The following is a 115,343-nucleotide window of genomic DNA, read 5'->3' as shown; positions in this document are numbered from 1 at the left end:
CGCGGTCGCCGGTGGCGATGAAATCGCTCATTCGCGCCCCTCGAAGAAATCCAAGACCTGGGCGATCCGCACCTTGTCCGCCGCGGTCAGGCGCCGATAGCCGCGGTAGTGCAGGTAGAAGCGCAGCCGCTGGGTGCGCGACAACTGGTGCTTGGCGACCTTGTCCAGGCAGGCCAGGTCCTTGACGATGCGCCGACGCAACAGCGGGCCCCACCAGAACGAGCCGGTCGGGCAGTCGATGAAGAACAGACGGCCGCTGCCGTCCACCAACAGGTTGCGCCACTTCAGGTCGTTGTGGGCGAAGTGATGGGCATGCAGGGTCCGGGTGGCCTCGGCCAGTTGCCGGCCGACCGCCTCGACCCAGGCGGGGTCGCGCAGGCGCGGATCGCCGCGCTTGGCCAGCAGCGCCAGGTCCTCGGTGTCGACCAACTCGCGGGTGATCAGCGCACCGCGGGTGAACACCCCGCCCTCGCGCTCCAGGCCCCAGGCGACGATGGGCGCGGTGGGAATGCCCCAGCGCGCGAAGTGTCGCAGGTTCTGCCACTCGGCCTTGACCCGCGGGCGGCCGAGGAAGCGCCGCAGGCCCTTGCCGGCGCCGCAATAGCGCTTGACGTAGTAGCGCACCCCGGCGCGCTGGACGCGCACCACTTCCGACAGGGGGTCCTGGGTCAGTCGCTCGCCTTCCAGGGCGAATACCGCCTCCAGGCTGCCGAACTCCTGCGCCAGCTCCCGGTATTCCGCCGCCAGGTTCCAACTCGCCATCAGAGCGCGTCCCCATACCGTTGTTTACGGGCATACAGCTTGGCCGCCTTGCGCTCCAGCCAGCCCAGCAGCCGCGCCTCGTCGCGCAGGATAGGCCGCAGCGAACCCTGCCCGGCCGCGTGGCGGAAGTAGGTGCGCAGGAAGCGCAGCTTGTCGCGCCGGGTCAGGCCGATGTCCAGGGCGGAGAAGTACAGCGCGGCCAGGTCCTTGTCGCGCCAGCGCCGGGGCGTCGCCGCGCGGGTCTGGGCGCGGTGCAGGTCGATCAGCGAGAGGCGGAACGACCCGGCGCGCACCGGCTGGTCGGTGTGCAGCAGGAAGTGACAGATGTAGCAATCGCGGTGGTTGACCCCGGCACGGTGCATGTCGCCGGTCATCCGCGCCACCTCGGCGATCAGCGCGTGCTTGAGCGCCGGCGCCGGCGGCGTGCGCGCCCAGTCCAGGCTGAAATCCTCTAGGCTGAGGGTCGGCGCCAATTCTTCGGTGACGATGAAGGAATGCTGCGTCGCCGGGTTACCGCCGCGCTCGCCGTAGGCCACCGCGGTCATGGTCGGCACGCCCGCCTCGGTCAGGCGCTGGATCGCCGTCCACTCCTGGCCGGCGCCGAGCACCGGCGCCTTGGCGGTCAGCAGGTTCTTGGCGATCTCGCCCCAGCCGATGCCCCGGTGGATCTTGACGAAATAACCGCGTCCCGCGACTTCGGTGCGCAGGGTGCGGCGGCCTTCCAGCTCGCGGTAGACCTGGCCCTGGAGCTTCTCCACTTCGGCGAAGGCATCGCGCCCGGACCAGAGCGTGCGGAAGGGTTCGGCGAGGATGAGCTTCATCGGGCGGGCCCTCCTGCGCGGGAGAAATCGCCGGCGGCGCTGCCGGCCGCCGGCACACGGCAAGGGTGCGTCATGCCGGGACTCCGAGGATCACGTCGGCGGCCCGCTCGGGCATCGAGTACAGGTCCGCCGAGTCGGCGAAGGCCAGCCCGTGGCCGGACCAGGCGGCGCGCGCGGCGTCGTCGGCGAGCATCTCGGCCAGCTCGCGGTCCAGGCGTTCCTGTGCGAAGGGGCTGGGCAGTACCCGGCCGGCATCGGCCTCGCGGATGTAGTGGGCGTAGCCGCAGACGTCGGTGACCAGCACCGGCAGGCCGGAGACCAGGGCCTCCAGCAGCACGGTTCCGGTGTTTTCGTTGTATGCGGGGTGGATCAGCAGGTCGGCGCCGAGCAAAAAGCGCGGGATGTCGCTGCGGCCCTTGAGGATCTGCACCCGGTCGGAAATCCCCAGGGCTTTCATCTGCAACAGGAACGGCTTGGGGTCGTCCTGGCCGATGGCGATCAGCCGGGTACGCCGCCTCAGCTCGCGCGGCAGGGCGGCGATGGCCTTGAGGCTGCGGTCCAGGCCCTTGGTCTTGAACCCGGACCCGATCTGCACCACCAGCCGCTCGTCCTCCGCCAGGCCGAACTCCGCGCGGAATTCCGCGCGGATCCCGGCGGCGTTGGCCGGTGCGCGGCGGTCGCTGGCGATGCCCGGCGGTAACAGGTGGAAACGCTCGGCGGGCGTGCCGTAGTGCTTGACGAACAGCGGCTGCTGCACCTCGGAGATCATCAGGATCTCGGTCTTGGACTCGGGGGCGAACACCGCGCGTTCGTAATCGGCGAAATGCTTGTAGCGGCCCCATTGGCGATACAGGCCGTTGCGCAGGGTCTGTGCCTTGTCCTCGAAACAGCCATCCGCCGCGTAGTAGACGTCCAGCCCCGGCATCTTGTTGAAGCCGACCACCCGGTCCACCGGTTGCCGCGCCAGGTCCTGCTCGACCCAGGCCAGCAGCTTCTCGTTGCGCCGGTGATTGAACAGCGCCTTGACCGGCACCACGCGCACGTCGAAACCAGGCGGCACCTCGCCCTCCCAGATCGGTGTGTAGACGCGGATGTCATGGCCGCGCCGCTGGCATTCCAGGGCGATGCGCATGAAGTCGCGCTGCAGGCCACCGAACGGAAAGTACTTGTAGAGGATGAAAGCTAAACGCATCGAGGGGTCTCCGGCGCCTGCAACAGGGTTTCCAGCTCGGCGACCACCCGTTCGGGCAGCAGGTCGTCGAAGCAGGGGCGCTCGCGGTCGCCGAGGCCGGCGTTCGGACCGCTCGCGCAGAGGTGCACCTGACCCCGGCCATAGGCGCCGACCCGCGCCGGCAGGGTCGGACCGTAGAGCGACAGGGTCGGCACGTCCAGCGCCGCCGCCAGGTGGCCGAGCCCGGTGTCCACCGCCACGCAGGCGCGGGCGCCGGCGATGACCTTGGCCACCCCGGCGAGATTCAGCCGCGGCAGCACCGCCGCGCCGTCCAGGCCGGCGACGATGCGCTCGGCCCGGGCTTTCTCGGTGTCGTTGCCCCAGGGCAAGCGCAGCGCCCAGCCCCGTTCGCTCATGCACTCGGCCAGGCGCCGCCAGTAGGTTTCCGGCCAGTGCTTGCTCGGCCAGGTGGTGCCATGCAGGAACAGCAGGTAGGGCGTGTCCGCGGGTGCGGCCAGTTGCGCGCGGTCCAGGCCGTAGTCGCCGACGTTTCCCGGCAGCGGGTAATCCAGGGCGCGGGCGAACAGCTGGCGCAGCCGCTCCACCGCATGCTGCCCCCAGGGCACCGCGTAGCCATGGGTATAGAAGCGCGCGGCCAGGGGCTCGCGGGCCGAATCGCGGTCCAGGCCGACCACCGGCGCGCGCACGTAGCGGGTCAGCCAGGCACTCTTGAGCAGGCCCTGGGCGTCGATCACCAGGTCATAGTCGGCTTCGCGCAGGCGTTGCTTGAAGCGCGTCCATTCGCCGCTGCGCCAAGTCTTCCAAAGATGCTTGCGCCAGCGCCGGAGCGCCACCGGGATCACCTGGGACACCGCCGGATGCCAGGCGGGAATCTCGGCGAAGCCCTCCTCCACCACCCAGTCGAAACGGATGCCCGGAATCGCCCGGGCGGCATCGGTCAATGCCGGCAGGGTGTGGATCACGTCGCCCAGCGAAGACGTCTTGACCAGCAAAACCCTCATTCAATGGCCTCGAGCGGATCGCCGACCAGCCGCCCCAGGGCATCCATCACCGGCGGCGGCTTGAGCTGACGCAGGCAATCGTAGTGGCCGAAGCGGCAGGTACGGTCGAAACAGGGGCTGCAATCGATTCCGAGGCGGACCACCTCCACCTGGCTGGCCAGGGGCGGCGTGAACAGCGGCGAAGTGGAGCCGTACACCGCCACCAGCGGGCGGTCCAGGGCAGCGGCCACGTGCATCAGCCCGGAGTCGTTGGAGACCACCGCGCCGGCGCAGGCCAGCAGGTCGATGGCCTGGGCCAGGCTGGTCCGCCCGGCGAGGTTGGTGACCTCCTCGCGCAAGCCGGGGATCAGGCGCATGCGGATGTCCTCGCCCCCCGGATGGTCCTTCTGCGAACCGAATAGCCAGACCTGCCAGCCGGCGCGCACCTTCAGCTCGGCGACCTTGGCGTAGTGCTCGGCCGGCCAGCGCTTGGCCTCGCCGAATTCGGCGCCCGGACACAAGGCCAGCACCGGGCGATCCAGGCTCAGGCCGAAGGCGGCGAGTGCGGCCTCGCGGTCGGCCGGCTCGATGCGCAGGGACGGGCGCGGATAGGGCGTGGGCAATTCACTGCCCGGCGGATAGGCCAGGGCCATGAAGCGCTCGATCATCAGCGGATAACGCCGCTTGTCGAGGGTGCGGATGTCGTTGAGCAAGCCGTAGCGCATCTCGCCGCGCCAACCGGTGCGCTGCGGGATGCCGGCGAAGAAGGGCACCAGCGCGGACTTCAACGAGTTCGGCAGCAGGATCGCCTGGTCGTAGCGACCCTTGAGGCCCTGCCCGATGCGTCGCCGGGTGGCCAGCTCGAACGCGCCGTGGCCGAGCGGCAGGCTGAGCGCTTCGCGCACTTGCGGCATGCGTTCGAGCAACGGCCGGCTCCAGTCGGGCGCCAGCACGTCGATCCGGCAGTCCGGATGGCGCTGTTTCAGGCAGGCGAACAGCGTCTGCGCCATGACCATGTCGCCGACCCAGCTGGGACCTACGATGAGAATGTTCATAAGTTAGCGATGCGCTTGCGCAGAGGGGGAAAGGACCGGGAACCGAAACCGCGACGACCTGGCCGCGGAAGCCGGCCTGTCAGCCGCGAACCCATTCGAGACGAGACTCGCCTGAAGACGCCGAAGACCTGGCCGGCTCACCTGACCAGCGCGGCGCGGTTCGCCTCGCGGATCCCCTGCTTCGAGGACGGCAGCTTCATGTTCATGATGTGGGCGGAGTCGAACGGCCGGTCGGTGTGCGCCTGCAAGCGGAAGATCGCCGTGCCCTGGGAGGGCTCGTAGGCGCACAGGCCTTCGAACATGCCCATCCCGTAACCCAGGGTGTGGGTCGGGACGTGGGGGGTGAAGTCGCGCAACGGCACCATTTCGCCGTCATACCAGATCACGCCATCACGGTCGGCCATCGACATATTGCCAGCTCCTCAAAGAGTGAAAGTCTCGCCCTCGCCATGCCGTCGCGGGGCCGGAAGGGCGCGGGACGGACGCGCGCCGTTTCGAACCTGCCCGGGACGGGAGCGGGGCCCGCCGACGCGTCACGTCAGCCCGAGCGCCTGCCAGAGGCGCATCACGCCGTGGCGTTGTGCATGGAACTGCTCGCCGCCGACCGCCGCCGGCTGTTTTTGCAGGGCCAGCCGGTGGGCTACCGCGCGGTAGGCCTTATAGGCCTCTTGCAACAGTTCGACATCGGCGGCGGCCATGAGGCCGGCGTCTGCCAAACCGTCCAGGATGCGGATGTTATCGGTGTAGCGCAGCAGGTCGGGATGGGTCTGCGACCAGGCCAAGGCCGCGTATTGCACCATAAATTCGATATCGACGATACCACCCGCATCCTGCTTGAGATCGAAGGTTGCCGCGGCTTCGAAGGCATTGGGCGCACGTCCGGCGTCGGTCGCGCGGGTGCCCAGGTTGTCGCGCATCTTGGCGCGCATGTCGCTCACCTCGCCACGCAACACCTGGGGATCGCGCGGTCGGGCGAGCACCTCGGCGCGGATCGCCTCGAAGGCGGCGGCGACCCGCCGGCAGCCCACCAGCACCCGCGCGCGCACCAGCGCCTGGTGTTCCCAGGTCCAGGCTTCGTGTTGCTGATAGCGCTGGAAGGCCGCGAGCGAACTGACCAGCAGCCCGGCGGCGCCGGAGGGGCGCAGGCGCATGTCCACTTCGTAGAGCGCGCCGGAGGTGGTCTGGGTGGTCAGCAGGTGGATGATGCGCTGCCCCAGGCGGGTGAAGAACTGCGCCCCGTCGATGGGTTTAGCGCCATCGGTTTCCGTCTGCGCATCGCCGTCGTGAATGAACACCAGGTCCAGGTCGGAACCGTGGCCCAGTTCGAGGCCGCCGACCTTGCCATAGCCGACGATGATGAAATCCGGGTCGCAGGGGCTGCCGTCGACGCGCTTCGGCGTGCCGTGGCGCGCCACCGTGTAGCGCCAGGCCAGGGCCAGCACCTGCTCGAGGATCGCCTCGGCGAGCCAGGTCAGGTAATCGCTGACCTTCATCAGCGGCAAGGTCCCGGCGATTTCCGACGCCGCCACCCGCAGGCTGTGGGCCAGCTTGAAATGGCGCAGCGCCTCCATCTGCTGCTCGAGGTCGTCCTCGGGTATCCGGATCAATCGCTCGCGCAGCTCGGCGGCCAGCTCCGGCGCCTGGGGCGGCTTGAACAAGCGGCCTTCGTTGAGCAACTCGTCGAGCAACAGCGGGAATCGGGTGATCTGTTCGGCGATCCATGGGCTGCCGGCGCAGAGCATGATCAGCCGCTGCAAGGCGCCGGGGTTCTCGCTGAGCAGCACCAGGTAGGCGGAGCGCCGCGCCACCCGCTCCACCAGGGGCAGCACCCGCTCCAGCGCCAGGTCCGGATCGGCGTGCTCCACCACCTGCGCCAGCAGGCGCGGCACGAAGGCGTCCAGGCGTTCCCGGCCGATCCGCTGCATGGCGCGCACCTGGCCGCCGCCACGCAGGTCGCCGAGGCGTTTCAAAGCCTGTCCCGGCGCCTTGAAACCGGCCTCGCCCAGTTGTCGGCAGAGCGCCTCCTCGTCGTAGGCGTCCTCCCACAACGGCAGCCACTCGCAGCCGATGCTCGGCTCCTGGGCGCCCGTCTCGTCCTCGTCGGGGTCGGCGATCACCTGGCGGAAGTGCCATTCGATGCGCTCGCGCCAGTGCTGCAGGCGCTCGAGGAACGCCTCCCAGGTGGCGAAGCCCATGATGAACGCCACCCGGCTGCGCTCGGGCTCGCCCTCCGGCAGCATCTGCGTCTGCCGGTCGGCGATGGCCTGCAGGGCGTGTTCGGCGTAGCGCAGGAAGGCGTAGCCGTCGCGCAGCTCGCCGGTCACCGCCGCCGGCAGGTAGCCCTGCCCTTCCAGGGTCTCCAGCACCTTGAGCAACGGCCGCTGTTGCAGGCTGAGGTCGCGGCCGCCATGGATCAGCTGGAACGCCTGGGCGATGAACTCCACTTCGCGGATCCCGCCAGCGCCCAGCTTGATATTGTCGGCCATGCCCTTGCGCCGGACCTCCTGCTGGATCAATTGCTTCATCGAGCGCAGCGCCTCGATGGCGGAAAAGTCCAGGTAGCGCCGATAGACGAAGGGCCGCAGCATCTCCAGCAACTGCCGCCCGGCGTCCTGGTCGCCGGCCACCACCCGCGCCTTGATCATGGCGTAGCGCTCCCAGTCGCGGCCCTGGTCCTGGTAGTACTGCTCCAGCGCGTTGAAGCTGAACACCAGCGCGCCGGCCGACCCGTAGGGTCGCAGGCGCATGTCCACGCGGAACACGAAGCCGTCGACGGTGATGGCGTCGAGCGCCTTGATCAGGCGCTGGCCGAGGCGGATGAAGAACTCCTGGTTGTCCAGGGCGCGACGGGCGCCGAGGGTTTCGCCGCCCTCGGGGAAGCCGAAGATCAGGTCGATGTCCGAGGACAGGTTGAGCTCGCCCGCGCCGAGCTTGCCCATGCCCAGCACCACCATGTGCTGGGCCAGCCCCGTGCGGCGCCCGGTGGGGGTGCCGAACTGCGCGGCATGGCGCACGTAGAGCCAGCGATAGGCGAGGTCGATGCTGGTATCGGCGAGATCGGACAGGTCGCGGCAGGTTTCCCCGAGATCGGCCTGGCGGGTCAGGTCGCGCCAGACGATGCGCACCTGCTGGCGATTGCGAAAACGTCGCAGGCAGCGCGCCAGCTGGTCCTCGTCGGCACAGTCTTCGAGCTGGGCCTCCAGTTGCTGGCGCAACTCCCCCGGGGCGAAACGCCGCTCCAGGGCGCCGGAGGCGGCCAGTTCGAGAAACGTGGGAAGGTCGCGCCGCACCTGCTCGGCGACGAAGTCGCTGGCGGCGGCGACCCGCCGCAGGGCCTCCCAGCGCGCCTCCGGCCAGTCGGCCAGGAGGCTCGCCGTGTCGGGGCCCGCGGCGAGCTCGCGCAGGTCGGTTTCGAGGCGTTCGGCGAAAGAAAGCAGGGCGGCCGGCGCGGCGGCCAGCGGGGGCAGGCTCATGGTCTATCCTTTCCGGGCGCCGGCCGCCCGGCGGCTTCCAGGCCCGGACGCGCGCGTCCTCGGATACGCCTGAGACCCCGCCACTTGCGGCCGGCAACCGCGTGATTGTAGTTTTACTACTAAAGAATGTGCCCGAAAAGCTGAAACGACCGTCGATTTGTAGTAAAACTACAAAAGGCCGGTTTATCTCCCCGGTCATCCAAGAATTCGCCGCGCCCGCCCACAAGGCCGGTCGCGAAAAAACAGGCTTCCGATTCTGGAAGCCTTTCCGCCCTGGAGCAAGCCATGCAAGACCTCGATCCCGTCGAAACCCAGGAATGGCTGGACGCCCTGGAATCCGTCCTCGATAAGGAAGGCGAAGACCGCGCTCATTACTTGATGACCCGCATGGGCGAACTGGCCACCCGCAGCGGCACCCAGTTGCCCTACGCGATCACCACGCCCTACCGCAACACCATCCCGGTGACCCACGAAGCACGCATGCCCGGCGACCTGTTCATGGAACGCCGGATTCGCTCGCTGGTACGCTGGAACGCCCTGGCGATGGTGATGCGCACCAACCTGCACGACCCGGATCTCGGCGGGCACATCTCCAGCTTCGCCTCCAGCGCCACCCTCTACGACATCGGCTTCAACTACTTCTTCAAGGCTCCCACCGACGAGCACGGCGGCGACCTGATCTACTTCCAGGGCCACGCCTCGCCGGGCATCTACGCCCGCGCCTTCCTCGAAGGCCGCATCAGCGAAGAGCAGATGACCAATTTCCGCCAGGAGGTGGATGGCAACGGCCTCTCCTCCTATCCGCACCCCTGGCTGATGCCGGACTTCTGGCAGTTCCCCACGGTATCCATGGGCCTCGGCCCGATCCAGGCGATCTACCAGGCGCGCTTCATGAAGTACCTGGAAAGCCGCGGCTTCATCCCTGAGGGCCAGCAGAAAGTCTGGTGCTTCATGGGCGACGGCGAGTGCGACGAGCCGGAATCCCTCGGCGCGATTTCCCTGGCCGGCCGCGAGAAGCTCGACAACCTGATCTTCGTCATCAACTGCAACCTGCAGCGCCTCGACGGCCCGGTGCGCGGCAACGGCAAGATCATCCAAGAGCTGGAAGGCAACTTCCGCGGCGCCAACTGGAACGTCAACAAGGTGGTCTGGGGCCGCTTCTGGGACCCGCTGTTCGCCAAGGACACCGAGGGCCTGCTGCAACAGCGCATGGACGAGGTGGTCGACGGCGAGTACCAGAACTACAAGGCGAAGGACGGTGCCTACGTGCGCCAGCATTTCTTCGGCGCCCGCCCGGAATTGCTGTCGATGGTCGAAGACCTGTCCGACGACGAGATCTGGAAGCTCAACCGTGGCGGCCACGACCCCTACAAGGTCTATGCGGCCTATCACCAGGCGGTCAACCACAAGGGCCAGCCCACCGTCATCCTGGCCAAGACCATCAAGGGCTACGGCACCGGCGCCGGCGAAGCGAAGAACACCGCGCACAACACCAAGAAGGTCGATGTCGACAGCCTGAAGAAATTCCGCGACCGCTTCGACATCCCAGTGCGCGACGAGGACCTCGACAAGCTGCCGTTCTTCCGCCCCGAGGAAGGCAGCGCCGAAGCCCGCTACCTGGCGGAACGCCGTTCGGCCCTGGGCGGTTTCGTGCCCCAGCGCCGCACCGAGAGCTTCAGCATCGCGACTCCGCCGCTGGAAACCCTCAAGGCGATCCTCGACGGCACCGGCGACCGCGAGATTTCCACCACCATGGCCTTCGTGCGCATTCTGTCGCAACTGGTCAAGGACAAGGAGCTCGGCCAGCGCATCGTGCCGATCATCCCCGACGAGGCGCGCACCTTCGGCATGGAAGGCATGTTCCGCCAGCTCGGCATCTATTCCTCGGTCGGCCAGCTCTACGAGCCGGTGGACAAGGATCAGGTGATGTTCTATCGCGAGGACCAGAAGGGCCAGATCCTCGAGGAAGGCATCAACGAGGCCGGCGCCATGTCCTCGTTCATCGCCGCCGGGACCTCCTACAGCAACCACAACCAACCGATGCTGCCGTTCTACATCTTCTATTCGATGTTCGGCTTCCAGCGCATCGGTGACCTGGCCTGGGCCGCCGGCGACAGCCGCACCCGCGGCTTCCTGGTGGGCGGCACCTCCGGGCGCACCACCCTGAACGGCGAAGGCCTGCAGCACGAGGACGGCCACAGCCACCTGCTCGCCGGCACCATCCCCAACTGCCGCACCTACGACCCCACCTACGGCTACGAGCTGGCGGTGATCATCCGCGAAGGCATCCGGCAGATGGCCGAAGAGCAGCAGAACGTCTTCTACTACATCACCGTGATGAACGAGGCCTACGTCCAGCCGGCCCTGCCCAAAGGCGCCGAGGACGGCATCATCAAGGGCATGTACCTGCTCGAGGAAGACAAGAAGGACGCCGCCCAGCACGTGCAGCTGCTCGGCTCCGGGACCATCCTGCGCGAAGTCCGCGAAGCGGCGATCATCCTGCGCGAGGAATTCGGCGTCGGCGCCGACGTCTGGAGCGTCACCAGCTTCAACGAACTGCGTCGCGACGGCCTGGCCGTGGAGCGCTACAACCGCCTGCACCCGGGGCAGAAGCCGCAGCAGAGCTACGTCGAGCAATGCCTGAGCGGCCGCCGGGGGCCGGTGGTCGCCTCCACCGACTACATGAAGCTGTTCGCCGAGCAGGTGCGCCAATGGGTGCCGAGCAAGGAGTACAAGGTGCTGGGCACCGACGGCTTCGGCCGCAGCGACACCCGCAAGAAGCTGCGCCACTTCTTCGAGGTCGACCGCTACTGGGTGGCCCTGGCCGCCCTGGAAGCCCTCGCCGACCGCGGCGAGATCGAACCCAAGGTGGTGGCCGAGGCCATCGTCAAGTTCGGCATCGACCCTGAAAAACGCAATCCGCTGGACTGCTGAGGAGACGCACCGTGAGTGAATTGATCCGCGTACCCGACATCGGCAGTGGCGAAGGCGAAGTCATCGAGCTGATGGTCAAGGTCGGCGACCGCATCGAAGCCGACCAAAGCCTGCTGACCCTGGAGTCGGACAAGGCCAGCATGGAGATCCCGGCGCCCAAGGCCGGGATCGTCAAGAGCCTGAAAGTGAAGCTCGGCGACCGCCTGAAAGAAGGCGACGAGCTGCTCGAACTGGAAAGCGAGGACGCCGGCAAGGCCGCCGAGATCCCGGCCGCCGCGCCGCAGGCCGAGGCCGCCAAGCCCAGCCAGGCGGTGGACGAGGCCGAGGAAGACGCCCCGGCCTCCAACGCCGAGGCCCAGGCCCAGGCCGAATCCGCCCCCAGCGGCGGCGAAAGCAGCCAGGAAATCCGCGTCCCGGACATCGGTTCGGCGGGCAAGGCCAAGGTCATCGAGGTACTGGTCAAGGCCGGCGACCGCATCGAGGCCGACCAGTCGCTGATCACCCTGGAGTCGGACAAGGCCAGCATGGAAATCCCCTCGCCGGCCGCCGGCGTGGTGGAGAACATTCAGGTCAAGCTGGACGCCGAAGTCGGCACCGGCGACCTGATCCTCACCCTGAAAGTCGCCGGCGCCGCTCCCGCGGCCAAGGCCCCGCCCGCCAAGTCGGAGCAGCCGGCCGCCCCGGCGCCCAAGCAAAGCGCCGACACGCCCGCCGCGCCGCAAGCGGCGGCACCCGCCGCCCCCAGCGTGGCGGAACGACCGAGCGGCAAGGTTCACGCCGGCCCCGCGGTGCGCCTGCTGGCCCGCGAGTTCGGCGTCGACCTGGCGGCGGTGAGCGCCAGCGGTCCCCATGGGCGGATTCTCAAGGAGGATGTGCAGGCCTACGTCAAGGCGAGCCTGCAGAAGGCCAAGAACGCGCCGTCCGGCGCCACTGGCGGCGCCGGTATCCCGCCGGTGCCGGAGATCGATTTCAGCAAGTTCGGCGAAGTCGAAGAAGTGCCGATGACCCGCCTGATGCAAGTCGGCGCCGCCAACCTGCACCGCAGCTGGCTGAACGTGCCCCACGTGACCCAGTTCGAGTCGGCCGACATCACCGAGCTGGAGGCCTTCCGCGTCGCGCAGAAGGCCGTGGCGGAAAAAGCCGGGGTCAAGCTGACCGTGCTGCCGCTGCTGCTCAAGGCCTGCGCGCACCTGCAACGGGAACTGCCGGACTTCAACAGTTCGCTGGCGCCGAGCGGCAAGGCGCTGATCCGCAAGAAGTACGTCAACATCGGCTTCGCCGTGGACACCCCGGAAGGCCTGCTGGTCCCGGTGATCAAGAACGTCGACCAGAAGAGCCTGCTGCAACTGGCCGCCGAAGCGGCGGAACTCGCCGAGAAGGCGCGGACCAAGAAACTCTCGGCCGACGCCATGCAGGGCGCCTGCTTCACCATCTCCAGCCTCGGCCACATCGGCGGCACCGGCTTCACGCCGATCGTCAACGCGCCCGAGGTGGCGATCCTCGGCGTGTCCAAGGCGACCCTCCAGCCGGTGTGGGACGGCAAGGCCTTCCAGCCGCGCCTGATGCTGCCGCTGTCGCTGTCCTACGATCACCGGGTGATCAACGGCGCCGCGGCGGCGCGCTACACCAAGCGCCTCGGCGAGCTGCTGGCGGACATCCGCACCCTGCTGCTGTAATCCCCGGCATGCCCGTCCTATGGGGCGGGCATGCCGGCGACGGGTGCCCGACCACCCGTTCCTTTCCACGGCGGCGCCCTGTCGCCGCCCCGGTTTTCTTCGAGACTGCCACACAGACTCGTACCTCGACCCCGCCTCACGGCGGGTTTTTTTTATCAAGATCTTGGCCCCTTTCCCAGGGTGGCGACGGCAATGGCTGGTACGCGCCATGCTCCCCGCTGGGCACGCCCGGACGGGATCGACGTCCACGAGGCATCGCAGGAAGCGCCGCCATGGAACGACTCCCCACCATTGCCGGAAGGCGGCGACCGGTACTCGCTCGGCCCGGCGGTATCGGTCCGTGCGTCGTGCATCCGGCGGTTACAGCCCGACAACCGGCGAAGACCTCAGGTCCTGCGGCTGGCCTTCCAGGAACGCGGCCGAGGCGTCGGTCACGACAGGCGCGCGGGTGTGTGTCGAATTCACCCTTTGGCGTACCCCGCGTGTCTCACCGTCGGCGGTCCGGCTGCCCGAGCCACGGCCCTTCCCCTGGATGGACGGCGCCGATACGAGCCTGGCAACCGTTCGCAGGCGATGGCGGGGCGAATGAGCGCGCCCTGACAGGGCGGGACGAAAGGTTCGCGGCGCGCCTGCCGGCGAGCGACTCAGGCGCGCGCGCCGGCCCACTGCGCGGGGCGATGCCCGGCCGGTATCTCCCTGGAGACGGCCGTGCGACCTCGCGCCTCAAGCGGCGGAAGCATGGCCGGCCCGGCGGGCGACGCGCCGGCGCGCTCGTCCCGCGGCGGCATGCCGAAGTATTCCCGGTAGCACTTGGAGAAGTGCGGCGTGGAGACGAAGCCGCAGGCCGCGGCCACCTCGATGATCGACAGGGTGGTCTGCCTGAGCAATTGCCGCGCCCGGTTCAGGCGCAACTGGAGGTAGTAGCGCGACGGCGAACAGTGCAGGTGCTTCTGGAACAACCGCTCCAGTTGCCGACGGGAGATGTCCACGTAGCGGGCCAGATCGTCCAGGTCGATGGGCTCTTCCAGGTTGGCCTCCATCAGCGCGACGCTTTCCTGCAATCGCGGCTGCGGGCCGCCTAGCTGCTGCCTGAGCGGAATCCGCTGGTGATCGTCCTCGTTGCGGATGCGCTCGTAGATGAACATGTCGGAGATCGCCGTCGCCAACTCGCGACCGTGCGCGCGGCCGATCAGGTTGAGCATCATGTCCAGCGGCGCGGTGCCGCCCGAGGCGGTGGCGCGCTCGCGGTCGATGGAGAACAGGCGGGTGGTAACCTCCACGCGGGGGAAAGCCTCCTGCAGGCTCGCCAGGCATTCCCAGTGCACGCTGCACGCATGGCCGTCCAGCAGCCCGGCGCGGGCCAACGCCCAGCTCCCGGTGCACACGGCGCCGAGCCGGCGGCCCAGGCGCGCCTGCTGCTGCAACCACTGCGCCTGCGGGGCGCCGAGGTGGCGCTGGATATCCAGGCCGCCGCAGACGATGACCATGTCCAAGGCGTGCAGGCCGGCACAGCCACCGTCGGGCGTAACGCGCAGGCCGTCGCTGGCGCTCACCGGCCGGCCGTCGTGGCTCAGTGTGAGCCATCGGTACAGCTCGCGACCGGAAAGCTGATTGGCCATGCGCAAGGGCTCGATCGCCGAAGCCAGGGAAATCAGGGTGAAATCGTCGAGCAACAGGAAGCCGATGACCTGGGGGGCTTGGCTGCGCGCGGAAGCGCCTCGTTCGAACGCTGACATAGGGGTTCCTCACAGGTGCGCATCGCGGGCGGCATGCGGCCCGGAGCAGGCCCGGGGATCGCGTCGCGCGCACAACCATCCGGCGCGACGTGCCGAACCTCCCGGCGTACCCCGGAAAAGCGCGGGGCAGACGCCGCGCGTGGTTGCGCTCGTCTTCCGGAACGGCTTTGCAAGGAACGCGCCGCGCGGGCATTTCGCAGCCATGACGGCCGACCTTCCCATGCCCGGCGGGCATGACCCCGACGCCCGCGCACGCCCATGGCGAACCGAACCCGCCCGGGCGCACCAAAAGCTCGCGGGCCGCGCACCCGGATGGGCCCGCGCCGTGGCGGGCGGGTGCCTGGCGATGGACGCGGGCCGGCCCGCGACGCCTGGCGCGTGCGGCGGGATTGGTGGAATCGGCAGGGCCCGCGGCCTGCGACATGAACGCCCGGAGCGGCAAGGTTGATTGATTGATCAATCAAAACCGCCCTAGACTCCGCACCTCGTCCATAACCACACGAATCGTGGAGTCATCGATGCCCAAGGTGGGAATGCAACCGATACGCCGCTCGCAATTGATCGCCGCCACCCTGCAGGCGGTGGACCAGGTCGGCATGGGCGACGCCAGCATCGCCTACATCGCCCGGCTCGCCGGCGTGTCCAATGGCATCATCAGTCACTACTTCCAGGACAAGGACGGCCTGCTCGACGCCACCATGCGCCATTTGATGCAGGCGCTGAGCCAGGCGGTGCGCGATCGCCGCGCCGCTCTCGCCGAAGGCAGCCCGCGCGCGCACCTGCGGGCGATCATCGATGGCAACTTCGACGACAGCCAGGTCAACGGCCCGGCGATGAAGACCTGGCTGGCTTTCTGGGCGAGCAGCATGCACCAGCCGGCCCTGCGCCGCCTGCAGCGGGTCAACGATCACCGCCTGTACAGCAACCTCTGCTGCCAGTTCCGTCGCCTGCTGCCGGTGGCCGAAGCGCGCAGCGCCGCCCGCGGCCTGGCCGCGCTGATCGACGGCCTGTGGCTGCGCGGCGCGCTTTCCGGGGATCGCTTCGATATCCAGCAGGCCCTCGGCATCGCCTACGACTACCTGGACCTGCAACTGGAAAAGGACGCCAGCCGCTAGCGGCGCCCGTCGCCTCAGTGCGGGCCGGGAACCGGTACCGGGGCGACCTGGACGATGGCGCGGGTCTCCACGTCCAGGCGCATGGCCTTGAGCAGCGCCGCCATGTACAGCAGCAGGACCACCGAGAACGGCAGGCCGGCCAGCACCACCACGGTCTGCATGGCGGTGAAGTTGCCGGCGAACAGCAGGCCGATGGTCACCAGGGTGATCAGCACCGACCAGAAGATCCGCAGCCAGTGCGGCGCATCCTCGTCCAGCTCGCCGCCCTTGCGCGACAGGTTCGCCAGCATCACCGAGCCGGAGTCGGCGGGCGTGAGAAAGAGCACGAAGCCGACGCAGATCGACAGGCCGATCACCGCCTTGGCCCAAGGATAATGCTCCAGCAGCAGGTAGATCGACATGGAGGGCTGCTCGAGGGCGGCCTTGCTCAGGTCCGCCGCACCGCCCGCGGTCACCAGGTCCATGGCGCTGTTGCCGAAGATCGACAGCCAGGCCAGGGTGAAGCCCAGGGGAATCAGCAGCACGCCGCAGATCAGCTCGCGCACCGTGCGACCCCGGGAGATCCGCGCGATGAACATGCCGACGAAGGGCGCCCAGGAAATCCACCAGGCCCAGTAGAACAGCGTCCACAGGCCCATCCAGGCTTCGCTGCGGGCCGCCGGCCCGGTGTAGACGTACAGGTCGAAGGTCTTCAGGATCAGGCCGTTGAGGTAGTCGCCGAGGTTCTGCACCAGGCCGTTGAGCAGATGCAGTGTCTGCCCGGCGAACAGCACGAACAGCAGCAGGCCGCTGAACAGCAGGATGTTCAGGTTGGACAACCGGCGGATGCCCTTCTCCACCCCGGAGACCGCCGCCAGCGTGGCCACCGCGCTCATCACCAGGATCACCGTCAGCAGCGCGGCACGGCTGTGGGGCAGGCCGAACAGGTATTCCAGACCGGAGGACACCTGCAACGAGCCGATGCCCAGGTTGGTCACCAGCCCCAACAAGGTGACGAAGATGCCGAAGCAGTCCACCGCGTCGCCCACCCAGCCGTGCATCAGGCGCGTGCCGAACAGCGGATAGAGCGCCGAGCGCAGCGCCAGCGGCTGCTTGTGGCGATAGGCGAAGTAGCCGACGGCCAGTCCCACCAAGGCATAGATCGCCCAGCCGTGCACACCCCAATGGAGAAAGGTCAGCTGCAACGCCTGGCGCGCGGCGAACGCGCTGCCGGCCTCGCCTTCCGGCGGGTTGTAGAAGTGGTCCAGGGGCTCCGACGCGGCGAAGTACAGCAGCGAGATGCCGATCCCCGAGGAAAACAGCATCCCCGCCCAGGCGCCATAGCTGAAGTCGGGCCGCTCGTGATCCTCGCCCAGGCGCAGGTCGCCATAGCGCGAGAACGCCAGGTAGAGCACGAAGAACAGATAGGCGCCGATGGCCAGCATGTAGTACCAGCCGAAGCTGCGCGACAGCCAGGCCTGGGCCCGTTGCAGCCAGGCACCGGCCGCCTCGGGAAAGGCGATCAGGGCGAGGGTGAGTGTCAGGATCAGCGCGGTGGATGCGAAGAACACCACCGGGTTCAGGCGCGCCCTTCCCGGTTGGTTTGTCGTGAGCGGAGACGCGGTACTCATGTGCAGAGCACTCCAAGGCAGTGAAAGCTGGCGCCGGCAGGCGCGACCAACCACAGGCCGTCCACGGCCGCGCCCGTTTGATGGGCGCCGGCGGACGGCTGAAGCGGTGCGGCGATCTGCCGCAGACCGGATCATGGACGGGAGCTTATTCTTTGTTGTTTGAACGTTCAATAAAAATAAAGTAGGCTGATTTCACAGCCTCGGGACGCTGCGCGCCTGATCCGGCAACAGTCTTTCGCCGCGGATGGCCGCCCGGTTCGTCCCTCGCCTGCTTCACACCGCGACGGAACGCGAGCTCCCTCATTCGCCACCCGGCGAACAACCAAGCGGCACAGAGGCGTCCGCCTCGCCGGGCGACAGCCGCTCGCAGCGATGCCGCCTATCGGCGACCCGAGCCTCGCACCCATTATTCAGAGAGGAATGACATGCCCCGATTCGACGACCACTTGCTCTACATCGGTGGCCGCTACGTGCCCGCCGCCAGCGGCGAAACTTTCGAGACCCTGAACCCGGCCAATGGCGAAGTCCTCGCGCGGGTCCACCGCGCCGGCGCCGAGGACGTCGAGCGCGCCGTCGCCAGCGCCCAGGAAGGCCAGAAGGTCTGGGCGGCGATGACCGCCATGCAGCGTTCGCGCATCCTCCGGCGCGCGGTGGACCTGCTGCGCCAGCGCAACGACGACCTGGCCGCCCTGGAAACCCTGGACACCGGCAAGCCGCTGAGCGAGACCCGCAACGTCGACATCGTCACCGGCGCCGACGTCCTGGAGTACTACGCCGGCCTGGTTCCGGCCCTCGAGGGCGAGCAGATTCCCCTGCGCGAGTCCTCCTTCGTCTATACCCGCCGCGAACCCCTGGGCGTGGTCGCCGGCATCGGTGCCTGGAACTACCCGATCCAGATCGCCCTGTGGAAGTCCGCGCCGGCCCTGGCCGCCGGTAACGCGATGATCTTCAAGCCCAGCGAAGTCACCCCGCTGAGCGCCCTCAAGCTGGCCGAGATCTACACCGAGGCCGGCCTGCCGGACGGCGTGTTCAACGTGCTCACCGGCAGCGGCCGCGACGTCGGCCAGGCGCTCACCGAACACCCGGGGGTCGAGAAGATTTCCTTCACCGGCGGCACCGCCACCGGCAAGAAGGTGATGGCCAGCGCGTCCAGCTCCTCGCTCAAGGAGGTGACCATGGAACTGGGCGGCAAGTCGCCGCTGATCGTCTTCGACGACGCCGACCTCGACCGCGCCGCGGACATCGCGGTCATGGCCAACTTCTTCAGTTCCGGCCAGGTGTGCACCAACGGCACCCGGGTCTTCGTGCCGCGCGCCTTGCAGGCGCGGTTCGAGGCCAAGGTGGTCGAGCGGGTGCAGCGCATCCGCCTCGGCGATCCTCAGGCGGAAAGCACCAACTTCGGCCCGCTGGTGAGCCTCGCCCACCTGGAGAACGTGCTCGGCTACATCGCCTCCGGCCGCGAGGAAGGCGCGCGCCTGCTGATCGGCGGCGAACGTGTCACCGAGGGCGAGTACGCCCGCGGCGCCTATGTGGCCGCCACGGTGTTCACCGACTGCCGCGACGACATGCGCATCGTCCGCGAGGAGATCTTCGGACCGGTGATGAGCATCCTCGCCTACGACAGCGAGGAAGAAGTCATCCGCCGCGCCAACGCCACCGACTATGGCCTCGCCGCCGGCGTGGTGACCCGCGACCTGGCCCGCGCGCATCGGGTCATCCACCGCCTGGAAGCCGGCATCTGCTGGATCAACACCTGGGGCGAGTCCCCCGCCGAAATGCCGGTGGGCGGCTACAAGCAGTCCGGCGTCGGCCGCGAGAACGGCCTGACCACCCTGGCGCACTACACCCGGATCAAGTCGGTACAGGTGGAACTGGGCGACTACGCCTCGGTGTTCTGACCCACCGCATCTCCCCGGCGCCCTGCGGCGCCGGTATCCGACCGATCGCTCCACTGGAGGACACCGATGTCCCGGGAATACGACTACATCATCATCGGCGCCGGCTCGGCCGGTAACGTGCTGGCCACCCGCCTCACCGAAGACGCCGGCACCCGCGTGCTGCTGCTGGAAGCCGGCGGCCCCGACTACCGCCTGGACTTCCGCACCCAGATGCCCGCCGCCCTCGCCTATCCGCTGCAGGGCCGCCGCTACAACTGGGCCTACGAGACCGACCCCGAGCCGCACATGGACAACCGTCGCATGGAATGCGGGCGCGGCAAGGGCCTGGGCGGCTCCTCGCTGATCAACGGCATGTGCTACATCCGCGGCAACGCCCTGGACTTCGACAACTGGGCCAAGGCGCCCGGCCTGGAAGACTGGAGCTACCTCGACTGCCTGCCTTACTTCCGCAAGGCGGAGACCCGCGACATCGGCCCCGACCCCTATCACGGCGGCGATGGCCCGGTGAGCGTGACCACGCCCAAGCCGGGCAACAACCCGTTGTTCCACGCCATGGTGGAAGCCGGCGTGCAGGCCGGGTATCCGCGCACCAGCGACCTCAACGGCTACCAGCAGGAAGGCTTCGGCCCGATGGACCGCACGGTGACCCGTAACGGGCGCCGCGCCAGCACCGCCCGCGGCTACCTGGACCAGGCCCGCGCGCGCCCCAACCTGACCATCGTCACCCATGCCCTGACCGAGCGCATTCTCTTCGACGGCAAGCGCGCGGTTGGCGTGGCCTACCTCCAAGGCGACGAAACCACGGCGCAGACCGCCCGGGCCAGCCGCGAAGTGCTGCTGTGCGGCGGCGCCATCGCCTCCCCGCAGATCCTGCAACGCTCCGGGGTCGGCCCGGCGGCGCTGCTGCGCGAACTGGACATCCCCCTGGTGCACGACCTGCCGGGCGTGGGCGAGAACCTCCAGGATCACCTGGAAATGTACCTGCAATACGCCTGCAAGCAGCCCGTCTCGCTGTATCCGGCGCTGCAATGGTGGAACCAGCCGGCGATCGGCGCCGAATGGCTGTTCGCCGGCACCGGCCTCGGCGCCAGCAACCACTTCGAGGCGGGCGGCTTCATCCGCACCCGCGACGAGTTCGCCTGGCCCAACATCCAGTTCCACTTCCTCCCGGTGGCGATCAACTACAACGGCAGCAACGCGGTGAAGGAGCATGGCTTCCAGGCCCACGTCGGCTCGATGCGCTCGCCCAGCCGCGGCCGCGTGCGCGCACGCTCCAAGGACCCGCGGCAGCACCCGAGCATCCTGTTCAACTACATGTCCAGCGAACAGGACTGGCAGGAATTCCGCGACGCCATCCGCATCACCCGCGAGATCATGGCGCAGCCGGCCCTCGACCCCTACCGCGGCCGCGAGATCAGCCCGGGCGCCGAGGTCCAGAGCGACGCCGAACTGGACGCCTTCGTCCGCCGACACGCCGAGACCGCCTTCCACCCCTCCTGCTCCTGCAAGATGGGCGAGGACGACATGGCGGTGGTCGACGGCCAGGGCCGCGTGCACGGCATGCAGGGGCTGCGGGTGATCGACGCGTCGATCATGCCGGAGATCATCACCGGCAACCTCAACGCCACCACCATCATGCTCGCCGAGAAGCTCGCCGACCGCATCCGCGGGCGCACGCCCCTGCCGCGCAGCGACGCCGACTACTACGTGGCCGGCACGACCCCGGTGCGCGGCGCGGCGCAACGCTGACCGACGCCACCGCAGCGGGCGCACGCCCCGGCGTCGCCCGTCGCCACCCTGCCGACAGAACCCTACGGGCGGCGTGGCGCGATGCGCCTGCAGCGCCGGGAGGATCGGGGCAGCCGACGGCGGCAAACGCCGTAAGTCGGCTCTCCGCCGTCAAGGCCGGCCCGACACCGGTCGCCGTCCGACAGGGCACCAGCGCTCGAAGTAGCGAGGGCGCTTGCCGGGCTCCTTCGCCATCACGCTCTCAAGGCCGTATCGCCGCCGAAGGTGTGGAGCGCGTCCGGCCATCGCCCGCGCGCGCCTCGGCGCCGAACGCCCTTTTGCTCCGAGATAAGGAGCGGCATGAGCGGGATGCGAGGCTCGCGACCGATCCGATCCCTGTAACCGCCCCGGCCGTGCGCATCGGTACCTGACGCCAGAGGGCATTCCCGGCGAGACTCGCAGCAGCCGGCGGGCGCCGCGATCGAGGGCGGGTCGGCCCGGTACGCGACGATAGCCTTGCGCGGTCCATCGCCCGGGCGGCCGACAAAGCCGTGGCGGGCTGTTACCCTGACACCTGACCGGCCGGTCATGCATCGGTCCGTCTTCCACCCCTGTACGCGGCGCACGCCGTTCCTGCGAGGCTTTGCATGTTCGCGATCACATCGTCCGGTCACTGGCCGGCAGGCTACCTGATCAACCCCAACGTCGAGCAACTCGACCCCCACTGGCTGGAAGCCTTCAGCAAGATTCCCGCCGCCGCGCTCAGCGACTGCATGGGCCGCAACGTCGGCGGGCTGGGGCTCAAGCCCTACCACGGCAATGGCACCATGCTCGGCAGCGCGCTGACCGTGCGCGTCCGCCCCGGCGACAACCTGATGATCCTCAAGGCCATGCAGATGGCGCGCCCCGGCGACGTGCTGGTGATCGACGGCAGCGGCGACCTGACCCGCGCGGTGTTCGGCGGGATCATGCGCGCCATGGCGCTCAAGGCCGGTATCGTCGGCGTGGTGATCAACGGCGCCCTGCGCGATTTCGAGGAATGGCAGACCGGCGAATTGCCGGCCTATGCCCTGGGCTGCGTGCACCGCGGCCCGAGCACCGATGGCCAGGGCGAGATCAACGTACCGATTTCCTGCGCCGGCATGCTGGTGCATCCCGGCGATCTGGTGGTCGGCGACGCCGACGGCGTGGTCGCCGCCGCGCGCGAGGAATTGCCCGAATTGCTGATCCGCTGCCGCGAATTGCTGCAACGGGAGGCCGACACCCTGGCGGCGATCCGCAACGGCACCCTCGACCCGGCGCGCTTCGACGCCATCCTGCGCGCCAAGGGCTGCCCGCTCTGAACCCCGGCCGGCCGCGCGGCCGGGGAGTTCACGCAACCCGGGCGGCCATCGCCGGTCTGTAGTCAGACATCCACCTTCAGAGGTCGCCCATGCCCAGCCTTCAGCTCGACGCCCGCACCGCCCGCCTGCTGCCCTGGATCGTGGCGATCGCGTTCTTCATGCAGACGCTGGACGGCACCATCCTCAATACCGCGCTGCCGAGCATGGCCCGCGACCTGGCCGAGGACCCGCTGCGCATGCAGGGCGTAGTGATCGCCTACATGCTCACGGTGGCGCTGCTGATCCCGGCGTCCGGCTGGATCGCCGACCGCTTCGGCACGCGGCGGATCTTCTTCGGCGCGATCCTGCTGTTCAGCCTCGGCTCGTTGCTCTGCGCGCTGTCGCAAACCCTGGGCATGCTGGTGGGTGCGCGAGTGATCCAGGGCCTGGGCGGCGCGCTGATGATGCCGGTGGGCCGGCTGGTGGTGCTGCGCGCCTACCCGCGCACGGAGCTGGTGCGGATCATGAGCTTCATCACCCTGCCCGGCCTGGTGGGACCACTGATCGGCCCGACCCTCGGCGGCTGGCTGGTGGAGTTCGCCAGTTGGCACTGGATCTTCCTGATCAACCTGCCGGTGGGCATGCTCGGCGGCTATGCCGTGTGGAAACTGCTGCCGGACCTGCGCGGCTCCGAGCGCACGCGCTTCGACGGCATCGGTTTCGGACTGTTCGGCGCCGCCATGGTGCTGATCACCATCGCCCTGGAAGGCCTGGGCGAACTGCGCATGCCCCATGTGCGGGTGATGCTCCTGCTGATGGGCGGCCTGGCCTGCCTGTCGGCCTACTGGTTGCGCGCGGCGCGGATCGACCGGCCGCTGTTCTCGCCCTCGCTGTTCCTCACCCGGACCTTCGCCGTGGGCATCCTCGGCAACCTGTTCGCCCGCCTCGGCAGCGGCGCCCTGCCGTTCCTCACCCCGTTGTTGCTGCAGGTGGCGATGGGCTATTCGCCGGCGGAAGCGGGCATGAGCATGGTGCCCCTGGCGCTGGCGGCGATGGCGATGAAGCCGCTGGCGCGACCGCTGATCGAACGCCTCGGCTACCGCAACGTGCTCACCGGCAACACCCTGCTGCTCGGCGCCCTGATCGCCAGCCTGGCGCTGACATCCAACGAGATGCCCCACGCCGTGCTGCTGGTGCAGCTCGGCCTGATCGGCGCGGTGAACTCGCTGCAATTCACCGCGATGAATACCGTCACCCTGATCGACCTGGGCGACGCCGATGCCAGCAGCGGCAATGGCCTGCTGTCGGTGGTGGTGCAACTGGCGATGAGCCTGGGCGTGGCCTCGGCCGCGGCGCTGCTCGGCGGCTTCACCTCGACCACCGGTGCGGATGGCGTCGGCGACGTGCATCAGGCGTTCCAGCTCACCTTCCTGTGCATCGGCCTGCTGTCGATGCTGGCCGCGGCGATCTTCCTGCAGCTGTCCCCGGCGGACGGCCGCAGTCCGCGCCGTCCCCTCCCGGTGGAACCGGAAGTGGAAGGCTGAGCGCCAGACCCGGCGGACGCGCCGAAGGCCGCGCCGCCGCACCTGTTACACTGCGGGCTTTCCGCTTCGCGCAGGCCCGTTCCGTGACCTCTACCGCTTTTGCTTCCCTGCCGCTGTCCGCCGCGATGCTGGCCAACCTCGACGCCCTCGGCTACGTGGCTATGACGCCGATCCAGGCGCAGAGCCTGCCGCTGATCCTCAAGGGCCGCGACCTCATCGCCCAGGCCAAGACCGGCAGCGGCAAGACCGCCGCCTTCGGCATCGGCCTGCTCGACCCGCTGAACCCGCGCTACTTCGGTTGCCAGGCCCTGGTGCTGTGCCCGACCCGGGAGTTGGCCGATCAGGTCGCCAAGGAGATCCGCCGGCTGGCCCGCGCCGCGGACAACATCAAGGTGCTGACCCTCTGCGGCGGCGTGCCCTTCGGCCCGCAGATCGGCTCCCTGGAGCATGGCGCGCACATCATCGTCGGCACGCCGGGACGCATTCAGGAGCACCTGCGCAAGGGCACCCTGACGCTCGACGGGCTCAACACCCTGGTGCTGGACGAAGCCGACCGCATGCTCGACATGGGCTTCTACGACAGCATCGCCGACATCCTCCGGCAGACCCCGGCCAAGCGCCAGACCCTGCTGTTCTCGGCCACTTATCCGGCCGGCATCGATCAACTCGCCGCCACCTTCCTGCGCGACCCGCAGCGGGTCCAGGTGGAAGCGCTGCACGCCGACGGGCAGATCGAACAGCGGTTCTACGAGATCGACCCACGCCAGCGCCTGGACGCCCTCGGCCGCCTGCTCCTGCATTTCCGCCCGCAATCCTGCGTGGCCTTCTGCCACACCAAGCAGCAGTGCCAGGACGTGGTCGATCACCTGAAGTCCCTCGGCTTGGTCACCGAGGCGCTGCATGGCGACCTGGAACAGCGCGATCGCGACCAGGTGCTGGCGATGTTCGCCAACCGCAGCCTCAGCGTGCTGGTGGCCACCGATGTCGCCGCCCGCGGGCTGGACATCGCCGGGCTGGAGGCGGTGATCAACGTCGAGCTGTCGCGGGACGCCGAAATCCATATCCACCGCATCGGCCGCAGCGGCCGCGCCGGCGAGAAAGGCCTGGCGCTGAGCCTGGTGGCGCCCGCCGAGGCCAGCCGCGCCCAGGCCATCGAGGAGGTGCAGAAGCAACCGCTGAACTGGCGCCCGCTCGATGAGCTCAAGCCCGCCAGCGGCGAGCCGCTGCTGCCGCCGATGGCGACCCTGTGCATCGCCGCCGGACGCAAGGACAAGGTACGCCCGGGCGACATCCTCGGCGCGCTGACCGGCGACGCCGGCATCCCCGGTACCCAGGTCGGCAAGATCGCCATCTTCGATTACCAGGCTTTCGTCGCGGTGGAGCGCGGCATCGCCCGGCAGGCCCTGAAACGCCTCAACGAGGGCCGGATCAAGGGACGCGCGCTCAAGGTGCGCGCGCTTTAGCGACACGCGAGCCTGGCGCGGCCGTCCCGTCGACGCGCCACGCCCTCCTTTCCGCGCGTGGCGGGATGCCAGGGCGCGCATGCTGTGCCATCATCAGAACCTGAATTCTGGAGACCGCTGTGCGCAATATTCTGGTCGTCGAAGACAGCCCCCTGGTACTGAAGATCCTCGAGCACCTGTTCCGCCAGGAGCATGGCCTGCAACCCTTGTTCTGCGCCTCCCTGGGCGAAGCCGAAGTGTTGCTGGAAACCTCCGCGGAGCTGCTGTTCGCCGCCATCGTCGATCTCAACCTGCCGGATGCGCCCAACGGCGAGATCGTCGACCTGGTGATGCGCTACAACCTGCCCTGCATCGTGCTGTCCGGCTCCTACAACGAGCAACGCCGGGACGAGCTGCTGCTCAAGGGCGTGGTGGACTACGTGCTTAAGGAAAGCCAGTACTCCTACGAGTTCGCCTTCCGCCTGATCCACCGCCTGGAAAGCAACTGCAACGTGAAGATCCTGGTGGCCGAGGACTCGGATGCCACCCGGCATTTCATCCGCCGCGTGCTCACCCCGCACCTGTACCAGATCATCGAAGCCACCGATGGCAACGAAGCCCTGCGCATCCTCCAGGAACGCCCGGACATCGACCTGTTCCTGGTGGACCACAGCATGCCGGGCTTAAGCGGGTTCGAGCTGGTCAAACTGCTGCGGCAGAAGCTCAAGCGCAACGAGCTGATCATTCTCGGCCTGTCCGCCGACAACAAGGGCTCCCTCAGCGCCACGTTCATCAAGCATGGCGCGGATGACTTCCTGCGCAAGCCGTTCTGCCCGGAAGAGCTCAACTGCCGGGTGATGTCCACCCTGGAGCGCCGGGACCTGGTGCGCGCCCTGAAGCAGTCGGCGCAGTTCGATTCGCTGACCAACCTGTACAACCGGCGGGCCTTCTACGAACAGGGCATCCAGCTGTTCCGCCAGGCGCAGCGCGGCGGCCAGGACATCAGCGTGGCGATGCTCGACCTCGATCTGTTCAAATCGATCAACGACGAGTTCGGCCATGCCAGCGGCGACGCGGCACTGGTCTCCTTCTCCCGCAGTCTGCTCGCGGCCTTCCCGGACGCCCTGCTGGGGCGCCTGGGCGGCGAGGAATTCGCCCTGGTGAGCAAGCAGGACGCGGCGACCCTGCATGCCGCGCTCGACCGCCTGCGGGATACCTGCGCGCACCTCAAGTACAGCGTCGGCGCGCCGCCGCTGTCGTTCAGCGCCGGGGTCTACTACGGCGCACCGGACGACCTGGAAAGCCTGCTGCATCAAGCCGACATGCGGCTCTACCGGGCCAAGCGCGAAGGCCGTGGCCGTACCATTTCCGAGTGACGGGGAACGCGCCTTCCGGCGCGCCGGGCTGGCGGTCCGGTCGGGCGAGAACCGCCGCCGTCCGGCGCCCGTCCAACGTCTCGCCGCCGCGGATCGACTTCCGTAACCTACGGACTATCGCCGCCCCCTAGCGCCCTTTTACCGATTCGCCCGGAACGATCACCATGCCTTTCCGTCATTCCCTGCGCCGCCTCTGGGCCCTGGACAAGTTCGGTTACAGCCTGCGGGTGTTCATCGCCCTGGCCGGCGTCATGGCGCTGTGCGCCGGGTTCAGGCGTCCCGACCTGGTGATTCCGCTGTTCCTCGGGATCATCGCCAGCGCCCTGGCGGAGACCGACGACAGCTGGCTCGGGCGCCTCAGCGCGCTGGCGGTGATCCTGCCGTGCTTCGCGGTGGCCGCCTTCGCGGTGGAATGGCTGTTCCCCTATCCCGGCCTGTTCGTCGCCGGCCTGGCCTGCTCGGCCTTCGGCCTGGTGATGCTCGGCGCCCTGGGTGAGCGCTATGCGGCGATCGCCTCCGCCACGCTGATCCTGTCGATCTACAGCATGATCGGCGTCGACCAGCGCAACGGCGTGATTGAAGACTTCTGGCACGAGCCGCTGATGCTGCTCGCCGGCGCGGCCTGGTACGGCGCGCTGTCGGTGCTCTGGAGCGCCCTCTTCGCCCACCAGCCGGTGCAGCAGAACCTGGCGCGGCTGTACCGCGAGCTGGGCCTCTACCTCAAGCTCAAGTCGCGTCTGCTGGAGCCCCTGCGCCAACTCGACGTGGAAGGCCGCCGCCTGGAGCTGGCGCGGCAGAACGGCAAGGTGGTCTCAGCGCTGAACGTGGCCAAGGAGACCCTGCTCAACCGCATCGGCAACGGCCGCCCCGGGCCCAAGGTCAACCCCTACCTCAAGCTCTACTTCATGGCCCAGGACATCCACGAGCGCGCCAGTTCCTCGCACTCGCCCTATAACGCCCTGGCCGAGGCGTTCTTCCACAGCGACGTGCTCTATCGCTGCCAGCGCCTACTCAAGCTGCAAGCCAATGCCTGCCGCGAACTCGGCCAGGCGATTCAGATGCGCCAGCCGTTCGACTATGGCGACGCCAGCGCCCAGGCGATGCTCGACCTGCAGGCCTCGCTGGACTACCTGGAGCGACAGAACAACCCGGCTTGGCGCGGCCTGCTGCGGGCCCTGCGCGCGCTGTCCAACAACCTCACCACCCTGGAGCGCCAACTGGCCAGCGCCAACAACCCCGATGCCCTCGCCGAGGAGCAGGACAGCAGTCTGCTCGACCGGGCGCCGCACAGCTTCAAGGACGCGCTGGAGCGCATCCGCCTGCAACTCACGCCGACCTCGTTGCTGTTCCGCCACGCGCTGCGCATGGCCCTGGCGCTGGCCGCCGGCTACGGCGTGCTGCACGCGGTACATGCTGAGCAGGGCTACTGGATTCTGCTGACGACGGTATTCGTCTGTCAGCCCAACTACGGCGCGACGCGAACCAAGCTGGTCCAGCGAATTCTCGGCACGGCCATCGGCCTGGTCGCCGGCTGGGCGCTGTTCGACCTGTTTCCCAACCCGCTGCTGCAATCCGCGTTCGCGGTGTTCGCCGGCGTGCTGTTCTTCGCCACCCGCACCAGCCGTTATACCCTGGCGACCGCCGCCATCACCCTGATGGTGTTGTTCTGTTTCAACCAGGTCGGCAATGGCTACGGCCTGATCTGGCCGCGCCTGGTGGATACCCTGCTGGGTAGCCTGATCGCCGCGCTGGCGGTGTTCCTGATCCTGCCCGACTGGCAGGGCCGGCGGCTGAATGCCGTGGTGGCCAATACCCTGAGCTGTAACAGCCGCTACCTGCGGCAAATCATGCTGCAATACGCCACCGGCAAGCGCGACGACCTCGCCTACCGCCTGGCCCGGCGCAACGCCCACAACGCCGATGCGGCGCTGTCCACCACCCTGTCGAACATGCTCATGGAGCCGGGCCACTTCCGTAAGGACGCCGAGACCGGCTTCCGCTTCCTGGCGCTGTCCCACACCCTGCTGAGCTACCTGTCCGCCCTCGGCGCGCACCGCGAGAGCCTGCCGGAGGACGCCAGCAACCGGCCACTGGAAGCCGCCGGGGAACAGTTCGCGGAGACCCTCGAAAGCCTGGCGCAGGCCCTGCTCCAGGGCACCCCGGTGGCGTTGCAGAGTGACGCCGAGGAAGCCCTGGCAGGGCAACTGGAGCAGATCCCGGACGAACTGGACGACACCCATCGCCTGGTGCAGACCGAACTGGGGCTGATCTGCCGGCAGCTCGCCCCGTTGCGCAGCATGGTGGCGCACCTGCTGGCCGCGCGGCCGGTCAGTCGCTCGCCAGGCCGTGGCGCTTGAAGATCGCCGCGTAGCTGCCGTCGGCGCGCATGTCCTTCAGGGTCCGATTGAAGTCCTCGACGATCCGCTGCGCCTGGGGATGATCGCGGCGCACCAGGATGTGCAGGCCGTTCTCGCTCAGGGGGTGCGGCAGCGGCTCCAGCAGCTCGCCGAGGCCCTTGAGCTCACGTTGCAGGTGGTATTGCGCCACCCGTTCGTCCTCCACCGCCAGGTCGAGCCGACCCGCCGCGAGCATGCGCACGGCCATGGCGAAGTCCACCACCGGCACCTTGAGCAGTTGCGTATCGCGGTCGAACGCCTGCTCGTAGGCATAACCGCGCACCACCGCGATGCTGTAGGTGTACAGGTCGGGCAGTCGCTCGAAATGGATACCGGCCTCGCGGCGCTGGAAAAACCGCAGGCGGTTGATCAGATAGGGGTCGGAGAACAACCCGTACTCCGCGCGCTCGGGGTCGTACCAGGCGCTTACCACCACGTCGTAGTCGTCCGCCCGCAGGCCTCGCAGTACCCTCGCCCAGGGCACCTGCACGTATTCGCTGGCATAGCCGGCGCGCTGCAACACCGTGACCACCAGCTCCTTGGCGAGACCGCCCGAGGGCAGGCTGACATCGGTGAACGGCGGCCAGACGTCGCCCACCAGGCGCAAGGGTTCGGCCAGGCCGGCGCTTGCCCAGCCGAACGATAGAACCAGCCAAAGGACCATGCGCGCCGAGTACATGCCAGCGTCCACCCGCAAAACGAATCGAGAGTCTAGCCAGACTAGGCGGGATTGCATCGACACGGAAGCCGCCAGTCGACATGGAGTACACTCGCGGCCTTTTCCTGGGGGAGGATGCGGCGGTGCTGGAAACCGATGTGACGATTGTGGGGGCCGGGGCGGCCGGCCTGATGTGCGCGTCGACCGCCGGGAATCGCGGCCGCCGGGTGCTGCTGCTGGACCATGCCAACAAGGCCGGCAAGAAGATCCTCATGTCCGGCGGGGGTCGCTGCAATTTCACCAATCTCTACACCGAGCCCGCCCATTTCCTCTCCCATAATCCGCACTTCTGCAAGTCCGCCTTGGCGCGTTATACCCAGTGGGACTTCATCGAACAGGTGAATCGCCATGGCATCGCCTATCACGAAAAGAAACTCGGGCAACTGTTCTGCGACCACAAGGCCAGCGACATTCTCGCCATGTTGCTCGACGAATGCACCCGCGCCGGCGTGGATCTGCGCCTGAATACCGGCATCGAGCGGATCGACAAACGCGAAGGCGGCTATCGCCTGACCACCCACGCCGGCCTGGTGGACTGCACCTCCCTGGTGATCGCCACCGGCGGCCTGTCCATACCGACCCTGGGCGCCAGCGGCTTCGGTTATCAGGTGGCGCAACAGTTCGGCCATAGCCTGTTGCCGACCCGCGCCGGCCTGGTGCCCTTCACCATCACCGACCAGCTCAAGGCGATGTGCACCGAGCTGTCGGGCACCGCGGTGGAGGATTGCCAGGTCAGTTGCAACGGGCAGAGCTTTCGCGAAAACATCCTGTTCACCCACCGTGGCCTGAGCGGCCCGGCGATCCTGCAGATTTCCTCCTACTGGCAGCCGGGCGATCGCCTCGAGATCGACCTGCTGCCCCATCTGGACGTGCCGCTCTGGCTGCGCACGCAGCAAGGGGAACGCCCGAACGCCGAGCTGAAGACGCTGCTGGGCGAGCTGTTCACCCGCAAGATGGCGAACTTGCTGGCCGAGCACTGGTTCGTTTCGAAACCCATGAAGCACTACGCCGCCGCCGAGCTGGACGCCATCGCCGAACGTCTGACGGCCTGGCAGGTGCTGCCTTCGGGTACCGAGGGTTATCGGACGGCGGAAGTGACCCTGGGCGGGGTGGATACACGGGAGGTGTCGTCGAAGACAATGGAGTCGCAGAAATCCCCCGGGCTGTACTTCATCGGCGAGGTGCTCGACGTGACCGGCCACCTGGGCGGTTTCAACTTCCAGTGGGCCTGGGCTTCGGGGTATGCGGCGGGGCAATGCGTGTGAGTGGCCGCCGGAGGAAAGGTCTCCAGCGGCCTGAGGCGAAGATCAATCCAGCTTGATGAACCACCACTCGCCGTCCACCTTGATCCAGCGCTCATTGTTGGTCCGCGGAACCAGCAGGGGCTTCATGGGTATCATCGAACCCTTGTCGAGAAATTTGTAGTTGGCATCCACCAGCACGGTGCAGGCATCCTCATCGCACTGGGCCGAGGTCACCTTGGAGTCGACCATCATGGCCGCGCCCCGTCCAACGGTTGCCTTGAAACGGTCCAGCGTGTGGCTCGCCTTGTAGGTGGGCGACATGAACGAATAAGCCTTCTCGTATTCGGCTTTCTTCAGCGCTTCCTGGCGTTGTTCAGCCCGCGCCATGACCGCTTCTTCGTTCGACTTGGGATGAAAAGTACTGCAGGCGGACACCAACACGAGCGCCATACAGGCTAAACCTGACTTGAATTTCATCGTTCCTCCTAGGTGTGCAGATCGGCGGCCCACCCATGCGGCGGGCCGATTTTTCAAGACGGGATTAGGCCGCGATCAGGGACGTCCGTTCAGTTCCTCGCGGAACGATTCGGTCACGCCGCGCATTTTCTCCCTGAATTCCTCGCCGACCTTTTCGAAGTCCTGGTACTGATTGATCGCCCGCGGGCTAATGGTCACGAGCAATTCCGTACGCTTGTCGCTGTCGTCCTTGTAGCCGAACAGTGGGCCGATCAGGGGAAGTTGGCTCAGATAGGGAATGCCCGCCTTGTTCTTGCTCTGGTTGTCCTGGATAAGACCGCCCAGGATGATGGTGTCTCCGCCCTTGATGGCGACCGAGCTTTCTATGCTGCGCTTGAGGAAGGTGCTCTGGTTGGTGATGACATCTTTCTCGCCCACGTCGGTCACTTCCTGGTTGATATCCATCACCACCAGGCCGCCGGCGTTGATGCGCGGCTTGACCTTGAGCAGCACCCCGGTGTCTTTCAACGTGAAGTTCTGGGTGGTAGTGGCATTTCCGCTGGTCGGGTAGGAGGTGGTGCCGGTGGAAATGGGCTGCTGGGTACCGACCTGGATCTTCGCCTCGCGGTTATCCAGCACCAGGACCGAGGGCGAGGACAGCGACTTGACCCGCGACTGGGTCGACAGCATGTTGATGACCGAACGCCAGTCGCTCCCGGTGAAGACGTAGGAGAAGCCGGTGCCGAGCCGGCCGACCGCGTTGTTGAGGGACAGCCGGCCTCCTCCATTGACCGCACCGCCCACCGCATCGCTGGCACCGGGGTGGGTGTCGAAGTACCACTCCACCCCATACTGGAGCGCATCGGTCAGGGTGACTTCCCAGATCGACACCTCCACCAGCACCTGTGCCGGCGTTTTATCCAGCTTGTCCAGCGCCGAGCGAATGCTGCGCCACTCTTTCGGCGCCGCCATCACCAGCAGACTGTTGTTGCCTTCATCCGCTACGATGCGGGTGCCGTCAGGGGTGGTCACGCTGGCCGCGCCCTTGGTCTTCTGACTGGTGTTTCCCGACAAGGAGGACGACCCCATCGTGGACGACGAAGCGTCCATGCTGCTGGTGCCATCGCTGGAGGTTTCGGTCTGGCTCAAGCCCGGCGCCACGCTGCCGCTGGTGGACGGGTTGGCCCCGGTGGAGGTACCGCCGAAGATCTGCCCCAGCAACTCGGCCATGACCTTGGCTTCGCCGTTCTGCACGTTATAGACGTACAGCTGCGAGTTGGCCTGGTCCTTGTCGTCGAGCCCCACGCTGTCCAGGCGCTTCAACCAGGTGCGCACCGAGTCGAGCTGATTGGCGTTCGGCGTGATCACCATCACGCTGTTGATTTCTTCCATGGCCACCAGCTTGGCCACGTTGGCCAGGGGACCCAACTCGGGATTGCCGATCATCGCGTTGAATCGGTCGACGATGACCTTGGCGTCCAGGTTGGTCACCTCGTAGATGCCGTAGGACATGCCCTTGAGCACGTCCACATCGAACATCTGCAGGGTACGCGTGGCGTTCTGCATCTGCGGGCCGGAGGCGCCGAGCATGAGGATGTTGCGCACCGGATCGGCGCGCAGGACGCTGTCCTTCATGCCGAGCGGCTCGAGAATCTTCACCGCCTCGTCCACCGAAAGGTATTGCAGCGGAATGATCTGTACGCTGTAGCCGCGCTGGGTGCTGGCGGCACGCTGGTTGACCGGCACGTCACGGCGCAACTGGGCCGCCGGGCCGATCCGGTAGATACCGTTCTCGCTCTGCACCATGGCGATGCCCTGGGCTTCGAGCATCGACTCGAGCATGTCGAGCAAGGCGCTCTGGGGCACCGGCTTGCTGGACACCAGGGTGACGTTGCCGCCCACGTTGCCCTCCAGCGAGTAGGGCACCTTGAGCATGTCGCCGAGGATCGCGGCGAGCACGTCGCCCAGGGGCGCGTTCTCGAAATTGACGTTCACGCCGTCCGCCGCCGTGCTGGCGCTCTTCGGACTGCCCTGGGCGCCCACGAACTTGCCGCTGCCACGCTGTTCGAACAGCGTGCGGCCCTGGGGATCCAGCTCCTTATTGGGCTCGACGTAGGCTTCGGGCGTCTCGGAGTTGAGCTTGATGATCTTGGGTGCCGGCTCCGCCGGTTTTTTTTCCGCTTCCGGCAGCACACTGCACGCGGAGAGCAGAACAGCGGCGCACAGCAGGCTCAAGGGAAAACGAAACGACGCGCCGGCCGTCTTCATAAATGTCATAACACACGCTCTCTGTCAGTCGACCCCTGGTTCGAGGAACCACGGCCTACACGCTTGACTGTGAAAAACCTGTCGCCCGTCATGGTTTGGCGGGGGCTACAGGCTCGATATGAATGCCTTCCCGGCGTTGCGGCACCACCAGCAGTTCGACTTTCTGCTGTCCATTGACGAGGCGGACCCCTTCCGGCTTGATCTGCTCGACCGTCCAGCCCAGCACCAGATCCTTCATCCGCACGCGCACCACGCCACCCTTGGTGCCGAGGAGCGCCATCCGGACGCCCCCTTGCACCACGACGCCGAGCAATTGAATGCCGTCCGCGCTGGCCACCTCGGCTGTGGGGTTATCCGCTACCTCGGCGACAGGACGACGGCTCGGCCAGAACAGCGGGCGGGAAATCGCGGTATCGAGGCTTCGCTGCGGCCCCTTGCCGAACAGCGTCTGCTCGTCCGGCAGGCGAAATTCCGGCAAACGCACCACGCGCAATGGGTCCGCAGTGGTCGTCACCCAGAGCAACGCCGCCAGCGAAACGCCGATCACCGTGGCCAGGACCAGAGCCAGCCTTACCCGCATGGATAACGCGCGCGATGGACTCATTGCGCACCTCCGCCGGCGTCCACCGGGACGAACGTCACTACGGACATCTGCACTTCGACGAGTTGCTCCTCCGGCGCATTGGGCCGGGCCCTCACCAGACTCGGGTTGATCCGGAAATCCTGAATCACCAGCAGCGGCAGGCTCGACTCCAGCCGGTCGAGGCTCCCCATCACGTTGGGCATGGAGCCGCTGAACGTCGCGCGCACACCGATGGTCATGTAGCCATTGCGGCTCTGGGCGTTCAGAGGCGCGATGGAGCGCACCTGTGCCTTGGACGTGGCAATGGCATCGGACACCCGCCGCTGGATATCCAGCTCGATGGCGGCGGGTGCGGTAGCGGCCGGAAACACCCACTGCCCGAGGCCCCGCTCCTGGAACTGCCGATGGGCGATCTCCAGTTGGCCGCGCGAGCCCGCGATGCTCTGGAAGCGCTGCAGGGTCCTGCCATCGCGGGCGAGTTCGAACTGGTATTTTTCGTGGCGATCCAGCAGGGGCGCGACCAGCACCATCAGCACCAAGGCCACCAGGCCGAGCAGGATCAGCCAACTGGCCAGACTCCGGTGCTTGCTCAGAAATGCGTTCATTCACCGGCACCCGTCGCGGTCAACCGCGCGCTGACGGTGAATTGATCGAGTCCGGTACGAGCATTGCGGCTGACCGGCGAGGTGAAGCGGGCGCCGTCGAACAGCTCGGAGGCATTGATCAGGTCGATCAGGTTGACCACATCGCTGCCATAGCCAGTCATGGTCACGGTATCGCCTTGGATGCGCAGGTCCGCCATGTAGATATTGTCCGGTACCACTTTGCTCATTTCCGCGATGATGGCCGAGGTTTGCGGCAGTTTCGAGCGTTGATCAAGGATGTGATTCAGCGAGGCGAGGTCTTTCTCCAGCATTTCATTGGTGGCCATGAGCCCGGTCACCTCGCCTTGTAGCGCCGCGATCTGCTGCTTACGCTCGATGACCAGTTGCCTCTCCTTGAGCAACGGCACCGCCGCGCACGCGAGCAATGCGAGCAGCGACAGGGCGAGGAGCCAGCTGTTCAGGCTCAGTCGCCGCCACCAGCGGCTGGAGACCCGGGGGCTGCCGAACAGGTTGTAGGGGCGTTCACCGGCGACCCCCAGCCGCGAGACCCGAAACCCGCTCAGGCGCTCGACCTGTTCAATGAAGGGATCGGCATAGGCTCGCGGCACGGCGACCAGCTCGACGTCGAGCATGCCTTCGGCGCCGGGCCGCTCGGTAATGCGTGCATCGAAATATAGTTTTTCGGCCGGGAACGGCGTCAAGCGTCCGAGCTGATAACCGACCACCTCCCGCACCTCATCGCGCACTTCCTGGGGAAGAGGCAAATGCTTGCGCAGCACTCGCGCGTCCGGCAGAACCAATTCGAGCTGGACGAGGTCCATCTTGAGTGGCCCGGCACCCAGCAGATCGCCGCGCAAACCGCCATCCTGGGTCAGGCTCAAATCTTCGAGGGCGATACGCACGGCTTCGCGCGCATGCAGGTGATCGATACGCTGAAAATACAGCCAATCACCTTCGACGATGGCCTTGATCTTCGGGGAAGGACGCAGGAAAAGCGTCTCGAAACCCACCGGGAAACTTTCCCGCAGGCCTCGCCCCCACCAGCGAAGGGCCTTGTTCAGATCCACACCGAAAAGATTCAAGTTACCGACATCGATTCGCATGCAGGTCAGTCCAAGTTAAAGCGAGCAGTATACTCGTTCCAGCGAACGATCCGATACCCGTCCGGGCCGTCGCCGAACATCACCGTAACCTCCACCTGCTGAGGCTTCCCGGCGGCCTGCACCTCCACCTGAAGGCGGAAAAGGCTGCCCTCCGGCGTGCTGATCAGCGCCGGGTCGATCGTATCGGCGGGATTGAAATCGGCAGCGCCCTGCTTTCCATAGAGCTCGGCGGCCTTGCCGTCGTCGCCGGTCAACGCCTGCAGGACCGAAAGAGATGCGTGGGCCACGTCTACGCCGGGCTGGGTGCCATCCACGGTCACCAAAGGCGCGAGCCGGTCGAGCCAGTTGCGGCTCACACCAGGCAATAGCATCAACTCGTCGATCGACAGAAGCGGAGCGGCTGGGACGGCGGGCCCCTCAGCCGGAGCGGCTTCGCCCTCTTTGGGCGCCACCGTTCCTTCCCGCCGTTCGATGATATGGGCGACCACTTGCTCGACGTCGGTATCGTCATCCGCGACTCGCGAGATCACTTGGTTCAACAGGGTGTCCGGGGCGCCGACCAAGCTGATGAACGCCTCCTCGGGCAGCAGGCGGAAACGCGCGCCCTCGGAGAACGGCAGGATCAGCACCTGCCCCGGCAAGCCGGACCAAGTCTCGTCGCCGATGCGCTGGAGAGCGACCAGGTAATGCAACGCCGCTTCAGCCGCCGCACGGGTCTTGGCCCGGTAGACGATTTCCGAAGCGATGTTCTTGTCCACCCGGACGCTGGTGCTGAAAGCCACCAGCAGCAAGGTCAGCAACGCGACTATCCACAGCACCACGATCAGCACGACGCCGTGCTGCCGTACCCAACGCTCACTCACTGGGAACCCCTATCCGCGTCACGGGGAAGATCATTTCCGGCCAGGCCCGCTCGCTGCCGGCAAGGCGAAAGGAGACCAGCCGCGGCAGCTCATTGGAGGAATAGGTGTCGGACCAGCGTTCGATGCCGTTACTGTCGTTGCCTACCCCGAAATAACGGAAGGTCACGTCGAGCGTCTTGCTGACCTGCAGGAAATCCGAACCGGCCAGTTGTTCTTCGGAAGGCTTGTCTGCCTGGTAAGGCGCGAAGCGGACCCACACGCCCTCCTGTCCCTCCCGGTTGCTCACCATCTCGAAAATGTAGGGCAGGCCGTTGGCCGACATGGCCAGGGGCGCGACATAGCGAATACGGTTCACCTCGCCGATGAACCCCGCCTCCTGACCACCCTCCGAATTCGTCCCGAAAACCGCCGGGATCATCTGCCCCAGATGACGGTAGAGCATGGCGCTGAGCTGGCGCGGCTCCTCCACCAAGGCCGTGTGCCGCTCCACCGTCTGCCAACTGCGGATGCCCGCGCGGAAGCCGCCGAACAGCGCGACCACCAGCAAGCCGGTCAGGGTCAGCGCCACCAGCACTTCGAGCAGGGTGAAACCACGATTGGACTTCATGAGCCTTCCTTGCCGGCTTCCTGGGCGAATACCGTCCTCAAGCTGGTGAGGGAGAAGCTGTTGGCGCGCTTCGTGCCGGGCCATAGAACGGTGATATCCACCTTGTAGACGATGCCGCCCGCCGCGCTCAGTTGGTCGGTGAAGTCCCACTCCAGCGGCGCCACCCTGATCCGCCAGCGATACTCCGGCGCGGATTCGTCCTGGCCTTCGAAGGTTCCGGCCTCCAGCGGCACGGAAACGCCCAACTCGGCCAGCCGCGACTGCGCCACCAGGGCCGCCACGCTCAGCCGGTCGGTCTTGGCCAGATTGCTCATACCATTGGTGAAGCTGCTGAGAATGACGGTCAGCAGCAAGGCCGCCACCATGAAAGCGACCAGAACCTCGAGAATGGTGAAACCGCGCTGCAGCTTGGGCATGACTCACTCGTCACCGTTGCGGATCGAGACACGCCCGGTCAGCCAGTCGACATCCACCACCGCGATGCCTTCGTCCTTGGACAGGCGGATATGACCACCGGTGGAGGAACCGTCGGGGAAGAAACGCACCGCCACCCGCGGACCACGGCTTTCCGAGTCGGCCACCCGCGCCTTGATCAGCAGCGCCTTGGGCAGCGACCGTTCGCCGCGCCGGCTGTCGAGCCCGTAGACCTTGCGGTTCACGTCCATCCATAGCGCCACGCTGCGTTTGTTCAGCACGGCCTCGGAGCGCGCCTTGCGCAGACCGACCTGCAAATCCCGGGAAGCGTCGTCGAGCGAGCCGCCCAGGCCCTTGTTGATGGCCGGGACCACCACCGCCAGGGAAAGCCCCAGGATGACCAGTACCACCAGCATTTCCAACAGGGTGAAGCCGGTGCGCAGGCGGCCGCTCAAGTTATTCCCAGCTCACGATGTCGGCGTCCTCGCCTTCCCCGCCCGGTTGGCCATCGGCACCGTTGGAGAACAGGTCGAAGGGCCCGTGCTGGCCGGGGAAGCGATACACGTAATCGTTGCCCCAGGGATCTTTCGGGATGGCGGACTTGCGCAGGTAAGGGCCATTCCAGCGATCGGCGCCGGATGGCCGCTCGATCAGCGCCTTCAGGCCGACGTCCTGGGCCGGATAGCGCCCGACTTCCAGGTGATACATGTCCAGCGAGGAAGCCAGTTCCTGGATCTGCATGCGCGCGGTGTCGCTTTTCGCGCCGCCGACGTATTTCATCACCCGCGGCCCCACCACGGACATCAGCAAGCCCAGGATGACCAAGACCACCAGCAACTCGATGAGGGTGAAGCCATGCTGGCGACGCCGGGACAGTTTCATAGGAGTACCTCGAATAATTCAGTGAGAACGTGTTTCGGACTGGGCGAAGCGCTTTCCGGCGGAGCCGGTGGAGAGGGGAACGCGACCGGGGTCAGCGATAGCGGCTTTGGACAGCTAGCCGACCAATTCGTTCACCCCCAGGATGCCCAACAGGATCGACATGATGATCGCCGCGATCAGCACACCGAGGCTGAGGATCAGAACGGGCTCCAGCAGCGCCAGGAGACGCTTGGTCACCGAACCCACCTCGTCCTCGTAGATGGTCGCCACCTTGAGAAGCATTTCTTCCAGGCGACCGGTTTCCTCGCCGACCTGGATCATGTGCAGGGCCAAGTTGGGAAACCGGTTGCCCTCCAGCAGCACCGCGCTCAGCGAGCGCCCCTCGCGTAACGCCGCACCGGCGACGTCCAGCTCGCTGCGCAAGGTGCGATTGCTGACGGTTTCCCGAGCGATGGTCAAGGCGTTCACCAGGGATACGCCGCCTTGGAGCAGCACGCCGAGGGTACGGGAAAAACGGGTGGTCTCGACGTTCTTCACCAACTCGCCGATCAGCGGCCACTGCAAAGCGCGGCGATCCAGTTTCACCCGCACCGCCTCGTCCCGCCAGAGCCGCCCGATCATCCAATAGATTCCGCCCATCATGGCCAGCACCAGCCACCACCACTTCGCCATGAAGTCGCCGAGCCCCATGACGAAGCGGGTCGGGGCCGGCAACTGCGCACCCATGTCGGAAAACAGGTCGGAGAAGCTCGGCACCACGTAGGCCAGCAGGAATACCAGGGACAGGATGGCGACGCTGAACAGGATGGTCGGGTAGGTCAGCGCGGACACGATCATCTGCCGCAGCGCCTTGCTGCGCTCGAGGTATTCGGCCATCCGCTGCATGGACGCTTCCAGCGAACCGCTCGCCTCGCCCGCCTTGATCATGTTGATGTAGAACGGCGTGAATTCGGGCCGCTCGGCGAAGGAATCGGCGAGGGTGCGGCCCTTGCGTACCGAGGTGCGGATGCTGTTGATCATCGCCCGGCCGTGATCGTCCGCCAGTTCCTCGAGGATGCTCAGGCTGCGGTCGAGCGGCAGGCCGGAGGTCAGCATTACCGCCATTTCCCGGGTGAAGTGCAGCACCCGGTCGCGATCGTTGATGCGTCGGCGCCGCACCTTGCCGCCCGCGGGCGCGCGCGAAGCCCCGGCCGACGCCTTGGCCGCGGACTTGCCCAGCGGCTGGATGCTGACGGCGGTGAGCCCTTCGCGGGCGAGGTGATCCGCGACACGCTCGATCGACGGCTGCTCGACGACCCCGTCGCTGAGCTTGCCGGCGCGATCGATGGCGCGGTATTTGAAATGCGGCATGGGCGACCTATCCGTTTCTGTCAGCGGGCGAGTTGAGCGACGCGCAGGACCTCGGGCACCGAGGTCAGGCCTTCCAGCGCCTTGAGGTAACCGTCTTCGAACATGGTGCGCATGCCGTGTTGCCGGGCCATGCGATAGATCATCTCGCTGCTGGCATGCTGCAGCACCAGGTTACGCACTTCGTCGTTCATCACCAGCAGTTCGTGGATGCCCATCCGCCCGCGGTAGCCGGTGTGAGCGCAGGCATCGCAACCGACCGCGCGCCAGACCTGCACCGCGCCGTCCGGGGTCAGGTGACGCACGCCCATGTGCTCGATTTCCTCGTCGCCGAGGGCTTCCGGCTGCTTGCAGTGCGGACAGAGCACGCGCACCAGGCGCTGGGCCATGATCGCATTGATGGTGGACGTCAGCAGGTAGTCCTCCATGCCCATGTCGAGCAGGCGCGTGATGCCGCTGGGCGCGTCGTTGGTGTGCAGGGTGGACAGCACGATGTGGCCGGTCAGCGCCGCCTGGATGGCGATGCCGGCGGTTTCCTTGTCGCGCATCTCGCCGATCATCACCACGTCCGGGTCCTGACGCAGGATCGAGCGCAACGCGCTGGCGAAGTCCAGGCCGACTTTGCTGGCGGTCTGGATCTGGTTGACGCCCTGGATCTGGTACTCGACCGGATCTTCCACGGTGAGGATCTTGCGATCGACCGTGTTCAAGCGGTTCAGCGCCGCGTAAAGCGTGGTGGTCTTGCCGCTACCGGTGGGGCCGGTCACCAGGAAAATCCCGTTCGGCCGCTCCAGCACCGACTTGAAGTCGCCCAGCACGCGGTCCGACAAGCCGATGGATTCCAGTTCCAAGCTCATGCTCTGCTTGTCGAGAATCCGCATGACCACGCTCTCGCCGTGCATGGTGGGCACCGTCGACACCCGCAAATCGATCGCCCGGCCCTGCATGCGCAACTGGATGCGGCCGTCCTGGGGCAGGCGACGCTCGGCGATGTTCAGCCGCGAAAGAATCTTCAGGCGCGAGATCACCGCGGGCGCGATCTGCGAAGAAGGCGCCTCGATTTCCTGCAACACGCCATCGATGCGGAAACGCACCACCAGGGTGTGCTCGAACGGCTCGATGTGGATGTCCGAGGCGCGGCTTTCCAGGGCCCGGGCGAAGATGGTGTTGACCAGGCGGATGACCGGCGCCTCGCTGGCCATGTCGCGCAAGCGCTCGACGTCGTCGATGTTGGCGCCGAGCCCGGCGTCCTCGGCCTCCACGTCTTCGCCGCTGGGCTTGTTGGCTCCGGCGCCGTAGAGCCGTTCATAGGCATTCTCCAGTTCCGACGACAAGGCCAGCGCCGGTTCCACGCGCCGGCCGGTGGCCAGCTCGAGGGAACGCAGCACGTATTCGTCGGAGGGATCGAGCATCGCCACCAGCAGGCGCTCGCCATCGTCGGCCAGGGGCACCACGTGCTGTTCGCGCAGGAACAGGGGCGACACCAGCCCCTCCTCCAGCACCGCCACTTCCGGATAGTCGTCGGGTACCACCAGGCGATAGCCGAAGCGTTCCACCTGGATCGAGGCGATGTCGCGCTCGGCCACCATGCCCAGCCGGATGAGGATGCTGCCCAGCTTGCCGCCGGACAGTTTTTGCACCTGGACGGCGCGCTGCAGGTCCGCCTCGGAGAGTTTTCCCGCAGCGACCAGCCAATCACCCAATCGATTTATCACAGCTCGTTCTCCGCCCGCCATGCGCCCTGCCGGCTCATGCGCGGTGCACTATCAATCGCTTGACGCCCTGCTTCCATGCCGTCGGAACGCGGTTAAACAGCGGCCGGATCAACGGCAGCGACAGCACGCGCCGCGCGGCCCGCAGGATTCTCGGCTGCACGTCGCGCGGCACCGTCGGATGCCCCAGGCGGGCCCAGGCGGGCACCAGCTCCGCCGGGGTCGGACGCCCCTCGAGCGTCTCCGGTCCGGCAGGCAGGTAGTCGCCACGGTAGCAGAACGCCTGCGGTGCCTGGCACGCGGGCGAAGGCTCCGGCGCCTGGCGGTTCATCAGGTGCTCGCGCACGCCCAGCAGATGTTCGACGATCTCCGGAATCTCGCGGTCGGGCTCGACCAACCAGCTCCAGGGTCGGCCGGCGAGGCGTTCGGGGAAGGCGCCGATGCGCGAGGCGAGGATCGGCAGGCCCATTTCCAGGCAGGCCGACAGGGTATAGCTGTAAGTTTCCGGGCAACTGCCGGGGAACCACACCAGGTCCGGCTGCAATTCGTCCAGCAGGGCGCGGAGCTGGTCTTCCTGGTAGGCGCCGTGCACCCGCAGGTTGCTCACCGGGTGGCTGCGCAGGTGGCGATAGCCGAAGCCGAGCAGGTGGAACTCCAATGGCAGGCGCCGCCGCCGTGCCTCCAGGGCCGCGCCTTCGAGGGTATCGGCCCCTTTGAACGGACTGAGCGCGCCGATCACCACGACCCGCAGCGAACGCTCGGCGGGCAAGGCGATGGGCTGTACTTCGGCCTCCACGAGATGGCGTTCATGGGGCACGCAACGCAGCGCCGCATCGGGGAAATAACGCCGCATGCGCTCCAGGGTGTCCTGGGACGGCGTGAACACCCGCTCGGCGCCGTACAGCAATTGCTCGCCGAAGCGGCGCCAGGTGGCGATGTCGGAACCGCCCGGGGCCGGCCGCTCGGCCAGGCAGGCATTGCAACCGGCCTCGTCCGGCGCGCCGCAATAGCGGCCCTGGGCGTCGGCCAGGGTCACCTGCGGGCAGGCCAGGTAGTAATCGTGCACGGTGACGTCGTAGGGGACGTCGAGCTTTTCCGGCAGCAACAGGAATTGCAGGTGCACGCCGATGGTGTGGTGGAAGTGGATGCGCGAGACGCCCAGGCTCCGCAACGTCGCCAGCAGCAATTCGAAATCCGTGCCGGGATCGAACAGCAACTGGGCGGGCTTGCCCGGGTCCAGCGAGCCAAGGGCCGCCTTGCCACCCTCGATGTCCGGGCGCAGGACGTACACCTCGGCGACCCCGGCCAGTTCCTCGGCCAGGCTGCGCAGGTGACGCTCGGTGCCACCGCCACGCCGATGGTTGATCATCAGGATCACCGGCAGGCCGCTCGCCCGGGTCCGCGCCGCATCCACGGCAAAACGCAGATGGGCCGCGGGGTCGGCGGCGATGTGTAGCTGGATGAGGCGGTCGTAGTCCGGATACAGGCGCGTCAGCACGCGATGGCCGGCCCGCTGGTGCTCGCTCTGGGTCTCGGCGAAGCTCACGCCCCCCTTGTGATAAGCGAAGGTGTCAGCGCACAGCAAATGGCGCCAGCCCCGCTCGGCGGAGCGCATGCAGAACTCGTTTTCCTCGCCATAGCCGCGGCCGAACAGCTCGGCGTCGAACGGACCGCTGTCGCTCAGGCAGTCGCGCCGAATGAACATGCAGAAACCGATGGCGGTCGGGATGTCCAGGGTCTTCCCGGCGTTCACCTGGCTGAACAGTTCGTCCAACTGGGTGAGCGAGTAGCCCTCCGGCAATGCGTTGTCCTGACAGAAGCGCGGATAGCTGCAGATGGTCGCGTTGTTCGAGAACGGCGTGACCGAACCGACTTTCTCCGCGCCATAGGCGGCGCGCTGCAAACGATCCAGCCAGTCGTTGGCCACCATGGCGTCGCTGTTGACCAGCACCACGTCGCGCTCCGGGTGCAGGGCCATGCCTCGGTTCACCGTGCCGACGAACCCGAGGTTGTGCGGGTTGTGCAGCAACGTCACCTGCCCTTCGAGGGTATTCAGCCAGGCCACCAGTTGCGGATCCGGGCTGGCGTCGTTGATCACCACGACTTCGGCCTCGGCCCGGTAACCGCCCGCCAGCACGCTCTCGATGCAACGCCGGGTATCGTCCAGGCCCCGGTAGACCGGAATGATGATGTCGATCTTCGGCCTGGCCTCGGGCGGCCAGGCCTGGACGGGTACCGCCGGAACGGGCTCGACCACGCGATGGGACATGCCGGCCAGGCGCATCAACCGATTGCGCGTCCGCCACAGGCGGCTGCCCAGCACCCAGTTCAGGCGCCGCTCGAGCTCGCGACTGCTGGCCACGCCATTGACAATGCCCTGCTGCAAACCGTGGTTTCGCCGCTCAAGGGCCTCCAGGGACTGCGCCTGCGCCTTCAGCTCATGGCCCAGCTCGATGGTCTGGCGCTCGAACGCCTGACGCCGAGCCTCGATCGCCTGGCGCCGAGTCTCGATCGCCTGGGCCTCCAGTTCCGCGCGCTCGCGCGCAGCGTTCAGGGCCTGCAACTGGTCGTCCCGGATTTCCACCACGGCGCGCGCCTGGCTCAACTGACCGCCGAGGGATTCGACGCGCTCGCGGTTCAGGTCCAGATCGGCCTGGGCCTTGCGATAGGCGATGGCATCGCCCATGCCGTGGAACACCTGGATGATGCGGTGCGGATCGGCCTGCGCGGCCTCCAGGAAGCCCAGGATGGGCGCAGGCGGCGTCGCTCCGACCAGGAGGACGCCCAGGCCGAAGCCGAACGGAAACTCGAAGCCCGGATAGCGCTGGGTCAACTCTTCCCATAGCTGCCAAACGGCGAAATCGCCGCGCCGTACGTTGGTATCGTGGAACAGCACCACGCCGCGCTCGCTCATCTTCGGCAGCCAGGACTCGAAGTCATGGCGCACGGCGTCGTAGGTGTGCAGCCCATCGATGTGCAGGAGGTCGACACTGCCATCGACGAAATGCACCAGCGCGTCGTCGAAGGTCATCCGCAGCAAGCTGGAAAAGCCGGAATAGCGGGGATCGTGGTAAGCGGCAAGGTCGTCGTAGATCTCGCTGTCGTAATGCCCGGCCTGGCTATCGCCCTGCCAGGTGTCGACCGCGAAGCAACGGGTGCCGAGGCGCTGGTGGGCGACCCCCTGGCAGAACGCACTGTAGGAGTCGCCGCGGTGGGTGCCCAGTTCGACGAAGACCCGCGGGCGGGTCATGGCCAGGACGGCGAAGGCGAACGGGATATGACGGTGCCAGGACTCGATGGCGGTCAGCCTGTCCGGCATTTCCACCTGGGCGAGGTAATCCAGTAAGTCGAACGGTTGAGGCATGCTAATCATCTGTTCAAATCGTTATGTGCTGCGCCGGCAGCGCTTGAGCGGGCGACATTATCCTTCCGATGAAGGCGTTCTGCTGGGAAATTTCGCCGACGGTGCTGGCGCCGGCGAGGCCGGATTCGGGTCTCAGGCGTCGGCGCCCTGCTCCAGCCGGCAAGCGAACCGCTCCAACTCGAACAACCCGGTGAGGCTGGCGTCGGCCTGGGCCTTGAAGGCCAGAGCGTCGTGAATCCAGTGGTGCTGGACATGCTGCTGCTGCGTTCCCGCCCCGAGGGCGACGCTGATGGTGTAGGGGCCGGTCGCCAGATGCGGCAACCAGAACTCGAACGCCACCTGGCAGGTTTCGCCCGCGGCGATATGCCGCCACTCGGGCAGCCACTCGATGGAATTCTCGCCACACAGCGCCTGGCTCAAACGATCCTTGACGAAAAAACCCAGGATCGGCGCGTCGATCGCCACCTTCGCGGTGCAGCAGATCCGCAGCGTCACGCGCTGGGCGCGGTCGAGCACGCGCAGGGGCGCGCCGTTCTCGTCGAGCAACTCGCACCTGTCGATGCGGCCGCCACCCAGGCCAAACTCGTTGCGCACCTCTTCCTGGCCGTCGGCCGGCAACGGCTGCGTCTCCTGCTCCGCGGCCTCCGCCGGGGCCAGGCGATTCTCGTAGAACGAACCCAGGTACGCGTCGCTCACTTTCCGCGCTTCGCCGAACATCATGGTCCGGCCCTTGTCGAGCCAGAGCGCGCGCTGGCAGAGGTTCACCACGGAATGGGTGTCGTGACTGACGAACAGCAGGGTGCCGCTCTCGGCGAACTTGCGCAGGAACCGCATGCATTTCTGAGTGAAATACACGTCACCCACGGCCAGCGCCTCGTCGATCACCAGAATGTCGGCGTCCAGGTGAGCGATGACCGCGAAGGCCAGACGGACGAACATGCCACTCGAATAGGTCTTCACCGGTTGATCGATGAAGTCGCCGATTTCGGCGAACGCCAGGATCGCGTCCAGGCGGGCGTCGATTTCCGCGCGACTCAGGCCGTGGATCGCGGCGCTCATGTAGACGTTCTCGCGACCGGTGAACTCCGGACTGAAGCCGGCACCCAGCTCGAGCAACGCGGCGATGCGGCCGTTGACCTTCACCTGGCCCGAGGTGGGCGTCAGGGTGCCGCAGATGATCTGCAGCAAGGTCGACTTCCCGGCGCCGTTGCGGCCGATGATGCCGAGGGTCTCACCCCGCCGGACCTCGAAGGATACGTCGCCGAGGGCATGGAACTCCGCCTGCTGACCACGCCGGACGCCGAACATGAGATGCATCAGGCGTTGCGCGGAGGACCTGAACATCCGGTAGGTCTTGCTCACCGAATGCAGGGAAATGGCGATCTCAGAGGACATCGGCGAACCCCTTGCGCGCGCGTTCGAAGAAGGCCCAGCCCAGTACCGCCCAGAGCGCGCTCAAGGCCAGGTAGATCGCATACAGCGAGGCATCCGGAAACTGCCCGTGCAGCAGCAGCCCTCGCACGCCCTCGATCGCCGGTGTCAGCGGATTCAGATACAGCCATCCCTGGTAAGCCTCGGGCAAGGCGGATACCGGGTAGAACACCGGCGCCATGAACATCAGTACGGTAATGATGACCGGCATGATCTGGCTGATGTCGCGAATGAATACGCCAAGCGCCGCCAGCAGCCAGCTGAATCCCAGCACGACGAGGATCAAGGGCAGCAGGAGCACCGGAAGGAAGACGGCTTGCCAATGCACGAAGCCATACAACACCGCATGCGCGACCAACAACACCACGACACTGACGAAGGTATGGAAGAGCGCCGAGACCACCACCACTGGCGGCAATATCCACAGGGGGAACACCACCCGCTTCACGTAGCTGACGTATTGCAGCATCAGGCTGGGCGAACGGCTCACGCACTCGGCGAAGAACCCATGGACGATGATCCCGGCGAACAGGTTCACCGCAAAGGCCGTCTTGTCGTCGCCGCCCACGCCCCAGCGGGCCTTGAACACCACGCTGAAAACGAAAGTGTAGACGACCAGCATGACGATCGGCGAAAGGAACGACCAGAAAATGCCCATCATCGTGCCACGGTAGCGCGACAACACTTCGCGCCTGCCGAGTTGCAGGATCAGGTAGAGGTAATGCTTCATCGAAGGCCCATCAGATTACGCGGTAACGGATGACTCGCACGTTCCAGCCGTGGAGGTTTTGGCGAAGAACCCCTCTACCCATGGCCATACATGCCATGCCGTGGGGTCTTTCTCGATAGCGGATTGCAGATGATCGCATAAACGCTGCGCCAAAGACTCCGCCGTGGGCTCCGTGAAGGGCCCCTCAAATCGCATATGCCGTTTCCCATCCACTGGATTCACGGAAATGCTGTAGACGATCACTGGTACCGCTTCCCGGGCCGCCATCCTTAATGCACCGGCGGGCAGACGCGCCTCCCGACCGAACAAGGTCACGGGCAGACTGGATTGCCCAGGCTGCAAGGGTGCGTCAGGCATCACCATAACGGGAAGCCGATCTCGGCATAAACGCTCGCGCATGCTCGCTACGCTTCCGCCAACCGGGATGGCAGACGCACCGCATAAGCGCGCTACCTGCCTTATACGCCTACGTCCCAACCACCCTATGAATATTTCTCCCAATGCGGGACGAACAGGTGGAGGAGCATGAAGCCACGCCACGGGCAGCCCCTTGTCGCGCAGATACTTCAGGGCCCAGAAGCCTTGCCCATAATGAAAGGTGACGAAGAAGATATTCTTGGCGGACAACTTATCTAAAGCATCCGCACCCGACATCAGTACATTCCTGTCTAGCCAAGAGCGTCCCACTTTCATGGTGAGAAAGAAGTCGGCCATATCCACCAGGCGATGCAGTGCGAACAATCTCACCGGATAAGGCCTGGCAAATCCGTAACGCTCCATTAAGCCACTAGCCGATGCGGCAGACGAAACTTGAAAAAAAGTGTAACGCGTCAAAAAACGTATCCCCCTAAAGGCCAAGCGCCACGGAAGGAGGAAAACCAAAAAGGCCACTATGGTGACCTCGATAATTGACGCCAATTCTCGTCTAAAAGATGGCCAGATTTTTTTATTCACACAGCACTCGAGTGAAACCACCGCCAAAATAAACTGCCCCTGGCCGGGTGACGACCAGAGGCATGAGTCAACGCTTACTTCTTAGTCTTTTCCACGTTGCCTTCAATGAAGGTACGCAAGGCGTCTGGATTGAACTTCACGTCCGAAGCAGCGCGAATGGACTCTACTTTCTGGCGACGTACGCCGGCCTCGAACTCAGCTTGTGCCTGCTCCATAAGAGCAGCCTTGACATCGTCGAAGGACTGCTGGCCAGCAGGACGCTTTTCAACGAGGTGAATAATGTGATAGCCAAACTGGCTCTTCACCGGTGCACTGATCTGTCCAGGTTTAAGACCAAAGGCCGCATCGGCAAATGGCTTTACCATTTTGTCACGCTCGAAAAAACCGAGATCTCCGGAGTTATTCTTCACTGAGGGATCATCGGAGTATTCTTGTGCTAACTTCTTGAAAAGCTCGGCATTTTTCGAAGCCTTATTATACACCTCTTCAGCCCGGGCCTTCGCTTCAGCTTCGCCGCGCACATTTCCGGTTGCGATGAGGATATGCTCAGCATGCACCCGCTCTGCAGTGCGGAATTTTTCCTTATTGGAAAGATATTGTTCGCGAGCAGCTGCTTGAAAATCTGGCTTTTTAGCGTCTGCTACTGCCTTATCCAATACCATTTGCGACAGCAATCGCTCTCCGTCATATTCATGGCGAAGTTTGTATTGCTCGGTCTTGTCCATTCCTTGCTTTTCAGCTTCACCGGCTAATACTTTACTAACATAAACATCAGCCAGCAGCTCACGCAACTTCCGTTCATTGGCAAAAATATCGCTCTTCTGTTCTCCGGTGAACATCACATCAATTAGCTTTTGATATTCGTCCTTTGTGATGGATGCTGCCGAGCTCGAAATAATAGCCTCGCCCGCATATGCATTTCCGAAGCAAGCAAAAATACCTACCAGAAGCCATTGCGCTGCATTTCTCTTAAACACTTCAAATCCTCTTTAAACTCCAAGTGACAAATGCAAACACCCCGCTAGTAGCGGGGTGTTTTTTTACAAGATCGAACTAGTCAGCAACGCTACTGGCAGAGTTGCTGTAGTTAAAGTAGCACAGACTACCAGCTGTACAGTTGGCAGGCGAAGCCCCGGTCTCGGGTATATGAGTCACGTTAATATAATAAGTTCCAGTCTTCTCCAACTGGCAATAATAACGACGCACACCAGTCGGGTTCGCTTCCTGCGTCCAACGAATCGTGGAATCCTGAGCATAGGTGGAAGAGCAATAGCTGCCCACGTTGGTGAAGTCCCCCGGGCAACGAGAAATTGAGACTCGGCGTGTCGACGGGTTGAGGGTAGATCTCACCGTAGATAGCGTACCGTAGTAAGCGAGACTGGACGGATAGAGCGCACCGGAAAACTTGCTGGCATCCACTTTAACAGCATAATAGCTCTTATCACCCGAGCCGCCGGTTCCCGCCAAACTAGAGGTCATGTTGCCCCAGTTACGCACGACCACGTTGGCATTTTCAGGAGTAGTACACCCTGGTGTGGGCGTCGGTGTCGGAGTGGGCGTCGGTGTCGGTGTCGGTGTGGGCGTCGGCGTCGGCGTCGGCGTTACCCCACACGATGAATTGGAGATATGCACTCCAGCCAAGTCAATAGCGCCAGAAGAATCAATAGCTGCCGCGGTGTAAGTGCCGCAGCTCTCGCCGCTGAACTTCAAATCGCCCGAATAAGCAGTGCCCTGTACGAATAGCAGAGAGGCTGCGACAAGTCCCAAGGCTGAATGCTGTGTGCTCATACCAAAACCCTCAAAAATACTGTCAAGACCCTTTCTCAATACCAATCGAAAGAGTGTGCACATTTAGAGGATAGGCCAATTGGCATGTCAAAACAACAGGTAAGTTTTTTAGTTCAAAAAATAGCGATAGACAACGCAAAAAAAAGCCCGCATTAGCGGGCTTTTTTCTTCCTCTAGTTACAGAGGACCAACATCACGGCTAGTAACTGCTTTGTGCAGGTAGCTGGCGCTGTAGTTGGACAGCAAGCCACCTACGTCACCATTCTGGATGTTGATGGCGGCAAAGCCGATGGCCGGCAGACCGAGCAGCGGGGTGGTAGTACCACCGCCAATCGGAAGCAGCTGGTTGCCAACGTTAGTGAATGCCAAACGCATCCAACCAGTCTGGAAGCTATTGATGGTCAGCTGATTGCGGATGCTTGCGCCACCCAACAGGTTGCTGTTACCAATGCTCAGGATGTTGGTTTCGTGGCAAAGAGCCAGACCCGGAACCGGGGGACGAGGAGAAACTTGGTCTTCGTCGATGACTGCAGTTTGCTCTTCACGATCCCAGTAGTTGATGCCGATTGCTTCACAAGCGGAGCTGCTGGCCGGAACCCAAGGAGCAGTAAACGGAGCATTGGCAGTTGTGGTGCCAGTATTCACGTAAGCGCGCTTGGTGGGGAAGGTAACAACAAAGTCAGTCTGAGCGTTCAGACCAGCGCCAACCGCATAATCGTTGGACAGACTTGTCTTCATGAGCACAGCACTGACAGCGTCGATCCCGGTGTTGAATACGGAATCAGTACCATTCTTGAAGAAGGCAACCGGATCACCAGCGTTCAACGAAGGAGCCTCGTCACCCGGCAGGTTGTGCTGCTGAGCAGTGGACCAGTTGTCCAGAGCTACAGCGTCGGCAGCAATTTCGCTACCAGCATCAACGTTGACCATGGTCACGGAGCCGTACAGGCCACCGCCCGGAGGCAGAATACCGAGAGCAGCGTTGTTGGCCCAGAAGCCGCCGCTACGCCATGCATTACGCAGAACGCCACAATCGCCAGGAACACCATTGTTGTGCACAATGGCGTTACGAGCAGCAACCACGTTGGCATCTGTGCTAGCCGGATCAATCACACCCATTTCGATCACTTCGATGTGACCTACACGAGCACGAGCCTTGGTAGCAACGGAGTCAGCAGTGCCAACGGTGCCGTCATAGAGGAAGCTACGGAATTCCTGACCAGCCGAACCAATATCACCAACGGTGCAAGAGGTATCAGCAGTGCTCAGCTTGGCACCATCGGCAGTTTGAGTAACTACGCCAGTCCAAACGTCTTGCGGGGACAGATACAGGTTGAAGTCGAGTACTTCCTGGGAGTTCATGCCTTCCAGGAAACGTACTTTGACAGCCTTGTACTGGTTGGTGGTGTTGGTAACGTGCACAGCAGTGAAGTTACCAGCTTCCGAAGTGTAGATAGGATAGAGCAGAACCTGACCCAGACCTTCCGGGTTGTGGTTCACCGCGTGAGCGGACGCTGCAGCACCCAGGCTAGCAGCAAGTGCAATTGCCTTTGGCAAAGACTTTTTCATTTGCAGAGATTCCTTTTCAGCTTGTATGTAACGTGTTGAACAGCTTATTGCAGGTTTGCTCACAAAGCGCTGGATCATGCTATCCAGCCATCCGCGCCATTGCAAGCCTACGCCAGGAATAATTTACGAAAAATTGCGCGCTTACGTCAATTTTCGCGAAATGGTGCGAGCCTTTTCACGTCCCACCATGCCCACATGGCCTCACCATCCCGGTGCAGGCAGCAGCTCGGCAGCAGATTGTCAAATAAATCGGGGGCTTAGCCGATTGAATTCGCATCCAACAGACTAAGCCCCCAACCAACACGCGACATAGAAGCTATCTGCTGCTACTGCTATGGAGCATTGTTAGTATATGTATAACGCCAAAAGGAGCACAAGCCGTAAACGGCGGGTTTTTTCCATTCGGTCGATTGCAACGCGTCCGAAGCTAATGGAGTGGGCGCCGGGACAGCAATCGCTTGATCCGCCGCTGCTGGGCATAGGGGATGCTGCCCAGAATCCTGCCCAGCAGCGGTGCCTCCCTCAGCCTCAGCGCCAGTGCCAGAAGCCATTGCCGCGAGCCTGCCGTGGAATCCTTGCGAAAGAACGAACGATGACAGCGCGCCAGGCCCTCCATCGGCACCCTCTCCGCCCGCGGCGCCGGCCATTGGACCTCGGCCAGGTAACCCGCCCCATAAAAATGCGCCGGGGAGGGCTGATGCCAAGACTCTCGCGACCCAGCAGCTAGAAGCTGCCGTATCTCCAGCAGCCTGGACAGCCAGGTTTCACTGCTCACAGGATGGACCTCCAGCCAGCTCGCGGGGCGCCCTTCGAGGCGATCGTGGAAAGCCCCGATATCGGTGGCGAGCACCGGCAACCCTGCCTCCAGGGCGGCGCTCAAAGTGTAGCTCCAGGTTTCCGGCCATTGGACGGGAAACCAGACGAGATGGGGACGCTCGCGCCGGATCGACTCCTGTAGCCGTTCATCCCTGTAGGGACCGAGCTGGCGCACCGAATCGCCGAGGGGGATATGGGCCGTCCCCAGGAGCACGAACTCCAGCGGCAAGCCTGCACGCCGAGCCCTGTCCGCGACGGATCGCAACGCTTCGGCGCCCTTCTCCCGCCCCAGCGCGCCCAGGCACAGGACACGCAATGCCTGCCCCTCAGCCAGGCCCGGTGACGACGGCGCCGGATAGAACCCGAAAAGCTCCCGGTCCGGATGGGCACGAACATCGAGCCGCAGCCAGGGCAGCGCCCTGTGCAGATGACGACCGGCCTCGGCGGTGGGCACGATACAGCGTTGGGCCTGGCGGGCCAGGCGTTGCAGGCAGGCCGCCTGCTGTGGGTCCGTCTGGTCATCCGCGAGCGACGGATCCAGCGCCTCATCGTAGCGCCCCGCCCGGTTGGCCAGGGTGGGGTTGCCGTTGATGATCGCGTAGTCGTGCAAGGTGAGGTCGCAGGGCAGCGCGAGGCGCTCGAGCAGCGGCCAGGTGGCCATCGGGAAGCCGGCGACGTGGTGAACGTGCAAGCGCCCGACCCCGGCCGCCTGCAGAATCCCGACAAGCATCTCTTCATCCCGGTCGACGAGGGAGAAAAGCAGCGTCTCCGGCTTGGACTCGCCGATCTCCAGCTCCAGCGTATCGGCGCGCTCGCCTGGGCGCAGCACCAGCACCCAGGCCTTGCCGGACAGCAAATCGCGCAACTCGCGCACATGCCGCTCGACGCCACCGCCCATGCGGTGCGTCACCATCAGGATCACCGGCACGCCCGAGCCGCGCATCAGTTCGAGCGACAGCGCGATCCGTGCCGGGCCTGCCGGGTCCCGCCGCAACCAGCCCAGCAGCGCCCGGGGGTAATCCGGGTAACGCCGATGCAGCAGGCCTTCCGCCGCCAGGCGCCGGGCGTCTCCCTCGGCGGCGCCGAAGCTGGCCTGCCCCTCGTGGAAGACATAGGTATCGCAAGCCAGCAGATTGACGAAGCCCGCGCCGACGGCGCGCCGGCAGAAGTCGGTTTCTTCCCCATAGCCGCGCCCAAAGCTGGGGACGTCCAGGGGTCCCACGCGGCGCAGGCATTCCTTCTTTATATAGAGGCAGAAGCCAACGCCGGTGGGCAGCTCGATACCGACGCCCGGGTTGGCCCTGGCAGCGGCCGCATCCAGGCGGACGACATCCAGCAAAGGATTGCGCTGGCACGCATCCGCGAAAGGCAGGCTACAGATGCTCGCGTTATTGGAGAACGGTGTGACGGTACCGACGTCTGCCCTGGAATGCGCCAGGGCATGCAACTTGTCCAGCCAACCCGGGGGAACCAGGGTGTCGGCATTGAGCAGCACCACGTCGGCGTCGGCCCAGTCGCTTTCGGCGAGAAACGCAAGGCCGCTGTTGACCGCGGAAGGAAAGCCCAGGTTGGCGGGGTGCTCGATCAACGAAAAGCGCTCCGAGGCGGCCTGCTCCTGGAGCGTCGCGACCAGTTCTCCATCCGGACTGGCGTCGTTCACCACCACGGCCCGCCAGCGCACGCGCCCGGCGCGGTCGGCGCGGCCGGCGAACAGGCTGTCCAGGCAGCCCAGGGTCTGCGCCCGGCCGGAATACACCGGCACGATCACCGCTACGCGCGGCGCGTCGGAAGGGTCGAGCGGGTTGATCGATGACGCGGACAAAGTGGCTCCAATGTTCAGGTTTGCCGGGAACGGGCGGCAAGCGCCTCGCACACCGCAGGGTTAGACAGGGCGCGAGCGGGCTCGAAAGCGCTCGCCCATCAGGCACAGGCCCGCCAAGCCGGCGATCCCCTGCATGCACAAGCCGATGCCGAACAGGACGGTATGCTTCTGCACTTCTATATAGCCATCGCCGAACACCGAGGAGAGTAACGCGTACAGGCTCAGCGAGCCGCCCAACGCGGCCAACCCCAGCAGGCCGCGCAAGGTCTCGCGGGAAGGGAGGGATTCTATCCTCCGCGGGAGGAACAAGGCGACGGCCGCCGCCAGCCCGAATGCGCATCCCGCCAGGAAGAGCCCCCTGAACAGGGCCAGGGGAAGGCTGGCCAGATGGGTGGTGAACGAGGTCTGCCTAACCAGGCGGTGGTCATCCTCCACGAAGCCCGCCCGGCCCTGGGTATTCGCCAGGTAGGTCGGATAGAGCGGGCGCGCCTGGCGCAGGCCCTCGGCGAGCGGATGGAAGAAAGTCGCGGGCTGCTCCAGGAACAAGCGGATCAGGCGCGGAAAGGTCGCGTTCATGATCTCCGGGCAGGGCTTTTCCTGAACACCCTCGAAGCTGTACCAGGTCTTTCCAGACAGCGCGCCGCAGTTCGGTGGCAGGTTCAGGATGCGCAGCGCGCGCTCGGGTTCGGGTGCGGCGGGCAGGACCGCGCCGAACACCGTATCGACCCGGTTGGCGACCCGATAGCCGGCCAGCAACTGGTTGCTGGACTGATTGAGATACAGATAGCCCGCCGGCAGCGCCAGGGCCAGGCCGAACAGCGCCGCGACCAGCACCGGCTTCGCCCGCTGCGAGCACAGCCACATGCCATAGAAACACGCCAGGAAGCTGGCGAGGAACACGTACTGGAGCTTACTGAGGCCCAGCCAGACCAGCGCCAGCAGCAGGATTACCTGCGTTGGCAGGTCGCGACGCCCGGGTTGGGCGAACCGCGACACCATCGCCAGCACCGCCAGCACGCCCGCGCTGATCACGGAAAAATCGGTGTACAGGGTGTTCACGTAGCCCAGATAGGCCATGTCGCCGAACACCAGCGCGAACAGCAAGGCGCTCCAGAAGCGCAGCACGGCGGGCATGCGCGCCAGCAGGAGGACGGCGAGCATCCCCAGCAGCGCGACTTTGGGCACGGCTATCCAGGCCCAGGAAAGGAAGTCCCCCGGCGAATGCCAGGCGCTGGCGAACCAGGGGAACAGGTTGTCGCTGGAAAACAGGCAAGTGGCCGGCAACGTCTCGCCGTCGTAGAGCAGCCGGGCGGACGTCGACAAATAGCTGCCGGCGTACTTGGGCACGCCCTCGACGAATTGCCAGAGTCCGAAACAGGCCGATTGCCGCACGTAGTCGTAGCTGTTGGCATAGCCATACACCGGCTCGCCGAGGACCACCCAGCACATTTTCAGCATGCCCAGGCCGAACACCAGCCAGGCCATTGCATCGAGCGCGAGGTGCTTGCGAATAAGCCTTTCCATGAATCCTCTGGAGTCGCTCCTGCGCGAAGCCGCGCCCACCGGGGTACCGCGGACGACGAGAAGAGGCCGCGCCGGGGCGGGCGGCATTCTATGACAAGTCGTCGCGCTTAGGCAGGCTCGGCGCGCGCGAAGGGCTGCGCCGGAAACCCCTGCGCTCAGTGCAAGCGGAATCGCGCGGTGTTTTCCGCGAGCGCCTGGCTGCCGCGATGCAACTGCTCCGCCGCGCCGCGCACCGATTGGGCGCCGTCCAGCAGAAGCACGGCCGCGGCATCGACCCGCTGTATATTGCCGCTCACTTCGTCCGCGGTGGACGCCTGTTGCTCGGCAGCGGTGGCGATCTGGGCCAATCGATCGCTGACCCGCAGCACCGACTCGGCGATCCCCTGCAAATCGTCGCCCATCGCCACTACGCTGCCGACGTCGCCCTCGGCCTGCCGATAAGCCTCCTCCATCAGGTTCACCGCCTGCACCACCACGCCCTGCAAGGCGCTCACGGTCTGTCCGATTTCCTGGGTGGAGTCCTGGGTGCGCTGCGAGAGGCTGCGAACCTCGTCGGCGACCACCGCGAAGCCGCGCCCCTGCTCGCCGGCGCGGGCGGCCTCGATGGCGGCATTGAGTGCCAGCAGATTGGTCTGCTCGGCGATGCCCTTGATCACGTCGACGACGCGGTTGATCTGCTGCGCCTGCTCGCGCAACTGTTGCAACGCCTGCACGGTGCCGCCCAGGCGGGCGCTCAACTCACGCATGCTCGCGCCGGTGCGGGCGCTGCGCTGGCTGCTCTGGATGGCGACCTCGCGGGATTGCGCGGCCTCCTGGGCCGCGCCCTCGCAACTCTCCGCCACGCTGCGGGCGGTGGCCGCCAGCTGATGGGCGGCGGCGGCGATCTGGCTGACCTGCGCCTGCTGGTTCTCCACCGAGCCCAGGGTTTCCTCGGCCTGGCTTTTCAGCGAGGCTGCGGTCCCGCCCAGTTGCTGGCTTTCCCGGTCGACGCCGAGCAACGACTCGCGCAACTGCACCAGGGCCGCGTTCATCGCGCCGGCGATCACCGCGAGGTCGTCGCGCCCGTGCACCCCGGCGCGCACCCGTAGGTCGCCGGCGCGCAGCCCTTCGGCCGCCTCGGTGATGCTAGCGGTCCCCTGGCGTATCGAGGCATTGAGGCAAAGCAGCATGTACAGCGCCAGCAGCGTCAGCACGGCGAAGGCACCGATCACCTCGGCCATGCTGACCAGCGCTTCCCGGCGATACTCGACGATGCGCTGGGTGAAACGCTCGGCGAACGCCTGCTGCAGGGCGTCCAGGTCGCCGGCCAGGCGGCTCACCGCCTCCAGGAAGTCCGAGGGCGTGATGCTGAACGGATTGGCCTCGAAGATATGCTGGTCGACCTGGGCGAGGAAGGCGGCCAGCGCTTTGTCGGCCCGCTCCAAGGGCGCCTCTATCGGTTGCAGCGTTTCCGGCGAGCGCTGGCTCAGGGTGAGCTGGGCCTTGTGCAACTGGCCGACCGAATCGTCCAGCGAACGCCGCAGGTCGCGGATCAGCACCCGGCTCTGCAAGGTGAAGTGCTGGGAGACCACGGCGCCATGGCCATTGCTGGCGAAGGCGCCGAGCTGGTCAAGCAGGCGCGGCTGGGTGTAAGTCAGCTGCTCCATCAACAGGTAGGTATCCAGCCAGGGGTCGAGGATCAGTCCGCTTTCGGTGGCCACCTGCTCGCGCAGCGCCTGCAATTGCTGCAGCGTACCCTCGTACCGATCCAGCGCATCGGGCAACGCCAGCTTGCCGAGCGCCTCGAGGCCCAGGTCGCCCCGGCGCGCGCGCAACGCCGCGAAGAGTTGCTGGCTCTGTTCGCCGAGGCGCTCGTCCTTCAGTTGCGCCGCCACCTTGTCCAAGGCGGCGTCCAGTTGCCCCTCCTGCTGCTGCAACAAGGCCTGCGCCTGCTGCTCGGTGCCCTTCCAGCGCGCCAGGAGAATGCGTTGGTCGTCCAGGGCGCGCTGTACGCCGGCGAGCGTCTGGATCACCCGCATGCCGCTCAGCTCGCCATCCATGGATTGCAGGCGGGCGCGGTAGTCGGTGGCCATGACCCACAACGCGTAGCCCAACGGCAGGATGGAGAGGATGAACAGCAGCTGGAACTTGCGTGCGAAGCTGAACCCTTCCAGCAGACGCACACCCGGCTTGAGCACAGCGATCATGGTCGACCTCGTTGCAGTTCGGCCCCTGGAGCGAAAGAGGCCCGATGGATCCCGCTACGCAAGAGCCGCGCCATGCACCGGCACGGGCTCCGATGGGGCTTTCCGGCCGGGGACGCCCAGTCGAATGATAGCCATGCGCCACAATATCGCACGCCAGGGACCGAGCTACCCGAAAACGGGCGTATCGCGCCCGGGCGGAAACGGCGCGCGGACCACCGGGCGCCCCGGCAGCCGGGCCTTCAACCGCCGACCCACGGCACCCCAGCCGCCTGATCCGCCTATCGCCGTACGACGGGGCGGCCACCGATCGCCTGGAATGCCTGTCGCGCCCCAATGGGGGCGGCGTCCGATACCCCGGAAACGCCGCCCAGGGCGCGCGAATCTTCCGACAGCGTAGCAGCGAGCGCGGCGCAGGACCTTTGGGCGGGCTCCCGCTTCCCGCGCCTCAGGGTGTCCGGCGCGACGCCAGGTGGCGTACGCCCTCCAGCACCAGCAGGAGCACCGCCAGCCAGATCGGCAGGAAGGTCAACCACTCCTCCGGCGCGATGGTTTCGCCCAGCGCCAGGGCCGCGGCCACCAGCAATACCGGCTCCACGTAGCCGAGCAGGCCGAACAGGCTGAAGGCCAGCGCCCGGCTGGCGAGGATGTAGCAGATCAGGGCGGACGCGCTGAGCATGCCCAGCACGGGGATCAGCCCGTAGAGCGCTGGCTTTTCGGCGAAGGTCAGGCCGATCGGTTCGCCGGCCTGGACGAACCACAGGGCCGCAGGCAGCATGAGGGCCATGTCGAACCAGAGGCCGCCCAGGTGGTCGGTGCGCAAGCGGCGGCGCAGCGCGAAATACAGGGGATAACCCAAGGCCACCAGCAGGGTTTCCCAGGACAGGCTGCCGACCTGGTAGAACGCATGGGCCACACCCATCGCCGCGCAGGCCGCGGCGGTTTTTTGCAGGCGTGACAGCCGATCCCCGTAGAGCAGGCGCCCGGTGAGGATCATGGTCAGCGGCAGGAGGAAATAGCCGAGGGACACGTGCAGGCCGCGGCCATGCAGCGGTGCCCAGAGAAACAGCCAGAGCTGCACGGCGATCAACCCCGACAGGACCAGCAGCCCGAGCAACAGCGCGGGCGTGCGGCGAATCCGTTGCGCGACGTCGCGGGCCAGCTGCCAATCCCCGCTGACCAGCATGAACAGGCTCACGCAGGGGAAGGTGAGCAACATCCGCCAGCCGAACACCTGCTCGCCGCTCAGCGGTGCCAGCAGGGTGGTATAGGAATACAGCACGGTGAACAGCACCGAGGCGATCACCGACAACGCCACACCCTTGGACACGCGGACCTCCCGATGCACGAAAAAGAGTCGCAGTGTAGAGGGTTTGCGCAAGCGATTGGCATCGGGCGAGAACACGTCGCGGGAAGCCGGGGGACTGGCGCGCCCTGCCCGGGCGCCAGCCACGCTGCACCGCCTCTCGACGCCGCCTTCCGGGCGTGCGGCTTTCGTGGAATAGTGGCCGACCCGCCGCTTTCCGTTGTCGCCGAGCCCCATGCCCAAAGACGCCCTGCCCGCGCTGATCCTCGCCCACCTCCAAGTCGACCTGGAACACGCCCAGCACGCGGCGCGGACCGCCTATGAGGCGGCCACCCACGAGGAAAACATCGCCGAGAACAAGTACGACACCCTGGGCCTGGAAGCTTCCTACCTGGCCACCGGGCAGGCGCGACGCGCCGATGAGATCCGCCGGGCGCTGGCGTCGTACCGGACGCTGCAAATCCGCCCCTGCACCCAGTGCATCCAGCTCACCACCCTGGTCACCCTGGCGGATGCGCAGGGCGACCGCCAACAGGTGTTTCTGGGTCCGGATGCGGCCGGCCTGACCCTGCGTTTAGACGGCCAGGAGGTTCGCGTCATCACGCCCCATTCCCCGCTCGGCGCCGCCTTGCTGGGTAAACGCGAGGGCGATGAAGTCGAATTGAGCATCGGCAATCGACGCCAATTCTACGAGGTGCTCCGCATCGCCTGAGCCTTCGCCTGGCGAGCCTCGAACCAGCTTTACTGATGGCCCCCGGCCAGCTTTCGTACCGCTTTGGGCTCAGACTACTCACCTGCAAGGCTACCGTTGGTCAGAATCGCCCCTGAAACCGCGCCCCTGAGGGTGCTGGCATATCGAAATGCCACCTTTTTTCAACGCCAAAAAACTCGCGCCAAAAAATCTTTTGCGGATAAGGCTTTGCCTTTTTCAAAAAAAGACAAATCCGAGAATTTAACTCGGGTATAGGGAATAAAAAGCGGCTGAATGTTTTTTTGACGCCAAAACCACGACGAATGGCGCTTAACCAAAACGGCCCGTTGCACGATAAAGCCAACGCGAACGCCCTATCCCGGGGCTTACAGGACAACCGTCCTGTTTCCACCATCGCTTGGTCCGTGTCACCGGCTGGAAGCCGAGTAAGTCTTACTGCCTCGAGGAAGAGATGTGTCCGACTGAGATTTCTCTCTGGAGAGTCAGTCATGATCGATTTGTCCACCTGGAACCTGTCCATTCCTGTCGGCGTTCCCGCCACCACCATTGCCACCCCGATGCTGGTCGGTGGTTTTCAGGACTACTACTTCAAGAGCAACACCGGCGGTGTGATTTTCTGGACCCCGGTGAATGGGTCGACCACGCAGAACGCCGCCTACCCGCGCAGTGAGCTGCGCGAGACCTTCGCCAGCGGCGGCCTGCGCAACTGGACCTACCCCGCCGCCGACAACTTCCTGTCCGCCGGCCTGAAGGTCAACCAGGTCCCCTCGAGCGGCAAGATGGTGGTGGGCCAGATCCACGCGTACAACAGCGACAAGCCGATGCTCAAGCTGGAATACCAGTACAAGCCCAAGACCAAGACCGGCAACCTGGTGGCGAAGATCCGCTTCACCCCCTACGACGCGGAGGGGGCGGTATACACGCTGCTGCAAGGCATTCCGCTGAACCAGCGCTTCACCTACAGCCTCAACCTGACGCCCACCGGGATGCTCAACATCAAGCTGAACGGCAGCACCTGGTCGACCCAGTTGTCCTCCACCTGGGCACCCAAGCCGCTGTACTTCAAGGCAGGCGTTTACATCCAGGACAACAGCGGCTACGAGACCGAAGCCGGCAGCGCGACTTTCGACCAATTGCTGATCGAACACCGCGCGCTGGCCGCCAAGCGCTGAGGGCCCGACTTATGGGACTCAAGCCCGCAAGTCGCGCCAGGTGAGGTAGACCCGGGCATCGAACTCGTACTGGTGATAGCCCGGTAGCATGTACTCGCAGAGCTGGTAGAACGCCTTGTTGTGGGCGAACTCCTTCAAATGGGCCAGCTCGTGAACCACGATCATCTGCAGGAACTCGGGCGCCGCGTCCTTGAACAGCGAGGCGATCCGGATTTCCTTCTTCGCCTTCAACTTGCCGCCCTGCACCCGCGAGACCGCGGTATGCAGGCCGAGCGCGCGCTGCACCACGTCGAGCTTGTTGTCGTAGAGCACCTTGTCCAGCGCCGGCGCGTTGCGCAGATGCTCCTGCTTCAGCGCCGCCGTGTAGGCATACAGGGCCTTGTCGCTCTGGATTTCGTGCCGGGCCGGGTAGCGGCGCTGCAGATAATCCTCCAGGCGGCCTTCGGCGATCAGCCGGCGGACCTGGTCCTGGACGGAAGCGGGATAGGCGGAGAGGTAGGTCAGCGCGGTCATGATCGGCGGGCGAAACGGTCGGGGGCGGCAGTTTAGCCGAATCGCCCCGCCATGGGCCGCCGGGCAGCCGATGGCTACCCGGACGGCGTTCACACCCTCGGCCGCGGGGCGCGGATGAACCGCGTCCCGCGTGCCCGTCAGCGCAACGGCGGACGCGCCAGGCTGGCCTTTTCGTCCAGCAGCCGCTGGTGGGCGCTGGCATGAGGACGCGCCTCGCGAAGGCTATCGGCCTCGGCCGCCTTGGCGAGTTGCCGGGCGGCGCGTGGACGGCTGTTCCAGTCGGCGATCAACTGGTCGCGCCAGGCCGGGTAGTAGCCACCGTGGACCTGTTCCACCTGGGCCAGGGCCTCCTGGTAGCCGGCCAGGTCGTTGCGCCGCAGGTAGCCGGCCAGTGCCAGGTGGCGCTGCGGGTCGAAGGTCTGCAGGTAACGGTGCAGGGTGTAGGACCAGTGGTAGACCATGCTGCTGCCGCTCTCGTAGGACAGGTTGAGGATCTCCTTGACCCCCGGACGCTGGGAGGGCTCGCTCTGGCTGATGTCGTCCAGACCACGGGGGAAGGCATCGCCCCAGGCGAGGTATTCGGCCAGGCCCTCGGACCACCAGGTGGTCAGGTTCAGCGGGTAATGGCCGAAGGGACCGTACTGGTCGAAGCGCCCGTCCAGGTAATGCACGTATTCGTGGTTGAGGTTCCATACCTGCCAGGTCGGGGTGGCCCGCTCATAGGCGAAGAAACGCGCCTGGTTGGCCGGGTCGGCCGGGTCGCCCTCGATGTAGATGCCGCCGTTGTCGGTGCTGACGCCATACAGCAGGCCGGCGTACTTCTGGTACTGCTCGGCGCTGGAGAACACCACCAGTTCCAGGGCCTGGTTGTAGTCGTCGGCCACCGGCTGGTTGCCGGTCTGCATGATGCGGTGGAAGTCCTGCTCCTGGGTCGCCAGGCTCTGGCAGATCTGGGTGAGATGGGGCGCATCGAGTTTCTGCGCGCGGACCTTCAGGGTGGGCCCGCAGACGTGGGTCTGCGGCAACACCTCGCCGATCTCGAAGCGGTGGCAGAGCCCCTCGAACCGGCTGGAACAACTGTTTTCCACGTCGTCGCGGTAGGCGAACTCGACGTAATAGCTGCGGAAGTTGCTCTTCAGCTCCAGATCGTCGAGCTTGCCGCCGCCCAGGTGAGCCTGCATCACCCGTCGCGCCGCCTGGTCGGCCTGCGCGCCCCAGGCCGCGTCGCCAAGGCCGTGGAGCTTGCCCAGGGCCTCGATGGCGTTCATCACGATGAAGCCGTCATTGTTGCGCCACAACGCGTTGTGACCGCTGCCCAGCCGCGCGATGGCCTCGAGGAAGCGCGGCTCCGCCGCCACCGCCTCGCGCAGCGCGCCGGTGGCGTAGCCGAAGCGATCGAACAGGTTGAGGGTCTCGAACACCGCGTCGGCGTAGCTGTTCTCGGCGCTGAGCGTCGGCACCGCATCCAGGTGCTCGAGCAGCGCCAGCAGGCGCGGCAAGTGACGCACCAGCGCCGCGCTGCCCTCGCCCGAGGCGAGGCCGCCGAGAGCCACCACGTAGCCTTCGAGCACCGCGCCGGAGGCCGCCTGGTAGACCAGCAGGTCCTTCATCTGCGCCACTTGGTAGAGCGCCCGCTCGATCATCGCCTGCTGCGCCGGATCGGCCTTGCCCAGGCCGTGGTAGTAGTTGTAGGCCCGCAGGAAGTACAGCAGGCGGTCCAGGTCCGGGTCCTCCATCGCCTGCTGGCGGGCGAGGAAGTCGATGGCCGCCAGTACGTCCTCCAGTCGCCCGGCCTTGCGGTGGTCGAAGGTTTCGACGAAGAACTCGTTGTCCAGCACTTCGCGCACCAGCGGGGAGAAGTCGTCCTTGCTGTGCAGCGTCGGATCGAGCGGCGGGTCCTGCGGCGGCTCGGGCTCGGCGGAACCCGAGGCGTGCAGGTCGAGCCGGACCTGGAGGATGCTGGAATGGGCGCGGCCGTCGCTGACGCGGAAAGCGAAGCTGTCCTGGCCGTCCTCGTCGCGGGCGGCGCGGTAGCGGTACTGGCCGGTCTGCACGTCGAGCCGCAGCGAGCCCAAGCGCGGCCAGTCGATCACCGCATAGCTCAGCGCATCGCCATCGGCGTCGCGGGCGATCAGTTGACCGGTCACTTCGCGGCTGGCATCGACCCGCTGGGTCTGGTCGCTCGCCACCGGCGCGCGATTGCCGTCGCGGCCATCCTGCGCCAGCAGGGTCAATTGCACGGTGGCGGTGTCCGACCAGGCCTGGCCGTCGGTGGCGCGGTACTCGAAGGAATCGTGGCCGGCCTCGGCGCTGGGGGTGTAGCGGTAGCGTCCGGTGTTCCAGTCCAGGGTCAGGCTGCCGGAACGCGGTTGCCGGGTGATGGCGTAGGTGATGCGGTCCAGATCGGCGTCGCGCGCCCAGATCCAGCTGCTGTGGGGCTGCCCGGCGGCGATGTACTCGGCGTGGCCGCGAACCTCGGGGGCCTGGTTGGCCTGGGCGATCGCCACGGCGAAGGGGCTGAGGCCGATCAGCAAGGCGCCGCGGCACAGCATGAAAGAGGTTTCCTTGAGCATGGGAAGGCTCCGCTCTCTGGTTGTGGGAGCCGGGAGCCTAGCCAAATGACGAATCGCGCAACGTGCAAAACAGCACGTTCGTACCTATTTCTCGACGAAATTGGTACTCGGGTTCCAATTCTGCGAAAACCGTCGCAACCCTCGCCGGCCGTCGCGCAGGACGGCGCGGGACGTGCTACGCGGACACGAAAAAGCCCGCGCGCGGCGGGCTCTTCGGTAACGCGCGGCTCAGTTGACCTGGGGTTTCAACTCGCCCTTGGCATAGCGCAGGTACATGTCGTCCAGGGAGATCGCCTTGATCTTCGACGCGTGCCCGGCGGTGCCGAACGCCTCGTAGCGGGCGATGCAGATGTCGCGCATGGCCTCGACGGTCTTCGCCAGGTATTTGCGCGGGTCGAACTCGCTGGGGTTCTTCGCCATGAAGCGGCGGATCGCCCCGGTGGACGCCAGGCGCAGGTCGGTGTCGATGTTCACCTTGCGCACGCCGTACTTGATGCCCTCGACGATCTCCTCCACCGGGACGCCGTAGGTCTCTTTGATGTCGCCACCGAACTCGTTGATGATCGCCAGCCAGTCCTGTGGCACCGAGGACGAACCGTGCATCACCAGGTGGGTGTTGGGGATGCGGGTATGGATCGCCTTGATCCGGTCGATGGCGAGGATGTCGCCGGTGGGCGGCTTGGTGAACTTGTAGGCGCCGTGGCTGGTGCCGATGGCGATGGCCAGGGCGTCTACCTGGGTCTTCTTGACGAAGTCCGCGGCTTCCTCCGGGTCGGTGAGCATCTGGCTGTGGTCCAGGGTGCCTTCCGCGCCGATGCCATCCTCTTCACCGGCCTGGCCGGTTTCCAGGGAGCCCAGGCAACCCAGCTCGCCTTCCACGGACACGCCGCAGGCATGGGCCATGGCGACGGTTTCCTGGGTGACGCGCACGTTGTACTCGTAGTCCGCCGGGGTCTTGCCGTCCTCGCGCAGCGAGCCGTCCATCATCACCGAGCTGAAGCCCAGCTGGATCGAGCGCTGGCAGACCGCCGGGCTGGTGCCGTGGTCCTGGTGCATGCACACCGGGATGTGCGGGAATTCTTCGATGGCGGCGAGGATCAGGTGGCGCAGGAAGGGCGCGCCAGCGTATTTGCGGGCGCCGGCGGAGGCCTGCACGATCACCGGGGAATCGGTCTTGTCGGCCGCTTCCATGATGGCGCGCATCTGTTCCAGGTTATTGACGTTGAAAGCCGGTACGCCATAGCCGAATTCGGCGGCGTGATCCAGCATCTGGCGCATGCTGATGAGTGCCATTGTCTTGCAGTCTCCCAAGTGGGTGGGCTGTTTTCGATGTGAAGCCTGCCGCAGCGGCAGGTCTCGTTCAACTCGATCGGGCCGGGCCTGCCCCGGAGCCGATGCGGCCGCGCCAGGCGCGACCGCGGGATTTCGTACGGCCGGCCCTCAGTGGGCCTTGCAGCCGCGGCCGATCAGGTCGTCGGTGGCGACCCAGTAGACCAGTCCCTGTTCGCCTTGCAGGTCGAACGCGAGACGTCCGTCGGTATAGAAGGCGCCAGAGGCCGCCGGTTCCTTTTCCAGGTGATGCACGACGTCGCCTTCGCCCAAGCGCAGGTCGACGATGGAGTGCCCGGCATCCACGTAGCGCCAGAGCACCTCGGCCTCGCTGTCGCAAACCCAGCGGGTCCAGTCGTCGGCGTCCCGCTGGCCGGCGCAACCGGCCAGCAACGCGAGAAGCACCAGGGTCATGCCCGTTTTCATCCGCCAATCCTCGGTGGACGCCGGGTTCCCGGCGCTGCATCCATTGATGAGGCCGGCAATGCCGCCCTCGTGACTTTCGCCGCGCCGCCCGGGGCCAGGCCTTAGGGGCAACGCTGTTCCGCCTGACCGCTGCCGGTCGGGTCGCCGGTACTCTGCGCCTCGACCCGTTGATCGTCCTGGTTCGAAGGCAGGATCACCTGCGAGGGGCTGATCACTTCGCAGGTATTGACGGACGAACCGCCCGCGCAACCGGCCAAGCTGAAACAAAGGGTGAAGAATACGAGCGCGTTACGCATGGCGAGAACTCCTGTCTATGGTCCTTAAGGTAAGGACCACGACCTCCCGCCATCGTTTGGCCGGTCTCACCCGCGCCGTTCGAGCACCTCGACCGCCGGCAGGACCTTGCCCTCGACGAATTCGAGGAAGGCGCCGCCGCCGGTGGAAATATAGGAAATTCGCTCGCCGACGCCATATTTGTCGATGGCCGCCAGGGTATCGCCGCCGCCGGCGATGGAGAAGGCCGGGCTGTCCGCGATGGCCAGCGCCAAAGTGCGGGTACCGTTGCCGAACTGATCGAACTCGAACACACCGACCGGGCCGTTCCACAGGATGGTCTTGGCGGCCTTGAGCAGTTCGGCGAACTGCGCGGCGGTCTGTGGGCCGATGTCGAGGATCATGTCGTCGTCGGCGACGTCGGCGATGGCCTTGACCGTCGCCTCGGCATCCTCGGCGAACGCCTTGGCCACCACCACGTCCACCGGCAGCGGCACGCTGACCTTGGCGGCGATGGCCTTGGCGGTGTCCAGCAGGTCCGCCTCGTAGAGCGACTTGCCGACCTTGTAGCCAGCCGCGGCGAGGAAGGTGTTGGCGATGCCGCCGCCAACGATCAACTGGTCGCAGATGCCGCTCAGGCTGTTGAGCACGTCGAGCTTGGTGGACACCTTGGACCCGGCGACGATCGCCGTCATGGGTTTTTCCGGGGCGCGCAGGGCCTTGCCCAGGGCCTCCAGCTCGGCCGCCAGCAATGGGCCGGCCGCGGCGATCTTGGCGAACTTGGCCACGCCGTGGGTCGAGCCCTCGGCGCGGTGGGCAGTGCCGAAGGCATCCATGACGAACACGTCGCACAGCTTGGCGTAGCGCTGCGCCAGCTCGTCGTCGTCCTTCTTCTCGCCCTTGTTGAAACGCACGTTCTCGAACAGCACCACCTGGCCAGGTTCCACCTCGACGCCGTCGAGGTAGTCCGCCAGCAGCGGCACGTCGCGGCCGAGGGCGCGACTCAGGTAGTCGGCCACCGGCTTGAGGCTGTTCTCTTCGGAGTATTCGCCTTCGGTGGGACGCCCGAGGTGCGAGCAGACCATCACCGCGGCGCCCTTCTCCAGGGCCAGGCGAATGCTCGGCAACGCGGCGAGGATGCGCGCATCGCTCTTCACCACGCCATCCTTCACCGGCACGTTGAGATCTTCGCGGATCAGCACGCGCTTACCCTGGAGATCGAGGTCGGTCATCTTCAGCACGGTCATGGAATTCAGTCCTTTGGGGCTGTTGTCGGGGCTGCGACGCGCAGGTAATGGCCGGCGACGTCGAGCATACGGTTGGCGAAGCCCCATTCGTTATCGAACCAGGCCAGCAGGTTCACCAGCCGGGGGCCGGAGACACGGGTCTGACTGCCGTCGACGATCGCCGAATGGGGGTCGTGGTTGAAATCGCAACTGGCGTGGGGCAACTCGGTGTAGGCCAGCAACCCCTGCAGCGGGCCGTGCCGCGAGGCCTCGCGCAGCACCCGGTTGACCTCCTCGGCGGTGGTATCGCGCGCCGTTTGCAGGGTGATATCCAGCGCGGACACGTTCACCGTGGGTACACGCACCGCTTTGGCCTGGATACGCCCGGAGAGTTCCGGCAGCAGGCGCTCGATGCCCCGCGCCAGACCAGTGGACACTGGGATCACCGACTGGAAGGCCGAGCGCGTGCGGCGCAGATCCTCGTGGTGATAGGCGTCGATCACCGGCTGGTCGTTCATCGCCGAGTGGATGGTGGTGATCGACACATAGTCCAGGCCGATCGCTTCGTTCAGCACCTTGAGCAGCGGCACGCCGCAGTTGGTGGTGCAGGACGCGTTGGACACCAGCCGCTCGTGGCCGCGCAGGTCCTGGTGGTTGACCCCGTAGACCAGGGTGGCGTCGATGTCCGCCTCGCTGGCCATCGGCTGCGAGAACAGCACCCGCGGCGCCCCGGCATCGAGGAACCGCTGGCCGTCGGCGCGGGTGTGGTAGGCGCCGGAGCACTCCAGCACCAGGTCGATGCCCAGCGCGGACCAGTCGATGCCTTCCGGGGTGGCGCTGCGCAGCACCTTCACGCAATCGCCGTTGATGTGCAGGCAATCGCCTTCCACGTGCACGTCGCCGGGGAAACGGCCGTGGGTGGAATCGAAGCGGGTGAGGTATTCCAGGCTGGCCTGGTCCGCCAGGTCGTTCAGCGCGACGATTTCGAAACCGGCGCCGGCGCCCCGCTCGTAGAGCGCGCGCAACACGCAACGGCCGATGCGGCCGTAACCGTTCAGGGCGACTTTGTAGGCAGGCTTGGACATGGGCATTCCGCGTCGGTCGAGCGTGAATCGTAGGCCACGGGAAAGGCCGCGAACACGCGGCCCCTCGGGAGTCGGAGGGCGCGGGCCGGGCCCGCGCCACCCTGCGGGTTCGCTCGACTCAGTCTTCCAGCAGCTCTTCGGCGGTCGCCAGGACGTTCTCGACGGTGAAGCCGAAATGCTCGAACAGCGCGCCGGCCGGAGCCGATTCGCCGTAGCCGGTCATGCCGATCACGCGTCCCTCGAGGCCGACGTACTTGTACCAGTAATCGGCATGGGCGGCTTCGATGGCGATCCGTGCGCCGACTTCCACCGGCAGCACCGACTGTTTGTAGCTGGCGTCCTGGGCGTCGAACACGCTGGTCGACGGCATCGACACCACGCGCACCTGGCGGCCCTGCTCGGTCAGCTTGTCGTAGGCGGCCATGGCCAGGCCGACTTCCGAGCCGGTGGCGATGAGGATCAGCTCCGGCTCGCCGACGCAGCCCTTGAGCACGTAGCCGCCGCGGGCGATGGCGCTTTCGGTCTCGTGGTCGCGCAGGTTATGCGGCAGGTTCTGCCGGGAGAAGATCAGCGCGCTCGGACCGTCCTTGCGCTCGATGGCGTGTTTCCAGGCCACCGCGGCTTCCACCGCGTCGGCCGGGCGCCAGGTGTCCAGGTTGGGCGTGGTGCGCAGACTGGTCAGTTGCTCGACCGGCTGGTGAGTCGGGCCGTCCTCGCCCAGGCCGATGGAGTCATGGGTGAACACGTAGAGCACGCGTTGCTTCATCAGCGCCGACATGCGCACCGCGTTGCGCGCGTACTCCATGAACATCAGGAAGGTCGCGCCGTAGGGGATCAGGCCGCCGTGCAGGGCGAGGCCGTTCATGATCGCGCTCATGCCGAACTCGCGCACGCCGTAGTACATGTAGTTGCCCGAGGCGTCTTCCTGCACCACCGGCTTGCAGCCCTTCCACAGGGTCAGGTTGGAGCCAGCCAGGTCGGCGGAACCGCCGAGCAGCTCTGGCAGCAGCGGGCCGAAGGCGTTCAGGCAGTTCTGGCTGGCCTTGCGGCTGGCGATGGTCTCGCCCTTGTCGGCCACCGCACGGATGAAGGCGGAGGCCTTCTCGGAGAAGTCCGCCGGCAATTCGCCGGCCATGCGCCGGACGAACTCGTTGGCCAGTTCCGGGTAGGCGGCGGAATAGGCGGCGAAGCGCTGGTTCCACTCGGCCTCGGCGGCGATGCCGGCTTCCTTGGCGCTCCACTCGGCATAGAGGTCGGCCGGCACCTCGAAGGGGGCATGGTTCCAGCCGAGGGCGGCGCGGGTCAGGGCGATCTCGTCGACCCCGAGGGCGGCGCCATGGCTTTCTTCCTTGCCCTGCTTGTTCGGCGAACCGAAGCCGATGATGGTCTTGCAGCAGATCAGCGTAGGTTGCTCGCTCTTGCGCGCGGTCTCGATGGCGGTCTTGATCTCTTCGGCGTCGTGCCCGTCGACGTTGCGGATCACCTGCCAGCCATAGGCCTCGAAACGCTTGGGCGTGTCGTCGGTGAACCAGCCGTGGACCTCGCCGTCGATGGAAATGCCGTTGTCGTCGTAGAAGGCGATCAGCTTGCCCAGGCCGAGGGTGCCGGCCAGGGAGCAGACTTCGTGGGAGATGCCCTCCATCATGCAGCCGTCGCCGAGGAACACGTAGGTGTGGTGGTCGACGATGGCGTGGCCGTCGCGGTTGAACTGGGCGGCCATGATCTTTTCCGCCAGGGCGAAGCCGACGGCGTTGGCGATGCCCTGCCCCAGCGGCCCGGTGGTGGTCTCTACGCCCGGCGCGTAGCCGAACTCCGGGTGGCCCGGGGTCTTGCTGTGCAGTTGGCGGAAATTCTTCAGGTCGTCGATGGACAGGTCGTAGCCGGTCAGGTGCAGCAGCGAGTAGATCAGCATCGAGCCGTGGCCGTTGGACAGCACGAAGCGGTCGCGGTCGGCCCAGTGCGGGTTGCCCGGGTTGTGCTTGAGGTAGTCGCGCCAGAGCACTTCGGCGATGTCCGCCATGCCCATGGGGGCACCCGGGTGGCCGCTGTTGGCTTTCTGCACGGCATCCATGCTCAGGGCACGAATGGCATTGGCACGCTCACGACGGCTGGGCATCGCTGATCTCCTGCAGGGGTATCGCTTGAAAAGGGCGGCTATTTTCGCCCAGCGCGACCGGCCCCCGCAATGACCGGATTCCCATCGGCGGTTCTGCAACCGGCCGCGCCCCCGTCCGGACGGCCGGAGACCGCCCCTGTGGGCCCGCTTCGCCGTCTCAGTTGGCGCCCGCCAGGCAAGGTGCCTGGAACAGTTCGCCATGCCAGATGCCGCCCAAGGTTCGCCGCAGGACCAGCAGCCAGACGGCCGCCAGCAGCAGCCCGAGCCCGCTGCCGAGCCAGGCGAAGGCGTCCAGCCCAGTGAGCCGGTGCAGTTCGAAGGTGGCCAGGGCGAAGACCCCGAGCGGAAAGGTGAAGCCCCACCAGCCGAGGTTGAACGCCATGCGCTGGCGCATGTAGCGATGGGTGAACAGCATGGCCATCACCAGCCACCAGAGCCCCGCGCCCCACAACGCCAGCCCGCCGACCAGACCGAACCCCCGCGCCAGCTCGGCCGCCGCCTGCAGGGAGGTGCCGGCGAACGCGAGGGGCGCATCGCGGCCCAGGGTCAGCAACCCCAGGCAACCGGTGGCGAGGGGCCCCAGGGGCAGCCAACTGGTGGCGGCGAAATCGGTATCCGGCAATTTGTGCAGGGCCAGCCGCAGCAGCACCAGCGTCACCAGGGAAAACGCCAGGCTGAGGGACATGCCCCACATCAGGTAGCCCATCACCAGCATCCGCCGCGCCGCGGCCGGCTCCAGGTGCGGCACCAGCAGGCCGGCGCTGGCCGCCGCCACTTCCGGGGCGACGATCGGCAGCAGCCAGACGGCGGTGAGCTTCTCCAGGGCGTGGTCCTGGCGCGTGAACATCAGGTAGGGCACCAGCATCGCCGAGCCGATCGCCAGGCACGCGTCGAACCACCAGAGGTGCTGGGCCAGCGCGTAAACCCCCGCGCCGCCACGCGGACCGCCGAACAGCACCAGGCCGTTGATCAGGGTGGCCAGGCCCATGGGGATCGCGCCGAGGAACATCGACTGCACCGGATGCAGCAGCATCGGCGCCAGGGTCTCGCGGAACACCAGCAGGCGGGCGAGGAAGAGCAGTGCGAAACAGGCAAACAGGCCCAGGTTGAACAGCCACAATCCTTCCGCCAGATAGCCCTGCCCCGGGAAGCGCCAGGGCAGGCCGGCCACCACCAGGGCGAAGACCCCGGTGCCCATGGTCATGGCGAACCAGTTGGGCGTGAAGTGGCGGACGAAGGCCCAAGGCTCGGGCATACGCGTGAAGGGGCGAGGCATGGCGACTCCGGTCGGGTGGACCCGTGCAGACTCAAGGGGTGGCCAGTCTGGAGATCGCCATTCCATAATGAAAATACATGTTAAGCATCCAGTGGATACCTTTTTATTATGAACATGCACCACCTGAAGGTATTCCTCGCCGTCGCCGAAGCGGGCGGCATCAGCGCCGGCGCGGCGCGCCTGCATATCAGCCAGCCGGCGGTGACCCGGGAAATCCGCGAGCTGGAAGCCAGCACCGGGCTGGCCCTGTTCGACCGCCAGCCACGCGGCGTCGCCCTGACCGAAGGCGGGCGGCGCCTGCTCCACTACGCGCAACGCATCTTCGCCCTGGAACAGGCGGCGGAACGCGAACTGCGCGATTTCGCCAGCCTGGTCAGCGGCGAACTGCGACTCGGTGCCAGCGCCACCCTCGGCGCCTATGTATTGCCGGCGCTGATCGAGCGCTTCCATGCGCACCACCCGGAGGTGCAGGTGGACCTGCAAGTCAGCAACACCCGCAAGGTCTCGGCGCTGCTGGACGACGCCAGCATCGGCCTGGGTTTCGTCGAGGGTCCTTTCGAACGCAGCCTCTACGCCCACCGGCTGATCGCCCGGGACGCGCTGCTGCCGGTGGTCGGCCCGGCCCATCCGCTGGCGTCGCGGGCATCCCTGCGCGCCGAGGACCTGGCCGGGCATGCCTTGTATCTGCGGGAGGAAGGATCGGGCGCGCGCGCCAGCGTCGAGCAGGCCTATCGGGAGCACGGGCTGGCCCTGGAGCCGCAGATGTCCATCGGCAGCACCGAGGCCCTGAAACGCCTGATCGCCGAGGGACGCGGCATCGCCTGGCTGTCCGAGCGGGTGGTGGTCGACGAACTGGCCAGCGGCAAGCTGTGTCGCCTGGCGCCGGGCGATCTGCGCATCGAGCGCGACCTGCACGTGTTGTGGCGTGGCGCCGACAGCCTGAGCCCGGCGCCGGCGGCCTTCCTCGCCATGGTCCTGGAACAGGTGGAACCCTCGAGCGGCAATATCAAAACTTTTTGATACAGCCATTGCTGTATGAAAAATCGCCGACTAGACTCCGCTTCCCATGAGCCTGCGCGTTCCCCAGCTCCGATTCGAGCCCAGCGACGACCTCGCCGCCCTCTGCAAGGCCGGTGGCGACCCGCTGCGCCTGAACGTGCTGCGCGCCCTGGCCAACGATTCGTTCGGCGTGCTGGAGCTAGCGCAGATCTTCGCCATCGGCCAGTCCGGCATCAGCCACCACCTGAAGGTGCTCGCCCAGGCCGGACTGGTGGCCAGCCGGCGCGAAGGCAATGCGATTTTCTACCGCCGCGCCCTACCCGCCAGCGAACGCCCGGGCGGCGCCCTGCACACCGCCCTGCTGATGGAAGTGGACGGCCTGCACCTGCCGTCGGCGGTACGCGAACGGGTCGCCGCGGTGCACCGGCAACGGGCCGCGGCCAGCAGCGATTTCTTCGCGCGGATCGCCGACAGTTTCCAGGCGCGGCAGGACCTGATCGCAGGACTGCCGCAATACCGCGACAGCGTGCTGGCGCTGCTCGACGCCCTGCCCCGTCCGCCGGGCGCCACGGCGCTGGAGGTCGGTCCCGGCGACGGCGGCTTCCTGCCCGACCTGGCACGACGCTTCAGCCGGGTGGTGGCCGAGGACAACAGCCCGGCGATGCTCGAACTGGCGCGCATGCGCTGCGGCGCCGATGCGCTGGACAATGTCGACCTGGTCCTCGCCGACGCCCTCGACGCGACGCGAACCCCGGCCGATTGCGTGGTACTGAACATGGTGCTGCATCATTTCGCCGTGCCGGCGGAAGCCCTGCGGCACCTGGCGCGCCGGGTGCGGCCCGGCGGCAGCCTGTTGATCACCGAGTTGTGCCGCCACGACCAGAGTTGGGCCAGGGAGGCCTGCGGCGATCTCTGGCTCGGCTTCGAACAGGAGGAACTGGCCCATTGGGCCGCCGCCGCGGGGCTCACGCCCGGCGAAAGCCTCTACATTGGCTTACGAAACGGCTTTCAGATTCAGGTACGGCACTTTGCCAAGCCGGATGCGAAGCAAACCCAGGTATGAATAGGATCCTGAAATGAGCGAATACTCCCTGTTTACCTCCGAGTCCGTGTCCGAAGGCCATCCGGACAAGATCGCCGACCAGATCTCCGATGCCGTGCTCGACGCCATCATCGCCCAGGACAAGCACGCCCGCGTGGCGTGCGAGACCCTGGTGAAGACCGGCGTGGCCATCGTCGCCGGCGAAGTCACCACCTCGGCCTGGGTCGACCTCGAAGAGCTGGTGCGCAAGGTCATCCTCGACATCGGCTACAACAGCTCCGAGGTCGGTTTCGACGGCGCCACCTGCGGCATCGTCAACATCATCGGCAAGCAGTCGGTGGATATCGCCCAGGGCGTCGACCGCTCACGCCCGGAAGACCAGGGCGCCGGCGACCAGGGCCTGATGTTCGGCTACGCCAGCAACGAGACCGACGTGCTGATGCCGGCACCGATCCGCTTCTCCCACGCCCTGGTCGAGCGCCAGGCCGAAGCGCGCAAATCCGGCCTGCTGCCCTGGCTGCGCCCGGACGCGAAATCCCAGGTCACCTGCCGCTACGAGAACGGCCAGGTGGTCGGCATCGACGCCATCGTGCTGTCCACCCAGCACAACCCGGACGTGAAGTACGCCGACCTGCGCGAAGGCGTGATGGAGTTGATCGTCAAGCACGTGATCCCCGCCGAGCTGCTGCACAAGGACACCCAGTTCCACATCAACCCGACCGGCAACTTCATCATCGGCGGCCCGGTCGGCGACTGCGGCCTGACCGGGCGCAAGATCATCGTCGACTCCTACGGCGGCATGGCCCGCCACGGCGGCGGCGCCTTCTCCGGCAAGGACCCGTCCAAGGTCGATCGCTCGGCCGCCTACGCCGGCCGCTACGTGGCGAAGAACATCGTCGCCGCCGGCCTCGCCGAGCGCTGCGAAATCCAGGTGTCCTACGCCATCGGCGTGGCCCTGCCGACCTCCATCTCGATCAACACCTTCGGCACCGGCAAGATCGGCGACGACAAGATCGTCGCGCTGGTGCGCGAACACTTCGACCTGCGTCCTTACGCGATCACCAAGATGCTCGACCTGCTGCACCCGATGTACCAGGCTACCGCCGCCTACGGCCACTTCGGCCGCACGCCGGAGCGGGTCACCGTCGGCGACGACAGCTTCACCACTTTCACCTGGGAAAAGACCGACAAGGCCGACGCCCTGCGGGCCGCCGCCGGGCTCTGAGCCTCCGGCGCGCCACCCGAGCCCCGCTTCGGCGGGGCTTTTTCATGGCCGGCTTTTTCAACCGAAGGCCTCGACGAGCGCGCTCGCGGCTGACGTCGCGGGGCACAGGCTAGGGCCGGGCGGGCTGATCGATACGCTGTCGCTGTGACGGCCGGCCCCTCCAGCGGTCGGCGTAAGTGCGACCGCCGACCGCTGGAGGATAAGCGCCTGTGCCAGCACCCACAGGCCAGGGAGGGTCGACGACTCGGCATCCTTGGCTAGACTGCGGCTTTCACCTCCGAGCAAGGATGCTCCCGATGAACCGCTGGATCGCGTTGGTGCTGTGCGGCCTCCCCTGCCTTCCCCTGCATGCCGCGCCGGACTGCCCCGACTGGACCGCCGCGCGCGCCGCCGAAGAACTGCAGGCCCTGGACCGGCGGCTGGCCGAGTGGGACGACGCCTATTACCGCCAGGGCGTCTCGACGGTCGACGACGCCCTCTACGACCAGGCCCGCACCCGACGCGACGGCTGGAGCGCCTGCTTCCCCGAGCAGGCCTCGCCGGCCCCCGCCCCCTTGCGCACGGCGGCCGGCGAGCGCCGCCACCCGGTGGCGCAGACCGGCCTGGCCAAGCTCAAGGACATCGCGGCGGTCCACCAGTGGATGGCCCGCCGCGACGACCTGTGGATCCAGCCCAAGGTGGACGGCGTGGCGGTCACCCTGGTCTACCGCGACGGCAAGCTCGAGACGGCCATCAGCCGCGGCGACGGCACCAGTGGCCAGGACTGGACGGCCAAGGCAGGGCACATCCCGGCCATCCCGGCGCAACTGGCGGAGGGGTCCGGCGAACTGATCCTGCAAGGAGAGCTGTACTGGCGCCTGCCGGAGCACGTCCAGGCCCGGGCCGGCGGCGCCAACGCTCGGGCCCAGGTGGCGGGCGCCCTGGCACGGCAGGACCAACCCGCCGCCAGCCTGGCGAACATCGGCCTGTTCGTCTGGGACTGGCCGAACGGCCCGGAGCGGATGCAAGAACGGCTTGCCGGGCTGGAACGCCTCGGCTTCGCCGACAGCGCGCACCTGACCCTGCCGCTGCGAACGGCGCAAGAGGCGGCCCAATGGCGCGAGCGCTGGTACCGCGAACCACTGCCCTTCGCCCGCGACGGCGTGGTGATCCGCCAGGGTCAGCGCCCCCCGGCGGAACGCTGGCGCGCCGAGCCGCCGGCCTGGGCGGTGGCCTGGAAGTATCCTGCGGCCCGCGCCCTGGCCGAGGTCCGCTCGGTGGCCTTCCAAATCGGCCGCAGCGGCCGCATCACGCCGGTCGTCAATCTGTTCCCGGTGGACCTGGACGGACGCCGCGTGCGCCGGGTCAGCGCCGGCTCGCTGTCGCGCTGGCAGACACTGGACATCCGCCCGGGCGATTACATCGAAGTGAGCTTCGCCGGCCAGACCATCCCGCACCTGGACGGCGTGGCCTGGCACGCCCGCGAGCGCCCGGCGCTGGACATGCCCGATCCGGCGGCTTACGACTTCCTTACCTGCTGGCGCCCGACGCCCGGTTGCGCCAGCCAGTTCCAGGCGCGCCTGGAGTGGCTCGGCGGGGCCAAGGGCTTGCGCCTGGAGGGGTTGGGACCGGGGACCTGGGTCGCCCTGCGCGAGGCCGGCAAGCTGGACGGCCTGCTCGACTGGCTGGCCCTGGACGCCCAGGCCCTGGCCCGCCTGCCGGGCTTCGCCGAACGCCGCGCGGCGCGGGTGGAGCGCGCCTTCGCCAGCGCCCGCGAGCGACCATTCGGGCAATGGTTGCGTGCCCTGGGCATGCCGCCCGCCGGAGCCGCGCCGCTGGCGGGCGACTGGCGTACGCTGGCCGCGCGCGACGAAAGCGCCTGGCGCCAGCTCGACGGCGTAGGGGCCACGCGCGCGCGACGCCTGGCCGCGTTCTTCCGACACCCGGAGGTCCTGGCGCTACGGGAGCGGCTGCGCCAGGCGGGGATCGAAGGCTTTCAGTAGGCGCGGAATTCCTTGTGGCAGGCCTCGCAACTGTCCTCGACCCGCTTCACCAGCGGTTCCACGGCGTTCGGTTCGAGGGGGCGGGCAGCGCTGGCTTCGGCCAGTCGCCGGGTGTGCGCCTGCAAGTCGTCGGCCAGGGCCTGGAAGCGCGCCTGGCGTTGCCAGACGTCGTCGCGGGCGCTGCTCTTGTCTTCCTTGGCCTGGGGGAAATGCTGCCAGGGCTGGGCCGACAGTTGGTCCAGCTTGAGGGCGTCGGCGCTGAAGCGCTGTTCGTCGAACTTCAACCGCCCGCGCAGCATGCCGCCGAGGTCTTCGCTGGTGTGCAGCATGTCCTTGAAGATGGCCTTGCGCTTGCCCAAGGGCGAATTGGGGTCGACGCCGCCGCAGGCGGACAGTGCCAGCACGGCCAGGAGCGGCAGGATGATTCTGGTTTTCATGGGCTAGGAGTCACGGTGATACAAGGCGGCGCCAGTATCCGCAGATGCCCGGGAAATACCAAGCAGGGCGACGCTTTGTCGCAGCGTCCGTACCGCGCGGTACCGCGCCCCACGGACGGCACCGCCGGAAAGCCGTCAGGGCGTGGACCACTGGCCGCCGCCGTTCTCGCAGTCGACCCGGGCCTGCCCCTTGTCCTGGACCTGGTAGTAATGGGTCACCAGGGTGGCGCCCTCGGGAATCTGCGGCGCGGTGGTGGGCTCGCCCTTGCGGCCCGACGACGCCTGGTTGCCGAGGGCCTCCTGGGTCAGCGCCGCGGTGCAGGAGCCGAAATAACCGGTCGGGCAACTGCCGCGCTTTTCCTTGTGGGTCTTCTGCACGTCCTTGGTGCTGTTGTTGCACGACCAGTCCAGGGAACCGGCGTCCATGCCCTGGTGCTCATAACAGAGCTGGGTATGCGCCCCGCTCGGCCCGGCCATGGCCGGCTCGGTGGTGACATAACAGGATTCGGCGAAAGCCGGCAGGCTGCCGGCCCCCATCAGGACGAATGCAGCGCTGCGCAATAGGCTGGACATGGTCGGTATCTCCCGCATTCCGTGCTCGCCGCCGGAAGGCGGCCTCGAAGCTGTGACCCCGGCCTTTCTCCAAGAGTTCGCCGACCGCGACCCACGGTTGCCGCGGCCTGGAGCCGATTCCGCGGGGGCTCGCCTCAGTCGCTGCGCTCGTCCTGCAGGTAGTCCTTCTCGGTCTTGCCATGGGCCGCGGGACGGCCGTTCTCGTCGAGGTTGACGAAGACGATCCGTTCGATGGTGAGGATGCTCTTGCGGGTGATCTTGTTGCGCACCTCGCAGCTCAGGGTCAGCGAGGTGCGCCCGAAGGCGGTGACGGCCAGCCCCATTTCGATGATGTCGCTCTGGTGGGCGGTGCTGACGAAATTGATCTCGGACATGAACTTGGTCACCACCCGCTGGTTGCCGAGCTGGACGATGGCGTAGATCGCCGCCTCCTCGTCTATCCATCTCAGCAGGCTGCCGCCGAACAGGCTGCCGTTGGGGTTGAGGTCTTCGGGCTTCACCCATTTGCGCGTATGGAAGTTCATGGAAGGTCTCGGCAGGGAAGAGGCGGCAGCATGCCAGTTACGCGCGAAGGGCGCCGCCGGTTTCCGGCGGATCCGGACGGCCTGCCTCGACAGAACGCTTGGGCTCGCCGCCCGACCTGGCTATAATCCACGGGTTTCACGGCGGCCAGCCTTGGCCGCTCCGCCACCCATCCGAGGGGCGCTGCAGCAGGCCGTTTGCCTGTCAGGCTCGGAGGGAGCGTCTCCACAGCGGCCATCCCCCGGCCCTGTAAACGCATCAACGGCGCCCATTCGCAGACAACGAATGGAGAACTCATTTCATGAGCGCTGTAATGACGCCCGCCGGTTTCACCGACTACAAGGTCGCCGACATTTCCCTGGCCGCCTGGGGCCGCCGCGAAACCATCATCGCCGAGTCGGAAATGCCCGCGCTGATGGGCCTGCGCCGCAAGTACGCCGGCGAACAACCGCTCAAGGGCGCGAAGATCCTCGGCTGCATCCACATGACCATCCAGACCGCCGTGCTGATCGAGACCCTGATCGCCCTGGGCGCGGAAGTGCGCTGGTCGTCCTGCAACATCTTCTCCACCCAGGATCAGGCCGCCGCGGCGATCGCCGCCGCCGGCATCCCGGTATTCGCCTGGAAGGGCGAGACCGAGGAAGAATACGAATGGTGCATCGAGCAAACCATCCTCAAGGATGGCAAGCCGTGGGACGCCAACATGATCCTCGACGACGGCGGCGACCTGACCCAGATCCTCCACGACAAGTACCCGCACGTGCTGGAGAAGGTCCACGGCATCACCGAGGAGACCACCACCGGCGTGCACCGCTTGCTCGACATGCTCAAGGCCGGCACCCTGAAAGTCCCGGCGATCAACGTCAACGACTCGGTGACCAAGAGCAAGAACGACAACAAGTACGGCTGCCGCCACAGCCTCAACGACGCCATCAAGCGCGGCACCGACCACCTGCTCTCCGGCAAGCAGGCGCTGGTGATCGGCTACGGCGACGTGGGCAAGGGGTCCGCCGCGTCCCTGCGCCAGGAAGGCATGATCGTCAAGGTCTCGGAAATCGACCCGATCTGCGCCATGCAGGCCTGCATGGACGGTTATGAAGTGGTCTCGCCCTACAAGGACGGCCTCAACGACGGCAGCGAAGGCTGCGTCGACGCCGCGCTGCTGGGCAAGATCGACCTGATCGTCACCACCACCGGCAACGCCAACGTCTGCGACGCGCCGATGCTCAAGGCGCTGAAGAAGCGTGCGGTGGTCTGCAACATCGGCCACTTCGACAACGAGATCGACACCGCCTTCATGCGCAAGACCTGGGCCTGGGAAGAGGTCAAGCCGCAGGTGCACAAGATCCACCGCACCGGCAAGGACGGTTTCGATCCGCACAACGACGACTACCTGATCCTGCTGGCCGAGGGTCGCCTGGTGAACCTGGGCAATGCCACCGGCCACCCGAGCCGGATCATGGACGGTTCCTTCGCCAACCAGGTGCTGGCGCAGATCCACCTGTTCAACGAGAAGTTCGCCGACCTGCCGGTGGTGGAGAAGACCCAGAACGTCACCGTGATGGTCCTGCCGAAGAAACTGGACGAGGAAGTCGCGCTGGAAATGGTCAGGGGCTTCGGGGGCGTGGTGACTCGCCTGACCGACAAGCAGGCCGAATACATCGGCGTGAACCCCGAGGGCCCGTTCAAGCCGGACAGCTACCGCTACTGAGCCCGGCTGCACGCGCCAGGGTGGGCCGGCCGCAGGGCACGGCCCACCGCTACGACCACCCCAACGGGGCGGGTCGCCTCCGGGCCGGCCCGCCCGACGGAATTCGCGATGATTTCTTCCCGCCCCAACGTCAGCTTCGAATTCTTCCCCGCCAAGACCGAAGCCGGGCATGAAAAACTGTTGGCCCATGCACGTCGGCTGGCCAGCGAGCGTCCGGACTTCTTCTCCTGCACCTATGGCGCCGGCGGCTCGACCCGCGACCGCACCCTGAGCACCGTGCTGGAGCTGGACGGCGAGGTGAAGGTGCCGACCGCGCCGCACCTGTCCTGCGTCGGCGATACCAAGGCCGATCTGCGCACGCTGCTGGAGCGCTACAAGGCCGCCGGCATCCGGCGCATCGTCGCCCTGCGCGGCGACCTGCCGTCCGGGATGGGCATGGCCAGCGGCGAATTGCGCTACGCCAACGAACTGGTGGAGTTCATTCGCGCCGAGACCGGCGACCACTTCCACGTGGAAGTCGCCGCCTACCCCGAAGTGCACCCGCAGGCGCGGGACTTCGAGGCCGACCTGACGAACTTCGTGCGCAAGGCCAGGGCCGGTGCCGACAGCGCCATCACCCAGTATTTCTTCAGCGCCGACAGCTATTTCTATTTCGTCGAGCGCGTGCGCAAGCTGGGCGTGGACATCCCCATCGTGCCGGGCATCATGCCGATCACCAACTACAGCAAGCTGGCGCGCTTCTCCGACGCCTGCGGGACCGAAATCCCCCGCTGGGTGCGCAAGCAGCTGGAGGCCTATGCCGACGACATGGCCAGCATCCAGGCATTCGGCGAGCAGGTGGTCACCCAGTTGTGCGAACGGCTGTTGAAGGGCGGCGCCCCGGGGCTGCATTTCTATACGCTGAACCAGGCGGACCCCAGCCTGGCGATCTGCCGCAATCTCGGCCTGCAACGCTGAAGGCGGCAGCCCGGACGATGTCCGCTGCGCCCGCCCCCGAGGGACGGGTCGCAGCGATCGCGGCCACGCCGCCCGGAAGCCCATCGTCAAGAATGGATTCGCGGCCGTCATGGGTCGGTTTCACCGCAGGGCGGCCTGGCCGCCCTGCCCTTTTCCTGCGACTTGACAGGCATAACCGTTGAGCAGCAGGGTAGCTGCGCGATTATGCGGCTCTGTTATACTCGCCCTTCCCGCCAGGCTTACGCCCGGACGCTCGGCCCACAGTGGCCCAGCGAGACCGGACGGGATCGCGCCCTGCAGAGCTCTCCAACCCTGGATCTCTCGCCACCGGCGATTCGCGCCAGGCTGATTCCCATCGGGCCCAGCCCATACTAGACAGGATCGCTCATGTCCTTTGCTTCCCTCGGTCTCTCCGAGGCTTTGGCCCGCGCCGTCGAGGCCGCCGGCTACACTCAGCCCACTCCGGTGCAACAGCGGGCCATCCCCGCCGTGTTGCAAGGTCGCGATCTGATGGTCGCTGCCCAGACGGGCACAGGCAAGACCGGCGGCTTCGCCCTGCCGGTACTCGAAATCCTCTTCCCCGGTGGCCATCCGGACAAGTCGCAACGCCATGGCCCCCGCCAGCCCCGTGTGCTGGTGCTCACCCCGACTCGCGAACTGGCCGCCCAGGTCCACGAAAGCTTCAAGCTGTACGCCCGCGACCTGCCCCTGGTCAGCGCCTGCATCTTCGGTGGCGTCGGCATGAACCCGCAGGTCCAGGCCCTCTCCAAGGGCGTCGACGTCCTGGTGGCCTGCCCCGGCCGGCTGCTGGACCTGGCCAACCAGAAGGCCATCGACCTGTCCCACGTGGAAATCCTCGTGCTCGACGAAGCCGACCGGATGCTCGACATGGGCTTCATCCACGACGTGAAGAAGGTCCTGGCCAAGCTGCCGACCAAACGGCAGAACCTGCTGTTCTCGGCCACCTTCTCCAAAGACATCACCGACCTGGCGAACAAGCTGCTGCACGATCCCGAGCGCATCCAGGTCACCCCGCCGAACACCACGGTCGAGCGTATCGAACAACGGGTGTTCCGCCTCCAGGCGAGCCACAAGCGCGCCCTGCTGGCCCACCTGATCACCCAGGGTGCCTGGGAGCAGGTGCTGGTGTTCACCCGCACCAAGCACGGCGCCAACCGGCTCGCCGAGTACCTCGACAAGCACGGCCTGCCGGCCCAGGCGATCCACGGCAACAAGAGCCAGAACGCCCGGACCAAGGCCCTGGCGGACTTCAAGGCCAACGCCATCCGCATCCTCGTGGCCACCGACATCGCCGCCCGCGGCCTGGACATCGACCAGTTGCCTCACGTGGTCAACTTCGAGCTGCCCAACGTCGAGGAAGACTACGTGCACCGCATCGGCCGCACCGGTCGTGCCGGGCGTAGCGGCGAAGCGATTTCCCTGGTATCGCCGGACGAGGAAAAGCTGCTCAAGGGCATCGAGCGCCTGACCAAGCAGCGCATCCCCGACGGCGACCCGCAGGGTTTCGACGCCAGCAGCGTGGAAGCGGAGAAGCCGGAAGTGCGCGAACCGCGTCCTACGCGCCAGACCCGCGCGCCGCGCGCCGGGCAGGCCTCCGCCGAGCCGCGCAAGGGAAAAAACGAGGAGCGTCAGCCCGCGGGGAGCCGCCAGGCTCCCCGCAAAGGCAAGGCGCAAGCGGCCGCGTCGGCCGAACGGAAACCCAGCGAAGCGCGTGCGCCGAAGCCGGCTTCGGATCGTGATCCGGAAGAATTCCTCGATGACGATTACGACAACTTTGGCAACCGCGCCGACTACGTACCGGTGCAGCCGAAGCCTCAACCCCGCGGTCAACGCAGTCCGGCGCAAGCCGCTCCGGGCAAGGGCCGTCCAGGCGGCGGCGCGGGTGCCGCGGGCAAGCCTGCCGCACGCGGTGGCCAGCCCCGGGGGAACACCGGTGGACAAGGGCGTCGCGACGACAGCCGCCGCGATTCCGCGCGCAGCGATCGTCAGGAGCCCGCGGTGCAGGACAGCCGCACCAAGCCGCAGCCGAAGATCATCCACAAGGAATCGCGCGAGCGTTTTCCCACGTCGGAACAGCTGGATCAGTTGCAGAACAACAAGCCGCGCGGCGAGAAGCCGGCCTTGCTGACCCGCAACCGCTGAACGAACGGGGCGGCTTCGCGCCGCCCCGCTTCGGGTGAATGAAAAACGCCGGCCCCAGGGCCGGCGTTTTTCATTTCCGCAGGATGCTTACTGGCGTACGCCTTCCACGGAGATGATCAGCTCCAGCTCCTGGGAAGCCGGGCCCGGGCCCTTCATGCCGAAGTCTTCGAGCTTCAGCATGGTGTTGCCCTCGAAGCCGGCACGATAACCGCCCCACGGGTCCTTGCCCTCGCCGAGGAACTTGGCCTTGATCACCACCGGCTTGGTCACACCGTTCAGGGTCAGGTTGCCGGTGATGTCGGCGGTGCCCTTGCCGGTGGATTTCACCGAGGTGGACTCATAGGTGGCGGTCGGATTCTTCTCGACGTTGAGGTACTCGGCGCTGCGCAGGTGCTTGTCGCGCTCGGCATGGTTGGTGTCGAGGCTGGCGGTCTTCAGGGTCACCTTGACCTTGCTGGCTTCCGGCTTGTCGGCATCGAAGCTGAAGTCGCCGTCGAAGTCCTTGAAGGTCCCGTACAGCCAGCTGTAGCCCAGGTGGCTGATCTTGAAATTGACGAAGGCGTGCTGACCTTCCTTGTCGATGTGGTAGTCGGCGGCCATGGCCTGACCGGCGAACAGAGCGGCGCCCAGGGTCAGGCTGGCGAGGGTTTTCTTCAACATCGGTGGAGCTCCTTACGGGATGGTGAACGAATCGCGTATCAAGTAACGACGGTTGATCGCGGGTTTTCTTTAAGCGCGATGATTGGCGCCGCGGCCGAACATGCGGACCAGAGTGGCGTCGCGGTCGATGAAGTGATGCTTGAGCGCGGCCAGGGCATGCACGCCGGCGAAGATCACCAGGGCCCAGGCGAGATACAGGTGGACCTTGCCGGCGACGTCCTCCTGATCGGGAATCGCGGTGAGGGTGGCGGGCACCTCGAACAGTCCGAACACGCTGATCCCGCGACCGTCGGCGGTGGAGATCAGGTAACCCGAGATCATCAGGGCGAAGAGGCCGAGGTAGAGCAGCGCGTGGCCGGCCTTGGCGCCTACCCGGGTCAGGCGGCCATGGCTGGCCGGCGCCGGCGGCGGTGGGCTGAGGAAGCGCCAGGCCAGGCGGGCGAGCATCACCGCGAAGAGGATCAGGCCGATGCCCTTATGGATTTCCGGGGCGGTCCGGTACCAAGGGCTGTAGTAGTCCTGGCCGACCATCCACAGGCCGAGGGCGAACATACCGAAGACGACCAGCGCCACGACCCAGTGCAGCAGGATACTGACCAGACCATAGCGGGTAGGGGAATTGCGCCATTGCATGGAAAAGGATGTCCGGGTTTGAGAGTGGTACAGCCTAGCGGCAAATCTATCGAATTAAAGCGGAAAATTTCGCTTTGAAATATCGAGCAAACAGATAGTTGCGCCGGCGATGCCTGGGGCGGGAGCGTCCGGTACGCCCAAGGCGAGCGCACCGTCGGAAGGGTTTCGCGGGGAAACCGCCCGGCACGCGGCCGGGCGTGGGGCGATCAGTTGAACCAGCGGGAGAAGAACCCTTTCTTCGCGGTTTCGCCGGCCTTGGCCTGGTTGACCACCGGTGCCGGCCCGCCGCTGGCGACCTGTTCCTCGGCCGGTTCGATGGTCTTGCCGGCTACCAGCTTCTGCGCCTGCTCGGCGGCCCGCTCGCCGCTGCGCAGGGCGCCTTCGAGGGTGCCGGGGTACAGGGCGTCGGTGTGTTCACCGGCGAAGATCACCCGGCCCAGGGGTTTTTCCCACATCCGCCAGTACAGGCTGATTTCGCCCGGCCCATAGGCCAGGTAGGAACCGCCGACCTGGGGGTCCTTGCCGTAACGGCGCAATTCGTAGCCGGTGAAGAATTCGCGGGCGCCGGGGTAGATCCGGTCGAAACGGATCAGCACCTGGTCGATGAACTGCTTGTCGCCGAATGCCTGCATCAGCCGGGCGTTGTCGCCGGACAGGTTGATCAGCAGGTTGGCACCGCCCTTGAGCGCCGGCTCGACCCAGAGCATGCCCAGCCCCTGGTCGCTGTACACCTCGCCGGACAGGCGGGTCTTGCCCCACACCGGCTTCTTGAACTTCAGCAGCATCTGGTCGCGCCAACCGTAGTTGATGTCCTTCAGCGCGCGCTGCTGCAAGGGCGACAGCGCCGGGGTCATGGCGATCTTGTCGAGGGCGGCGAGCGGTACCGTGAGCACCACGTAGTCGGCGCTGTAGCCGGTGGGGCCGACCTTCACCGTGGCTTTGTCCTTTTCCTGGACGATGGCCGAGACCCGCGCATCGGTCTTGACCATCTTCAGCTTGCTGGCGAAGGCCTGGGCCAGCACCGTGCTGCCGCCGGGCAGGCGCGACGCCCGCATGTCGGCGTCCGGCAGGCCACGGTAGACCCGCGCCTGCTGCGCCAGATAGAGCAGCGACAACCGCGACGGCTCGTCGTAGCGGGAGCGGATGCGCTGGTCCACCAGGGCGCGGGCCACCGGAGGCAGGGCCAGCTTGTCGAGCCAGCGCTTGACGCTGATCGAGTCGAGGGTCCTGAGGGTGCTGCTGGCCAGCGGCTTGAGCGGGTCGGAAACGGACGCGGCGAGCTCGTCGAGGCTCTTGTCGAAGCGCTTCAGGCCTTCGGCGACGTCCGGCGAGGCCTTGAGCAGGTCTTCCTCGGAGAAATAGCGGCCCGCGATCAAGTAGCCGGTGCTCCGCACATACTCCGGCGCGTCGACCGTCTTCAGCTTGAATTCGTCGAGGTAGTGATGCAGGGTCGGTTGCAGCCGGCTGCTGCCGATCCACTCGGTGGTGGCCAGCCCGGAACGGCCGCCGAGGCTCGGCTTGGACTCCAGCAGGGTGACCTGCCAGCCGTTTTCCTGCAATTCGTAGGCGGCGGTGAGCCCGGACATGCCGCCGCCGATCACGATCGCTGTCGGTTGTTTGTCCTTGCCCAGCGCCAGCGCGCTGAACAACCCCATCGTGAGCAGCGCGGTAGCGCGCAACCAACCTGCCGACATCGAATTCCACTCCCTCGTGAAAGAGGCCGCAGGATACGATAGCGCCCGCAGGCCGGCCAGACGTATTCCGTCGTCTCGATCTGATAGGCTTCGGCGTTCGAAAACGAGGAGCCTCCCGATGAAGCAGAATGCCGACTGGATGCAACGCGACCTGGCCGTGCTCTGGCACCCCTGCACTCAGATGAAGGATCACGAACGCCTGCCGCTGATCCCGATCCGCCGCGGCGAAGGCGTGTGGCTGGAGGACTTCGACGGCAAGCGCTACCTGGATGCGGTCAGTTCCTGGTGGGTCAACGTGTTCGGCCACGCCAACCCGCGGATCGGCCAGCGCATCAAGGACCAGGTCGACCGGCTGGAGCACGTGATGCTCGCCGGTTTCAGCCATTCCCCGGTGATCGAGCTGTCGGAGCGTCTGGTCAAGGTCACGCCGGCCGGGCTCGACCGGGTGTTCTACGCCGACAACGGCTCTTCCGGCATCGAAGTGGCGTTGAAGATGAGCTACCACTACTGGCTCAACAGCGGCCGCAGCGGCAAGCAGCGCTTCGTCACCCTGACCAACAGCTACCACGGCGAGACCGTCGCGGCGATGTCGGTGGGCGACGTGGCGCTGTTCACCGACACCTACAAGGCGCTGCTGCTGGACACCCTCAAGGTGCCCAGCCCGGATTGCTACCACCGGCCGCCGGGCATGTGCTGGGAAGAACACTCGCGGACCATGTTCGCGCACATGGAGCGCTGCCTCGCCGAGCACCACGCCGAGGTCGCGGCGGTGATCGTCGAGCCGTTGATCCAGGGCGCCGGCGGCATGCGCATGTACCACCCGGTGTACCTCAGGCTGCTGCGCGAGGCCTGCGATCGCTACGGCGTGCACCTGATCCTCGACGAGATCGCCGTCGGCTTCGGCCGTACCGGCACGATGTTCGCTTGCGAGCAGGCCGGCATCGCCCCGGATTTCCTGGTGCTGTCCAAGGCGCTGACCGGCGGCTACCTGCCGATGGCCGCCGTGCTCACCCACGACGAGGTGTACCAGGCCTTCTACGACGACTACGCCACCCTGCGCGCCTTCCTCCACTCCCACACCTACACCGGCAACCCGTTAGCCTGCGCGGCGGCCCTGGCGACCCTGGACATCTTCGAGGAGGACAAGGTCATCGACGCCAACCGGGCGCTGTCGCGGCGCATGGCCGAATCCTGCGCGCACCTGGCGGACCATCCGCACGTCGCGGAAGTCCGCCAGACCGGCATGGCCCTGGCCATCGAGATGGTGCAGGACAAGGCTACCAAGGCCGCTTACCCCTGGCAGGAACGCCGCGGCCTGCGGGTCTACCAGCACGCCCTGGAACGCGGCGCCCTGCTGCGGCCGCTGGGCAACGTGGTGTACTTCCTGCCGCCCTACGTGATCACCCCCGAGCAGATCGACTTCCTCGCCGAGGTCGCCAGCGAAGGCATCGACCTCGCCACCCGCGACACCGTCCGCGTGACCGTGGGCCTGGACCTGCACCCCAACCACCGCGACCCAGGCTGAGCCCTCCGTGGGGTGGATGAGGTTCCGTTCATCCACCACCCCCGCCGTCGCGATGGCGGATGGATGAAGCGACATCCGCCCTACGCCCCCACCTCACGCACGCCCCGTAGGGTGGATGACGCCCTTTTTCATCCACCACCCCCGCCACCGCGATGGCGGATGGGTGAAGCGGCATCCGCCCTACGCCCCCCCACCATACGCACGCCTCCCCTAGGGTGGATGACGCCCTTTTCATCCACCACCCCGCCACCGCGATGGCGGATGGATGAAGCGACATCCGCCTACGAACACCCCACCATACGCACGCCTCCCGTAGGGTGGATGACGCCCTTTTCATCCACCACCCCGCCACCGCGATGGCGGATGGATGAAGCGGCATCCGCCCTACACCTCCCCACCATACGCACGCCTCCCGTAGGGTGGATGAGGCCCTTTTCATCCACCACTCATCCGCCACCGCGATGGCGGATGGGTGAAGCGACATCCGCCCTACACCCCACCTCACGCACGCCTCCCGTAGGGTGGATGACGCCCTTTTCATCCACCACCCACCCACCCGCCAGCGACCGATTCGCAACCCTGTCCCTACGCCCGGCGCCAACCGGTAAACTGTCGGCCCCAGAGTCCGGTAGGGATCCCATGCGCCTTTCCCGTTTTTTCGTCGACGCCCCGCTCACCCTCGGCCAGCACGAGCTGCCCGACGCCCAGGCCCATTACCTCGGGCGGGTCCTGCGCCTCGCCGCCGGGGCCGCCGTGCAGTTGTTCGACGACAGCGGCGCGGAGTATCGCGGCGAGGTGGTCGAGGTGGGCAAGAAGCGCGTCTGCGTGGAACTGCGCGAGCGGCTCGACGGACAACCCGAGTCGCCGCTGCGGGTACACCTCGGCCAGGGCCTGTCGCGGGGCGAGCGGATGGATTGGGCGATCCAGAAGGCCACCGAGCTGGGCGTCGCCGAGATCACCCCGATCGTCAGCGAGCGTTGCGAGGTGCGCCTGAAGGACGAGCGCGCCGACAAGCGCCTGGCCCATTGGCGGCAGATCGCGATCAGTGCCTGCGAACAGTGCGGCCGCTCGCGCTTGCCGATCATCCACCCGCCGCTGGTCCTGGCGGACTGGCTGGCGGCGGTGGAGGCGGAGCTGAAGCTGGTGTTGCACCCGTTCGCCGACTCCCTGCTCGGCCATCCGCGCCCCGGCACCCTGGCGCTGCTGATCGGCCCGGAGGGCGGCCTGGCCGATGCCGAGGTGGACCAGGCCCGCGCGAGCGGCTTCCACGGCCTGCGCCTGGGGCCGCGGGTGCTGCGCACCGAAACCGCGCCGGTGGTGGCCCTCAGCGTCGTCCAGCACCTCTGGGGCGATTTCCAATAAGGGCCTTGGCCCAGGCGATCGCCCGGCCATAAAAAACCGGAGACGGGCTCCGGTTTTTCCTGTGGCGTCGAGACTCAGAGGTCTTCGAGAATGTCCGCCATGTCGTCCGCGTGCTCTTCTTCCTCGGCGAGGATTTCCTCGAACAGGCGGCGGGTGGTGGGATCGTCGTTACCCAGGTACGCGATGATTTCGCGGTAGCTCTCGATGGCGATACGTTCCGCCACCAGGTTCTCGGTGACCATGTCCTTCAGGGTTTCGCCGGCGACGTACTCGGCGTGGGAACGCTGCTCCAGCCCGTTGGGGTTGAAATCCGGCTCGCCGCCCAGTTGCATGATCCGCTCGGCGAGCTTGTCGGAGTGCGCCAGCTCCTGGCCGGCGTGCTCGAGGAATTCATCGGCGGCGACGCTGGCTTTAAGCCCGGTGGCCATGAAGTAGTGACGCTTGTAGCGCAGGTAGCAGACCAGTTCGGTGGCCAGCGCCTCGTTGAGCAGGCGCAGCACGGTGGGCCGGTCGGCGCGATAGTCTTCGGTCACCGCGCCGTTCTCGATGTGCCGGCGGGCACGCTCGCGAAGGGTCCGTACATCCGTCAGTTGTGTGGTGTTCATGTTCGTTCTCCATTGACTCGTCCGGTTGAAAACTCCGGCTCTGCGGCCGGTTTCTCGACTTGCTTGAGGTGTGAGTACCCCTGCCCGGAAAAGTTTTATCGCGCCGCCCTGGAGCGCGCCTCCACGGGCGGCCCCGGGCCGCGAACGACCGGCGGAACGCCGTGGAGCGAATGGAGGATCGGGGTCTGGCGACGCGATATGTCGCCTGGACGGAGGGCGTCAGATCAGGCCGGCGTCCGCCAGCTTCTGCTCCAGGGCGACCAGGTCGGGAATCCGCACCACGTCGCCGCCGAGTTGCACCGCGTCCAACTCGAGGGGCGCCAGTTCGGCGCTGGCGCGCACCAGTTCGTTGCCGACCTTGACCGCGCGGGGGATGCCCTGCACCAGCAGGGCGAGGAATTTCACATGGGGTCGCCCGCCCAGGGCGTTGATCACCGCGACCCGCGCCGCGCTGCCGGTCTTGACCGGCGCCCCGGAGGCGGCTTCGAACGACAGCAGCGGCAGGCGCAGGTCGCGCCAGGCCACCTGGCCGAGGAACCAGTCGGGCATGCCTTCGCTGGTCTGCGCCGCCCGGTAGGGGATCAGCTCGGCCACCGCCACGTTGGGCAGCAGCAGGGTGCGGTCGGCCAGGGGCACCAGCAGGGCGGTGAGGGCATTGGCGGTGTTCGGATTGACTACGGCTTGGCTCATGGGGGGTCCTGTGGGCGATGCGTGCGGCTCAGCCGCACTGGGTCGCCAGATGATTCACCAGTTGGCTGGCCAGTTCGCGCGGATCGCCGCTGAAACTGCTGTAGCCCGCTTCACGCAGGCTGTCCGGCATGCTCGAACACACACAACTGTCGGCGCGCTGGGTCCAGATCGCGCCGCCCTGGCGACGCAGGTAGGCCGCCGCCGCGCTGCCGTCGCTGCCCATGCCGCTGAACGCGATCACGCCGCAACGCGCGCCGAAGTGCTGGGCCAGGTTGAGCATCATCTGGTCGATCGATGGGCTGTAGGGTTCCGGCCAGGGGCGCTCGCCGACCTGCATGGCGCCCTCCTCGCCGAAAGTCAGCTCGTGGCTGATCGGCACCACCACCACCTCCCCGCAACGCACCGCGTCGCCGGGGCGGACGCCCTTCACGTGCCATTGGCTGTGCCGCCCGACCGCCTGCGGCAAGGCGCCTTCGAAGGCCGGGTCGATGTGCTGGGCGTAGACGAAACCCAGCGGCAGGCCGCCGGGCAGGGCGTCGAGGAACGCCTTCACCGCCGCCGGGCCGCCGAGCGAGGCCGCGAGCAACCAGACCTGGCGTGCCGGTCCGCCGGCGATCAACGGGCTGTCCGCCAGCACCCGTGGCAGTTCTACCCGGGCCGGGCGCTGGGCCTCGTCGAGCAGGGTGTCGAGGCTCGGGCCGACCGCCTGGGCCGGGTCGCCGACCAGGCGCTTCAGCTTGCCGAACAGGCGTCGCTCCCAGCGCGGGTAGTGCTCGGAATGGCGCTCCGGCGCATGGCCCTCGCCGAACAGGACCGGCGAGCTGGCATGCTCGAGCAGGCTGTCGATCAGCGGGGAATCCTCGGACTGCGCCAGGTCGACCAGCCACAGGTCCGCCTCGCAAGCGGACAGGTCGGCCTCGTCGAGACGCGCCGGGTCGTTGTTCAACACCACGCGATAACCGTTGCCGGTCAACGCCTGTTGCAGCACATGGCGCTGCAACGAGGTGTCGGCGAGCACCGCGATACGGGCGGCGGACTTGTCTGTCATGGACGTTTGACCAGATGCAGGATGGTGTCGAGCAGCAGGGATTCCTGGTACGGCTTGCCGAGGTACTCGTTGACGCCGATGGCCATCGCGCGCTCGCGGTGTTTTTCGCCGGTACGCGAGGTGATCATGATGATCGGCAGGTCCTTCAGGCGCTCGTCGTGGCGCACCAGGGTCGCCACTTCGAAGCCGTCCATGCGCGGCATCTCGATGTCCAGCAGCATGATGTCCGGCTTGCGTTCCTGCAGTTGGGCGATGGCGTCGACCCCGTCCTTGGCGGTCAGCACGTTCATGCCGTTACGCTCCAGCAGGCGGCTGGTGACCTTGCGCACGGTGACCGAGTCGTCGACCACCATGACCAGGGTCGGCCGCTCGTGCTCCAACTCCGCCGCCGACGCGGTGGCGCTGGCCGAGCGCTGCAGGGGCTGGAACAGCAGCTGCGCGTGCATGGCGCGAATGGTGGCGAGCAGGTCGAGAATCACCACCACACGGCCGTCGCCGAGGATGGTCGCCCCGGAAATGCCCGGCACGCCGGCGAACTGCGGGCCGAGGCCCTTTACCACGATCTCGCGGGAGCCGCCGAGGCTGTCCACCTGGACCGCCACGGCGTGCTCCGCGGAACGCACCAGGATCACCGGCAGCGGCAGGCTCTGACCCACCAGCTTCGGATGCTGGCCGTTGTTCAGCAGGTCGCCGAGGTACTTCAGCTCGTAGGCCTGACCGGCGTATTCGAAGCGCGGCGCATCCGGCTGGTAATAGGCTTCCAGCTCGAAGGGCGAGACCCGCACGATACCTTCGATGGTGTTCAGCGGGATGGCGTAGAGATCCTCGCCGGAGAGCACCATCAGCGCGCGGTTGACCGACACGGTGAACGGCAGGCGGATGAGGAAGCGGGTGCCTACGCCCGGGGTGGACTCGATGCTCATGGAGCCGCCGAGCTGCTTTACCTCGGAGTGCACCACGTCCATACCGACGCCGCGGCCGGAAATCTGCGTGACACGCTCGGCGGTGGAGAAACCCGCCTCGAGGATGAACTGCAGGATCTCGTGGTCGGACAGCTCGGAGTCGGCGTTCAGCATGCCGCGCTCGATGGCCTTGCGGCGCACCGCGTCGAGGCGGATGCCGCCGCCATCGTCGCTCAGGGCGAGGACGATATCGCCGCCTTCGCGGCCCAGGCTCAGGCGGATGGTGCCGGTCTCGGGCTTGCCGGCGGCGCGGCGCACCTCGGCACTTTCGATGCCGTGGTCGACGGCGTTGCGCAGCATGTGCTCGAGGGGCGCGACGATGCGTTCGAGAACCGAACGATCCATCTCGCCCTCGGCGTTGCCGACGACGAACTCGACCTGCTTGCCCAACTCGCCGGCCACTTGCCGGACGATCCGCCGCAGGCGCGGCACCAGGCGGTCGAACGGCACCATGCGCGTACGCATCAGGCCTTCCTGGAGCTCGGTGTTGACCCGCGCCTGTTGCAGCAACAGGGTTTCGGCGTCGCGGTTACGCGCGGCCAGGGTTTCCTTCAGGTCGAGCAAGTCGGACGCGGATTCGAAAAGGGCACGTGACAGCTGCTGCAACTGCGAGTAGCGGTCCATCTCCAGCGGGTCGAAATCCTCGTAGCCGGCGCGCTCGGCCTCGGCCTGGTAACGGCTGAGAATCTGCGCCTGGGTCTCGGTGTCCAGCCGGCGCAACTGATCGCGCACCCGGTCGATGGTGGCTTCCATCTCGCCCAGGGTGAAACTGAAGTCGCTGACCTGCTGCTCGACGCGTCCACGGAAGATGGAGGTTTCGCCGGCCAGGTTGACCAGGCCTTCGAGCAACTCCGCGGGCACCTTGACCAGCTCCTGCGGGGCACGCCGCGAAGCGGCTTCCTGGGCAGCCTCCTCGGCCCGCCGCATGAACGGCAGCACCTTGGCCTCGGCGCTGGGCGCCGGCACGCTGCTGGCCGCCGCGACGATGGGCGCGCTGAGCACCGGTTGCACGGCCACCGGCTCCGGCGGCAGATCCGCCGCCGCGGCGGGAAGCTCCTGCTCGCTGGCGTCGAGGCGCTGGCGCAACTGCTCCAGCTCGGCCTGCAAGCCCTCGAAGCCGCTCTGAACGTCCATGACCAGGCTTTCCGGCCAGGGCGCGCCCTGCTGCTGGGCCTCGGTCAGGTGCTGCTCCAAGGCGTGGCTCAGGTCGCCGAGGCGCTTCTGGCCGGCCAGACGGGCACCGCCCTTGAGGGTGTGCAGGGTGCGCAGCAGGTCGTCGATGGCGCCGCCATCCTTGCCCGCCTCTTCCCAGCGGCCCAGGGCGCCTTCCATGGACTCCAGCAGGTCATCGGCTTCCTCGAGGAAGATGTCGAGAATGTCGGCTTCGGCTTCGTCGTCCCGCTCGTCGGCCTCGGCCGGGTGCAGGTGGATGCTCGAGGGAACGCTGAGCTGTTCGTCGGGATTGGCGCGAAACGCCCGGATCGCCTCGATCAGTTCGTCGCCGTGGGGAACCGGACGCTGCGCGCGGACGGCCTCGAGCATCTCTGCGAGACGGTCGTGGCAACGCTGCAACAGGTTGAAGAGTTCCGGGCTGGCGCGCAGGCGCCCATTGCCCAGGCCTTCGTAGAGAAACTCCAGCTCGTGGGCGAGATCGCCGATTTCGCGGATCTCGGCCATCCGCGCACCGCCCTTGAGGGTGTGCAGATCCCGTTGCAGGGCTTCCAGCTCGAGGCTGTTATCGACGTCCTCCATCCAGCGCTGCAGCGACGCGCCGGCGCTGTCGATGATGTCGAAGCCTTCCTCGAGGAAAATCTCCACCAGCTCCGGGTCACGGTCTTCCACCACCCGTGCGTCCGCCTCGCGGGGACGCGGCTCGGGCTCGGGCTCGGGCTCGGGCTCGGGCTCGGGCTCGGATTCAGTGTCTTCCAGCACCGGCAGGGCATCCAGGGGCGGGAAAGCCTCCGCGTCCCGTTCGCCGGCGAGGTCCTCGGAGGCTTCGTCGGGTGCGGCCGACAGGTCGTCGGCGTCCAGCGCGGCCTCGGGATCGGCCACCTCTTCCAGGGTCGAGTCCACCAGCCAGTCGTGGCCCTGTTGCAGCGGCTGATCGTCCGCGACGGGTTCCAGCACGGGCAGTTCGTCGAGCCCGAGGAGCCGGTCGGGCGCGGCGGGCGCGGCGTCGGCGAGGACATCCTCGGACTCAGCTTCGGCGACGGCCTCAGCCTCCACGTCGGCGTCCGTCGGGGCCTCCGCGAGGGGCTGCTCGTCGAAGCCGACGGCTTCGTCCTCCGCACCGGTCTCCAGCGTTTCCTCGGCCGGCAACGGCAGGTCATCGAGGATCGGCGGCTCGAAGGGTTGGATGTCCAACGGGGTCGCGTCGAGGGAATCCTCGTCCGCCGGCGCCCCGTTCGGAGCATCCTGGGCGGCTAAGTCGCGCTCGACAGCGCCCAGCGCATCGTCGTCCGACTCGGCCTCAGAGCGCGAATCCAGCAGGGGGTCCGACGGCGGCAGTTCCTCATCCTGGAGCCGCTCGCTGGCGGCCTCAGGGTGCGCTGCCGCTACCGGAAAAGGGCTGCCGGCCCCCTGCCTGAATGCGCGGATCGCTTCGATCAGATCGAGCGGGTCGGCCAATGGCCGGCGCGCCTGCAGGTGCTCCAGCAGGACCGCGAGGCGGTCATGGCTCTGTTGCAGCAACCCGGCGAGGCTGGGGGAATAGCTGAAGCGATGGTCCATCAGCCCCTCGTAGAGGGACTCCAATTCGTGGGCGAGGTCGCCGACCGGACGGATCACCGCCATCCGGGCGCCGCCCTTGAGGGTATGCAGGTCGCGCTGCAACGAAGACAGCGCTAGGGTGTTTTCCGGGTCGCCGAGCCAACGGTCGAGTGCCTGGCCGGCGCTGTCGAGGATGTCGACCGCCTCTTCCAGGAAGATCTCCACCATCTCCTCGTCCAGGGGCTCCGGGGCCGGAACACTCTGCGCAGGCGCCAGGGTCGGCTCGTCGGCGAGCGCTTCGACGCTCGCCTCCTCGACCGACTCCTGAGTCTGCCAGTCCGCCGGCAACCCGACGAGGTCGTCCAGCTCTTCCACCTGCATGCCCGCACCGGGCTCCAGCAGGGCCAGCGAAGCGGGGTCGAGGGCTTCCGCCAGCAGCTCATGCAGGGCCGCGACCCGCTCGGGATGCGGGGTGACCTGCAGGCCGGCGGCGACCTGGTCCATCATGCCGATCAGGGCCTCGTGGGCCTTTTCCGCTTCGTCGAAGAAGCGCTCGCTGACCGCCAGGCTGCCGCTTTCCACGGCGCCGTAGAGGTCGAGCAGGGCCAGGGAAAGCCCCTCGATCTGCGGCAGCTCGGCCATGTCGGCGCCGCGCCCCAGGGTGTGCAGTTCCGCCAGCAGGGCGCCCAGTTCCTGGCGCTCCGCCGGATGATCGCGCCAGCGCCGCAGCAGGTCGCCGGCATCCAGCAGGATGTCCATGCCTTCAGCCAGGAAGATCGAGATCAGCTGCGGATCGCGGGCCTCGCCCTGCTCGCCGAGGCGCGCGGCCTCGGCGGCTTCCAGGCGCTCCTGGTGCAAGCGCTGGATACGCGCGAGCAACTCGGCGGTGCCCGGGATCGGCGCCAGCGGGTGGCTCTCCAGTTGCTCCAGCCCGAGGCGGAACAGTTGTTCGGCGTCGTGCAGCAATTCCGCCTCGGCCAGGTCCATGGCGACCAGGTTGGTCTTGAACTCCTTGGCCATCTTCTCCAGCGGCGTGGCGATTTCGGCGATCGGCAGGATGCCGGCCATGTGCGCGCTGCCCTTCAGCGTGTGCAGGGCGCGTTGCAGCGAATCGGTCACCGGCTGCGGCAGGTGCTGGGCACAATCGGCGAGGAAACCGACCAGCGCATCCAGGTGGGTCTCGGCCTCGTTGCGGAAGATTTCCAGGAGCTGCGGATCGAGGTCGTCGTCGGCCGCGAGGGCGGAAGGCGCCGCGGGTTCCGGGGCGAACGCCAGCGAAGCCTCCGCGGCAAGGGTCGGCTGCAACTGCGTATCCGCCTCGGGGACGGACTCGGCCTCGGGCGGCGCGTCCGGCGCGGGGGCCTGCTCGACCGGCTGCGCCGCGTCGTCGAATGCCGGCGGCGTCTCGCCCTTGGCCAGGGCATGGGCGGTGGCCGCCAGGCGGTCGACGTCGTCGCGCTGGCGCTGGGCCTTGGCGGCGAACTCGTCGACCAGCTCCGGCAGCAGCGCGACCACGTCGTTCACCACGGTATTCAATTCGGCGCTGGGCTGGATGCTGCGATCCAGCACGCGGTTGAACAGGTTCTCGATGGACCAGGACAGTTCGCCGATGATCAGCGCGCGGACCATCCGCCCACTGCCCTTGAGGGTGTGGAAGGCGCGGCGCACTTCGCTCAGCGCCTCCTTGTCCTCGGCGTCGGCCTGCCATTTCGGCAGGTATTCGGCGATGGTTTCCAGCACCTCGCTGGCTTCTTCGATGAAGACGTCCAGCAGTTCCTCGTCCACCGGTTCTTCGTCCGCCGGCGGGGGCAGCAGGCTCGGCGGGACATCGCGGGCGGGCGGGTTGATCGACTGCACCGGGGCGGCCATCACGTCGGCCATGGACAGCGGCCGCTCGGTCTCTTCGACTGGCGCCGGCGCGGCGGGCGCCGCATCCGGCAGCTCGACCTCCGGCAGGTCGAGGGCGGCGATTTCCGCTTCGTCCAGCGGCTGCGGCGCCTGCTCGGGGTCGTCGAAGTCCAGTTCTTCCAGGACGAATCCTTCATCCAGCGAAACGTCCCGGTGGCTCTCGTCCAACTCGGGGAGCGGCTCGAGCGCCGGCGCGTCGAGGGACAGTTCGGGCTCGGCGCCGAAGGGTTCGTCCGGCGTGGCGGCGTCGGCTTCGTCGAAACCCCAGTCGGGCGAAGTCGGCTCGGCCGGCGCTTCGGCCATATCGTCCAGGCTCCAGAGCGGCTCCGGCCCGGCGAGCGGCTCGGCGAAATCGTTCTCCAACGGGACGTCCTGGCCCGCCTCCGCGACGGGCTCCGGCGAAGGCGCGGCCAGCGCTTCGATCTGTTCGCTTTCTTCGGCCGCGAGCACTTCGAGGTCCTGCAGCGGGTCGGCCAACGGCGCCGGCGACTCGTCCTCGGGCTCCACGCGGTCGAGGATCGAGGGTCTTTCCTGGAGCGGGTAGCCGAGGGCGTGGAGGCTGTCCTCGGCCACGTCGAGGATCAGGTCGCCCTGGGAGGCGTGGTCTTCGGCGAGGCGCTCGAGGTAGTACTCGACGCTGGTGATGGCATCGGCGAGCGTGTCCAGGCTCTGCCAGTCGGGAACCGCCTTGCGTACCAGCAATTGTTCCTGGATGTAGCGGTTGCAGGCTTCCAGCAGGGTCGCCGCGCGGGTCAGGGGGATCATCGCCAAGCCGCCACGGACCTGGGTCAGCAGGTTCGGCACCCGCGCCAGGTGGTCGTGGTTCCATTGCGAGGCGATGAATTCGATGATCGCGTCCTTGGCCTGCTCCAGGCCATTGCGCGCTTCCTTGATCACCAACTGGTGGATCTGCCCCACGTCGGTGGTCGGCAGGTGGCTTTGCTCGCCGCGGCTTTCCTCGGCGGGACCGGCCATGCCGGCCAGGGTCGCCTCGACGTACAGCAGCGCGCCGGCCACGTCCATCAGCACCGCGTCGTTGGGCTCGCGCTGGCCGAGGGACAGGCTGTGCACCACGTCGATCTGGTCGACAATGACCTTGCGCGGCTGGGCGAAACCGAGCACCGCGAGGGTGTCGGCGATCTGCTTGAGCGGCGCCAGTTGCGCGTCCAGATCGGCGACCCCGGAACGGTCGCTGCGCACGAAGAGATCCAGGCTGTCCTTGACCCGCACCAGCTCTTCGCACAACGCCGCCACCACCGAACGCATGGCGTCGCGATCGGGCCCGGCGAGGCGCGCGCGCTCCTCGTCCACCACCTCGTTATCCGGCAGCGCATCGTCCAGCCGGTAGCGCTCCTTCAGGGCACGCACGCGCGGCGACTGGGCGGACGACTTGGCGACGTAGAACAGCAGGTTCTTGGTCAGCTCTTCCGGCGCGGGCTGGTTGATGCCCTCGGCGCCCTGGTCGAGCAGGCGCTTGAGTTCCTTGTCCACCTGGCGCAGCAGGGTACGGACCGAGGTGCCGTTCACCACGCTGCCGTTGGCCAGGCCCTCGACCAGGCCGGAGGCGATCTGCCACAGCGGACCCAGGGGGGCTTCCTTGCACAGGGATTCGAGGCGCGCGAACACCCGCGCCATGTAGCCCAGGTTGGTCGCCAGGTCCTGATTGCGGATTACCCCGACCAGGGCCAGTTGCAGCATTTGCCGCAGCTTGCGCAGCAGCACCGGCAGTTCGGCGGTGCGCAGCTGGGCCAGGGATTCGTGGGACAACGCCGGCAAGCGGCCGGAGAGGTCGGGCGAGAACAGGCTGGTCTCCGACAGCAGCTTCTCGCCGCGAGCGGCGCGCAGGTCGTTGAGCAGCGGCAGCACCACCAGCGGCAGATCGCGGCGCGCGGTCTGGATACGATCGAGGTAGACCGGCAGTTGCAGGATCGCCTGCATCATGACTTCCAGGGCTTCGCCCTGGTTGGCCACGCGCCCGTCCATCAACGCCTGGGCGAGCTGCTCCATTTCCTCGGCGAGCAGGGCCGCGCCGTAGAATTCGACCATCTGCAGGGTGCCGTGGACCTGATGTATATAGGTCAGGCAGAAACGCATGCGGGTCGGGTCCTGGGTGTTCTCGACGAACGCCTCTAAGGCCTGACGGGCCTGTTTCAGGGTTTCCGCGATCTCGCCCTTGACCCATTCCAGGGCGACATAATCGTGCCGATCACCCATTGCGACTCCACTGTTCACCTGAGCTACCCCTTCCGGGTAAAGGCCAGAACCCGCTCGTCGGCCACCGGCTGCAAGTCCGGATGATGCCAACCGCTCACCTCTCCCACGCCCACCACCAGCAATCCCCCGGGCGCCAGGCGCTCGGCCAGGCGGTTGAGGATCTCGCGGCGACGCCAGCGACGAAAATAGATCAGCAGGTTCTGACAGAAAATTACGTCCATGCCGGACATTGGCGCCTTGGCCAGTTCCAGCACATTCAGCCGCGCGCAACATACGCGCGCCGCCAGATTCGGTACCACTTTGAAACGTCCGTCGTCCTGGCGGCGGAAATAACGCTCGGCCAGGACCTCGTCCAACTGTTGCAGCCGGCGCGGCCCGTAGGACGCGTCCCGGGCCTTGCTCAAGGCATTCAGACTGATATCGGTGCCGGTCACCCCGAAATGCTCGGGCCAGGGCGTGTCACGCAAGGCCTCGGCAGCGGCGATCGCCAATGAATAGGGTTCTTCGCCGCTGGAACAGCCGACGCTCCACAGCGCCCAGGGACGTTGCTCCACCTGGGCGGTGCGCTCGCGCAGATAGACGTCGAGCACCTCGAAGGAAGGTGGATGGCGAAAGAACCGGGTCTCCTGCACCGTCAGGCGATCCAGCAGCGTCGACCATTCCACCGCGCCCCGCGGCCCGTCGGTCACCTGGCGGTAGTAGCTGCCATAGTCGTCGACGCCCAGCTCGCGCATGCGGGCGCTCAGGTTGGTCTGCAGGAAGGCGCGGCGCTGGTCGCCGATGACCAGCCCGGTGCGATCCTCGAGCAACGCGCGCCAGTCGTGGAACTCCGCCGCGGACATATCCGCCAGGGGTTTCAAGGCCCAGACGCCACTTGGCTGCATGCCGTGCCCCTCGCCCTCGTTCATGGCCACCGGCGACGACCGCTAGGATCGCCGCGCTCCCTTCGCTCAGGCTTGTTCCGGCGCTTCCGGCAGGTTGAAGCCGGATACCGACTTACGCATCTCGCTGGCCATCTTCGCCAGGTTACCGATGCTCTTGGCGGTCGCCGTGGTGCCGGCGGAGGTCTGCGAGGTGATCTCCTGAATCACGTTCATGGTGTTGGAAATGTGGCCCGCCGAGGACGCCTGCTGGCGCGCCGCGTTGGAAATGTTCTGGATGAGGGCCGCGAGGGTCTTGGATACCTTCTCGATCTCTTCCAGGGCCACACCGGCGTCCTGCGCCAGGCGCGCACCGCGAACCACCTCGGAAGTGGTCTGCTCCATGGAGATGACCGCCTCGTTGGTGTCCGTCTGAATGGTCTTCACCAGCGCCTCGATCTGCTTGGTCGCCGCCGAGGAACGTTCCGCGAGGCGCTGGACCTCGTCCGCTACCACGGCGAAGCCGCGTCCCGCGTCGCCGGCCATGGAGGCCTGGATCGCCGCGTTCAGGGCGAGGATGTTGGTCTGGTCGGCGATGTCGTTGATCAGGCTGACGATGTCGCCGATCTCCTGGGAGGATTCGCCGAGGCGCTTGATCCGCTTGGAGGTGTCCTGGATCTGCTCGCGGATGTTATCCATGCCGGTGATGGTGTTGTGCACCACCTCGTTGCCCTTGTTGGCGATCGCCACGGAACGTTCGGCTACCGCGGTGGATTCCGAGGCGTTCGCCGATACCTGGTCGATGGACACGGCCATTTCGTTGATCGCCGCGGAGGCGCCGGCGATTTCCTGGGCCTGGTGCTCCGAGGCCTCGGCGAGGTGCATCGCCGTCGCCTGGGTTTCCTGGGCGGCCGCGGCCACCTGCACGGCGGTCAGGTTGATGGTCTCGACGAGGTCGCGGAGCTGGTCGATGGAGTAGTTGATCGAGTCGGCGATGGCGCCGGTGAAATCCTCGGTCACCGTCGCCGCCACCGTCAGGTCGCCGTCCGCGAGGTCGGCGATCTCGTCGAGCAGCCGCAGGATCGCCGCCTGGTTGCGGTCGTTCTTCTCGGCGGTCTCGGCCAGTCGGCTGCGGGTGCTCTGCACCATGACCAGGCCGATCAGGATGATCGAGCCCAGCGCCAGGGCGCCCAATACGTAGCCGGCCAGGGTGTTGGCGTAACGGCCGGCGGCCAGGTTCTCGAAGCCTTGGGCCAGTTTGGAGGCCTTGTCGAGGAGGGTCTGGGAGCCGGTGAAGATGTTGTTGGCGGATTCGCGGACCTGGAACAGCTCGGGCGAGGTCTCGAGGATCTCGTCCACCGAACCGGACACGAATTCGAACAGTTCGGAAATCTCCTGCAGCCGCTCCAGCGCCTCCTGGTCGGTCACCTTGGTGATTTCCATGGCGGCGTTGCCTTCGATCATCGCGCTCAGTACGCGGCCGAAGAGGCTGGCGTCACGGCCGAACATGTCGGCGGCCTGGACCGAGTCCTGGTCGCCGGCGAGCACCTTGTTCACCGAGCCGAGAATCCGTTCGGCCAGCAGCGACTGGCGCTGAGCGACCGATACCTGGGCGGCCGGTGCGCCGCTTTCCAGCAGGATGTCGACCACTTCCTCGTACTCGACCTGCAGCTGCGGAATGGTTTCCGCCAGGGTCGCGGCCACCTGGTGCAGGGACAGCACGGTCTGCTCGCTGGCCAGGATGGCGTCGGTGTTCTTGCGCAGGCTGTCCCAGTCCTGCTGCACCACGCCCATCTCGTCGCGCACCGCTTCCGGCGCGGGCGGCAGGCCACTGGCCTCGTCGCCGTTGACCAGGATGCCCCAGCGCTTCTCGAAGTCGTTACGCGCGTCCTTCAGCAGGGCGAAGGCTTCCGCCTTGCCCGCCGCCGCTTCGGTGGCGTTCTTCGCGATCCGCTGCGACAGCACGCGCAACTCGCCGGAGTGGCTGATGTACTCCTTGTCGTAGTTCGACTGGGTGTTGATGTACGCGAAGTTGGCGAACAGCAGCACGATGGACACGATCAGGACCACGAAGAGTCCGGCGATCAAAGTGCTGCTGCGCATACCCGCTAAAGGATTGCCTGCGTTTAGTCTTTTCATTATCTGGCCCCCGCCTGGACCTACCACACACTACGTTTCCCATGTAACGCCAAAGGGCCGGCAGCGCCGGCCCAACCTTGAACATGCGACGCCTGGGCATCGCGCACGATGCGGAGCCAGGCTCCCATCGCACCTTGCGGGCCCGAGGGCCCGGCTACGGGTGGAAGCACACCGGCTGCCACCGCGAAACACTTGAACGATCGTGCCAGAACGGATGCAGACCCGTTCCGGCACGCTTATCGGGTCGCGCTAGACTGCGACGTCGAGAAAGGTCTGGTTCTGCGCCAACGCGTGCGGGCTGAACACCAGCCACGGCTGCTCGCGCTGGAACACCCCATGAATGAAATGCTGGATCGATGCCTCGAGCGGCGGTAAGCGCTCGGAAAAGGCATCCACCGGAAAATGCTGCATACCGTAGACTTCGTCGACGATCAGCCCGGCGAAGATTTCCTGATGGTCGACCACCAGCACCCGGCGCTGCTTGCGCAGGGGCGACAGTTCGCCGCCGAAGAATCCGCACAGGTCCATGATCGGCAACAAGCGGCCGCGCACGTTGGCCACGCCCTTGACCCAGTTCTTGACGCCCGGCAGCAGTGTGTAGCGCGGCTCGTGGAGAACCTCGCCGACTTCCCCCATGGGCGCCACGAACAGGCGCTCGCCCATGCGAAAACCGATACCGCTCCACGTCTGCACCGCGGCCTGCTGCGAAGGCAGCCCGGCGGCGAGCGTCCGGCAACGCTGGTCGATCTCGAGAAGAAGCTGGAAAGGAGTCTGGATATCGGACATGCCGGGCCGTGGCCTCTATTTATCAGGAGTGCGGGCGAGCGGCCTCAGCCGGCCAGCACGGCGCCAAGGGTCTTCAACAGGGTTTCTTCGTCGACCGGCTTGGTCAGGTAATCGCGCGCGCCCTGGCGCTTGCCCCAGACCTTGTCGGTCTCCTGGTCCTTGGTGGTGACGATGATGACCGGGATGTGGCTGGTTTCGGCGTCCTTGGTCAGCTGGCGGGTCGCCTGGAAGCCGTTGAGCCCCGGCATCACGATGTCCATCAGCACGACATCCGGCTTTTCCTGGCGTGCCAGGGCGACGCCGTCGGCGCCGTTTTCCGCCTTGAGTACCTGGTGGCCGTGCTTTTCCAGCATGGCGGTCAGCTTGTACATTTCGGTCGGGGAGTCATCAACAATCAGAATTCGAGCCATGGTATTTCCTATACGGAAGAGGCGTCTCCGGCCGGGCGGCCGAGCGGTCAGGAGGCTTGTTCCACCGGCGTGAAGTCGGGCACGTGCGTCTTGATCGCACCGAGCAGCTCTTCCTTGCTGAAGGGCTTGGTGAGGTACTGGTCCGAACCGACGATACGGCCCTTGGCCTTGTCGAACAGACCGTCCTTGGAGGACAGCATGATCACCGGGGTGGATTTGAAAGCGCTGTTGTTCTTGATCAGGGCGCAGGTCTGATAGCCATCGAGCCGCGGCATCATGATGTCGACGAAGATGATGTTGGGATGGGTATCGGCGATCTTGGCCAACGCATCGAAGCCATCGACAGCGGTGATGACCTCGCAGCCCACTTTTTTCAGCAGAGTTTCCGCGGTGCGACGAATCGTTTTCGAGTCGTCGATCACCATCACCCTCAAACCCTCGGAATGCTGTTCCATGTTCGCCCTACCATCGCCTCGGTGAGTCGTTATTTTTGCGTTTGCAGTGCGCCTGAGGCCTTACCAGCGATGGGCTGCAACCCGATCGTGGGGCCTTTTTAGCACACTCTCAACATGCAATCTATAAGCCCCGGAATGCCAAGGTTTTCCCTTGACCGGGAGGGGCACCGGCGCCACCCTGGGCGCCTGAATTCACGTCTCGGCGGCGTCCTGCCGCCGTTTGCATCGGAGGAAATCCCCCATGAGCGTTCGCCTCGGGATTGTCATGGACCCCATCGCGCGCATCGCCTTCAAGAAGGACAGCTCCCTGGCCATGTTGCTGGCCGCGCAGGCCCGTGGCTGGTCGCTGTTCTACATGGAACCCCAGGACATCTACCAGAAAGCCGGCGAAGCCCGCGGACGGATGCGAGCGCTACGGGTCTTCGAGGATGCGGGGCACTGGTTCGAGCTGGAAGCCGAGGTCGACGCCCCGCTGCATGACCTGGATGTGATCCTTATGCGCAAGGATCCTCCGTTCGACAACGAGTTCGTCTATGCCACCTACCTGTTGGAACAGGCGGAGCAAGCCGGCGTACTGGTGGTGAATCGCCCGCGGAGTCTACGCGATTGCAACGAAAAATTCTTCGCCACCCAGTTTACCCAATGCACCCCGCCGACTCTGGTGAGCCGGCGAGCCGACATTCTGCGCGAGTTTGCCGAAGAACAGCGTGACATCATTCTCAAACCCTTGGATGGCATGGGCGGTTCTTCGATATTTCGTCACCGCGCCGGCGACCCGAACCTTTCGGTGATCCTCGAGACCCTGACCGCCCACGGCACCCAGCAGATCATGGCGCAACGCTACCTGCCGGCGATCAAGGACGGCGACAAGCGCATCCTGATGATCGACGGCGAACCCGTGCCCTATTGCCTGGCGCGCATTCCCGCGGCCGGCGAGACCCGCGGCAACCTCGCCGCCGGCGGCCGCGGCGAGGCCCGCCCGCTGAGCGAGCGGGACCGCTGGATCGCCGCCCAGGTCGGCCCGGCGCTGCGCGAGCGCGGGCTGCTGTTCGTCGGCCTCGACGTGATCGGCGAGCACCTCACCGAAATCAACGTGACCAGCCCGACCTGCATCCGCGAAATCGACCGCGCCTTCGACACCCGCATCGGCGAGCGCCTGATGGACGCCATCGCCGGCAAGCTGGAAGAGAAGCGCCGCGCCTGAACGAGGTCGAGGCCGCGCCCGGCGCGCGGCTTTCTCTCCAGGCTGTTACCTGCTTCATAGACTTTTAGCGAGCCGCTGGGCAGACTGCGCGCAACCCGAGCCAAGCCGATCCGCAATGAATCCCAGCCCTTATCCAGCCGACTTCGCGAATTCCGGCGTACGCCCGGCCGACCGTCTGGGCTTCACCCTTTTCCTCGCCGCCCTCCTGCACCTGGCCCTGATCCTCGGCGTCGGCTTCAGCCTGGCAGAGCCGGCGCAGATCAGCAAAACCCTGGAGATCACCCTCTCGACCTTCAAGAGCCGGGAGAAACCCAAGGAAGCCGATTACCTGGCCCAGGACAACCAGCAAGGCAGCGGCACCCTGGACCACAAGGCGACGCCGAAGACCCCCGAGCAGGCGATCTTCCAGGACAGCGAAATCAAGCGCGTCACCCCGCCCAGCACGCCCAGGCAGACCGCCCACCAGGAAGCGCCCAAGGCGGCGCTGGCCACCCGCTCGCCGCAACCGCAGAAGACCCCGGTGAAGAACGAGGAAGCCAAGCCCGAGCCCGAGGCGCGCCGCGCGCCGGTGTTCGACAGCGCGCAACTGTCCTCGGAGATCGCCAGCCTGGAGGCACAACTGTCCCAGGAACGCGAGCTGTACGCCAAGCGCCCGAAGATCCATCGCCTGAACGCGGCCTCGACCATGCGCGACAAGGGCGCCTGGTATAAGGAGGAATGGCGCAAGAAGATCGAGCGCGTCGGCAACCTCAACTATCCCGACGAAGCACGGCGCCAGCGCATCTACGGCAGCCTGCGGCTGCTGGTGTCGATCAACCGCGACGGCACCCTCTACGAAGTGCAGGTGCTGGAGTCGTCCGGGCAGCAGGTGCTCGACCAGGCGGCCATGCGCATCGTGCGCCTGGCCGCGCCGTTCGCGCCCTTCACCGGCGACCTCTCGGACATCGACCGGCTGGAAATCATCCGCACCTGGCGCTTCGAGCGCGGCGACAAACTGTCCAGCCGCTGACGGCACGGCGGACCCGCCCCATTCGGACGCTCGCCACACTAGAGCCCGGCCTGGATGCCCGCCCGGGCTCCGCATGCGCGCCGCACGGAAGGCCTGCGCCGCTGCTCCGGCCGATGGGTGGCACGACGCTTACGGCTTTGCGCTGGGCGTCCGACGCTTTAAGCTAGCCGCCTATGAAAAGCACCGCGCCGAGTTATCTCAAGCATCATCTGCTGATCGCCATGCCGCACATGGCCGATCCCAATTTTGCCCAGACGCTCATCTACCTGGTCGAGCACAGCGACGAGGGCGCCATGGGGCTGGTGATCAACCGGCCCAACGGGCTGACCCTGGGCGATGTCCTCGAACAGTTGCGCCCGGACTACCAACCCACGGCCCGCTGCCAGAGCCTGCCGATCTATTCCGGCGGCCCGGTGCAGACCGATCGCGGCTTCGTCCTGCATCCGGCCGGCCAGCGCTTCCAGGCCACCCTGGAGCTGGGTGAGCTGGCGCTGTCCACCTCGCAGGACGTGCTGTTCGCCATCGCCGACGGCAGCGGCCCGGCGCGCAGCCTGGTGGCGCTGGGCTACGCCGGCTGGGACGCCGGGCAACTGGACGCCGAACTGGCGGACAACGCCTGGCTGACCTGCCCCGCCGACGCCGAGATCCTCTTCGAGTTGCCGGCCGAGCAACGCCTGAACGCCGCCGCGAACCGCCTGGGCATCACCCTCGGTCTGCTCACCAGCCAGGCCGGCCACGCCTGATGGGCGCGGGCGCGGAAAAACCGCTGCGACTGCTGCTCGGCTTCGACTATGGCACCAAACAGATCGGCGTCGCCGTCGGCCAGGCCGTCACCGGCCAGGCCCGCGAGCTCTGCACGCTGAAAGCGCAGAACGGCGTGCCGGACTGGAACCGGGTGGAAGCCTTGGTCAAGGAATGGCAACCGGACGCCATCGTCGTCGGCCTGCCGCTGAACATGGACGGCACGCCCAGCGAGATGAGCGCCCGCGCCGAGAAATTCGCCCGCCGCCTGAACGGCCGTTTCGGCCTGCCGGTGCATACCCACGATGAACGCCTGACCACCTTCGAAGCCAAGGGCGAACGCCTCGCCCAGGGCCAGCGCGGCGGCTATCGGGAGCGCCCGGTGGACGCCCTCGCCGCCGCCTTGCTGCTGGAAGGCTGGCTGGCCCATCACGCCACGAACGCCTAGCGAGGAATGCCGATGTCTTTGCCCGATCCCGCCGAGCTGCTGCCGCGGATGGCCCGCGACCTGACCGCCCACCTGCACGCCCGGCGGATCGAAACGCCACGCTTCATCGGCATCCACAGCGGTGGTGTCTGGGTCGCCCGGGCGCTGCTGGAGGCCCTGGGCAGCGACGCGCCCCTGGGCACCCTGGACGTTTCCTTCTACCGCGACGACTTCACCCGCAACGGCCTGCATCCGCAGGTGCGGCCGTCGGCCCTGCCGTTCGAGGTGGAGAACCAGCACCTGGTGCTGATCGACGACGTGCTGATGAGCGGGCGCACGGTGCGCGCGGCGCTGAACGAACTCTTCGACTACGGGCGGCCGGCCAGCGTGACCCTGGTCAGCCTGCTGGACCTCGACGACCGCGAGTTGCCGATCCGCCCGGACGTGGTCGGCGCGACCCTCTCCCTGGCCCCCGGCGAACGGGTGAAAGTGCTCGGTCCCGCGCCGCTGGTGCTCCAGCGCCAGGTCCTCGCCTCCGCTTCCTGAATCATTTCACCTTAGGGCCTGCACCATGCCGACAGACGCCAAGCGCCCGCTCCAGCTCAACGACCAGGGCCAGTTGCGCCACTTCCTTTCCCTCGACGGCTTGCCCCGCGAACTGTTGACGGAAATCCTCGACACCGCCGACTCCTTCCTCGAAGTCGGCGCCCGCGCGGTGAAGAAGGTCCCGCTGCTGCGCGGCAAGACGGTGTGCAACGTGTTCTTCGAGAACTCCACGCGCACCCGCACCACCTTCGAGCTGGCGGCCCAGCGGCTGTCCGCCGACGTGATCAGCCTGAACGTATCCACCTCCTCCACCAGCAAGGGCGAGACGCTGTTCGACACCCTGCGCAACCTGGAAGCGATGGCCGCCGACATGTTCGTGGTGCGCCACGGCGACTCCGGCGCGGCCCACTTCATCGCCGAGCACGTCTGCCCGGACGTGGCGATCATCAACGGCGGCGACGGCCGTCACGCCCACCCGACCCAGGGCATGCTCGACATGCTCACCATCCGCCGGCACAAGGGCGGCTTCGAGAACCTCTCGGTGGCCATCGTCGGCGACATCCTGCATTCGCGGGTGGCGCGCTCGAACATGCTCGCGCTGAAGACCCTCGGCTGCCCGGACATCCGCGTGGTGGGGCCGAAGACCCTGCTGCCGGTGGGCATCGAGCAGTACGGCGTGCGCGTCTTCACCGACCTCGCCGAAGGCCTCAGGGACGTCGACGTGGTGATCATGCTGCGCCTGCAACGCGAACGCATGCAGGGCGGCCTGCTGCCCAGCGAAGGGGAATTCTTCAAGCTCTACGGCCTGACCACCCAGCGCCTCGCCCTGGCGCGACCCGGCGCCCTGGTGATGCACCCGGGGCCGATCAACCGCGGCGTGGAAATCGAGTCGGCGGTGGCCGACGGCCCGCAGTCGGTGATCCTCAACCAGGTCACCTATGGCATCGCCGTCCGCATGGCGGTGCTGTCCATGGCGATGAGCGGACAGACCGCCCAGCGCCAGTCGAACCCAGAATCCGAGGAGCACAATTGATGCGTACCCGTATCCTCGGTGCCCGCCTGATCGACCCGGCCAGCGGCCTCGACCGGCCGGCCGACCTCTACCTCGAGGGCGGGCGGCTCGTCGCGCTCGACCAGGCCCCGGCCGGCTTCGTCGCCGAACAGGACATCGATGCCCGCGGCCTGGTCGCCGCGCCCGGCCTGGTGGACCTGTCGGTCGCCTTGCGCGAGCCGGGCTACAGCCGCAAGGGCAGCATCGCCAGCGAAACTCTGGCGGCGGCGGCCGGCGGCGTCACCAGCCTGTGCTGCCCGCCCCTGACCAAGCCGGTGCTGGATACCTCGGCGGTGGCCGAGCTGATTCTCGACCGCGCCCGCGAGGCTGGGCACACCAAGGTGTTCCCCATCGGCGCCCTGACCAAGGGCCTGGCCGGGGAGCAACTGGCGGAGCTGGTCGCCCTGCGCGATGCCGGTTGCGTCGCCTTCGGCAACGGCCTGGCGCCCCTGGCCAACAACCGCACCCTGCGTCGGGCGCTGGAATACGCGGCGACCTTCGACCTGACGGTGATCTTCCATTCCCAGGACGCCGAACTGGCCGCCGGCGGCCTGGCCCACGAGGGCGCCGCCGCCAGCTTCCTCGGCCTGCCGGGGATTCCGGAGATCGCCGAGACCGTCGCCCTGGCCCGCGACCTGTTGCTGGTGGAACAGAGCGGCGTGCGCGCCCACTTCAGCCAGTTGAGCAGCGCCCGCGGCGCGCAGATGATCGCCGAGGCCCAGGCACGCGGCCTGGCGGTCACCGCCGACGTGGCGCTGTACCAGTTGATCCTCACCGACGAGGCCTTGCGGGACTTCTCCAGCCTCTATCACGTGCAGCCGCCGCTGCGTACCCACGCCGACCGCGAGGGCCTGCGCGACGCGGTGAAACGCGGGGTGATCTCGGCGATCTCCAGCCATCACCAGCCCCACGAACCGGATGCCAAGCTGGCGCCCTTCGGCGCCACCGAACCCGGCATCGGCAGCGTCGAATTGCTGCTGCCGCTGGCCATGACCTTGGTGCAGGATGGCCTGCTCGACCTGCCGACCCTGCTCGCCCGGCTCAGCGCCGGCCCGGCCGAGGCGCTGCGCCTGCCCGCCGGCCGCCTGCGGGTCGGCGACCCGGCCGACGTGCTGCTGTTCGACCCGCAGGGCTCGACCCTGGCCGGGGAGACCTGGTTCTCCAAGGGCGACAACTGCCCCTTTATCGGCCACTGCCTGCCGGGCCGGGTGCGCTACACCCTGGTGGACGGCCACGTCAGCTATCGCGGCTGACGCTCGCGCTGCGCCTGAAGAAAGCAAAAGGCCGCCCGGAGGCGGCCTTTTTCTTGCGCGGGGATCAGCCCGCGCTCGGCGTCGCCGGACGTTCGCGCGTCCAAGTCGAGCCACTTTCGTTGGCGGTGGTCTCCATGGCTTCCTGAATCGCCCGCTTGCGGCGTTCCTCGGCGCGCCGGCTGAAATACCAGGCGAAGAAGGTGAACAGCGAGACGGTCAGCAGGATCAGGCTGGCCACCGCGTTGATCTCCGGCTTCACCCCCAGGCGCACCGCCGAGAACACTTCCATCGGCAGGGTGGTGGAACCGGGACCGGAGACGAAACTCGCCAGCACCAGGTCGTCCAGGGACAGGGCGAAGGACATCATCGCCCCCGCCGCCAGCGACGGCGCGATCATCGGGATGGTGATCAACAGGAACACCTTCCAGGGCTTGGCGCCCAGGTCCATGGCCGCTTCCTCGATGGACAGGTCCAGCTCGCGCAACCGCGCCGACACCACGATGGCCACGTAGGCCGAGCAGAAGGTGGTGTGGGCGATCCAGATGGTGACGATGCCGCGCTCCTGCGGCCAGCCGATCAACTGCGCCATGGCCACGAACAGCAGCAGCAGCGACAGGCCGGTGATCACCTCGGGCATCACCAGCGGCGCGGTGACCATGCCGCCGAACAGGGTGCGCCCGCGGAAGCGCGGGATACGCGTCAGCACGAAGGCCGCCAGGGTGCCGAGGAACACCGCGGAGACCGCCGTGTAACAGGCGATCTCCAGGGAGCGCATCACCGCGTTCATCAACTGGGTGTTGTCGAGCAGGCCGAGGTACCACTTCAGCGACCAGCCGCCCCACACCGTCACCAGCCGCGAGGCGTTGAACGAGTAGATCACCAGGATCAGCATCGGCAGGTAGATGAAGGCCAGGCCGATCCACAGCATCACTTGAGAGAAACCGAAGCGCTTCATACCTTGCCCTCCAGTTCCTTGGCTTGGTTACGGTTGAACAGGATGATCGGGATCAGCAGGATCACCAGCATCACCACCGCCAGGGCGGACGCCACCGGCCAGTCGCGGTTGTTGAAGAACTCCTGCCAGAGCACCTTGCCGATCATCAGCGTCTCCGGCCCGCCGAGCAGTTCGGGGATGACGAACTCGCCCACCACCGGGATGAACACCAGCATGCAGCCGGCGATGATGCCGTTCTTCGACAGCGGAACGGTGATCTTCCAGAAATTGTTGATGTGGCTGGAGCCCAGGTCGGACGCCGCCTCCAGCAGGCTGAGGTCGTGCTTGACCAGGTTGGCGAACAGCGGCAGGACCATGAACGGCAGGTAGGAATAGACCACCCCGATGTACACCGCGATGTCGGTGTTGAGGATCTGCAATGGCGCGTCGATCAGCCCCAGGCCCTGCAGCACGCCATTGAGCAGGCCGTTGTTGCTGAGGATGCCCATCCAGGCATAGACGCGGATAAGGATCGCGGTCCAGGTCGGCATCATGATCAGCAGCAGCAGGACCGTCTGCACGTCCTTGTCGGCGCGGGCGATGGCATAGGCCATCGGGTACCCCACCAGCAGGCAGATCAGGGTGCTGAAGAAAGCCATCTTCAGCGAACCGAGGTAGGCCGCCAGGTAGAGCTGATCCTCGGTGAGCATCAGGTAGTTGCCGAGGTTCAGCACGATCGACAGCTGGTTTTCCGCCCAGGTGTAGATTTCCGTGTAGGGCGGGATCGCCACGTCGGCTTCGGTGAAGCTGATCTTCAGCACGATGGCGAAGGGCAGCACGAAGAACAGGAACAGCCAGAAGAACGGCACCGCGATGACCGCGTGCCGGCCGTTGGGCAGGCGTTTTGTCAGGCTGCGCAGCTTCATGATTGCAACACCACGCCGCTGTCGTCTTCCCAGTACACCACCACCGGCTCGTCCCAGGTCGGCCGCTTGCCGCGGCGCTCGGCGTTGGCGATGAAGGCCTGCACCACCTGCCCGGAGGCGAGCTTGATGTAGTACACCGAATGCCCGCCCAGGTAGGCGATGTCGTGCACCGTGCCGCGCGACCAGTTGTATTCCGGGTGCTCGTGGTCATCCGGCAACTGGGTGCCCATCAGCAGCTTTTCCGGGCGCAGCGCGTAGGTGACGTGGGTGTCCTGGGCGCGGGTGCTGATGCCGTGGCCGATGTAGATCGGCTTGTCCAGTTGCGGACAGGCGATCACCGCGTGGGCGGCGCCGTCGTCGATGATCTGCCCGTCGAACAGGTTGACGTTGCCGATGAATTCGCAGACCTGCCGGCTGATCGGAGTCTCGTAGATGTCCACCGGGCTGCCGATCTGCTCGATGCAGCCCAGGTGCATGATCGCGATGCGCTGGGCCATGGTCATGGCCTCTTCCTGGTCGTGGGTCACCATCACGCAGGTCACGCCGACCCGCTCGATGATTTCCACCAGCTCCAGTTGCATCTGCGAGCGCAGCTTCTTGTCCAGCGCGCCCATGGGCTCGTCGAGCAGCAGCAGCTTCGGCCGCTTGGCCAGGGAGCGCGCCAGGGCGACCCGCTGCCGCTGCCCGCCGGACAATTGGTGCGGCTTGCGCCGCGCGTACTGGGTCATGTGCACCAGCTTGAGCATCTCGGCGACCCGCGCATCGATCTCGGCCTTGGACAGGCGATCCTGCTTCAGGCCGAAGGCGATGTTCTGTTCCACGCTCATGTGCGGGAACAGCGCGTAGGACTGGAACATCATGTTGATCGGCCGCTCGTAGGGCGGCATGTGGGTGATGTCGACGCCGTCGAGGAAGATGCGCCCGGAACTCGGCCGCTCGAACCCGGCAAGCATCCGCAACAGGGTGGACTTGCCCGAGCCGGACCCGCCGAGCAAGGCGAAAATCTCGCCCTTGTTGATGGTCAGGGACACGTCGTCCACCGCCAGCGTCTCGTCGAACTGCTTGGTCACCCGATCGATCTTGACCAGCACCTCTTTCGGCTGCTGTTCGCCCTCGAGGGCTTTCTTGTAGGCACCGGAGGCTATCGCCATTACCACACACTCCCAAAGATTCTTGCTGCCCGGCCACGATGGCCGGACGCGTTTTTAGTGCGGACCGCGGTCCGTTCGAGCAGCCCGGGCGGGCGGCGCCCTGCCGGCGCACCGGCCGACCCGCCGGGTGCCCCGATCATTTGCCCGACTTGACCTTGGTCCAGCTTCGGGTCATCAGACGCTGCACCTTCGGCGGCAGTTCGGCCGACACGAACAGGCGGTCGAGGACCTCCTGCGGCGGGTACACCGAGGGGTCGCCGCGCACCCCGGGGTCCATGTATTCGCCGGCCTTCAGGTTCGGGTTGGCGTAGCCGACGTGGTCGCTGACGTGGGCGATCACTTCCGGCTGCAACAGGTAGTCGATGAAGGCGTGGGCCTCCTTGGCGTTGGCCGCGTCGGCGGGCACGGCGAGCATGTCGAACCAGAGGTTGCCGCCTTCCTTGGGAATGCTGTAGGCAATCTTCACGCCCTTGCCGGCTTCCTCGGCGCGGTCGGCGGCCTGCAGCACGTCGCCGGAGAAGCCGGCGGCGACGCAGATATCGCCGTTGGCCAGGTCGCCGATGTATTTCGAGGAGTGGAAATAGGTCACGTAGGGCCGCACCGCCAGCAACTTGGCTTCGGCCTTCTGGTAGTCCTCGGGCTTCTGGCTGTTGGGGTCGAGGCCGAGGTAGTTGAGCATCGCCGGGATCATCTCGTCGGCCGAATCGAGGAAGGCCACCCCGCAGGTGGAGAGTTTCTTGATGTTCTCCGGCTCGAAGAGCATCGCCCAGGAGTCGATGTGGTCGACGCCGAGCACCGCCTTGACCTTCGCCACGTTGTAGCCGATGCCGTTGGTGCCCCACAGGTAGGGCACCGCGTACAGGTTGCCCGGGTCGTTGGCCTGCAACTGCTTGAGCAGCGCCGGGTCGAGGTTCTCCCAGTGCGGCAGCAGCGTGCGGTCGAGCTTCTGGAAGGCGCCGGCCTTGATCTGCTTGCCGAGGAAATGGTTGGACGGCACCACCACGTCGTAGCCGGTGCGCCCGGCGAGGAGCTTGCCCTCCAGGGTTTCGTTGGAATCGAAGACGTCGTAGATGACCTTGATCCCGCTCTCCTGCTGGAACGCGGGCAGGGTGTTGTCGCCGATGTAGTCGTTCCAGTTGTAGACGTGCACCACGGGCTCGGCCTGGGCGGCAGAGGCCAGTGCCAGGGCGGCGACCGAGGCGATCAGGGCGTTGCGGAGTGAGAAAAGCACAGGATGACCCTCTTGTTGTACCGCCACCCGACTGCCAGGGTAGCTGCTGTGTTGGCTCGCGGACGACCGCGCTCGCTATGGCCGTGCCGCGCTAGCGCAGGCACGCCGCGCCCGGGCGCGGCATGCGCGCCGGCCAGCGGGCGGCGGGACAGCATGGCGCGCCGGCTTCCGAGCCGCCGCCGCGCCATGGCCGACTCATTTACCGGACTTGATCTTGGTCCAGCTGCGGGTCATGGTGCGCTGCACCTTGGCCGGCAGGTCGGGGAAGGTGTAGAGCGCCTTCATCACGCTGTCGCTCGGGTAGATCCCGGCGTCGGTGCGGATCGCTTCGTCCACCAGCGGGGTGGCCGCGGCGTTGCCGTTGGGGAACTGCACGACGTTGGTGATCGACGCCATGACCTCGGGCTTCATCAGGAAGTTGAGGAAGGCATGGGCGCCCTCGACGTTCTCGGCGTCCTTCGGAATGGCGACCATGTCGAAGAAGCTGCCGGCGCCTTCCTTGGGAATGTTGTACTTCACGGTCACGCCATTCTTGGCTTCCTCGGCGCG

The 115,343-nt window shown here is 66.5% G+C and carries 90 protein-coding genes, 2 pseudogenes and 1 riboswitch (2 of these 93 cut by a window edge); of the genes and pseudogenes, 29 read left to right on the top strand and 63 right to left on the bottom strand.

Going from position 1 to position 115,343, the window contains the following annotated elements; genetic code table 11:
* From OGL92_RS09855 to glnE, 8 genes and pseudogenes are all read right to left on the bottom strand, one after another.
* On the bottom strand, nt 1–31 hold the 5' portion of the coding sequence (locus OGL92_RS09855) for a lipopolysaccharide kinase InaA family protein (protein WP_263143315.1). It extends 716 nt beyond the left edge of the window; 31 of the gene's 747 nt are visible here — the first part of the coding sequence; the start codon lies at nt 29–31; its stop codon lies off the left edge, out of view.
* Entirely contained in the window at nt 28–762 is a 735-nt protein-coding gene (locus tag OGL92_RS09850) for a lipopolysaccharide kinase InaA family protein (protein ID WP_263143314.1), read from the bottom strand. The genes OGL92_RS09855 and OGL92_RS09850 overlap by 4 nt, the downstream gene beginning before the upstream one ends.
* The gene (rfaP, locus tag OGL92_RS09845) at nt 762–1,583 is read right to left on the bottom strand and encodes a lipopolysaccharide core heptose(I) kinase RfaP (RefSeq protein WP_263143313.1); all 822 of its coding nucleotides are present in this window, start codon (nt 1,581–1,583) and stop codon (nt 762–764) included. The genes OGL92_RS09850 and rfaP overlap by 1 nt, the downstream gene beginning before the upstream one ends.
* A 70-nt stretch (nt 1,584–1,653) precedes the next feature.
* Nucleotides 1,654–2,775: a glycosyltransferase family 4 protein gene (locus OGL92_RS09840; RefSeq protein WP_263143312.1), complete on the bottom strand. Its 1,122-nt coding sequence runs from the start codon at nt 2,773–2,775 to the stop codon at nt 1,654–1,656.
* Nucleotides 2,766–3,776 (bottom strand): lipopolysaccharide heptosyltransferase I, encoded by a 1,011-nt coding sequence (gene waaC, locus OGL92_RS09835; protein WP_263143310.1) that lies wholly within the window; start codon nt 3,774–3,776, stop codon nt 2,766–2,768. The genes OGL92_RS09840 and waaC overlap by 10 nt, the downstream gene beginning before the upstream one ends.
* Nucleotides 3,773–4,810 (bottom strand): lipopolysaccharide heptosyltransferase II, encoded by a 1,038-nt coding sequence (waaF, locus tag OGL92_RS09830; RefSeq protein ID WP_263143309.1) that lies wholly within the window; start codon nt 4,808–4,810, stop codon nt 3,773–3,775. Before waaF ends, waaC begins: the two co-directional genes overlap by 4 nt.
* Before the next feature lie 149 nt (nt 4,811–4,959).
* Nucleotides 4,960–5,220: pseudogene (locus OGL92_RS09825) on the bottom strand (branched chain amino acid aminotransferase); the annotation flags it as partial.
* A 123-nt stretch (nt 5,221–5,343) separates the two neighbouring features.
* Nucleotides 5,344–8,283 carry a bifunctional [glutamate--ammonia ligase]-adenylyl-L-tyrosine phosphorylase/[glutamate--ammonia-ligase] adenylyltransferase gene (gene glnE / locus OGL92_RS09820; protein ID WP_263143308.1) on the bottom strand — a complete coding sequence of 980 codons (2,940 nt, stop codon included), beginning with the start codon at nt 8,281–8,283 and terminating at the stop codon, nt 5,344–5,346.
* 285 nt (nt 8,284–8,568) lie between these two features.
* Here glnE and aceE point away from each other — a divergent pair, with 285 nt between their 5' ends.
* Together aceE and aceF are read left to right on the top strand one after the other, a co-directional pair.
* Nucleotides 8,569–11,217 carry a pyruvate dehydrogenase (acetyl-transferring), homodimeric type gene (gene aceE / locus OGL92_RS09815; RefSeq protein WP_263143306.1) on the top strand — a complete coding sequence of 883 codons (2,649 nt, stop codon included), beginning with the start codon at nt 8,569–8,571 and terminating at the stop codon, nt 11,215–11,217.
* Between the two features lie 11 nt (nt 11,218–11,228).
* Nucleotides 11,229–12,893, top strand: coding sequence for a dihydrolipoyllysine-residue acetyltransferase (aceF, locus tag OGL92_RS09810; protein WP_263143303.1), 1,665 nt, complete (start codon nt 11,229–11,231; stop codon nt 12,891–12,893).
* 767 nt (nt 12,894–13,660) lie between these two features.
* On the opposite strand, the pseudogene OGL92_RS09805 reads toward aceF, so the two are convergent.
* Nucleotides 13,661–14,629 (bottom strand): annotated as a pseudogene (locus OGL92_RS09805) (GlxA family transcriptional regulator); the annotation flags it as partial.
* Nucleotides 14,630–15,147: 518 nt separating this feature from the next.
* On the opposite strand from OGL92_RS09805, the gene betI reads away from it, so the two are divergent.
* Nucleotides 15,148–15,744: a transcriptional regulator BetI gene (gene betI / locus OGL92_RS09800; RefSeq protein ID WP_263143302.1), complete on the top strand. Its 597-nt coding sequence runs from the start codon at nt 15,148–15,150 to the stop codon at nt 15,742–15,744.
* Between the two features lie 14 nt (nt 15,745–15,758).
* Here the strand turns inward: betI and OGL92_RS09795 are convergent, their stop codons facing one another.
* Nucleotides 15,759–17,294, bottom strand: coding sequence for a BCCT family transporter (locus OGL92_RS09795; RefSeq protein ID WP_263143366.1), 1,536 nt, complete (start codon nt 17,292–17,294; stop codon nt 15,759–15,761).
* Nucleotides 17,295–17,779: 485 nt separating this feature from the next.
* Here OGL92_RS09795 and betB point away from each other — a divergent pair, with 485 nt between their 5' ends.
* From betB to yccS, 7 genes are all read left to right on the top strand, one after another.
* The gene (gene betB, locus OGL92_RS09790) at nt 17,780–19,252 is read left to right on the top strand and encodes a betaine-aldehyde dehydrogenase (protein ID WP_263143300.1); all 1,473 of its coding nucleotides are present in this window, start codon (nt 17,780–17,782) and stop codon (nt 19,250–19,252) included.
* A gap of 66 nt (nt 19,253–19,318) precedes the next feature.
* A complete protein-coding gene (gene betA / locus OGL92_RS09785; protein WP_263143298.1) occupies nt 19,319–21,001 on the top strand; it encodes a choline dehydrogenase in 1,683 nt (560 codons plus the stop codon).
* A 626-nt stretch (nt 21,002–21,627) separates the two neighbouring features.
* Nucleotides 21,628–22,323: an RraA family protein gene (locus tag OGL92_RS09780; RefSeq protein WP_263143296.1), complete on the top strand. Its 696-nt coding sequence runs from the start codon at nt 21,628–21,630 to the stop codon at nt 22,321–22,323.
* Between the two features lie 89 nt (nt 22,324–22,412).
* Entirely contained in the window at nt 22,413–23,846 is a 1,434-nt protein-coding gene (gene mdtD / locus OGL92_RS09775) for a multidrug transporter subunit MdtD (protein ID WP_263143295.1), read from the top strand.
* An 83-nt stretch (nt 23,847–23,929) separates the two neighbouring features.
* On the top strand, nt 23,930–25,309 hold the full coding sequence (gene dbpA, locus OGL92_RS09770) for an ATP-dependent RNA helicase DbpA (RefSeq protein WP_263143293.1): 1,380 nt from the start codon (nt 23,930–23,932) through the stop codon (nt 25,307–25,309).
* Between the two features lie 119 nt (nt 25,310–25,428).
* On the top strand, nt 25,429–26,664 hold the full coding sequence (locus OGL92_RS09765) for a diguanylate cyclase (protein WP_263143292.1): 1,236 nt from the start codon (nt 25,429–25,431) through the stop codon (nt 26,662–26,664).
* Between the two features lie 164 nt (nt 26,665–26,828).
* Nucleotides 26,829–29,021: a YccS family putative transporter gene (yccS, locus tag OGL92_RS09760; protein WP_263143291.1), complete on the top strand. Its 2,193-nt coding sequence runs from the start codon at nt 26,829–26,831 to the stop codon at nt 29,019–29,021.
* Here the strand turns inward: yccS and OGL92_RS09755 are convergent.
* Nucleotides 28,993–29,739, bottom strand: coding sequence for a transporter substrate-binding domain-containing protein (locus OGL92_RS09755; RefSeq protein ID WP_263143290.1), 747 nt, complete (start codon nt 29,737–29,739; stop codon nt 28,993–28,995). The genes yccS and OGL92_RS09755 overlap by 29 nt on opposite strands.
* A gap of 122 nt (nt 29,740–29,861) precedes the next feature.
* Here OGL92_RS09755 and OGL92_RS09750 point away from each other — a divergent pair, with 122 nt between their 5' ends.
* Nucleotides 29,862–31,043 carry an NAD(P)/FAD-dependent oxidoreductase gene (locus tag OGL92_RS09750; protein ID WP_263143364.1) on the top strand — a complete coding sequence of 394 codons (1,182 nt, stop codon included), beginning with the start codon at nt 29,862–29,864 and terminating at the stop codon, nt 31,041–31,043.
* A gap of 42 nt (nt 31,044–31,085) precedes the next feature.
* On the opposite strand, the gene OGL92_RS09745 is transcribed toward OGL92_RS09750, so the two are convergent.
* The 23 genes from OGL92_RS09745 to rarD form a co-directional block, all read right to left on the bottom strand.
* Nucleotides 31,086–31,499, bottom strand: a complete 414-nt coding sequence (locus OGL92_RS09745; protein WP_263143289.1) for a hypothetical protein — start codon at nt 31,497–31,499, stop codon at nt 31,086–31,088.
* Nucleotides 31,500–31,574: 75 nt separating this feature from the next.
* Complete coding sequence (gene gspD / locus OGL92_RS09740) at nt 31,575–33,755, bottom strand: type II secretion system secretin GspD (protein WP_263143287.1); 2,181 nt, start codon at nt 33,753–33,755, stop codon at nt 31,575–31,577.
* A 79-nt stretch (nt 33,756–33,834) separates the two neighbouring features.
* Nucleotides 33,835–34,350 (bottom strand): hypothetical protein, encoded by a 516-nt coding sequence (locus OGL92_RS09735; RefSeq protein ID WP_263143285.1) that lies wholly within the window; start codon nt 34,348–34,350, stop codon nt 33,835–33,837.
* Nucleotides 34,347–34,934 (bottom strand): type II secretion system protein GspM, encoded by a 588-nt coding sequence (gspM, locus tag OGL92_RS09730; protein WP_263143283.1) that lies wholly within the window; start codon nt 34,932–34,934, stop codon nt 34,347–34,349. Before gspM ends, OGL92_RS09735 begins: the two co-directional genes overlap by 4 nt.
* A complete protein-coding gene (locus OGL92_RS09725; protein ID WP_263143282.1) occupies nt 34,931–36,037 on the bottom strand; it encodes a PilN domain-containing protein in 1,107 nt (368 codons plus the stop codon). The genes gspM and OGL92_RS09725 overlap by 4 nt, the downstream gene beginning before the upstream one ends.
* A 5-nt stretch (nt 36,038–36,042) precedes the next feature.
* Nucleotides 36,043–36,867 carry a general secretion pathway protein GspK gene (locus tag OGL92_RS09720; RefSeq protein WP_263143280.1) on the bottom strand — a complete coding sequence of 275 codons (825 nt, stop codon included), beginning with the start codon at nt 36,865–36,867 and terminating at the stop codon, nt 36,043–36,045.
* Between the two features lie 25 nt (nt 36,868–36,892).
* Nucleotides 36,893–37,507 carry a prepilin-type N-terminal cleavage/methylation domain-containing protein gene (locus tag OGL92_RS09715; RefSeq protein ID WP_263143279.1) on the bottom strand — a complete coding sequence of 205 codons (615 nt, stop codon included), beginning with the start codon at nt 37,505–37,507 and terminating at the stop codon, nt 36,893–36,895.
* Nucleotides 37,504–37,923, bottom strand: coding sequence for a prepilin-type N-terminal cleavage/methylation domain-containing protein (locus OGL92_RS09710; RefSeq protein ID WP_263143277.1), 420 nt, complete (start codon nt 37,921–37,923; stop codon nt 37,504–37,506). The genes OGL92_RS09715 and OGL92_RS09710 overlap by 4 nt, the downstream gene beginning before the upstream one ends.
* A gap of 3 nt (nt 37,924–37,926) precedes the next feature.
* Nucleotides 37,927–38,376 carry a GspH/FimT family pseudopilin gene (locus tag OGL92_RS09705; RefSeq protein WP_263143276.1) on the bottom strand — a complete coding sequence of 150 codons (450 nt, stop codon included), beginning with the start codon at nt 38,374–38,376 and terminating at the stop codon, nt 37,927–37,929.
* 1 nt (nt 38,377) lies between these two features.
* Nucleotides 38,378–38,803 carry a type II secretion system major pseudopilin GspG gene (gspG, locus tag OGL92_RS09700; RefSeq protein WP_263143274.1) on the bottom strand — a complete coding sequence of 142 codons (426 nt, stop codon included), beginning with the start codon at nt 38,801–38,803 and terminating at the stop codon, nt 38,378–38,380.
* A 114-nt stretch (nt 38,804–38,917) separates the two neighbouring features.
* On the bottom strand, nt 38,918–40,153 hold the full coding sequence (locus OGL92_RS09695; RefSeq protein WP_263143249.1) for a type II secretion system F family protein: 1,236 nt from the start codon (nt 40,151–40,153) through the stop codon (nt 38,918–38,920).
* 20 nt (nt 40,154–40,173) lie between these two features.
* Nucleotides 40,174–41,865 (bottom strand): type II secretion system ATPase GspE, encoded by a 1,692-nt coding sequence (gspE, locus tag OGL92_RS09690; protein ID WP_263143247.1) that lies wholly within the window; start codon nt 41,863–41,865, stop codon nt 40,174–40,176.
* Nucleotides 41,866–41,899: 34 nt separating this feature from the next.
* Nucleotides 41,900–45,226 carry a class I SAM-dependent methyltransferase gene (locus OGL92_RS09685; protein WP_263143245.1) on the bottom strand — a complete coding sequence of 1,109 codons (3,327 nt, stop codon included), beginning with the start codon at nt 45,224–45,226 and terminating at the stop codon, nt 41,900–41,902.
* Between the two features lie 132 nt (nt 45,227–45,358).
* Entirely contained in the window at nt 45,359–46,621 is a 1,263-nt protein-coding gene (locus tag OGL92_RS09680) for an ABC transporter ATP-binding protein (RefSeq protein WP_263143242.1), read from the bottom strand.
* On the bottom strand, nt 46,611–47,387 hold the full coding sequence (locus tag OGL92_RS09675) for an ABC transporter permease (protein ID WP_263143240.1): 777 nt from the start codon (nt 47,385–47,387) through the stop codon (nt 46,611–46,613). The genes OGL92_RS09680 and OGL92_RS09675 overlap by 11 nt, the downstream gene beginning before the upstream one ends.
* Before the next feature lie 15 nt (nt 47,388–47,402).
* Nucleotides 47,403–48,341 (bottom strand): hypothetical protein, encoded by a 939-nt coding sequence (locus tag OGL92_RS09670; protein WP_263143238.1) that lies wholly within the window; start codon nt 48,339–48,341, stop codon nt 47,403–47,405.
* Nucleotides 48,342–48,415: 74 nt separating this feature from the next.
* The gene (locus tag OGL92_RS09665) at nt 48,416–49,318 is read right to left on the bottom strand and encodes a peptidyl-prolyl cis-trans isomerase (protein WP_263143235.1); all 903 of its coding nucleotides are present in this window, start codon (nt 49,316–49,318) and stop codon (nt 48,416–48,418) included.
* A 76-nt stretch (nt 49,319–49,394) separates the two neighbouring features.
* Nucleotides 49,395–50,129, bottom strand: coding sequence for a hypothetical protein (locus OGL92_RS09660; RefSeq protein ID WP_263143233.1), 735 nt, complete (start codon nt 50,127–50,129; stop codon nt 49,395–49,397).
* A gap of 177 nt (nt 50,130–50,306) precedes the next feature.
* Entirely contained in the window at nt 50,307–51,776 is a 1,470-nt protein-coding gene (locus OGL92_RS09655; protein ID WP_263143230.1) for a hypothetical protein, read from the bottom strand.
* 349 nt (nt 51,777–52,125) lie between these two features.
* Nucleotides 52,126–54,336 carry a glycosyltransferase gene (locus OGL92_RS09650; protein WP_263143228.1) on the bottom strand — a complete coding sequence of 737 codons (2,211 nt, stop codon included), beginning with the start codon at nt 54,334–54,336 and terminating at the stop codon, nt 52,126–52,128.
* A gap of 60 nt (nt 54,337–54,396) precedes the next feature.
* Nucleotides 54,397–55,860: a hypothetical protein gene (locus OGL92_RS09645; protein WP_263143227.1), complete on the bottom strand. Its 1,464-nt coding sequence runs from the start codon at nt 55,858–55,860 to the stop codon at nt 54,397–54,399.
* Nucleotides 55,861–56,015: 155 nt separating this feature from the next.
* Complete coding sequence (locus OGL92_RS09640; protein WP_263143226.1) at nt 56,016–58,046, bottom strand: methyl-accepting chemotaxis protein; 2,031 nt, start codon at nt 58,044–58,046, stop codon at nt 56,016–56,018.
* Between the two features lie 445 nt (nt 58,047–58,491).
* Nucleotides 58,492–59,373, bottom strand: coding sequence for an EamA family transporter RarD (rarD, locus tag OGL92_RS09635; RefSeq protein WP_263143224.1), 882 nt, complete (start codon nt 59,371–59,373; stop codon nt 58,492–58,494).
* Between the two features lie 211 nt (nt 59,374–59,584).
* Between rarD and OGL92_RS09630 the strand changes: the two genes are divergently transcribed.
* Entirely contained in the window at nt 59,585–60,061 is a 477-nt protein-coding gene (locus tag OGL92_RS09630; protein ID WP_263143222.1) for a GreA/GreB family elongation factor, read from the top strand.
* A gap of 488 nt (nt 60,062–60,549) precedes the next feature.
* Nucleotides 60,550–61,233, top strand: coding sequence for a polysaccharide lyase family 7 protein (locus OGL92_RS09625; RefSeq protein WP_263143219.1), 684 nt, complete (start codon nt 60,550–60,552; stop codon nt 61,231–61,233).
* Nucleotides 61,234–61,251: 18 nt separating this feature from the next.
* Here the strand turns inward: OGL92_RS09625 and OGL92_RS09620 are convergent, their stop codons facing one another.
* From OGL92_RS09620 to OGL92_RS09580, 9 genes are all read right to left on the bottom strand, one after another.
* On the bottom strand, nt 61,252–61,746 hold the full coding sequence (locus OGL92_RS09620; RefSeq protein WP_263143218.1) for a M48 family metallopeptidase: 495 nt from the start codon (nt 61,744–61,746) through the stop codon (nt 61,252–61,254).
* A gap of 137 nt (nt 61,747–61,883) precedes the next feature.
* Nucleotides 61,884–64,319 (bottom strand): collagenase, encoded by a 2,436-nt coding sequence (locus OGL92_RS09615; RefSeq protein ID WP_263143216.1) that lies wholly within the window; start codon nt 64,317–64,319, stop codon nt 61,884–61,886.
* 228 nt (nt 64,320–64,547) lie between these two features.
* Nucleotides 64,548–65,612 (bottom strand): class II fructose-bisphosphate aldolase, encoded by a 1,065-nt coding sequence (gene fba, locus OGL92_RS09610; RefSeq protein WP_263143213.1) that lies wholly within the window; start codon nt 65,610–65,612, stop codon nt 64,548–64,550.
* Between the two features lie 147 nt (nt 65,613–65,759).
* A complete protein-coding gene (locus tag OGL92_RS09605) occupies nt 65,760–66,074 on the bottom strand; it encodes an MliC family protein (RefSeq protein ID WP_263143211.1) in 315 nt (104 codons plus the stop codon).
* Between the two features lie 101 nt (nt 66,075–66,175).
* A complete protein-coding gene (locus OGL92_RS09600; protein ID WP_263143209.1) occupies nt 66,176–66,370 on the bottom strand; it encodes a hypothetical protein in 195 nt (64 codons plus the stop codon).
* A gap of 66 nt (nt 66,371–66,436) precedes the next feature.
* Nucleotides 66,437–67,594: a phosphoglycerate kinase gene (locus tag OGL92_RS09595; RefSeq protein ID WP_263143208.1), complete on the bottom strand. Its 1,158-nt coding sequence runs from the start codon at nt 67,592–67,594 to the stop codon at nt 66,437–66,439.
* A gap of 5 nt (nt 67,595–67,599) precedes the next feature.
* Nucleotides 67,600–68,658, bottom strand: a complete 1,059-nt coding sequence (epd, locus tag OGL92_RS09590) for an erythrose-4-phosphate dehydrogenase (RefSeq protein WP_263143207.1) — start codon at nt 68,656–68,658, stop codon at nt 67,600–67,602.
* Nucleotides 68,659–68,776: 118 nt separating this feature from the next.
* Complete coding sequence (tkt, locus tag OGL92_RS09585) at nt 68,777–70,774, bottom strand: transketolase (RefSeq protein ID WP_263143206.1); 1,998 nt, start codon at nt 70,772–70,774, stop codon at nt 68,777–68,779.
* 157 nt (nt 70,775–70,931) lie between these two features.
* Nucleotides 70,932–72,050, bottom strand: a complete 1,119-nt coding sequence (locus OGL92_RS09580; RefSeq protein ID WP_263143205.1) for a TDT family transporter — start codon at nt 72,048–72,050, stop codon at nt 70,932–70,934.
* Nucleotides 72,051–72,158: 108 nt separating this feature from the next.
* On the opposite strand from OGL92_RS09580, the gene OGL92_RS09575 reads away from it, so the two are divergent.
* From OGL92_RS09575 to ligB, 4 genes are all read left to right on the top strand, one after another.
* Nucleotides 72,159–73,070: a LysR family transcriptional regulator gene (locus OGL92_RS09575; protein ID WP_263143204.1), complete on the top strand. Its 912-nt coding sequence runs from the start codon at nt 72,159–72,161 to the stop codon at nt 73,068–73,070.
* Between the two features lie 46 nt (nt 73,071–73,116).
* A complete protein-coding gene (locus OGL92_RS09570) occupies nt 73,117–74,112 on the top strand; it encodes a metalloregulator ArsR/SmtB family transcription factor (protein WP_263143202.1) in 996 nt (331 codons plus the stop codon).
* A gap of 13 nt (nt 74,113–74,125) precedes the next feature.
* Complete coding sequence (gene metK, locus OGL92_RS09565) at nt 74,126–75,316, top strand: methionine adenosyltransferase (RefSeq protein WP_263143201.1); 1,191 nt, start codon at nt 74,126–74,128, stop codon at nt 75,314–75,316.
* 296 nt (nt 75,317–75,612) lie between these two features.
* On the top strand, nt 75,613–77,298 hold the full coding sequence (gene ligB / locus OGL92_RS09560) for an NAD-dependent DNA ligase LigB (RefSeq protein ID WP_263143199.1): 1,686 nt from the start codon (nt 75,613–75,615) through the stop codon (nt 77,296–77,298).
* Here the strand turns inward: ligB and OGL92_RS09555 are convergent.
* The 3 genes from OGL92_RS09555 to OGL92_RS09545 all read right to left on the bottom strand — a co-directional run bounded on the left by OGL92_RS09555 (nt 77,292) and on the right by OGL92_RS09545 (nt 78,832).
* Nucleotides 77,292–77,735 carry a cytochrome c gene (locus OGL92_RS09555; protein ID WP_263143197.1) on the bottom strand — a complete coding sequence of 148 codons (444 nt, stop codon included), beginning with the start codon at nt 77,733–77,735 and terminating at the stop codon, nt 77,292–77,294. The genes ligB and OGL92_RS09555 overlap by 7 nt on opposite strands.
* 135 nt (nt 77,736–77,870) lie before the next feature.
* A complete protein-coding gene (locus OGL92_RS09550; RefSeq protein ID WP_263143196.1) occupies nt 77,871–78,308 on the bottom strand; it encodes a hypothetical protein in 438 nt (145 codons plus the stop codon).
* Between the two features lie 134 nt (nt 78,309–78,442).
* The gene (locus OGL92_RS09545; RefSeq protein ID WP_263143194.1) at nt 78,443–78,832 is read right to left on the bottom strand and encodes a hotdog domain-containing protein; all 390 of its coding nucleotides are present in this window, start codon (nt 78,830–78,832) and stop codon (nt 78,443–78,445) included.
* 167 nt (nt 78,833–78,999) lie between these two features.
* A riboswitch (S-adenosyl-L-homocysteine riboswitch) is annotated at nt 79,000–79,107 on the top strand.
* A 24-nt stretch (nt 79,108–79,131) separates the two neighbouring features.
* On the opposite strand from OGL92_RS09545, the gene ahcY reads away from it, so the two are divergent.
* From ahcY to OGL92_RS09530, 3 genes are all read left to right on the top strand, one after another.
* Nucleotides 79,132–80,541, top strand: coding sequence for an adenosylhomocysteinase (ahcY, locus tag OGL92_RS09540; RefSeq protein WP_263143193.1), 1,410 nt, complete (start codon nt 79,132–79,134; stop codon nt 80,539–80,541).
* A gap of 108 nt (nt 80,542–80,649) precedes the next feature.
* A complete protein-coding gene (gene metF / locus OGL92_RS09535) occupies nt 80,650–81,498 on the top strand; it encodes a methylenetetrahydrofolate reductase [NAD(P)H] (RefSeq protein WP_263143192.1) in 849 nt (282 codons plus the stop codon).
* Nucleotides 81,499–81,885: 387 nt separating this feature from the next.
* Nucleotides 81,886–83,661 (top strand): DEAD/DEAH box helicase, encoded by a 1,776-nt coding sequence (locus tag OGL92_RS09530; RefSeq protein WP_263143191.1) that lies wholly within the window; start codon nt 81,886–81,888, stop codon nt 83,659–83,661.
* A gap of 87 nt (nt 83,662–83,748) precedes the next feature.
* On the opposite strand, the gene OGL92_RS09525 is transcribed toward OGL92_RS09530, so the two are convergent.
* The 3 genes from OGL92_RS09525 to OGL92_RS09515 all read right to left on the bottom strand — a co-directional run bounded on the left by OGL92_RS09525 (nt 83,749) and on the right by OGL92_RS09515 (nt 86,648).
* Nucleotides 83,749–84,321, bottom strand: coding sequence for a YceI family protein (locus OGL92_RS09525; RefSeq protein ID WP_263143189.1), 573 nt, complete (start codon nt 84,319–84,321; stop codon nt 83,749–83,751).
* A gap of 69 nt (nt 84,322–84,390) precedes the next feature.
* Nucleotides 84,391–84,954 carry a cytochrome b gene (locus OGL92_RS09520; RefSeq protein WP_263143188.1) on the bottom strand — a complete coding sequence of 188 codons (564 nt, stop codon included), beginning with the start codon at nt 84,952–84,954 and terminating at the stop codon, nt 84,391–84,393.
* A gap of 206 nt (nt 84,955–85,160) precedes the next feature.
* Complete coding sequence (locus OGL92_RS09515) at nt 85,161–86,648, bottom strand: flavin monoamine oxidase family protein (RefSeq protein ID WP_263143186.1); 1,488 nt, start codon at nt 86,646–86,648, stop codon at nt 85,161–85,163.
* A 118-nt stretch (nt 86,649–86,766) separates the two neighbouring features.
* On the opposite strand from OGL92_RS09515, the gene OGL92_RS09510 reads away from it, so the two are divergent.
* A complete protein-coding gene (locus OGL92_RS09510) occupies nt 86,767–88,173 on the top strand; it encodes an adenosylmethionine--8-amino-7-oxononanoate transaminase (RefSeq protein ID WP_263143182.1) in 1,407 nt (468 codons plus the stop codon).
* A gap of 639 nt (nt 88,174–88,812) precedes the next feature.
* A complete protein-coding gene (locus OGL92_RS09505) occupies nt 88,813–89,535 on the top strand; it encodes a 16S rRNA (uracil(1498)-N(3))-methyltransferase (RefSeq protein ID WP_263143181.1) in 723 nt (240 codons plus the stop codon).
* A 74-nt stretch (nt 89,536–89,609) separates the two neighbouring features.
* On the opposite strand, the gene OGL92_RS09500 is transcribed toward OGL92_RS09505, so the two are convergent.
* From OGL92_RS09500 to pilG, 9 genes are all read right to left on the bottom strand, one after another.
* Nucleotides 89,610–90,140, bottom strand: a complete 531-nt coding sequence (locus tag OGL92_RS09500) for a ferritin-like domain-containing protein (protein ID WP_263143178.1) — start codon at nt 90,138–90,140, stop codon at nt 89,610–89,612.
* A gap of 219 nt (nt 90,141–90,359) precedes the next feature.
* Nucleotides 90,360–90,830: a chemotaxis protein CheW gene (locus OGL92_RS09495; RefSeq protein ID WP_263143176.1), complete on the bottom strand. Its 471-nt coding sequence runs from the start codon at nt 90,828–90,830 to the stop codon at nt 90,360–90,362.
* Between the two features lie 28 nt (nt 90,831–90,858).
* Nucleotides 90,859–91,878 carry a chemotaxis protein CheB gene (locus tag OGL92_RS09490; protein ID WP_263143174.1) on the bottom strand — a complete coding sequence of 340 codons (1,020 nt, stop codon included), beginning with the start codon at nt 91,876–91,878 and terminating at the stop codon, nt 90,859–90,861.
* Nucleotides 91,875–99,671, bottom strand: coding sequence for an Hpt domain-containing protein (locus OGL92_RS09485; RefSeq protein WP_263143170.1), 7,797 nt, complete (start codon nt 99,669–99,671; stop codon nt 91,875–91,877). Before OGL92_RS09485 ends, OGL92_RS09490 begins: the two co-directional genes overlap by 4 nt.
* Before the next feature lie 23 nt (nt 99,672–99,694).
* The gene (locus tag OGL92_RS09480) at nt 99,695–100,555 is read right to left on the bottom strand and encodes a CheR family methyltransferase (protein ID WP_263143168.1); all 861 of its coding nucleotides are present in this window, start codon (nt 100,553–100,555) and stop codon (nt 99,695–99,697) included.
* Nucleotides 100,556–100,621: 66 nt separating this feature from the next.
* Nucleotides 100,622–102,670 (bottom strand): methyl-accepting chemotaxis protein, encoded by a 2,049-nt coding sequence (locus OGL92_RS09475; RefSeq protein ID WP_263143167.1) that lies wholly within the window; start codon nt 102,668–102,670, stop codon nt 100,622–100,624.
* 249 nt (nt 102,671–102,919) lie between these two features.
* A complete protein-coding gene (locus OGL92_RS09470) occupies nt 102,920–103,456 on the bottom strand; it encodes a chemotaxis protein CheW (RefSeq protein WP_263143162.1) in 537 nt (178 codons plus the stop codon).
* Nucleotides 103,457–103,500: 44 nt separating this feature from the next.
* Entirely contained in the window at nt 103,501–103,866 is a 366-nt protein-coding gene (pilH, locus tag OGL92_RS09465; RefSeq protein WP_263143160.1) for a twitching motility response regulator PilH, read from the bottom strand.
* A 47-nt stretch (nt 103,867–103,913) separates the two neighbouring features.
* Nucleotides 103,914–104,321 carry a twitching motility response regulator PilG gene (gene pilG, locus OGL92_RS09460; RefSeq protein ID WP_263143155.1) on the bottom strand — a complete coding sequence of 136 codons (408 nt, stop codon included), beginning with the start codon at nt 104,319–104,321 and terminating at the stop codon, nt 103,914–103,916.
* Between the two features lie 241 nt (nt 104,322–104,562).
* Between pilG and gshB the strand changes: the two genes are divergently transcribed.
* The 7 genes from gshB (at nt 104,563) to OGL92_RS09425 (ending at nt 110,552) form a co-directional block, all read left to right on the top strand.
* Nucleotides 104,563–105,525: a glutathione synthase gene (gene gshB / locus OGL92_RS09455; protein ID WP_263143153.1), complete on the top strand. Its 963-nt coding sequence runs from the start codon at nt 104,563–104,565 to the stop codon at nt 105,523–105,525.
* Between the two features lie 115 nt (nt 105,526–105,640).
* Nucleotides 105,641–106,534 carry an energy transducer TonB gene (locus OGL92_RS09450; RefSeq protein WP_263143152.1) on the top strand — a complete coding sequence of 298 codons (894 nt, stop codon included), beginning with the start codon at nt 105,641–105,643 and terminating at the stop codon, nt 106,532–106,534.
* Between the two features lie 173 nt (nt 106,535–106,707).
* A complete protein-coding gene (locus OGL92_RS09445) occupies nt 106,708–107,277 on the top strand; it encodes a YqgE/AlgH family protein (RefSeq protein ID WP_263143151.1) in 570 nt (189 codons plus the stop codon).
* Entirely contained in the window at nt 107,277–107,723 is a 447-nt protein-coding gene (gene ruvX, locus OGL92_RS09440) for a Holliday junction resolvase RuvX (RefSeq protein ID WP_263143148.1), read from the top strand. The genes OGL92_RS09445 and ruvX overlap by 1 nt, the downstream gene beginning before the upstream one ends.
* A gap of 12 nt (nt 107,724–107,735) precedes the next feature.
* On the top strand, nt 107,736–108,248 hold the full coding sequence (pyrR, locus tag OGL92_RS09435) for a bifunctional pyr operon transcriptional regulator/uracil phosphoribosyltransferase PyrR (protein ID WP_263143145.1): 513 nt from the start codon (nt 107,736–107,738) through the stop codon (nt 108,246–108,248).
* Nucleotides 108,249–108,273: 25 nt separating this feature from the next.
* Nucleotides 108,274–109,281, top strand: coding sequence for an aspartate carbamoyltransferase catalytic subunit (locus OGL92_RS09430; RefSeq protein ID WP_263143142.1), 1,008 nt, complete (start codon nt 108,274–108,276; stop codon nt 109,279–109,281).
* Nucleotides 109,281–110,552, top strand: a complete 1,272-nt coding sequence (locus tag OGL92_RS09425) for a dihydroorotase (protein WP_263143136.1) — start codon at nt 109,281–109,283, stop codon at nt 110,550–110,552. Before OGL92_RS09430 ends, OGL92_RS09425 begins: the two co-directional genes overlap by 1 nt.
* A gap of 64 nt (nt 110,553–110,616) precedes the next feature.
* On the opposite strand, the gene OGL92_RS09420 is transcribed toward OGL92_RS09425, so the two are convergent.
* The 5 genes from OGL92_RS09420 to OGL92_RS09400 all read right to left on the bottom strand — a co-directional run.
* Nucleotides 110,617–111,507 (bottom strand): ABC transporter permease subunit, encoded by an 891-nt coding sequence (locus tag OGL92_RS09420; protein WP_263143130.1) that lies wholly within the window; start codon nt 111,505–111,507, stop codon nt 110,617–110,619.
* Nucleotides 111,504–112,385, bottom strand: coding sequence for an ABC transporter permease subunit (locus OGL92_RS09415; RefSeq protein ID WP_263143362.1), 882 nt, complete (start codon nt 112,383–112,385; stop codon nt 111,504–111,506). Before OGL92_RS09415 ends, OGL92_RS09420 begins: the two co-directional genes overlap by 4 nt.
* A 23-nt stretch (nt 112,386–112,408) precedes the next feature.
* Nucleotides 112,409–113,563 (bottom strand): polyamine ABC transporter ATP-binding protein, encoded by a 1,155-nt coding sequence (gene potA, locus OGL92_RS09410; protein WP_263143126.1) that lies wholly within the window; start codon nt 113,561–113,563, stop codon nt 112,409–112,411.
* Between the two features lie 136 nt (nt 113,564–113,699).
* Complete coding sequence (locus OGL92_RS09405; RefSeq protein WP_263143124.1) at nt 113,700–114,794, bottom strand: polyamine ABC transporter substrate-binding protein; 1,095 nt, start codon at nt 114,792–114,794, stop codon at nt 113,700–113,702.
* Between the two features lie 195 nt (nt 114,795–114,989).
* A protein-coding gene (locus tag OGL92_RS09400) for a polyamine ABC transporter substrate-binding protein (protein WP_263143122.1) crosses the window boundary here: on the bottom strand, nt 114,990–115,343 show its final stretch. 747 nt of this gene lie beyond the right edge of the window; 354 of the gene's 1,101 nt are visible here — the last part of the coding sequence; its start codon lies beyond the right edge, outside the window; the stop codon is at nt 114,990–114,992.

It is taken from the genome of Pseudomonas sp. RIT-PI-AD, assembly GCF_025642785.1.
Lineage (GTDB): Bacteria > Pseudomonadota > Gammaproteobacteria > Pseudomonadales > Pseudomonadaceae > Pseudomonas_T.
This window is presented reverse-complemented; position numbering and strand designations above follow the sequence as displayed.

Excerpts from the sequence above, each read along its gene's own strand:
- OGL92_RS09850 (WP_263143314.1), bottom strand. The coding sequence starts at position 762 with ATGGCGAGTTGGAACCTGGCGGCGGAATACCGGGAGCTGGCGCAGGAG.
- rfaP (WP_263143313.1), bottom strand. The coding sequence starts at position 1,583 with ATGAAGCTCATCCTCGCCGAACCCTTCCGCACGCTCTGGTCCGGGCGC.
- OGL92_RS09840 (WP_263143312.1), bottom strand. The coding sequence starts at position 2,775 with ATGCGTTTAGCTTTCATCCTCTACAAGTACTTTCCGTTCGGTGGCCTG.
- waaC (WP_263143310.1), bottom strand. The coding sequence starts at position 3,776 with ATGAGGGTTTTGCTGGTCAAGACGTCTTCGCTGGGCGACGTGATCCAC.
- waaF (WP_263143309.1), bottom strand. The coding sequence starts at position 4,810 with ATGAACATTCTCATCGTAGGTCCCAGCTGGGTCGGCGACATGGTCATG.
- glnE (WP_263143308.1), bottom strand. The coding sequence starts at position 8,283 with ATGAGCCTGCCCCCGCTGGCCGCCGCGCCGGCCGCCCTGCTTTCTTTC.
- aceE (WP_263143306.1), top strand. The coding sequence starts at position 8,569 with ATGCAAGACCTCGATCCCGTCGAAACCCAGGAATGGCTGGACGCCCTG.
- betI (WP_263143302.1), top strand. The coding sequence starts at position 15,148 with ATGCCCAAGGTGGGAATGCAACCGATACGCCGCTCGCAATTGATCGCC.
- betB (WP_263143300.1), top strand. The coding sequence starts at position 17,780 with ATGCCCCGATTCGACGACCACTTGCTCTACATCGGTGGCCGCTACGTG.
- betA (WP_263143298.1), top strand. The coding sequence starts at position 19,319 with ATGTCCCGGGAATACGACTACATCATCATCGGCGCCGGCTCGGCCGGT.
- OGL92_RS09780 (WP_263143296.1), top strand. The coding sequence starts at position 21,628 with ATGTTCGCGATCACATCGTCCGGTCACTGGCCGGCAGGCTACCTGATC.
- mdtD (WP_263143295.1), top strand. The coding sequence starts at position 22,413 with ATGCCCAGCCTTCAGCTCGACGCCCGCACCGCCCGCCTGCTGCCCTGG.
- yccS (WP_263143291.1), top strand. The coding sequence starts at position 26,829 with ATGCCTTTCCGTCATTCCCTGCGCCGCCTCTGGGCCCTGGACAAGTTC.
- OGL92_RS09755 (WP_263143290.1), bottom strand. The coding sequence starts at position 29,739 with ATGTACTCGGCGCGCATGGTCCTTTGGCTGGTTCTATCGTTCGGCTGG.
- OGL92_RS09745 (WP_263143289.1), bottom strand. The coding sequence starts at position 31,499 with ATGAAATTCAAGTCAGGTTTAGCCTGTATGGCGCTCGTGTTGGTGTCC.
- gspD (WP_263143287.1), bottom strand. The coding sequence starts at position 33,755 with ATGACATTTATGAAGACGGCCGGCGCGTCGTTTCGTTTTCCCTTGAGC.
- OGL92_RS09735 (WP_263143285.1), bottom strand. The coding sequence starts at position 34,350 with ATGAGTCCATCGCGCGCGTTATCCATGCGGGTAAGGCTGGCTCTGGTC.
- gspM (WP_263143283.1), bottom strand. The coding sequence starts at position 34,934 with ATGAACGCATTTCTGAGCAAGCACCGGAGTCTGGCCAGTTGGCTGATC.
- OGL92_RS09725 (WP_263143282.1), bottom strand. The coding sequence starts at position 36,037 with ATGCGAATCGATGTCGGTAACTTGAATCTTTTCGGTGTGGATCTGAAC.
- OGL92_RS09715 (WP_263143279.1), bottom strand. The coding sequence starts at position 37,507 with ATGAAGTCCAATCGTGGTTTCACCCTGCTCGAAGTGCTGGTGGCGCTG.
- OGL92_RS09710 (WP_263143277.1), bottom strand. The coding sequence starts at position 37,923 with ATGCCCAAGCTGCAGCGCGGTTTCACCATTCTCGAGGTTCTGGTCGCT.
- gspG (WP_263143274.1), bottom strand. The coding sequence starts at position 38,803 with ATGAAACTGTCCCGGCGTCGCCAGCATGGCTTCACCCTCATCGAGTTG.
- OGL92_RS09695 (WP_263143249.1), bottom strand. The coding sequence starts at position 40,153 with ATGCCGCATTTCAAATACCGCGCCATCGATCGCGCCGGCAAGCTCAGC.
- OGL92_RS09685 (WP_263143245.1), bottom strand. The coding sequence starts at position 45,226 with ATGCCTCAACCGTTCGACTTACTGGATTACCTCGCCCAGGTGGAAATG.
- OGL92_RS09680 (WP_263143242.1), bottom strand. The coding sequence starts at position 46,621 with ATGTCCTCTGAGATCGCCATTTCCCTGCATTCGGTGAGCAAGACCTAC.
- OGL92_RS09675 (WP_263143240.1), bottom strand. The coding sequence starts at position 47,387 with ATGAAGCATTACCTCTACCTGATCCTGCAACTCGGCAGGCGCGAAGTG.
- OGL92_RS09660 (WP_263143233.1), bottom strand. The coding sequence starts at position 50,129 with ATGAGCACACAGCATTCAGCCTTGGGACTTGTCGCAGCCTCTCTGCTA.
- OGL92_RS09655 (WP_263143230.1), bottom strand. The coding sequence starts at position 51,776 with ATGATCCAGCGCTTTGTGAGCAAACCTGCAATAAGCTGTTCAACACGT.
- OGL92_RS09645 (WP_263143227.1), bottom strand. The coding sequence starts at position 55,860 with ATGGAAAGGCTTATTCGCAAGCACCTCGCGCTCGATGCAATGGCCTGG.
- OGL92_RS09640 (WP_263143226.1), bottom strand. The coding sequence starts at position 58,046 with ATGATCGCTGTGCTCAAGCCGGGTGTGCGTCTGCTGGAAGGGTTCAGC.
- OGL92_RS09630 (WP_263143222.1), top strand. The coding sequence starts at position 59,585 with ATGCCCAAAGACGCCCTGCCCGCGCTGATCCTCGCCCACCTCCAAGTC.
- OGL92_RS09625 (WP_263143219.1), top strand. The coding sequence starts at position 60,550 with ATGATCGATTTGTCCACCTGGAACCTGTCCATTCCTGTCGGCGTTCCC.
- OGL92_RS09620 (WP_263143218.1), bottom strand. The coding sequence starts at position 61,746 with ATGACCGCGCTGACCTACCTCTCCGCCTATCCCGCTTCCGTCCAGGAC.
- OGL92_RS09615 (WP_263143216.1), bottom strand. The coding sequence starts at position 64,319 with ATGCTCAAGGAAACCTCTTTCATGCTGTGCCGCGGCGCCTTGCTGATC.
- fba (WP_263143213.1), bottom strand. The coding sequence starts at position 65,612 with ATGGCACTCATCAGCATGCGCCAGATGCTGGATCACGCCGCCGAATTC.
- OGL92_RS09605 (WP_263143211.1), bottom strand. The coding sequence starts at position 66,074 with ATGAAAACGGGCATGACCCTGGTGCTTCTCGCGTTGCTGGCCGGTTGC.
- OGL92_RS09600 (WP_263143209.1), bottom strand. The coding sequence starts at position 66,370 with ATGCGTAACGCGCTCGTATTCTTCACCCTTTGTTTCAGCTTGGCCGGT.
- OGL92_RS09595 (WP_263143208.1), bottom strand. The coding sequence starts at position 67,594 with ATGACCGTGCTGAAGATGACCGACCTCGATCTCCAGGGTAAGCGCGTG.
- epd (WP_263143207.1), bottom strand. The coding sequence starts at position 68,658 with ATGTCCAAGCCTGCCTACAAAGTCGCCCTGAACGGTTACGGCCGCATC.
- tkt (WP_263143206.1), bottom strand. The coding sequence starts at position 70,774 with ATGCCCAGCCGTCGTGAGCGTGCCAATGCCATTCGTGCCCTGAGCATG.
- OGL92_RS09580 (WP_263143205.1), bottom strand. The coding sequence starts at position 72,050 with ATGCCTCGCCCCTTCACGCGTATGCCCGAGCCTTGGGCCTTCGTCCGC.
- OGL92_RS09575 (WP_263143204.1), top strand. The coding sequence starts at position 72,159 with ATGAACATGCACCACCTGAAGGTATTCCTCGCCGTCGCCGAAGCGGGC.
- OGL92_RS09570 (WP_263143202.1), top strand. The coding sequence starts at position 73,117 with ATGAGCCTGCGCGTTCCCCAGCTCCGATTCGAGCCCAGCGACGACCTC.
- metK (WP_263143201.1), top strand. The coding sequence starts at position 74,126 with ATGAGCGAATACTCCCTGTTTACCTCCGAGTCCGTGTCCGAAGGCCAT.
- ligB (WP_263143199.1), top strand. The coding sequence starts at position 75,613 with ATGAACCGCTGGATCGCGTTGGTGCTGTGCGGCCTCCCCTGCCTTCCC.
- OGL92_RS09555 (WP_263143197.1), bottom strand. The coding sequence starts at position 77,735 with ATGAAAACCAGAATCATCCTGCCGCTCCTGGCCGTGCTGGCACTGTCC.
- OGL92_RS09550 (WP_263143196.1), bottom strand. The coding sequence starts at position 78,308 with ATGTCCAGCCTATTGCGCAGCGCTGCATTCGTCCTGATGGGGGCCGGC.
- OGL92_RS09545 (WP_263143194.1), bottom strand. The coding sequence starts at position 78,832 with ATGAACTTCCATACGCGCAAATGGGTGAAGCCCGAAGACCTCAACCCC.
- ahcY (WP_263143193.1), top strand. The coding sequence starts at position 79,132 with ATGAGCGCTGTAATGACGCCCGCCGGTTTCACCGACTACAAGGTCGCC.
- metF (WP_263143192.1), top strand. The coding sequence starts at position 80,650 with ATGATTTCTTCCCGCCCCAACGTCAGCTTCGAATTCTTCCCCGCCAAG.
- OGL92_RS09530 (WP_263143191.1), top strand. The coding sequence starts at position 81,886 with ATGTCCTTTGCTTCCCTCGGTCTCTCCGAGGCTTTGGCCCGCGCCGTC.
- OGL92_RS09525 (WP_263143189.1), bottom strand. The coding sequence starts at position 84,321 with ATGTTGAAGAAAACCCTCGCCAGCCTGACCCTGGGCGCCGCTCTGTTC.
- OGL92_RS09520 (WP_263143188.1), bottom strand. The coding sequence starts at position 84,954 with ATGCAATGGCGCAATTCCCCTACCCGCTATGGTCTGGTCAGTATCCTG.
- OGL92_RS09515 (WP_263143186.1), bottom strand. The coding sequence starts at position 86,648 with ATGTCGGCAGGTTGGTTGCGCGCTACCGCGCTGCTCACGATGGGGTTG.
- OGL92_RS09510 (WP_263143182.1), top strand. The coding sequence starts at position 86,767 with ATGAAGCAGAATGCCGACTGGATGCAACGCGACCTGGCCGTGCTCTGG.
- OGL92_RS09505 (WP_263143181.1), top strand. The coding sequence starts at position 88,813 with ATGCGCCTTTCCCGTTTTTTCGTCGACGCCCCGCTCACCCTCGGCCAG.
- OGL92_RS09500 (WP_263143178.1), bottom strand. The coding sequence starts at position 90,140 with ATGAACACCACACAACTGACGGATGTACGGACCCTTCGCGAGCGTGCC.
- OGL92_RS09495 (WP_263143176.1), bottom strand. The coding sequence starts at position 90,830 with ATGAGCCAAGCCGTAGTCAATCCGAACACCGCCAATGCCCTCACCGCC.
- OGL92_RS09490 (WP_263143174.1), bottom strand. The coding sequence starts at position 91,878 with ATGACAGACAAGTCCGCCGCCCGTATCGCGGTGCTCGCCGACACCTCG.
- OGL92_RS09485 (WP_263143170.1), bottom strand. The coding sequence starts at position 99,671 with ATGGGTGATCGGCACGATTATGTCGCCCTGGAATGGGTCAAGGGCGAG.
- OGL92_RS09480 (WP_263143168.1), bottom strand. The coding sequence starts at position 100,555 with ATGCAGCCAAGTGGCGTCTGGGCCTTGAAACCCCTGGCGGATATGTCC.
- OGL92_RS09475 (WP_263143167.1), bottom strand. The coding sequence starts at position 102,670 with ATGAAAAGACTAAACGCAGGCAATCCTTTAGCGGGTATGCGCAGCAGC.
- OGL92_RS09470 (WP_263143162.1), bottom strand. The coding sequence starts at position 103,456 with ATGTCCGATATCCAGACTCCTTTCCAGCTTCTTCTCGAGATCGACCAG.
- pilH (WP_263143160.1), bottom strand. The coding sequence starts at position 103,866 with ATGGCTCGAATTCTGATTGTTGATGACTCCCCGACCGAAATGTACAAG.
- pilG (WP_263143155.1), bottom strand. The coding sequence starts at position 104,321 with ATGGAACAGCATTCCGAGGGTTTGAGGGTGATGGTGATCGACGACTCG.
- gshB (WP_263143153.1), top strand. The coding sequence starts at position 104,563 with ATGAGCGTTCGCCTCGGGATTGTCATGGACCCCATCGCGCGCATCGCC.
- OGL92_RS09450 (WP_263143152.1), top strand. The coding sequence starts at position 105,641 with ATGAATCCCAGCCCTTATCCAGCCGACTTCGCGAATTCCGGCGTACGC.
- OGL92_RS09445 (WP_263143151.1), top strand. The coding sequence starts at position 106,708 with ATGAAAAGCACCGCGCCGAGTTATCTCAAGCATCATCTGCTGATCGCC.
- ruvX (WP_263143148.1), top strand. The coding sequence starts at position 107,277 with ATGGGCGCGGGCGCGGAAAAACCGCTGCGACTGCTGCTCGGCTTCGAC.
- pyrR (WP_263143145.1), top strand. The coding sequence starts at position 107,736 with ATGTCTTTGCCCGATCCCGCCGAGCTGCTGCCGCGGATGGCCCGCGAC.
- OGL92_RS09430 (WP_263143142.1), top strand. The coding sequence starts at position 108,274 with ATGCCGACAGACGCCAAGCGCCCGCTCCAGCTCAACGACCAGGGCCAG.
- OGL92_RS09425 (WP_263143136.1), top strand. The coding sequence starts at position 109,281 with ATGCGTACCCGTATCCTCGGTGCCCGCCTGATCGACCCGGCCAGCGGC.
- OGL92_RS09420 (WP_263143130.1), bottom strand. The coding sequence starts at position 111,507 with ATGAAGCGCTTCGGTTTCTCTCAAGTGATGCTGTGGATCGGCCTGGCC.
- potA (WP_263143126.1), bottom strand. The coding sequence starts at position 113,563 with ATGGCGATAGCCTCCGGTGCCTACAAGAAAGCCCTCGAGGGCGAACAG.